This window comes from Streptomyces sp. XH2 (assembly GCF_049725035.1).
Taxonomy (GTDB): domain Bacteria; phylum Actinomycetota; class Actinomycetes; order Streptomycetales; family Streptomycetaceae; genus Streptomyces; species Streptomyces roseoverticillatus.
Genome location: NZ_JBMMMZ010000007.1, coordinates 193,401 through 304,261, shown reverse-complemented (window position 1 = coordinate 304,261; position 110,861 = coordinate 193,401). Strand labels below are relative to the sequence as shown.

The window sequence follows — 110,861 nt, the reverse complement described above, 5'->3', positions numbered from 1 at the left end:
GCCGGGCGGCCTCCGGGTCCGCGTCCCAGGTCCGGTCCGCGGCCTGCAGCAGCATGCGCTGGCTGGACAGGCCCTGGGCCAGGGTGTCGTGGATCTCCATCGACAGCCGCTGCCGCTCGGCCAGCGCCCCCTCGCGGCGCTCGGTCGCGGCCAGTTCGCGGCGCGTGCGGACCAGGTCGTCGATCAGGGCGCGCTGCCGCTCCGTCTGGCGCTGGGTGTGCAGGAAGGCGGCGGTGGCGATCGCGGCCACGGCGGGCGGGGCGAGCACGAGGGTGGGGTCGAAGCCGTGCGACAGCCGGAGCTGGGCCACCACGACCAGGCCGGTGAGGAAGGCGACCAGGAGGACGGCGGCGCGGGCGGGCAGCGTGCGCAGCCCCGTGTAGAGCAGCGGCACCGAGCACCACGCGAAGCTCGGCGCGAGCACGACGAGGACGGCCCACGTCGCGACGACGGCGGCCAGCCACAGCAGCTGCGGCCGGGGGCGGACGAAGGCCGGGCTCAGCACGTAGAGCAGGGCGAGCAGCACGCTGAGGACGGTGATCCACGGGGTGCGGGGCTCGCCCGGATGCCGGATGAGGAAGCGGGCGAAGGAGGCGGAGAGGAGCAGGAAGAAGGCGGCGTGCATGACGAGGGCGAGGCGGCGGGCGCCGGGGTCGTCATCGTCGGGAATGGTCACCTCCTGTTCCTAACCCGCGCAGCGGGCTCTCGCATCAGCCGATCGGTTGACCCCGGGGGCAGCCGGGACGTCGATGCCGGGGCGCCCGCGGCCGCGAACGATGGAGGGACAAGCGACCACTGGCCTGTTGAGGAGCCGAAATGAACGCTGTGAAGTCCGTCCTGGGCAAGCTCTCCGTCCGGAGCCGGGTGCTCGTGGGCGCGGCCGGTGCGGCCGTCGTCGCCGCCGGTACGTTCGGGGCGGTCTCCGCGACCGCCTCGCCCGCGGCGGAGCGCCAGGCTCCGGTGTCCGTGGCCGGCAGCGGCGTGACCGAGTCCGCGCACCTGTCGGTGGACGCGGCGGCGCGCGCCGCCCAGGCCGCCCTGGCCGCGGCGAAGAAGGAGGGCCAGAAGGTGTCCGTCGCGGTGGTCGACCGCAACGGCAACACGCTGGTGACCCTGCGCGGCGACGGCGCGGGCCCGCAGTCCTACGAGTCGGCCGTGCGGAAGGGCTTCACGGCCGTCTCCTGGAACGCTCCCACCTCGGAGCTCGTCAAGCGCCTCCAGAGCGTCCCGAACCTCAAGGACATCCCCGGCACGCTGTTCCTGCCGGGTGGTACGCCGGTCCAGGTCAAGGGCGCGCCGGTGGCCGGGATCGGTGTGGCCGGGGCCCCGAGCGGCGACCTGGACGAGAAGTTCGCGCAGGCGGGCGCGGCGGCGCTGCGTTAACCTGCGGGGCCAGGGCGTACGGCAGTACGAAGGGGCGGGGAGCCATGCGGATCGTCACGGTGCCGGAGGCGGAGACCCCGCCGGAGCTGCGGGCCGGCGCCGAGGCCCTGCGCGAGCAGGCGTGGCCGGGCGGCGGGCCCCACGACCCGGCTCTGCGGCCCGTCGCGATGCTGCTCGTCGCACCGGACGGCGGCGTACGGGCGGCGCTGGACATCCTCTCCAAGGAGATCACCCACGGCGGCCGGACGTACCGGGCGTCCGGCCTCAGCGCGGTCGTCACGGACACGGCGCACCGCGGCAAGGGACACGGGCGGCAGCTGGTGGCCGCCGCCCGTGAGGTGATCGCCGCGAGCGGTGCGGACGTGGGGCTCTTCACCTGCGACCGCCCGCTGCAGCCCTTCTACGAGAGTGCGGGCTGGCGGACCCTCCCCGGAGCGGTGCTGATCGGCGGCACGCCGCGCGACCCCTTCCCCAGCGACCAGCCCGGCTTCGACAAGGTCACCATGGGCGCCTTCTTCACGGCGCGGGCGCGGCGCGATGCGGCCGCGTTCGAGCAGAGCCGCATCGGGCTCTACCCGGGGGAGACCGACCGCCTGTGGTGACGGCCGTGGCGAACCCGGGGCCGGACCCCGGGGTCAGGTCGGCGGCCGGTCCTCGGGCCGCTCCTGGGTGCCCAACTGCTCGTTGATCTTCTGCTGGGCGGTGTCGACCTGGCTCTGGTACTTGTTCTCGGTCTTGGCGTCGAACGCGTCGCCCGCCTTCTCGACACCCTGCCGGGCTGTGTCCTCATGGCCCTTGAGCATGGACTTGAGCTTGTCGAGCATGGACATGGCCGTCCTCCTCACGGAACGCTGGCCCAACCAGCATCGCCGCATTCGGTGCGGCCCGCATCCGCGGCCGTAGCCCTGGGCTTCACTCAGCGATGACCCGCCGAAGCCGTGGTGACGGCCCCGTGCGTCACCCCGTACTGGTGTAACCGCAGCTCCAGCACTTGTACACGCCGTTGCCCATCTGCTGCATCATGTTCTGGCAGTTCGGACAGGCCAGGGCCAGGTGCTTCAGGGGGCCGCGGCGCCCAGCCCCTTGGGGCACGCGGGGCAGACGCCGCGCACGATCACCGGGGACGTTGCGTCGCCGGGATTCTCCGCCACGACGACGACCCGAAGGGGCTGCCGGCACCCCGGGCAGAGCTCGGGCTCGCGGTCCCGGTCCCTGATCGCCGCGGCAAGAATGCGTTCGAGCGAGTCGCCGTCGTCCATGGTGCGTGAGTCCTGTCTCCACGGGTCCCCTCCTTGGGTACACCTACCCGCCCCGAAGAAGCCCAACTCCGCTGCTCAGCAGGTGGTTACGGAGTGTGCGCAACCGGACGGTGGTGTGGTATGGGCGGGCAAGCTCCTCTTGGTTCTACCCAGCTTCGCGGGGCTCCCAGCCCGGCGTCGGGTTCGTGGCGCACCAGGGGCGCCGGAGCGGCCGGAGCGACCGGAGCTCAGCCGGAGCGGCTTCAGCGAGCCGGAGCCCTGGCCATCCGGTCCCGTACGCGCCATCCTCGGCAGGCACCGTGGCTCTTCACCCAGGAGGTTCGTTCATGGAAACGAGTCCGTTCCGAAGACTCGGCGCTCTGGTGGCGGCGGGGCTGACCGCGCTGGCCCTCGCCGTCGCCACCACGAGCACGCCTGCCGGCGCGGTAGGGAACACCACCGATGTGTTGTGGCACAACACGACCAGCGGTGAAGTGGGGACCTGGCTCCTCGACAGCAACCGCAATGTCATCGCCAATCCGTCCCTGTCCTGGCGGTGCGGACCGGAGTGCAACCGGGATTGGAAGCTTTCCGGGACCGGGGACTTCAACGGCGACGGCAAGACCGACCTGCTGTGGCACAACACCACTACTGGTGAGGTTGGTACGTGGTTGCTGGACGGCAACCGTAATGTCATCGCGAATCCGCCGTTGTCGTGGCGGTGTGGTCCCGAGTGCAACCGGGATTGGAAGCTTTCCGGGACCGGGGACTTCAATGGCGATGGCAAGACCGACCTGCTGTGGCACAACACCACTACTGGTGAGGTTGGTACGTGGTTGCTGGACGGCAACCGTAATGTCATCGCGAATCCGCCCCTGTCCTGGCGGTGTGGCCCGGAGTGCAACCGGGATTGGAAGCTTTCCGGGACCGGGGATTTCAACGGTGACGGTAAGACGGATCTGCTGTGGCACAACACGACCACTGGTGAAGTCGGTACGTGGCTGCTCGACGGCCGGTTGAACGTGACCGCGAATCCGCCGCTGTCGTGGCGGTGTGGCCCGGAGTGCAACCGGGATTGGAAGCTTTCCGGGACCGGGGATTTCAACGGTGACGGTAAGACGGATCTGCTGTGGCACAACACGACCACTGGTGAAGTCGGTACGTGGCTGCTCGACGGCCGGTTGAACGTGACCGCGAATCCGCCGTTGTCCTGGCGCTGTGGTCCCGAGTGCAACCGTGACTGGAAGCTCTCCGGCACCGGCCGCTTCGGCTGAGCCGAGCCGGCAGGGGCCGCCCCGCACCGCGGGGCGGCCCCTCGTCCTGCTACTGCCGTCAGACGTTGACGCCGAAGTCCTGGGCGATGCCCTGCAGGCCCGAGGCATAGCCCTGGCCGACCGCGCGGAACTTCCAGTCCGCGCCGTTGCGGTAGAGCTCGCCGAAGACCATGGCGGTCTCGGTGGCGGCGTCCTCGCTCAGGTCGTAGCGGGCGAGCTCGGCGCCGCCGGCCTGGTTGACGATGCGGATGTAGGCGTTGCGGACCTGGCCGAAGTTCTGGCTGCGGGCCACCGCGTCGTAGATGGAGACCGGGAAGACGATCTTGTCGACGTCGGCCGGGAGGGCGGCGAGGTTGACGTTGATCGACTCGTCGTCGCCCTCGCCCTGGCCGGTGGTGTTGTCGCCGGTGTGGACGATGGACTGGTCCGGCGTCGACTTGTTGTTGAAGAAGACGAAGTGGGCGTCGGAGTAGACCCGGCCGCCGGCGTTCACGGCGATCGCGCTCGCGTCGAGGTCGAAGTCCGTGCCGGTGGTGGTGCGGACGTCCCAGCCGAGGCCGACCGTGACGGCCGTCAGGCCCGGGGCCTCCTTGGTGAGGGAGACGTTGCCGCCCTTGGACAGGCTTACAGCCATGGGAATTGTCCCTTTCTGGTCAGGTCTGCATCGGTTCTGCAGCGGCACCCCGGCACGCGGGTCACCGTCACCCTTGATAACGCCGTCCGAGGGCCCCTGGGTTCCATCCGGCTTTACCTTCTTTGCACGACCCTGACGCACGGCTCCGGCAGACGGCTCCGGCAGACGGCCTCCGGCGGACGGCCCCGACGCGCGTCCCCAACGCCTGCCCCGGCCCGTGGCGCAAAACGGCGTGACGTGTCCCCGTCGACGCGGGATCATGGGGGCATGTCCGGCCCCTACGTCATCCGCGGTTCGGTCTCCCTGCCGGAGGCCGAGCTCCAGTGGCGTTTCTCGCGTTCCTCCGGCCCCGGCGGCCAGCACGTCAACACCAGCGACAGCCAGGTCGAGCTGCGGTTCGACCTCGCGCGCACGGAAGCGCTGCCGGAAGTGTGGAAGGAGCGCGCCCTGGCGAAGCTCGCGGGCCGGCTCGTCGGCGGCGTCGTGACCGTACGGGCCTCCGAGCACCGCTCGCAGTGGCGCAATCGCGAGACCGCCGCCGTGCGCCTCGCGTCGCTGCTCGCCGAGGCGACGGCGCCGCCGCCGAAGCCGCGCCGCGCCACGAAGATCCCGCGCGGCATCAACGAGCGGCGGCTGCGGCAGAAGAAGCAGCGCGCCGAGACCAAGCGCGGGCGCACCGGCAAGGATTGGGCGTAGGGCGCCCGCCCGGCGCCGCTCGCCAGGGGCCGCCCGCTCTCACCCGCTCCTCGCGCCGGATCACCCCAGCTGCCGGTACTTCCCCTTGAAGTACATCAGCGGCCCGCTCTCCGTGCTCGGCGCCGTTGCCGTCAGCACCCTCCCGATCACCAGCGTGTGATCGCCGGCCGGCACCCGCTGCTCCGTCCGGCACTCCAGCGCCGACAGCGCGCCCCGCACGACGGGCGCCCCGGTGGCCGTCCCCGGCGCGTGGGGGATGTCCTCGAAGAGGAGCCGGTCGCTGATCCTTCCCTTCATCGCGAAGCGCCCGGCGACGTGCCGCTGGCTTTCGGAGAGGACGGACACCGCCCACAGCGGCTGCCGCTCCAGAAGGTCGTCCATACGGGAATCGTTGCGAACGCTCACCATGACGAGCGGGGGGTCGAGCGATACCGAGAGGAAAGCGGTCGCCGTCATTCCGACGTCCTCGCCGCGCGGACCGTGCTCCGGGTCGTGCGCGGTCACCAGCACCACGCCGGCGGCGAGGCGGGCGAGGGCGGCACGGAACTCATCGGCGCTCACCCCTTCAGGATGGGGTATGGCGGTCTCGTAGGGCTGAGTCGTCTGCAACACGCTGTGCACGCTAGCCCGCCCACGGCACCCCCGCATCGGGCTGCAGGACCAGTCGGGTCCTAGGTCGAAAGGGTGCCGGAACCCTTCCGGAAGTTGTTCGTATGGGTTCGGGAAGGCGTCCGGATGAGTGTCCGTACGGTTCCGGATTTGCGTTCACGAAGCATAAGAGCTTCTTGTGCCGCCAGTAGCGGGACCTCATCACGCATTGTGACATGAGTCACAGAGGGCCGTAATTGTTGACCCTGTGTACCGAGTGGTCAGCTCGCTGTGATTCAGTGGCCGTGGTAAACGGACGACAAGAAGCCTGGAGTTGCTGTCGAGGTCTCGGGGGAGAGCGAAGATGGAGACCGAGTCGGAGCCGTATGTCCGCCTGGCCACGTTGCGCGGGCTGCATCAGGTGGTGGCCGATCTGAACACGGCGCGAAGTCTCGCGGACACCTTGCAGACCGTCGCGGACGGCATCGTCACCGGGCTCGGGTACGAGCTCTCGGCCGTCAATCTCGTACGGCCCGACGGTGACCTCGTCGTGGCCGCCGTCGCCGGCAGCGCCGGCGCCGAAGCGCTGATGGCCGGGCGGGTCGGCTCGCGCGTCTCGTGGGAGCGCCGGCTCGCCATGGCCGACCAGTGGGGCTCGCTGCGCTTCATCCCGTACACGGAGGGCTGGGTCCTCGACAACGACGACGTGCCCCAGTGGCACACCGCCGGCCCCGCCCCCCGCTTCCCGGACGAATGGCACCCCATGGACCGCCTCTTCGCGCCCATGTACACCGCGGGGGCGGCGGGCGGCGAGCTCCTCGGCGTCATATCCGTCGACAAGCCGCGCAACGGCCGCCGGCCCGGTGCCTGGGGCCGCGAGGCCCTGCAGATGTACGCCTTCCAGGCCGCCATCGCGATCAGCAACGCCCGCCTGCGGGCCAACATGCAGCGCGCCCTCGTCCGCCTGGAACGCGAGCAGCAGGCCCTGCGCGCCAGTGAGGAAAGCTTCCGCCAGGCCTTCGAGTACGCGCCCAGCGGCATGGCCATCGCCGAGATGGGCGGCGATCAGCACGGCCGCCTGCACCGCACCAACGACGCCCTGTGCCGCCTCCTCGGCCGCTCCGCGTCCCAGATGCGCCGCTATTCGTTCTCCGACCTCGTCCACCCCGAGGACATCGGCACCCTCCTGCGCACCTCCGCCGAGGGCGGCCGGGCCGAGCTGCGGCTCGCGCGCCGCGACGGCACGTACGTGTGGGTCTCGCTGCGCAATTCGGTGGTGGCCGACGCGGCCGACGGACCGCGCTTCCTGCTCACCCACGTCGAGGACATCGAGGAGCGCAAGCGGCACGAGCTGCAGCTGGCCCACCGCGCCAGCCACGACTCGCTCACCGGCCTGCCCAACAGCGCCGAGCTCCGCGCCCGGCTCAGCAGCCGGCTGTGCGGCCGGGCCCCGGGCAGCGAGCCGCACGCGGCCGCCGTGGCGGCCCCCTACGGCTGTCTCGACGGCTTCGCGGAGGTCGAGGGCGTCGAGGGCCCGGCGGGCCCCGCCGCGTACGGGCAGGAGGGCTCCTACGTCCACGGCTTCGGCTCCGAGGGCGGCCCGGACCACGCGCCGGACTGCGGGCCCGACTACGCCCCGGACGAGTTCGGCTGCGGCACGCACGACGGCGCCTACCCCGGGCATGTGCACGCCATAGCGCCGGCCGAGGACGAGCCCGACGACGGGACCAAAGGCCTGGCCGTCCTCTTCTGCGACCTCGACGGCTTCAAGGCCATCAACGACCGCTTCGGCCACCACACCGGCGACGCCGTCCTCATAGAGGTCGCCCGCCGCCTCAGCAACGGCGTCCGCGAGGGCGACACCGTCGCCCGCCTCGGCGGCGACGAGTTCGTGGTCCTGGCCGACGGCCTCGCCCAGGCGGACGCGGAGGACCTCGCCGTCCGGCTGCGCAGCGCGATCCTTCCGCCGATCAGGGTTGACGGGCGGGCGGTCCGGGTAGGCGCGAGTTTCGGCATCGGCTGGGCGGGCTGCGGAATGTCCGCCGACGAGGTGCTGCACTCCGCCGACCAGCGGATGTACGTCGAAAAGCGGTCGCGCGCCAAGGCAGGACGGCGGGCGGGCTGAGGTCAGGCCGGGGCAGCCCACCGCGAGGTGTCGCCGCGTCGCGGTAGTCTTCGCCGAAACGCGGCACCGCCGCCTACCGTGAAATCGAACGCAAAGATTTGGCCAGTGGGCGATGGGCCCATGGGTTGGGAGTGACAGGGGATGACGGCCGGTAATAACGGCACGGGTACGCCGGAGAGCGAAGACCCGTTCGCGCACCTGTACCGCTCGGAGGGCGGCGGGTCCAACGACAGCGCACCGGCCGCGCCGCAGCCGGGTGTTCCCCGCACTTCGTACAACCAGGTACGGACGGTCGGTTCGCGCCAGTACGGCCCGCGCCAGCCGCAGCCCCCGCACGCCCAGCAGCCCGCGCCGCACTACGCCGCCCCGGAGACCCTGCCCGGCGGCGTCCCCCGCCAGCCGGCGGCCCCGGGCCACGGCGGCGGCCACGGCGGCTCCCGCCCGAAGCGGACCGGCCTGCTGGTCGCGGCGATAGCCGTGGTCGCGGTGGTGGCGGGCGGCATCACCGTGGCGATGCTGACCAACAGCGGCACGTCGGACGACGGCGGCACCAACCAGGCGGCCGGCGGGGGCGAGCAGAAGGACCCGCAGGGCGGCGAGGACAAGAAGCCGTCCAAGGACCCCGAGAAGAAGAAGGAACCCAGCAATCCGTCTGCAGCCGGGAAGCTCAAGCGGGACGCGTCGAGCCTGCGGCTGGTCGGCAGCGCCACCACGTCGCACGACGTGCAGGGCGCCAAGGCCGAGAACGGCGCGTACGTAGGCATCAACCAGGTGGGTTCCGGCATCGAGTGGGAGGTGGAGGTCCCCTCCGGCGGCGACTACCGGCTGTACGCCACCTATGGAGTTCCGGGTACGGACAACGATCTCTCGGTCACCACCAACGGCGACAAGTCCGGCTTCCCGATAAAGATGAAGAACTACGGGAACGCCAAGCCGGGTGAGTGGGTGAACTTCTGGGTGAACTCCTGGACGCAGGTCACCCTCAAGCCCGGCAAGAACACCATCAAGATGTCCTGCGAACCCGGCAACAAGTGCGACGTGCACATCGACCAGGTCTGGCTGCAGGCCGGCGGCGCCTGATCGTCATCCGGAATCTCCTCCGGACACCGTCCGGAGAAAACCCGCCACCGTTTCCGTCATGGCGGCCCGCGCAGGGTTCAGGTACTTGCGCGGGTCCGTGGTGGAGGGATGGGCCTCCAGAAAGGCCCGCACCGCGCCCGTGAACGCCTTGTTCAGGGCCGTGCCCACGTTGATTTTCGTCATTCCCGCCGCGACCGCGCGGCGGAGTTCCGCGTCCGGGACGCCTGACGAGCCGTGGAGGACCAGGGGGACGGGGACCGCCTCGTGGAGTTCCCTGATCAGGGCGTGGTCCAGGGTCGCCGTACGGTCCGTCATCGCATGCGTGCTGCCCACGGCCACCGCCAGGGCGTCGACGCGCGTGTCCGCCACGTAGGCCGCGGCCTCGGCCGGGTCCGTCCGTACGCCCGGCGTGTGCGCGTCGCCCGCTTTGCCGCCGACGCGGCCCAGTTCCGCCTCCACCCACACATCGCGTTCGTGACCCCAACGGACCGCTTCCGCCGTCGCTTTGACGTTGTCTCCGTAAGGGAGTTTCGAGGCGTCGAACATGACGGAGGTGAAGCCGTGGGTGTGGGCCCGGCGCAGGAGCGCCTCGTCCTCCACGTGGTCCAGGTGGAGGGAAAGGCGCGCCGAAGAGGCGGTCGCGACGGCCGCTGCCGCCGCCGCGATGGGGCCCAGGCGTCCGCCGTGGAATTTCACCGCGTTTTCCGAGATCTGCAGGACGGCGGGGAGGTTCGCCGATTCCGCGCCCGCGGCGATGGCTTCCGCGTGTTCGACCGTGATGACGTTGAAGGCGCAGACGGCCGCGCCTTCGGCCCGGGCTTCCGTGATGAGGTCGGCGGTGCGTACGAGGGGCATGTGCCTTGCCTTTCCGCTCGGTGGTCCCACGGCTTACGGGCGGTCAGGAACCGCCGGGCCGCGCGTAGGCCATGGGGGCTTGTCGCCGCTGCGGCGGGCACGAGGGCGCGCGGCGCCCTCCGCCGGGGGCGTCCTCACGCCGCTGTCACCTTCACCCGCGGCAGCACGTCCTCGTACGTCTCGGCGTCGAACTCGCCTGCCGTGGGGGCCCTCACCGTGGCGGCGGCCAGGGCCACCGCCCGGGTCAGGCGGTCCGGCCAGGGCAGGCCGTCCAGCCAGGCCGACAGGAGGCCGGCCGCGGCCGAGTCGCCCGCGCCCGTGGGGTTGCCGGTGAGGCGGCGGGGCGGGGTCGCGCGCCAGGTGCCGTCGGGGGTGACGGCGAGGACGCCTTCCGGGCCGAGGGTCGCGGCGATGGCGTGGGCGCCGCGGCGCCGGGCGTCGAGGGCCGCGCGGAGGGGCTCCGTGGAGCCGGTGAGCGCGGCGAGTTCGGCGGTGTTGGGGGTGACCAGGTCGGGGCGGGCGGCGATGCCGCGGCGCAGCGGTTCGCCGCTGGTGTCGAGCAGGACGGGGACGCGGGCGGCGCGCGCCTGCCGTACGAGATGGGCGTACGCCCCCACCGGCACGCCCGGTGGGAGGCTGCCGCACAGGGCGACGGCGCGGGCCTCGCGCAGGAGGCGCGCGTAGGTGTCCGTGAAGGCGGCCCACTCCTCGGCGGTGACGTCGGGGCCGGCCTCGTTGAGCTGGGTGGTCTCGCCGGTGGAGGCGTCCACGACGGCGACGGTGCGGCGGGTGGTGCCGATGATGGGGACGAGGCGGTCGGTGATGCGCCCGCCGTCGCGGGGGGCGGTCTCCGCTAGGAGCCGGCGCAGGGTCTCGCCCGTCGTGCCGCCGGCGAAGCCCGTGACCACGGTGGTGTGGCCGAGGGCGGCCAGGACGCGGGCCACGTTGACGCCCTTGCCGCCGGCCCGTTCGGCGGCGGTCGTGACGTGGTGCGACGCGTGCGGCTGCAGCCGCGGAACGCGATAGGTCAGATCGAGCGCTGCGTTGAGCGTGACCGTGAGGATCACCGGCGTTTCCCTCCCTTGACCGAAGAACCGTGACCGTCGACCGCGAGCGATCATGCCAAAACAGCGGCGGCAGGCCCAGACCTCGGGACTGCCGCCGCTGTTCCGGCCGGCGTGCGACCGTGCGTCAAGAGCGGGAGGAATCAGCTCACTTCGGGCCGGACCACCCAGTCGCCCTTGCGCATGACGCCCACCAGGTCGTACGAGGCGTCGAGAACGACCAGATCCGCGTCCTTGCCGGGCTCCAGGGAGCCGGCCCGGTCGGCCACGCCCAGCAGCCGCGCGGGGGTGGCGGAGAGGGCGCGTACGGCGTCGCCCACCGGCAGTCCGTCGATCGTCACCGCGCGCTTGAAGGCCGTGTCCAGCGTGAGCGTCGAGCCCGCGATCGAACCCGCCGTCGGGCCGTCGGCGATGCGGGCCACGCCGTCCTTGACCTCGACGCTCATCGGGCCGAGCGGGTACATGCCGTCGCTCATGCCGGCGGCGCCCATGGCGTCGGTGATGAACGCGACGCGGTCCGCGCCGGCCCGGGCGAAGGCCAGCTCCAGGACGGCGGGGTGCAGGTGCGTGCCGTCGTTGATCAGCTCGACGGTGACCCGCTCGTCCTCCAGGAGGGCCGCGATCGGGCCGGGCGCGCGGTGCATCAGCGACGGCATCGCGTTGAAGAGGTGCGTGGCGACCGTCGCGCCCGCCTCGATCGCGTCCAGGGTCGCCTCGTACGAGGAGTCCGTGTGGCCCACGGCCGCGACCACGCCGTGGTCGGCGAGCAGGCGGACCGACTCCAGGCCGCCCGCCAGCTCCGGGGCCAGCGTCATCATGCGGGCCGCGCCGCGGGCCGCGTCGACCAGCTTGCGGACGTCCGCCGGGTGCGGGTCGCGCAGCAGCTCCGGCTGGTGGGCGCCGCAGCGGTGCGGGGAGATGAACGGGCCCTCGAAGTGGATGCCCGCCAGGTCGCCCTGCTCGGTCAGCTCGGAGAGGACGGCCGCCTGCCGGGCGAGGTCGTCCAGGTCGCCGGTGACGGTGGAGGCGACCATGGTCGTGGTGCCGTGCGCGCGGTGCGTGCGGATGGCGGTGAGGGCCTCTTCGGGGTCGCCCGCCGAGAAGGACGCGCCACCGCCGCCGTGGACGTGCATGTCCACGAAGCCGGGGATGATCCAGTAGCCCTTGCCGGAGAAGTCGACGGTGGCAGCCCGCTCGCCGCTCCCGTTCGTGTGCGTGTCTGCGCGCGTGCTCGCGTTCGCGGCGATCCGCCGGCCCTCGACCGTCACCCGCCCGTCCTCGACCACGCCGGTCGGCAGCACCACGCGGGCGCCGGCGAGAACCGTTCGTTCGACCATCAGGCGGAAACCTCCGTGAGGTGGGTGGTGAGCAGGTCCCAGGCGAGCAGGCCCGCGCCCAGGCAGCCGGCGGCGTCCCCGAGGGCGGCCGGGATGATGCGGGGGAGCTGCTGGAACGTCATGCGGTCCGCGACGGCCGCGCGCAGCGGCGCGAAGAGGGTCTCGCCGGCCTCGGCGAGGCCCCCGCCGACGATCAGCGTGCGGGGGTCGAGGAGGGTGTGGGCGATGACGAGGCCGTCGGCGAGGGCGTCGACGGCCTCCTGCCAGACGGCGCGGGCGCGGGGGTCTCCCGCTTCGACGGCGCGGGCGCAGTCGGCGGCGTCGGCGTCCGGGGTGCCGGACGCCTCCGCCCAGGCGCGGCTGACCGCGGCGGCCGAGGCGACCGTCTCCAGGCAGCCGCGGCCTCCGCAGCCGCACGGCTCGCCCGCCGGGCCGGGGCGTACGGCGATGTGGCCGATCTCGCCCGCGCAGCCGTGGGCGCCGGCCTCGATGCGGCCGTCGATGCCGATGGCCCCGGCGATGCCGGTGCCGAGGGCGACGAACAGGAAGCGGTCCGCGCCCTCGCCGGCGCCGAGGCGGCCCTCGGCGAGGCCGCCCGTGCGGACGTCGTGGCCGAGGGCCACGGGGGTGCCTCCGAGGCGGCGGCCGAGCAGGTCGCGCAGCGGGACGTCGCGCCAGCCGAGGTTGGCGGCGTAGACGGCGGTGCCGGCGGCGGCGTCCACGATGCCGGGCACGGCGAGGCCCGCGGCCGCCGCGGGCTCGCCGTAGGCGGCCTCGCCGGTGGCCGCGAGCTCGGCGGCGAACTCCAGGATCCCGGCCACCACGGCCTCCGGGCCCTGCTCGCGGCCCGTGGGGCGGCGGGCTTCGTGCAGCAGCTCGTGGTCCGGGCCGATCAGGGCGGCCTTGATGGCGGTGCCGCCGACGTCGAGCGCGATGACGTGTCTCACGGGGACAGTGTCGCGTGTCGGCGGTCGAAAGGTCTAGTCCACTCACCCGTGGGTGGGTGTTTCCCGGCGGTTGCCGCGGGGCGGCGGCCTGCCGGGGTCACGGGAGGCTTGGCCCGCGGCGGCGGCCCTCGGCCCTCACGGGCGTGGTCGGCGGTGCCGTGCCTCGGGTCGGGTCGGCACCGCCGGATGTCGTGTGGGGTGGTTGCGCGCCGTCGCGGCGGAGGGAAGGGGCGGGTCTCCGGAGGGGGCGGGGGTGGGCGCTCGCGCCATGGTTCCGCCGCGGCGGTGATCAACCCCCACGGGCATGGCCGGCGGTGCCGAACGGGCCTCACGTCGGTTCGGCACCGCCGGGTGCGTCCGTGGGTGGTTGCGCGCCGCCGCGGCGGAGAGGAGCGGGCCGGCCCCGGCGAGAGAGCCGGCGGGTGCGCGTGCCCGCCGTCGCGGAGACGGGCGCCGGGCGGATGGGTGCCCGCCCCATGCGTCCACCGCGGCGGAGGAGAAGGCCCGCCCGGCGGAAACGCCTAACCGTTCAAGATCACGCTCCGCGTCAGCCCCTTCGGCGTGTCCGGGTTCAGGCCCCGGGACTCCGCCACCGCCACCGCCAGGCGCTGGGCGCGGATCAGGTCCGCCATCGGGTCCAGGCGCCGGCCGTCCGACACCAGAACGCCGCCCGTGCGGGAGACGTCCGCCTCCAGGCCCGCCGGCGCGGCGCCCAGGATCCAGGCCGCGCGGCCCGGGCCCGTGATCGACACCGGGCCGTGGCGGTACTCCATGGCCGGGTACGACTCCGTCCACGCCCCCGCCGCCTCGCGCATCTTCAGCGCCGCCTCCTGCGCGAGCCCGTACGCCCAGCCGCCGCCCAGGAACGTCCACTGCTCCGCGGACAGCACCGCCCGCGGCAGCGGCTCGATCACCGCCGTCTCCGCGTCCGACGCCGCCTCCGCGACCCGCTTCACGCCCTCCGGCAGCCCGCCGGTGCGCTCCAGGCCCGCCCGCAGGAACGCCAGCGCCGTCGTCGCGAACCGCGTCTGGACGACCGACTCCTCGTCCGCCCAGGCCAGCACCGCCGCCTCGTCGGCCGCCCGCACCACCGGCGACGTCGCGTCCGCGGTCAGCGCGAGCACCTCCCAGCGCTCGCGCACCTCCTCGATCAGGCCGAGGACCTCCGTCGTCGTCCCCGACCGCGTGATCACCACCAGCCGGTCGTACGTCCGCGACACCGGGAACTCCGACGCCGGGAACGCGTCCGTCTCCCCCTGCCCCGACGCCTCCCGCAGCGCTGCGTACGCCTGCGCCATGAACCACGACGTGCCGCAGCCGGTCACGGCCACCCGTTCCCCCGGCGCCGGCAGGCCGGGCGCGCTCGCCGCGGCCTCCGCGGCCCGTCGCCAGCAGCCGGGCTGCGCAGTGATCTCCAGGGATGTGAGAGAGGGCTCGGACATGCGCTTTCTTCTCCTTACACCGGTGATCTCCGTGTGATCCCCGTGCTTAGCAGCCCTCGCCCGCCGCGGGAAGAGCGATACCGAAGCGAAACCGGAACCGGCTGGAACGTATGGTGGCCCGCGGGGGAAACTCACGGTCTCCAACACAAACCCCGAAGGTGGGAAGCAGTAGTGCAGCGGCGGCGGTTCTTGGGTCTGACGGCGGCAGGTGCCGCCACGGCGGCGTTGGCGCCCGCACTGACGGCGTGCGGCAGCGACGGCGGTTCGGGCAGCAAGACGCTGCGCGTGGTCGCGGCCGACTACGGTGACAAGGCGGCGAACAACTCCCAGAAGTACTGGGACGCCCTCGCCCGCGCCTTCGAGGCCCAGCACAAGGGCATCAAGGTCGAGGCCACCGTCCTCAGCTGGACCGAGGTCGACAAGAAGGTCGCCGACATGGTCGCGGCCGGCAAGGCCCCGGACATCGCGCAGATCGGCGCGTACGCCGACTTCGCCGCCTCCGGCAAGCTCTACAGCGCCGACCAGCTGCTGACCATCCCCACCCAGGCCGACATCATCGCCTCGATCGCCCGCGCGGGCGAGGTGGGCCGCGTGCAGTACGGCCTGCCCTTCGTCTCCAGCACCCGCATGCTCTTCTACAACAAGTCCCTCTTCCTCAAGGCCGGCATAGCCAAGGCCCCCGAGAGCTGGGACGAGCTGCAGGCCGCGGCCAAGAAGCTCCAGACCGCGGGGGTCAAGATCCCGTACGGGCTGCCGCTCGGCCCCGAGGAGGCGCCCGCCGAGACCCTGCTGTGGATGCTCAGCGGCGGCAGCGGCTACACCGACCACGACGGCACGTACACGATCAACTCCGACGACAACGTCGCCACCTTCACCTGGCTGCGCGACGAGCTCGTCGGCAAGGGCCTCACCGGCTCCGCCGACCCCTCGCGCACCAACCGCCAGGAGATCTTCGACGCCTTCTGCAAGGGCCAGGTCGGCATGCTCAACGGCCACCCGACGCTGATGAAGCAGGCCGACGCCGCGGGCATCAAGTACGGGCTGGCCCCGCTCCCGGGCAAGTCCGCCAAGGCCAAGGCGACCATGGGCGTCGCCGACTGGATCATGGCGTTCAAGGCGGGCGGCAACCGCGAGCAGGCCGGCCTCTTCCTCGACTTCGTCTACAGCACCAAGAACGTCCTGAACTTCACCAACCAGTACGACCTGCTGCCGGTGACCAGCAGCGCCTCCGACAAGATGCGCGCCGACAGCGGCAAGGCGCACCTGAAGCCGTTCCTGGAGCAGCTCGACAACGCCGTCTTCTACCCGGTCGACAAGACCTCCTGGGCGAAGGTCAGCAAGGCCCTCAAGGAGAAGATCGGCTCGGTGGTCGTCAAGGGCGGCGACCCCGCGAGCGTCCTCGGCGAGATCCAGCGCGAGGCCGACGCCACGGAGCTGGCCGGCGCCGGAAAGTAGGCTGGGCGGCGTGAGCGACGAACAGCACGGCGGGCCCTGCGGGGAAGACTCCCCGCAGGGGGATTCCGCGCCGGGGGACTCCGCCGAGCGGGGTCTCTCCGAGCTCGACCTCGCCGTGCTCGCCCTGGAACGCCGGGCCTTCTCCGGGCCCGGTGCCAAGGAGCGCGCCGTGCGCGAACGCCTGGGGATGACCCCGACCCGCTACTACCAGCTGCTGGGTGCCCTCCTGGACGACCCGCGCGCCCTCGCCCACGACCCCGTCACCGTGAACCGGCTGCGACGCATCCGCGACGCCCGGCGCGAACGCCGGTAGCGCTTACTTTCTGAGCATCGGTGCTTGGATTCCAAGCGCGGGTGCTTAGTTTCTGAGCCCGCGGCTCAGTAGGGTCGGCCCCATGGGCAGCCACTCCCTCCCCGTCCCCTCCACCCCCGCCGGCCGCGACGGGCTCGCCGCCCTCCTGGCCGGCCCGCAACGCGCGGTCGTCGCGCTCGACTTCGACGGGACGCTCGCCGAGATCGTCCCCGACCCCGAGCAGGCCCGGGCCCACCCCGGCGCCGTGCCCGCGCTGGCCCGGCTCGCCCCGCGGCTCGGGTCCGTCGCCGTGATCACCGGCCGCCCGGCCGCCGTCGCCGTCCGCCACGGCGGCTTCGCCGGGGTCGCCGGCCTGGAGCGGCTCGTGGTCCTCGGGCACTACGGCGCCGAGCGCTGGGACGCCGCGACAAACGCCGTGACCGCCGACGCCCCGCCCCCCGGCGTCGCGGCCGCCCGGACGGAGCTGCCGGGGATCCTGGCCGGCTCGGGCGCCGGCCGGGGCACCTGGATCGAGGACAAGGGCCGCGCCGTCGCCGTGCACACCCGGCGGGCCCCCCATCCGCAGGACGCCTTCGACGCCCTGCGCGAGCCGCTGCACGCGCTCGCCGACCGGCACGGGCTGATCGTCGAGCCCGGCCGGCTGGTGCTGGAGCTGCGCCCGCCGGGCGTCGACAAGGGCGCCGCCCTCACCTCGTACGTGCGCGAGAGCGGCGCGCGCTCGATCCTCTACGCGGGCGACGACCTCGGCGACCTCGCCGCCTTCGCCGCCGTGGAGAAGCTGCGCTCCGAGGGGCTGCCGGGGCTGCTGGTGTGCAGCGGCAGTTCCGAGGTCGCCGAGCTCGCCGACCGCGCCGATGTCGTGGTGGACGGGCCGGAAGGCGTCGTGGATCTCCTGACCGCCCTCGCCGACCGCCTCGCCGGCGCCTGAACCCCGGGCCCGCCCGGCCGCTGGTCCCGGCCCCGCTCAGCAGCTGCTCCCGGACCCGTTCAGCCGTTGGTCCCGGACCCGCTCAGCCGTTGTCGTCCGGGTCGGCCGCCGTCTCGCCCTTCGCCCCCTTGTCCGTGACGCCGACGGCGTCCAGCGCCGTCGTCCAGTCGCGCGCGATGGCCCGCTGGGCCTTGACCAGGTCCGTCTTGCCGCTGCAGATGGCGTTCTTGAGCTTGGTCTCGACCACGTCCTTGGGGTTGTTGGGTCCCTTGCCGTCCTGGTGGCCGGGCGAGGGCGGCTCCACCCACAGGTTGCGCGGGTCGTTGGGGTCGCCCCCGAGCTGCAGGCTGATCAGGTGGTCGTACTCGGCCTCGCGCAGCGACCCCTTGTAGCCGTACGAGGCGGCGTTGGCGGTCTTCTCGCGGCTGGTGATGTTCGTGGGCGGCCGGATGCCGGCGGTGTAGCCGCTGCGGCAGATCGTCGTCTGGAGCGTGGCCTGGGTGACCTTCGGGTTGGTGGCGCCCGGGGTGCACGCGGGATCGGGGAGGGGTTCCTTGGCCGGGCTGAAGCGGTAGTGGCAGCTGCCGGCGGCGGGCTGCTTCTGGACGGTGTAGGACGGCTGCGGCCCGGGACCGGCGGGTATCGAACCGTCGGCGGGAGCGGGGGAACCGGAGGGCGGCTTACCGGACGGCGTACCGGATGACGCGCCGGACGGGACGCCTCCGGACGGGACGCCTCCGGACGGGGTGGCTGCGGACGAGGCGCCTCCCGACGGTTTGGCGGACGCCTGCTTCTTGGCGTCGTCGCTCTTGGAGGAGTCCGAGGAGCAGCCGCCGACCGCGGCCACGACAGCGGCGCACGCCGCGGCAAGTACGGCCCAACGCGGGACATTTGACATGGATCCTGGCTACCCGGGCCCGGATGCGGGCAGCCGGGGGCGCCGAAGCACCGGCCGCTCGGACCGCGGCCGGGGGCGCACGGTCCGTGCCCCGGCGCGGAAACCGGGAGGCCGGTGCGAAAGCGGGGAGGCCGGTGGGGCCGGAAGGGCTACAGCGCCCGCAGCTGGTCCGTGAACCACCGCGCCGGCGGCAGCGCCGTCGCCGCCGAGGCCAGCCGCTTCGTGCGCTCCGCCCGCTCCCCGGGGTCCATCAGCAGCGCCAGGTGCAGCGCGCGGGCCGTGGCCTCCACGTCGTACGGATTCACCAGGATCGCCTCGTCGCCCAGCTCGGCCGCCGCGCCCGCCTCCCGCGACAGCACCAGCGCGCACCCGTGGTCGGAGACCACCGGCACCTCCTTGGCCACCAGGTTCATCCCGTCCCGGATGGGGTTCACCAGGGCCACGTCCGCGAGCCGGTACGCGGCCAGCGAGCGCGCGAAGTCATCCTTGACGTGCAGGGCGACCGGCTCCCAGCCCTCCGTGCCGAACGCGGAGTTGATCTCGCGGGCGACCCGCTCCACCTCGGCGGTGTAGTCGCGGTAGACCGGGAGGTCCTGCCGCGACGGGTAGGCGAACGCGATGTGCACGACCCTGCCGCGCCACTGCGGGTGCTCCTCCAGCAGCCGCCGGTACGCGTGGAGCCCCCGCACGATGTTCTTCGACAGCTCCGTGCGGTCCACCCGCACGATCGCCCTGCGGTCCGGGCCGATCTGCGCCCTCAGCGCCGCCATGCGCTCCTCGACGTCCGCCCGGTGCGCCCGCTCGCGCAGGAAGTCCCCGTCGGCGCCGAGGCCGTGCACGCCCAGCCGCGTCACCCGGCCCTCGAACCGCACCTCGGCCGCCCGCCCCTCGCCGTCGCGGACGACCTCCGCGCCCAGCACGTCCGCGCAGCACGCGGCGAAGGCCTCCGCCCAGCGCAGGGTCAGGAAGCCGGCCCGGTCACCGCCGAGCACGCCGCGCAGCAGCTGCCCGGACACGTCGTCCGGCAGCATCCGGAAGTAGTCCGGCGGGGCCCACGGGGTGTGCGAGAAGTGGCCGACGCGCAGGTCGGGGCGGCGCGCCCGGAGCAGGCCCGGCACGAGCGCCAGGTGGTAGTCCTGCACGAGCACCGCGGCGCCTTCCGCGGCCTCCTCGGCGACGGCGTCGGCGAAGGCCGCGTTGTACGCCTCGTAGGCCGCCCACTGCTCCCGGAACGCCTTGTCGAAGACGGGCTCCAGGGGCGTCTGGTAGAGCATGTGGTGCACGAACCACAGCACCGAATTGGCGATGTCGTTGTACGCGGCGGCGAACGTCCCGGGCGGGATGTCCAGCATCCGTACGCGGTGCCCGCCGGTGTCGCCCGGATCGAGTCTTCGGCCGGCCGTGCGGGCCGCCTCGCGATCCTCCGCGCCGAGCGCCGCGCACACCCACACCGCTGCTGCTTCTTTTGGGTCACGTCCTATCGAGCTGAGCCCGGAGACCAGCCCGCCGCCGCCCCGCCCGGCCACGAGGCTGCCGTCCGCGCCGCGCCGGTACGAGACCGGGCCGCGGTTGGAGGCGACGACGATCGGTGCGGCGGCGATCGATGCGGTGGGCACGTGCTCAGCGACCATGTGCCCAGCCTTGCCCCGGGGAGAACCGCTCAAACGTACGCTTACGCGGCGTGCCGCTTCGCGTACTCGGGTATTCCGGCCATCGGCGGCCGCTCCTCCGTGTCCACCGCGTACGTCCTCGGAACGAACCCTTCCGGGCCCCGCTCGAACTGCGTGATCGCAGGTCGCACCAGGTGCCCGCGGGCCAGCCGGAGCTGCGCGGTGCGGTAGATCGCGGCGGCCATCCGGCCGAGCGCCTGCCCGTCCTGGTGGCGGTGCTTGCGCACGCCCACGTCCACCTGGGCCAGCGCGTCCAGCCCCACCGTGTGCAGCGCATCCACCAGAAGGCCCAGTTCCACGCCGTAGCCGACGGGGAACGGCAGCCGTTCGAGCAGGGACCGGCGGGCCGCGTACTCGCCGCCCAGCGGCTGCACGAAACCGGCCAGCTGCGGCCAGTGCAGGTTCAGCAGGGGGCGGGCCACCAGCTCGGTCACCCGGCCGCCCTGGCCGGCGGTCCCGGCGGAGCCGGGCACGCCGAACTCCGCCCCCAGCGGCCGGTCGTACATCGCCTTGACGAACTGCACGCCCGGATCGGTCAGCAGCGGGCCCACGATCCCCGACACGAAGTCCGCCGAGAACTCGCGCAGGTCGGCGTCCACGAAGCAGACGACGTCGCCGGTCGTCGCCAGCAGGGAGCGCCACAGCACCTCGCCCTTGCCCGGCAGCGCGGGCAGGCCCGGCAGGATCTCGTCCCGGTGCACCACGCGCGCCCCGGCCGCCGCCGCGGCCTCGGCCGTGCGGTCCGTGGAGCCCGAGTCCACGACCACCAGCTCGTCCACCAGCGGCACCGCGTCCGACATCAGCTCGCGGCGGATCACCGCCACGATGGCGCCGACCGTCGGCTCCTCGTTCAGCGCGGGCAGAACCACGCTCACCGTGGTGCCGGAGTCCCTCTTGGCAGCCAGAAGCACGTCGAGCGGACGATCAGCAGCGGACCAGGACCGCTCGGCCAGCCAGCGCTCCACCTCTTCCAGCACGTGTACGACTCCTCGTTGTGGTGCGTTGTGACGCATCTCGCGGTGCGGACGGCCCTCTCAACGGGCCATCGCTTCCGTTACAGTCTTGAACAACGCGGACCGCCGTCCTATGTCGGGGTCGCGCGTGCCACAAACGCCTGGGCCCCGCCCAGCGCCATACCGCTCATCCAGAGGGGCAGAGGGACACGGCCCGTTGAAGCCCCGGCAACCCTCCAGCCGGTCTCCCGTCGACATCGTTCGCACGGCGAGGCTCCCGGCGGGGAAGGTGCCAAATCCGTCTCGTGGCGACGTACGCCGCGAGGAAGATGAGGAGAAAGGGCCTCGCCTCCATGGCTGTGCAGTCTGTTGAACCCTCTACCACTTCTGTGGACCTCGGACCCGCCGTGGCACTCTCCTGCCGCGAGTGCGGAGAGCGCTTCGGCCTCGGTCCCCTCTTCGCCTGCGCCCTGTGCTTCGGCCCCCTCGAAGTCGCCTACGAACTGCCCGCCGGTGGGCCCCGTCAAGCCGCTGAGTTGCGGAAGCGGATCGAGGACGGCCCCGCGAACATCTGGCGCTACGCCCCCCTGCTCCCCGTCCCCGCCGACGTCGCGGCCAAGCCGAACCTCAACCCCGGCCTCACCAAGCTCGTCAAGGCCGACAACCTCGCCCGCGAACTGGGCGTGACCGGCGGCCTGTACGTCAAGGACGACTCCGGCAACCCCACGCACTCCTTCAAGGACCGCGTGGTCGCCATCGCCGTCGAGGCCGCCCGCGCCTTCGGGTTCACGACGCTGTCGTGCTCGTCCACGGGGAACCTGGCGGGTGCGGTCGGGGCCGCGGCCGCCCGGGCCGGGTTCCAGTCGTGCGTCTTCATCCCGCACGACCTGGAGGCCGGGAAGGTCGTCATGGCCGCGGTGTACGGCGGCGACCTCGTCGGCATCGAAGGCACGTACGACGACGTCAACCGCTTCTGCAGCGAGCTGATCGGCGACCCGCTGGGGGAGGGCTGGGGCTTCGTCAACGTCAACCTCCGTCCGTACTACGGCGAGGGCTCGAAGACCCTCGCCTACGAGATCTGCGAGCAGCTGGGCTGGCGGCTGCCCGACCAGATCGTCGTGCCGATCGCCTCGGGCTCCCAGCTCACGAAGATCGACAAGGGGTTGAAGGAGCTCGTCGCGCTCGGGCTGGTCGAGGACCGCCCGTACAAGATCTTCGGCGCTCAGGCGGAAGGGTGCTCGCCGGTCTCGCGCGCCTTCAAGGACGGGCACGACGTCGTACGGCCCGTGAAGCCGGACACGATCGCGAAGTCGCTCGCCATCGGCAACCCGGCGGACGGGCCGTACGTGCTGGACATCGCGCGGCGCACGGGCGGGGCGGTGGAGGACGTCACCGACGAGCAGATCGTGGACGCGATCCGGCTGCTGGCGCGGACGGAGGGGATCTTCGCGGAGACGGCGGGCGGGGTGACGGTGGGGGTGACGAAGAAGCTCATCGAGGACGGGGTGCTCGACCCTTCGCTGACCACGGTCGTGCTCAACACGGGCGACGGGCTCAAGACGCTCGATGCCGTTGCGGCCGGGCCCACGGCGACGATCCGGCCGTCGCTGGAGGCGTTCCGCGCCGCGGGGCTGTCCGTCCGCTGACGTCAGCCGCTGATCACTTCTCGTTTCTCCACCGAAGGTGAGTAAACCTATGAGCGTCACCGTCCGTATCCCCACCATCCTCCGCACCTACACCGGCGGCAAGGCGGAAGTCCCCGCCGAGGGCGCGACCCTCTCCGAGGTCATCGCCGACCTGGAGGCCCACCACACCGGCATCGCCGCCCGCGTCCTCGACGAGAGCGGTCGGCTGCGCCGGTTCGTGAACGTCTACGTCAACGACGACGACGTCCGCTTCGAGCAGGGGCTGCAGACGCCCACCCCCGACGGCTCCGCCGTCTCCGTCATCCCTGCCGTCGCCGGCGGCTGAGGTTTCACAGGGTTCTTCCGTTATTGCCGCACCACATCCCCGGAATCGCCCCGGCCGCAGAAGCGGACGGGGCGATTCCGGCTGTTGAGCGCGATACAGTTGGGGCGATCCCCGCCCGGCGTCAGTGCCGAACGCATATGAGAACCCGTCAAGTTGTGCGCGAAGTGTGTGCACGAAATGCCGGGTTGGTTGTGTTTTTCCCGGCCCGACTTGCCCTGAAATACCCGGAGTTCAGCCGTTTCCCTCGATCGGCCATGCCCGGAATTCTCGTCCGAGTGACCTGTTGCAGACGGCATCCGTGCAGATACATTCAGCCGCGGTCGACGCGTTCCGGCGCACACCCACTGGGCTGCCAGGGGTGAGGTCTGACCCGGGTCCGCGAAGTGCGGTCCTGCGCAAGGGCCAGTAATAGGGGAGTTAGGCATGGCTCAGGGCACCGTCAAGTGGTTCAACGCGGAGAAGGGCTACGGCTTCATCGCGGTCGACGGTGGTGCGGATGTATTCGTCCACTACAGCGCGATTCAGATGGACGGCTACCGCACCCTCGAGGAGGGTCAGCGGGTCGAGTTCGAGATCTCGCAGGGCCAGAAGGGGCCGCAGGCGGACATGGTGAAGCTGCAGCAGGTCTGACGCGGCGCATCGACCACCGGCTCGCTCGGTTGGCCGCGGGGGCCCCCCCCGCGGGGGGGCGCACCCCTCGCGCGTGTGCGGGACGTGTGGGGTGGGTACGGCTGCCTGGGGTCCCCGCTCGGCGCCCCCGTGGGTGTGACCGTCGCCCCGGGGCGCCTGCGCCCCCGGCTGCCGCCGGGAGGTGCGCCCCCTGCCACGTGCGGAGGGTGTAGAGACCGAACCGCTTGCACTCGGGGTGGTCGAGTGCTAATCATTGGGCTTAGCACTCTCCGAGTGAGAGTGACAGATTTGGACCGTCGGTGAGGTCGGCGAGCCAAGCGGGGCAAGGAACCGCGGGGCGCGCAGGCCGTCCGTCGCGGGCGCCGGTGCGGTCCGGAGCAGTCTCCACCCCGTCCTGGGAGGACCACTTCACATGGCCAAGATCATCGCGTTCGACGAGGAGGCACGGCGCGGTCTCGAGCGCGGGATGAACCAGCTCGCCGACGCCGTCAAGGTCACCCTCGGCCCCAAGGGCCGCAACGTCGTCCTCGAGAAGAAGTGGGGCGCCCCCACGATCACCAACGATGGTGTGTCCATCGCCAAGGAGATCGAGCTCGAGGACCCGTACGAGAAGATCGGCGCCGAGCTGGTCAAGGAGGTCGCGAAGAAGACGGACGACGTCGCCGGTGACGGCACGACGACCGCGACCGTCCTCGCCCAGGCGCTGGTCCGCGAGGGTCTGCGCAACGTCGCCGCGGGTGCCAACCCGATGGCGCTGAAGCGCGGCATCGAGAAGGCCGTCGAGGCCGTCTCCGGCGCGCTGCTCGAGCAGGCCAAGGACGTGGAGACCAAGGAGCAGATCGCCTCCACCGCCTCCATCTCCGCCGCCGACACCCAGATCGGCGAGCTGATCGCCGAGGCCATGGACAAGGTCGGCAAGGAAGGCGTCATCACCGTCGAGGAGTCCCAGACCTTCGGTCTGGAGCTTGAGCTCACCGAGGGCATGCGCTTCGACAAGGGCTACATCTCGGCGTACTTCGCCACCGACATGGAGCGTATGGAGGCGTCCCTGGACGACCCGTACATCCTGATCGTCAACTCGAAGGTCTCCTCGGTCAAGGACCTGCTCCCGCTGCTGGAGAAGGTCATGCAGTCGGGCAAGCCGCTGCTGATCATCGCCGAGGACGTCGAGGGCGAGGCCCTGTCGACCCTGGTCGTCAACAAGATCCGCGGCACCTTCAAGTCCGTCGCCGTCAAGGCCCCGGGCTTCGGCGACCGCCGCAAGGCCATGCTGGGCGACATCGCCATCCTCACCGGTGGCACGGTCATCTCCGAGGAGGTCGGCCTCAAGCTGGAGAGCGCCGGTCTCGACCTGCTCGGCCGCGCCCGCAAGGTCGTCATCACCAAGGACGAGACGACCATCGTCGACGGTGCCGGTGACAGCGACCAGGTCCAGGGCCGCGTCAACCAGATCCGCGCCGAGATCGAGAACAGCGACTCCGACTACGACCGCGAGAAGCTGCAGGAGCGCCTGGCGAAGCTGGCCGGCGGCGTGGCCGTCATCAAGGCCGGTGCCGCGACCGAGGTCGAGCTCAAGGAGCGCAAGCACCGCATCGAGGACGCCGTTCGCAACGCGAAGGCGGCCGTCGAGGAGGGCATCGTCGCCGGTGGTGGCGTGGCCCTGCTGCAGGCCTCCCAGGTGTTCGAGAAGCTGGAGCTCGAGGGCGACGAGGCCACCGGTGCCGCCGCCGTCAAGCTGGCCCTGGAGGCCCCGCTCAAGCAGATCGCGGTCAACGCCGGTCTCGAGGGCGGCGTCGTCGTGGAGAAGGTGCGCAACCTGACCCCCGGCCACGGCCTCAACGCCGCCACGGGCGAGTACGTCGACCTGGTCGCCGAGGGCATCATCGACCCGGCCAAGGTCACCCGCTCCGCCCTGCAGAACGCCGCGTCCATCGCCGCGCTCTTCCTCACCACCGAGGCCGTCATCGCCGACAAGCCGGAGAAGGCCTCCGCGGCCGCTCCGGGCGGCATGCCGGGCGGTGACATGGACTTCTGATCCGTCGCGCACCGCGCACACGGATCGCTGTTCCAGCCGTTGAACGGCACCGAGGGCGGCACCCCTGTGGAGGGGGTGCCGCCCTCGGGCGTTCCAGGCGTCACGCGCGGTCGTTCGGGAGTCAGGAGATCCCGGCCGGCTCTTCGCTCGCCTTCGTCGCTTCGCTCACCTTGCCCATGCCGAAGAAGTACGTGATCACGAAGCCGGCCGCGTAGCCGGTCAGCAGGCCCGCGCCGTAGACGGCCACTGCCCGGACCGGCCCGTGCGTGCCCTGCAGCAAGGGGAAGAGCGCCCAGCCCGACGGGCCGATCGCCGTGGCGCCGACCCGGTCGCCCCACTGGGCCAGCAGCCCCACGACGCCCCCGCCGAACGCGCCGCCGACGCACGCCGTGACGAACGGGCGGCCCAGGGGGAGCGAGACGCCGTAGATCAGGGGTTCGCCGATGCCCAGGAGGCCGGCCGGGAGGGCGGAGCGGATCGTCCTGCGCACCGGGCCGTTGTGCGGCAGCCGCGCGTAGACCGCGAGGGCCGCGCCCACCTGGCCCGCGCCCGCCATCGCCAGGATCGGCAGGAGGACCGTGCAGCCCTGCTCCTGGATGAGCGTCGCGTGGATGGGGATGAGGGCCTGGTGCAGGCCCAGCATCACCAGGGGCAGGAACAGCCCGCCCAGGACGAAGCCCGCCGCCGCGCCGCCGTTCGCCAGCAGCCGGTCGGCGAAGCGGCCGACGGCAGTGGCGACCACGCCCGCCGCGTACATCAGCCCGTACAGCGTGACCAGGCCCGCCACCAGGACCGTCACCGCCGGGGTGACCAGGACGTCGAGGGCCTCCGGCACCCGGCGCCGGCACCAGCGTTCGACGCGCGTGGCGATCAGGGCCGCGGCCAGCGCGCCGAGGACTCCGCCCTGGCCGGGGGCGAGCCGCTCGCCGAACGCGGTCACCCGCTCCACGCCCGGGAAGACGGTGACCGCCGCGACGGCGCCGCCCAGCACGGGGGTGCCGCCGAACTCCTTGGCCGTGTTGCAGCCGACGAAGACGGCGATCAGGGACATGAAGCCCGACGCGCACGCGGCCAGGCCCGGGGCGAGCCCGGGCAGCCGGTGGAGGTTGGCGAGCAGCCCGGCCAGGCCCGCCACGATGCCGCAGCCGATCAGGGCGGGGATCAGCGGGACGAAGATCTGCGCGATCCGGCGCAGGAGCTCTTTGGCCGGGGTGGCGTTGCGGGCCTTGCGCGCGGCCCGGAGCGCCGCGCCGCGCTCGGCCAGCGCCCGCGCGGTGACCGGTCCTCCTTCCGCGTACTGCGCGAGCTCCGGCGCGACCTTGGCCACGGTGCCCGGACCGAGCACGATCTGGAAGGCCGTGCCGTCCTCGACGACGCCCAGGACCCCCGGCAGCGCCCGCAGTTCGCCGCGCCGGACGGCCGACGGATCCCGGACGGTCACCCGCAGGCGCGTCATGCAGTTCGTGACGGACGTGAGGTTCGCCGGGCCGCCGAGGAGGGGGAGGAGGAGCGCCGCGACCCCTGGCGCGTCGTCCGTCGTGTCCGGGGGCATGGTGCGGCTACCCCCGTGCCGCGCGGAGCGCGCTGCGCAGATGGCCTCCGGACTCGTCCAGGAGGCGGGCGGCCGTGCGCCCGTCGACGCCGCCCAGGACCACGAGGATCGCGTCCTTCACCTCGCCGCCGGTCTCCGCCAGGGCGGCCTCCGTCTCCCGTTCGCCGGCGCCCGTGGCCAGGGCGACGATGTGCCGGGAGCGGGCGCGCAGCTTCTCGTTGGAGGCCCGCACGTCGACCATCAGGTTCCCGTACGTCTTGCCGAGCCGGATCATGGTGATCGTCGAGAGCATGTTGAGGACGAGCTTCTGGGCGGTGCCCGCCTTCAGCCGGGTGGAGCCCGTGAGGAGTTCGGGCCCGACGACGACCTCGATGGCGTGCTCGGCGGCCCGGCCGAGCGCCGAACCGGCGTTGCAGGCCACCCCGATCGTCAGCGCCCCGGCCGCGCGGGCGTGTTCGACGGCCCCGACGGCGTACGGGGTGCGGCCGGAGGCGGAGATGCCGACGACCGTGTCGGCCGGGCCGACGCCGAGCGCGGCCAGGTCGCCCGCGGCCAGCTCCTTGCTGTCCTCGGCCCCTTCGACGGCCGTGACCAGCGCCGCGGCGCCGCCCGCGATCACGCCCGTGACCTGCGAGGGGTCGGTGTTGAAGGTCGGCGGGCACTCGCTCGCGTCCAGCACCCCGAGGCGGCCGGCGGTGCCCGCGCCCGCGTAGACGAGCCGCCCGCCGCGGGCCATCCGGGCGGCGGTCGCGTCGACGGCCGCGGCGATCTCGGGCAGTTGTGCGGCGACGGCGGCGGCGACGCCGGCGTCCTCGCCGTTCATGATCCGCGCGATGTCGAGGGTGGGCAGCCGGTCGATGTCCGCGAGCTCGGGGCGGAACGCCTCGGTGGTGAGCGTGGCGAGCTCGGCGCGGAGCGCGCTGCGCCCTTGCGGAGCGCCGGACGCCGCGGAACCGCGCGGCGCGGTGGGGCCGCCGGATGCCGTGGGCGGGCCGGACGGCGTGGAGGAGGCCGCCCGCGCGGGCGGGCCGGCCGCGACGGAACGGGCGCCGGACGGTGTGGGCGCGCCTGGGGAGGCCGGCGTGCCCGACGGTGCGGGCGTGCCCGAGGACGCGGCCGCGGCTGATGCGGATGACGAATCAGAAGAGGCCATGGGCGGACGGCCCTTTCCATGCGTGCCGGGCGTGCCGGCTTCGGTCAGCGCGGGGAGCGGGGGGCGTGGCGGTGGGCGAGCGCTTCGTACGAGGCGGACAGGGCCGGCGCAGCGGTCTCGTACGTCCGCTGGGCGACGCCGATGAACAGGCAGTCCACCACGAGCAGCTGGCTGGTGCGGCTCGACATGGCCGCGGGGCGCAGCTCGCTCTCGCGCGCGGAGGACGTGGTGAGCACGTGGTCCGCGTACTGCGCGATCTCGCCCTCCGGGCGGCCGGTGATCGCGAGCGTCGTCGCGCCGTGCTCGAAGGCGACGCGCAGCGGCTCGATGACGTCGGTGGTCCGGCCCGAATGGGTGATGGCGACCGCCACGTCGCCCGCGCGCAGCTGTACGGCGTTGGTGACGGCGAGGTGGGGGTCGGCGGGCGCGTGGGCGATCAGGCCGATGCGGAGCAGCTTCTGGACGAGGTCCTGGCCGACCAGGTGGGAGGCCCCGATGCCGTAGACGTCGATGCGCCGGGCGCCGGCGAGCGCGGCGACGGCGGCCTCCAGCTGGGCGGTGTCGAGGGCGGCGGCCGTGTCCGCCAGGCACTGGGCCTCTTCCTGGGCGAGCTTGGCGACGACGGCGGGCAGCGGGTCGTCGACGGCGATGTCGGCGGTGACGGCGGGGGCGCGGCCGGCCGCCTGTTCGGCGGCGAGGGCGGCGAGGGCGAGCCGCAGGTCACGGTAGCCGGGGTAGCCGAGGAGGCGGGCGGTGCGCACGACGGTGGCCTCGCTGGTGCCGGTGCGCTCGGCGAGGCCGGTGACCGTGAGCGCGGCGGAGCCCGCGGGGTCCCCGGCGACGGCCTCGGCGACGCGCTGCATCGAGCGGGTCATGGAGGGCGCGAGGGTGCGGACCTTGGCGGCGAGGGCGCCGGGGGCGGGCACGGTGTGACCGGTGGCGGTCTGGGTAGTGGTGGTCTGGCCGGTGGCGGTGTGGCCCGTGGCGGTGTGGCCCGTGGCGTTGTGCGCGGCGGCGGGGGCCTCGGCCGGCGCGGGGACCGGCCGCTCGCCCCCGACGGGCCCGGTAGTTTCTTTCAATTTGCTGCTCACCTTTTGAAAGGTATTTTCAGGGTGGTGAACCGTCAACCGCCCCGGTCCGGGACAATGGACCGTATGGAGCTCGAACAAGCGCTGCACACGGCGCGTGCCCTGATCCTCGCCGACCTCGTCGCGGGTGACGTGGCGGAGGCCGACGTCGTCTCCCTCGTCGAGGACGCGGTGGTGCAGCGCCGGTGGTGGGTCGAGCAGTGGCCCGAGGGCGCCGGGTTCGTGATCGGGCTCATAGCCCAGGACGTCCAGGACGCCCTGCTGGAGCGGCACGGCCGCTGGCCGCTGTGCCCGGTCTGCAGCCAGGACGGTGACCTGCACGCCCTGGAGGTCGAGCCGGAGCTGGGTCCCGACCCGCACTGGGCGTGCACCAAGCAGACGGTCCTGGTCGCCCCGGTCGGTTCGCTGTCCGACGCGCTGCGGTGAGGCGCCGCCGATGACGCTGTACATCGACCCGCCCGTCTGGCCCGGGCACGGCCGCATGTGGTCCCACCTGATCAGCGATGTGTCGTTCGACGAGCTGCACGCCTTCGCGGCGCGGCTCGGCGCTCCCGCGCGGGCCTTCGACCGCGATCACTACGACGTGCCGTCGACGTCCTACGGGGACGCCGTACGGCTCGGCGCGGTGGAGGCGAGCAGCAAGGAGCTGGTGCGGATGCTGGTGGTCGCGGGGCTGCGGCGGCCGAAGCACGAACGCCCGTCGTAGGGGCCGCCCGCGGGGTCAGCCGGTCAGCAGGCCGAGCTCGGTGGTGACGTTGCGGCGCGCGACCGCTTCCCAGCGGTCGTAGCCCAGCGGCGTGCGGAAGAGGCGCGGCAGCTCCAGGAGCTGCCGCAGCACCGCCGCGCGCCCCTCGCGGAAGGCCGCGTCCGGCACGAAGCCGTACTCCTCGCGGACGGCGGCGGCGTAGGCGGCGTACTCCTCGGGGGTGCCCGCGAGCACGGCCAGGTCCGCGTCGGACAGCACCTCGCCGTCGCGGTCGCCGGCCTGCGGGTTGTGGCCGGCGGTGAGCCGCACCAGCCGGGCGACCTCGGCCGTGCGGGCGGCGCCGATGCCCAGCTCGGGCAGGGCCCGCTCGGCGAGGTGCGCGCTGCGCTCCTCGTTCTCGGAGCGGTCGGGGCGGTAGACGGCGTCGTGGAACCAGGCGGCGAGGCGGACGGCGTCGATGTCGCCGGCGTGCGCGGCGAGCTCGTCGACCCGGCCCAGGACCGCCTCCAGGTGGTCGATCGTGTGGTAGCGGCGCTGCGGCTCCGCCCAGCGGCGCAGCAGGTCGTCGGCGTACGGGCGCGGGTCCGGGGCGTCCTGCGGGGCGGCGGTGCCGCCGCGCGCGCGGTCGACGGTCTCCTGCCAGCGGGCGCGCAGGGCGGGGCCGGACGGGTGCTCGCTCGGGACTGTCATAGGCCAATTGTGGAACACGGCTTTTGGCGCGGGCCGCGCATGTGGCAGGCTGTGCAATATGTCTAGACCAATTCTTGAAGTGATCGCGCTCGACCCGCGGGACGCGAGGGCGGCGCAGGACGGCGGAGCGGACCGCCTCGAACTGGTCACCGACATGGCCGCGGACGGCCTCACCCCGCCGCTGGAGACCTTCACCGCCGTACGGGACGCCGTCGGCATCCCCGTACGGGTCATGCTGCGCGCCACCGACGGCTTCTCCGCGGGTGACGCGGCCGCCCTGGCCGCCCTGTGCGACACCGCCCGGGCGCTCGCCGCGGAAGGCGCCTCCGAGTTCGTCCTCGGCTTCCTCACCGACGACGGCCGGGCCGACCTCACGGCCGTCTCCGCCCTCGCCGACGCGATCGGCCCGCGAGCGCGCTGGACCTTCCACCGCGCCATCGACCGCGCGGCGGACCGGGACGCGCTGCGCAAGCAGCTCGCGGACCTGCCCGGCCTCGACACCTATCTGACGGCGGGCTCCGCGTCCGGCGTCGACGACGGCCTGCCGACCCTCCTCGCGGAGGCGGGCCGCTCGGACGAGCCCGGCTACGAGCCGCGGATCATGGTCGGCGGCGGCCTCCAGCTCAAGCACCTCCCGGTCCTGCGGGGCGCCGGCATCTCCGCCTTCCACATCGGCGGCGCGGCCCGCCCGGACGGCTGGGCCGGCCCGGTGGACCCGGGCGCGGTGCGGACGTGGCGGTCGGCGCTGGACTCGTAGGGGTCTTTCCCGCGGCTTGCGCCTTGCGTCAGGAGTGCGTCAAATTTGCCGGAATCCGGCAATGTGTACGGACCGTGCGGCGGAGCATCATGCCCTCGGGGGAAACCGGGCAGGGCCGCCGCTCCTCGGCCTCCCCCTCCGCACGACACCGTACGACCTCGGGGGAGAGGCGCTCGTGAGCATGCCGGAAGCCGGCAATCCGTACGCGCAGCCGCAATATCAGCAGCAGGCGCAGCCGCAGTTCCCCGGGCAGCAGCCGTACGGGCAGCCGCAGCCGTACGGGCAGCAGTCGTATGGTCAGCAGCCGTACGGGCAGCAGCCGTACGGCGCGCCGGCGCCGCAGGGGCCCTACGCGCCGTACCCGCACGCCCCGGTGGCGCCGGAGATGCCTCGCACGGTCAAGAACGCCCGCATCGGGCTGTACGTCCTCGGCGGGCTGAACGCCGTGGGCGGAGTGCTCATGCTGGCCGTGGCCGGCATCAGGGCCGCCGGGACAGCCGGTACGTCGCCCGCTCAGCTGTACGCGATCGGCACGGTCGCCCTCGTGCTCAGCGTGGTCGCGTTCGTCGTCGCCGCCAGGTTCCGCAGCGGCGGCAACGGCGTACGGATCGCCGGCGCGGTCGTCGGCGGGCTCGTCCTGCTCAACGCCTTGGTGAGCCTGGCGACGGGACAGTGGACGGGCGGGCCCGGGCTGGCCTTCGGGGCCCTCGTGATGGTGGGGTGCCTGAAGAAGGAGGCGGCGGACTGGTTCACGCGGCCTCGCTCCTGACCGGCTCCGGAGCCTGCGTCCGGCCGCGGGCCTCGCCCGCGGCCTCGGAATCCGCAGGCGCGGGAGCCGCCGCCGCGGGCCGCGTCGTCCTCGCCGCCAGCGCCATCGCCCCCACTCCCAGCACCGACGCCGCCAGCGGGAACCACCGCTCGCCCAGGAGGGCGATCGCCAGGCTGCCCGCGGTGCCGCCCGCGGCCATGCCCAGGTAGAGGGCGCTGCTGTTCAGGGAGAGCAGCAAGGGGGCGTTGGCGGGGTTCAGGGAGGCCAGGCGGTGGGGCTGGGCGACCGAGATGGACCAGCCGGCGAGCGGGACCAGCAGGGCGTAGAAGAGCGCGCCCGGCATCGTCCGGCCCAGCCACGGCAGGGCCGTGAAGCACGCCACCGCGATCACGCTGCCGGTCAGCAGGACCTTCCGCACGCCCCAGCGGTCCACGGCGCGGCCGCCGAGCCAGCTGCCCGCGACCGACGCGACGCCGGTCGCCAGCAGGACGATGCTGAGCCGGTCCGCGTCCCCGCCCGTCGCCGGGCGGACGGCCGTCCCCAGGAAGATGTAGACGGACTGGAAGGCCAGGAAGAACGTGAAGGTCGTCGCGACGGCGCCCAGCACCCGCCCGTCGCGCAGGGGCGTCAGCCGTTCCCGCAGGCCCGCCGACCGGGCGGGCGCGGGCAGTTCGCGGAGGAAGGCGGCCAGGCCCAGCAGGGCCACCGCGCCGAGGGCGGTGACGAGCCACATCGTCAGCCGCCAGTCCGCCCGGCCCACGTAGGTGCCGAGCGGCAGCCCCAGGGCCGTGGCCACGGTCATCCCGCCGAGGACGGTCGCGATGGCCCGGCCGCGCCGCTCCGGCGGGACGAGGGCGGTGGCCGCGGCGCTGGCGGTCGGGGTGTAGAGCGCGGCGCCGGCGGCGGCGAGGACGCGGGTCGCGAGCAGGGTGGGGTAGTCGGGGGCGAGGGCGCTCAGGGCGTTCGCGGCCGTGAACACGGTGAGCGCGACGAGCAGCAGGCGGCGCCGCGGCCAGCGCGCGGTCACGGCGGCCAGGACGGGCGCGAGCAGCGCGTACGAGAGCGCGAAGACCGTCACCAGCTGCCCGGCCGCCGGTACGGAGACGCCGAGGTCGCCGGAGATCCGGCCCAGGATGCCGGCCATGACCATGGTGTCGGTGCCCACGGCGAACGTGCCGAGGGCGAGCAGGAGGAGTCGTAGGCGCACGGGGGCCTTCCCATCGGACCGGTGAGTGACTGATCGTCTTGATCGTTGGATACTCGTCAAACAATCGATGATGGGTGGATGATTGTCAAACAATTGCCCGGGGGGTCGACGGAGAGGAGAGGCCGTGCCGGACGAATGGCTCCCGCAGCCCGCCACCGAGGACATCCAGCTGGTGAAGGTGCTGCACGCGCTCGGTGACCCGGTGCGCCTGCAGCTCTTGTCGATCTACTTGGAGGGCCGGGAGGTCAGCTGCGCCATGGAGGGGCTCGGCCTCGACCACCTGCACAAATCCACGGTGTCGCACCACATGAAGGTCCTGCGCGAGGCGGGCGTGACCGCGACGCGCGTCGCCGGCCGCAACCGGTTCGTGCGGCTGCGGCGGGACGATCTCGACCGGCGCTTCCCCGGGCTGCTGGACGCCCTGCTCAAGGGGCTGGAGGGGTAGCTCCCCCGCCGGCCCGAAGGGCGGCCCGGGGAAGGGTCGGGGGACGAGTCAGGGAAGGCCGGGGTTACCCCAACTGCCCCGGCAGCGCCTCCGCGTGAAGCACCGTCAGCCCCGACACCGCTCGCGTCAGCGCCACGTACAGCCGGCGCAGCCCCGTCCGCTCGTCCGGCTCCCCGGCGACGACCGCCGCGGGCTCGTCCAGCACCACGTAGTCGTACTCCAGGCCCTTCGCCAGGGACGCCGGCACCAGCGTCAGGCGGGCCTCCGCCGTCGTCTCCTCGCCGGGCGCCAGGTACGGCAGGCCCGCCTCCGCCAGCAGCGCGCCCAGCGCGGCGATCCGCGCGTCCGCCGCGATCAGGCCGATCGACCCCTCGCGCGCCAGCGACTCCCGGCACGCCGCCACGACCGCCTCGTCGAGCTCCCCGGCGGCCACCGGGCGGACCGAGAAGTCGCCGGCCGCCTCACGGACGGACGTGGCCTCGGCCAGGCCCGGCGCGATGGCGGGCAGCAGGCGGGACGCGTAGGCGATCACCTCGCGCGGCACGCGGAACCCCTGCGTGAGCTCCTCCACGGCCGCCTCCGGCTTCCCGAGGTGCGCCAGCGCCTCCTCCCAGCTGGACGTCGCCCACGGCGTCGTGCCCTGCGCGAGGTCGCCGAGGATCGTTGCCGAACCGGTGGTGCAACGGCGGCCCACCGCGCGGTACTGCATGGGCGAGAGGTCCTGCGCCTCGTCCAGCACCACGTGCCCGAGCGAGGGCGTGCGCGCCACCAGGTCCGCCGCCTCGTCGATCAGCACCGCGTCCGCCGCCGACCACTTCGCCGACTTCACGCCGCGCGCCGGCTTCGCCCACAGGATCTCCGCCTGCTCCTCCGCCGACAGCACCCCCTGCGCGTGCTCCGCCAGGAACTCCGCGTCGGACAGCAGCCGCAGCACCAGCTTCACCGGATCGACCGCGGGCCAGACCGCCTTGACGGCCGCCTTCACGGCGGCGTTCCGCGCCACCGCGTCCTGCACCCGGTCGTCCGGCGCCTCGCCGGCCTGCTCCATGCGCACCAGCACGGCGTGCGCGATCCGCTGCGGCAGGGCCTCGCGAGCGGCGCCGTAACGGATGTCGCGCGCCAGCAGCTCGCGGACGATCTCCTCGATCTCGTACGCCGGCACCCGCCAGCGCCGCGAGCCGCGGACGACGACCACGGACTCCTCCGGCATCGTCACCCCGGAGCGCACCGCGCGCCGCAGCACCTCCGCCATGCGCGCGTCGCCCTTGATGCGGGCGGCGGTCGCGGAATCGGTTCCCCGCACCTCCACGTGCGCGACGAGGTCGTCCACCGTCGCCTGCGCGACGTTCAACTCGCCCAGCGCGGGCAGCACTTGCTCGATGTAGTGCAGGAAGGACCGGTTCGGGCCGACGACGAGCGTGCCCGTACGGGCGAGGCGCTCGCGGTGCGCGTAGAGCAGGTAGGCCACACGGTGCAGGCCGACCGCCGTCTTCCCGGTGCCCGGAGCCCCCTGGACGCACACCGTGCCGCCGATCCCGGCGCGCACGATCTCGTCCTGCTCCGGCTGGATCGTCGCCACGATGTCCCGCATGGGGCCCACGCGCGGGCGCTCGATCTCCGCCTGGAGCAGCTTGCTGGCCTGATCGGCGCCCGCCGTGTCCGTCAGGTCCTCGTCCTCGTACGCGGTGAGGTCGCCGCCCGTGTAGCCGAAGCGGCGGCGCATCCGCACGTCCATCGGCTCCTTCTTGGACGCGCGGTAGAACGGCTGGGAGACGGGCGCGCGCCAGTCGATCACCATGGGGTCGCCGTCGGCGTCGTGGACGTGCCGCCGGCCGATGTAGAAGCGTTCCCCTTCCGCGCCTTCCGCCTGATCGGCGGCCGGCGCGTGCGCGTAGTCCAGCCGTCCGAAGAACAGCGGAGTGTGCGCGAGATCGGCCAGCGCCGTGATGCGCTCCTCGATCTGCCGCTCCAGGACGGCGGCGTTGACCCAGTTCGCCGTCACGTCCTTGATGTCGAGCGCCTCGACGTCCTCCCGCATGGCGCGCAGGGCGGCGCGGGAGGAGGAGAGGTGGGCGCGCTCCCGCTCCAGGGGGTCGTTCGCGTTCGATACGTGTGGCGCGGGCACGGCAAAGCCTCCAGGCGTACGGCGGAACGAGTGGAAGCCGCCGGTTTCCGTCCGGACGGCGGCGCTCCCGATGTGCTGTGGGAGGCGGCGGAAAGGAGGGATTGTAGTCAGCGGGGCCGGGGGCGCGCGAGTGATTTTCCCGCGCCCCCGGGGCGGTTCTCAGGGTCGGCGTCCATCTCCCGTAGGGGACGCCATGATCCTCGGGTCGTACGCGCGGGCCTGCGCTTTTACACCGGCAGGCCGATGTCCGGGGCGGTCCGGGCCACCATCATGGAGACATGAACCCAGCAACCGTGAACCCGGGCTCCGCCCCCGCCGGCTCCCCCCTCGCCCACGCCCTCCGCGCGATCAAGGCCTTCGCCGGCGCGGCCGTCAGCGTCGTCGTCCTCGGCCAGTACGCCGACGGCCGCAAGGCCTGACCGGGTCACCGCCCCTCAGCCCTCCCGGTCCTCCGCCAGCAGCTCATCCGCGTCCACGATCCGGTACGCGTAGCCCTGCTCCGCCAGGAACCGCTGCCGGTGCGCCGCGAAGTCCTGGTCGATGGTGTCGCGGGCGACCACCGAATAGAAGCGCGCCTCGTGCCCGTCCGCCTTCGGGCGCAGCACCCGGCCGAGGCGCTGCGCCTCCTCCTGCCGCGAGCCGAACGTGCCCGAGACCTGGATGGCGACCGTCGCCTCCGGCAGGTCGATCGAGAAGTTCGCGACCTTCGAGACGACGAGCACCGAGAGCTCGCCCTCGCGGAAGGCGTCGAAGAGCTTCTCGCGCTGCGCGTTGCTGGTCTCGCCCTTGATCACGGGGGCGCCGAGGTGCTCGCCCAGCTCGTCGAGCTGGTCGATGTACTGCCCGATGACCAGCGTCTGCTCGCCCTTGTGCCGGGCCACGAGCGCCTCGGTCACACGCCGCTTGGTGGCCGTCGTCGCACAGAAGCGGTACTTCTCCTCCGCCTCGGCCGTCGCGTAGGCGAGCCGCTCGGAGTCGGTGAGGTTGACGCGCACCTCCACGCAGTCCGCGGGCGCGATGTAGCCCTGCGCCTCGATCTCCTTCCACGGCGCGTCGAAGCGCTTCGGGCCGATGAGCGAGAAGACGTCCGACTCGCGCCCGTCCTCGCGCACGAGCGTCGCCGTCAGGCCCAGTCGGCGGCGGGCCTGCAGGTCCGCCGTGAACTTGAAGACCGGCGCCGGCAGCAGGTGCACCTCGTCGTAGACGACCAGGCCCCAGTCCCGCGAGTCGAACAGCTCCAGGTGCGGGTAGATGCCCTTCCGCTTGGTCGTGAGGACCTGGTACGTGGCGATGGTGACCGGCCGGATCTCCTTCTTCGTACCGCTGTACTCGCCGATCTCGTCCTCGGTCAGCGACGTCCGCTTGACCAGCTCGTGCTTCCACTGGCGGGCGGAGACCGTGTTGGTGACGAGGATCAGCGTCGTCGCCTTCGCCTTGGCCATGGCCCCGGCGCCGACGAGCGTCTTGCCCGCGCCGCACGGCAGCACGACCACGCCCGAGCCGCCGTGCCAGAAGCCGTCGACGGCCTGCTGCTGGTACGGGCGCAGCGCCCAGCCGTCCTCCGCCAGCTCGATGGGGTGGGCCTCGCCGTCCACGTACCCCGCGAGGTCCTCCGCCGGCCAGCCCAGCTTGAGCAGCGTCTGCTTGATCTGACCGCGCTCGGAGGGGTGCACCGCGACCGTGTCCGGGTCGATCCGGGCGCCGACGAGCGGCTGGATCTTCTTCGACCGGAGGATCTCCTCCAGGACGGGCCGGTCCGTGGACTCCAGGACCAGCCCGTGCGTGGGGTGCTTGACCAGCTTCAGCCGCCCGTAGCGGTCCATCGTCTCGGCGATGTCGACGAGGAGGGCGTGCGGGACGGGGTAGCGCGAGTACGTGACGAGGGCGTCGACGACCTGCTCGGCGTCATGGCCGGCGGCCCGGGCGTTCCACAGCCCCAGCGGGGTGACCCGGTAGGTGTGGATGTGCTCCGGGGCCCGCTCCAGCTCGGCGAAGGGGGCGATGGCGCGGCGGCACGCGTCCGCCTGCTCGTGGTCGACTTCCAGGAGCAGCGTCTTGTCGCTCTGGACGATCAAGCAGGACACTCGTACCTCCACTACCGGGCCGGGCCGGCCCCTCGCGCCAAACTCCTCAGTTTACCGGGTCGCGGCGGGCCTGGTCGGGTGGTGCGTGTTGGCCGCCCACGGCCTGGTCAGGTGTGCGTGTCCGTGGGCCGCGGGGCTTGGTCGGGCGTGCGTGTCCGTGGGCCGCGGGGCCTGGTCAGGCGTGCTCGTCCGCCAGTTCGGCCACGCCCGTGATCCGGTGCAGGGCGTACGTGCGGACCTCGTCCGCCGTGTGGTCGTAGCCGGTCACGAAGCCGCCCTCGACCCGTACCGGCGCGATCACGCGCTGGCTCGCCGCGCCCTCCGCGTTGACGTAGCCGATCCACACCGCGGCCCCCGTCATCACCGCGGCCTGCATCGTGGCGAGGGTCTCCGCGGACGTCGTGCGGGGCAGGCCGCCGTCGGCCGGGGCGGGCGCGGCGACCGGCTTGCGCTCGGCCGTCGACGCCATGTCACCGGCCCGGATCGCCCGTACGGCAGCGCCGAGCAGTGTCTCGTCGGGGACCGGCGGGCCCTCCGGGACGGGCGCGGGCGCGGTGCGCGGCGGGGTGCGGTGGGCGTCGGCGCGCGTGACGACGACGTCGCCCTCCGCGGACTCGGCCGCCGGGGCGTACCCCATGGCCCGCAGGCCCTCCAGGAGGGCGTCCGGCGCGGCCTGCGCGGCCAGCACGGTGGGGGCGAGGCGGCGCAGCCGCAGCGGGGCCGAGCGGCGGTCGGCGAGGATCTCGGCGAGCACCGCGTCGTCGTCGCAGCGCAGGTACGAGGAGGCCGCGCCGACGCGCAGGTGGCCGTGGCGGCGGGCCACGTCGTCGACGAGGTAGGCCAGCGGCTGGGGCACGGGCGTACGGGAGTGCCCGGTGAGGAACGCCTTGAGATCGGCCGCGGTCTGCCCGGCGTCCAGCGCGCGGCGCACCGAGGCGGGCGTGAAGCGGTAGACCGTGGCGCCGCCCTTGGACTCGACCTCCGCGAGGACCGACAGCATCTGCGCGAGCGGCCGCTTCAGCGGGCCGGGGGCGACGGCCGTCAGATCCGCCTGCAGCAGGATGTGGTCGAGCGGCTCCGGCAGGAGCGGGGCGAGGGCGGCCGCCGCGCGGACGGCGCACGCTCCTGCTTCGGCGTCGCTCAGGGGGTACGCGGGCGTCGCGTCCTCCCGTCCCAGCAGGGCGCGGCCGGGGGCGCTGAGGGCGCCGCGGTTGGTGACGCCGAGCAGCTCGGCCTCCGTGAGGGCCCAGCGGGCCAGGCGGGTGCGCAGGTCCTCCGCGCCCGGCTCGGCCGGGGTGCGCGGCGGGCGCTCCCAGTGCAGGCGGGCCAGCAGCGTCTCCGGAGCCACCGACGCGCCCGGCGGGAGCGTGGCCAGGAGGGCGAGGACGCGGTGGCGGACCTCGGGGGCCGGGGAGCGGTCCAGGTCCGGGCCGAGCGCGTTGAGCGGGCGGGACTTGGCGTCCCGGCCGCCGGCCAGGCCCGCGGAGCGGGTGGCGGCCAGCCAGGCCGCGGCCAGCCGGGCCCAGCGCTGCTCGGCGGGCAGGTGCAGCCAGTCGTCGTAGGCGGGGGTGGGGGCGTAGCGCTCGTCGACCTCCCCGTCGGAGGCGAGCAGCCCGGCCGCGTACGCCAGCTCCGTCCAGAAGGCGGCCGTTGCCTCGGTGGTGTCGAGGAGGCTCGCGGTGCGCTTGAGGTCGCGCACGCTCAGGCCGCCGGCGCGCAGCACGAGCGGGCCGTCCGACTCCCAGGCCGTCAGCAGCTCCTCCACGGTGGTGAGCGCGGTGAAGGCCTGCCCGGCGGCGGCCGCGTTCACGGTGTGGGCGGAGTGCGGGGTGGCGGGGGCGAGCTCGGGGGCGACGGGCTCGGGGGCGCGGTGCGCGCGTCCGCCGCGCAGGTGCAGGGCCACCTCGCGGGGCAGCACGACATTCCCCGGCGTCGCGGGCAGCAGCAGGCCCCGGTCGAGGAGCCAGCGCAGGTGCGGGGCCGGGTCGGCGGTGACCGTGCCGTACGGCGGGCCCCACCGCAGGCGGCCGAGGACGGCGGTGGCCTCCGTGGGCGCCTGCGCCAGCAGCTCCGCCATGCGGCTGCGGTCCTCGAACAGGGCGGTGAGCGCGGCGACCGCCGACACCGGGTCGTGCGTGCCCGGCAGGCCCGCCGCCGCGATGATCTGCTGCAGGCGGCCCGGCGACATGCCCGCCGTGGCCTCCGCCACGGTCGGGCCCAGGCCGGTCGGGGACGGGTGCGCGGGGCTCGGCGCGAGCAGCTCGCGGGCCGTCCGGACCAGGCGCAGCCGGTCCTCCGTGCCCCAGACGAGGGCCTGGTCGCGCAGCGTGGCGACGGCGGCGGGCAGGGCCTCCGCGATGCGGGGGTCGTCCGGGGCGTCCCCGGTCATCAGCGCGGCGAGCGTGCCGTACGGGCAGGGGTCGGGGGCCACGGCGAGGGTCTCCGCCGTCTGCTGGACGAAGCGGTCCAGGCGCTCCAGGGCCCGCAGGACGGAGGCGCGGGTGCCGGCGCGGGTCGCCAGCTGGGTCAGGTCGCCCGGCACGGGGTTCAGCAGATCCGGCCGCGCCCGCAGCAGCCCGGCGAGCGCGCCGTCGGGCCGCGCCCGCAGCTCCTCGGCCAGCGTCCGCGGCCCGCCGCCGCGCGCGGCGCCGCCGCTACTGCCTGTCTCCCGCGGTGTGGTCATTCTGTTTACGGTACCGGGTTGCGGGGCGCCGGCCAGGGGTTACGGGCGGGCGGGGCGGCTCCGCGGCGGGCTGGATGCGGGGTCCGCCGGCGGGTGCGGGTGCGTCTCGGGTGCCGGGGGGGGGGGGGGGGCGGGGGGGGGGGGGGGGGGGCCCAAGTTGGCGGGTCCGGGGCCGTATATGTACGGGCCCGTTGCCGCGGACACCGAGGGTGCCCCGGTATTGGGCCCACACATACACGTCAGCGCCCCGGACCCCCACCCCTGCGCCCCCGCCCCCTCCCGCCGTATGCCCAGCTGCGGGCCGGTGACGGCCACACCTCATTTCTGCGCCGGCCGAAGCCGGTGCAAGCTCGTGCAAGTTCCGTGCGCGGCCCTTGGGGCGGGTGCGAAGCTGGACCGGAGATCGTCACCGAGCGAGGAGGGCACCGATGGCTCTGCGCATGCTTGGCAAGGACCCGGAGAGCAAGTCCGGGGATTCACCGACGATTTACCTGGACGAGGACAAGGACACCTACCTGGTTCAGGGCTGGAAGGTCGAGGAGGGGGAGCGGCTGAGGCAGCTCGACCTCCCCGGGCACGAGACCGTGGTGGAGATCCCGCGGCGGATGGTCCAGTTCTTCCTGGAGACGCAGGGCGGGGCGCGTGCCGACGTATAAGGAGCTACTGGGCTCCGCCCGGCACTCGGCGGTTCACCTGGAGATGCGCGACGGATACATGCCTTCCGATCCGGCGTTCGCCGCGTGGAGGGAGGGCCGGCTGTCGGACCCGGTGGACGATGACCCCGACTTCCAGCAGTGGCTGAGCTGGGTGTCCGAGGCCACGGCGCGGGGGGTGCGGGTGCGGAGGGCTCGGGTGGTGTCGGTGCCGGAGTCGGACTACATCCGCTTCGAGCATCACGTATCGCACGCCAACGTGAGGGCCGGCGAGGACATCCGCTGGCTGCCGCGCCGCCGGGCCACGGACCTCGCGCTCCCGGGCAACGACTTCTGGGTCTTCGACAACGAACTCGTCCTCGTCCTGCACTTCACCGGGGACGGGGAACTGGCCCCGGAGGGGCGGGAGCTCACCCGCGACGAGCGGGTCCTCGACCTGTGCGCGAGTGCGTTCGAGGCCGTGTGGGAACGTGCAGTCCCGCACGAGGACTACCGGCTCTCCTGATCGGCGCGGGCGCAGCAGACCGTGGGATCACCTCCTTCTTCCTCCGCCGTCCGGGAAGCCCGTGTTGCCCTGGGCGGGCGGCTGCGGGAGATCCGGAAGGCGGGCGGCTTCATGACGGCACGGGCTTTCGCGGCCTGTGCAGGCTGGAGCGAGTCGAAGGCGTCCCGCATCGAGAACGGCGTCACGCGGCCGTCCGAGGAGGATCTGCGGCAGTACGCCGAGCTGTGCCGGGTTCCCCAGGTGTACAGCGACCTGGTCGCCACGGCGCAGAACATCGAGGAGATGTACGTCGAGTGGCGGCGCCTGCACCGTGACGGGCTGCGCCCGATCCAGGAAGCCCACGTTCCGCTGTACGCGCGTACACGGCGCTTCCGCGTCTACGAGCCGGGAGTCATCCCCGGCCTGCTGCAGACACCTGCCTACGCCCGATCGATTATGGGTCGCATCATCGGGTTCTGGGGGATACCCGACGACACCGAGGATGCGGTCGCCGTCCGCATGGACCGCCAGCAGGTGCTGCGCGACGCCGGCCGGCAGTTCGGCTTCCTGATGGAGGAGGCCGCGCTCCGATCCCGGTTCGGGGACGCGGAGGACATGGCCGACCAGCTCGGCCATCTGCTGACCGTCTCAGTGCTCCAGCAGGTCAGCTTGGGCATCGTCCCGATGACGGCCGACCGCACCATGTGGCCGCTGGAAGGCTTCTGGATCTACGACGATGAGCAGGTGGTCATTGAGCTGGCCACGGCGCAGGTCACTGTGAAGCAGCCGAGCGAGGTCGCCATGTACGCACGGATGTTCTCCGAGCTGGCGCGGATCGCCGTGTACGGCAAAGCGGCCCGCGCGCTGATCACCGAGGCCGTCAACGCCCTGACGTGAGACTTCTGCAAGCACGTGCAAGTTTCTTGAGCCGCGTGGGCCCGTTTGCGGATGCTGTCCCACGCCCCAGCCTCTCCAGGATCGGTGGTGAATCCGCGTGCCCACTACCCCGGCCGCCCCCTGCCCCGCCGGCAGCGCCGGCAGCGCCGTGCGGCGTCTGGCCGCAACTCCCCGGGCTGTGATCATGCAGCCGACGACCTTGTGCCGGCCCCTGGACTGCACCTACTGCTACCTCCCCCTGCGTAAGACCCGGCATGTGATGCCGGTGACCGTGGCCGAAGCAGTCGCCCGGCCGGTCAACACGTGGGCCCGGGAAGGCCCGCGGTTCGAGGTGGTGTGGCACGGGGGTGAACCGCTGTCCGCCGGCCGCGAGCACCTCGCCCACCTGATGGCCCCCTTTCACGGGGTGAAGCACATCGTGCAGACGAACGCCGCCCTCATCGACGATGTCTGGTGCGACTTCTTCGCCGAGCGGGACATCGCGGTGGGGGTGAGCCTGGACGGGCCCGAGGAGATGAACTCCCGCCGCATCACCCGGGCCGGCCATCCGGCTCACCGGGTGATCATGCGCGGCATTGACCGGCTGCGCCATCACAGCATCCACTTCGACGTGATCGCCGTCGTCTCCGCCCCCGACCCGGCCCGCGCCGCCGACCTGTACGGGTTCTTCGCGGACCTGGGCTGCCGCACGCTCGGGGTGAACATCGAGGAACACGAGGGCGTGAACACCGCCCGGCACGATCTGTCCCGGGCCGCCGAATTCTGGGAGGCCCTGACGGCGGCGTGGCGGGCCCGCCCAGTGATCCGGGTGCGTGAGGTGAGCCGGGTCCTGGACTTCGCCGGGCAGGAGCCCGTGGGATCCGCTGCCCACGATCGCCTACGACGGCGGGGTGGTCCTGCTGTCCCCGGAGCTGGCCAACTTCCATGACCGCCGGCTCGGCGACTTCACCACCGGCAATGTCCTGCACACCGGCTTCGAGGTCCTGCTGGCCGAGGCCGAGCAGCGCACCCGGTGGCTGCCGGAATTCTGGCGCGGCGTCGACGCGTGCAAGGCCACCTGCTCGTATTTCGACTTCTGCGGCGGTGCCCATCCCGCGAACCGGTACTTCGAGCACAACGGGCGGATGGACGGCACCCGAACCCGCTACTGCACCGCCTCGAAGATCGCCCTATTCGAAGGAGTGACCCGCCATGCTCATGCCCACGGCCGCTGACCGCGTACGTGCCACGGCCGCCGCTCTGCAGGCGCTGATTTCCCTGGCGCAGCCGGGCCCGGAGTCGAAGTTCGACAACCGCGTCACGTGGGACAACGTCACGCCTCCTTTCGACAACCGGCCCACATGGGACAACTGGAACAAGAAAACCAAGTAGCTTGCCCTGCGGCAGGCCCCTTGCCCTCGGCGGATCCCTGGCATCCGCCCCCTCCTCGACGATGGAGACCCATGGAGTCCCGCGCTCTCGGACGCATCAAGATCACGCTCCCTGACCTCACCGAGCCGGGCCTGCGTCTCTCCCTCGTCGAGTCCCTGGAATCGGGGCGCGGCACTGTCCAGGAGTTCCAGTACGCCGACGCGCACCTGCGGGAGCTGGACCTGGCCGGCACGCGGCTGATCACCGGTCGGATCACCGGCCTGCGCGCTGCCCGCGTGCGCTTCGAAGCGGTGAACCTGCACTGCGTCCAGCTGGACGCCTGCGATCTGGGCGTGGCCCGGTGGACGGGCGGCAAACTGACCCGCGTAGCCTTCCGCAACTGCAAGATCATGGGTGCGGTCCTGGACGACCTGGTCCTGGAGCACGTGCTGTTCGACCGTTGCAAGCTCGACTACACCGCCTTCACCAAGGTCCGGGCGGCGGGCCCCGTTGCCTTCTCCGAATGCGGGCTGACCGAGGCGTCGTTGACCGACTGCGACCTCTCGGACGCGGTGATGCGCGACTGCACGCTTCGGGACACCGAATTCGGACGCGGACGGTACCGGGGCCTCGACCTTCGCGACAACGACCTCGGCGCCCTGCGGGGAGTCGCCTCGCTGAACCGCGTTCTGATCGACCGCGCCCAGCAGGACCAGCTCGCCCAGGCCCTCATGGCCGAACTCGACGTGACTTACGGCGACGACCTCAACGTGCCCTGAGAAGACCGACGGGGTTCGGGCGCGGGCCGGTTTGGGTGCCGGTGGCGGGGGCTCCGGGGTGGGGGTCCGGGGCCGTATATTTACGGGCCCGTTGCCGCAGACGTCATGGGTGCCCCGGTATTGGGCCCACAAATACACGTCAGCGCCCCGGACCCCCACCCCTGCGCCCCCGCCCCCTCTCGCCGGACCCCCACTGCAGGCCGGACCTCGTGGACGGCTCAGGGGAGGTGGAGTTCTGTGCACGCCGGTCCGTGCTGGGTCTTGGCCTCGCATGCTCCCGGCTCCGACTCGTCCGGGTTGACGGCCTCGATCTGGACCACTGAGGTTCCGGCAGGAGGCGAGAGAGGGATGTCGATCTGCTGCACGACTTTCCCCTGGTCGTCGGGTCTGAGCACGCTCCAGTAGAGGTCTCTCCCACTCTCGGGATTCACGGACACCTCGATGTGCGACCACTTCTGGACGCCGTCCGCATGCACACCGAAGTGCAGCCGCGTGCCGGACCGGGGGCCGTCGAGTCTGACGTCGGTGATGGTCGGACGGCCGTTGCCGCCCGCGGCCTGGGCGGCGCCGACCACGGCAATGCTCAGGGACGCCATGTAGAAGATGACACCGAGGACGAGCACGCCCGTCTCCCACACGACCCCACGTCCTGTGGGACGGATGAGCAGGGCGCCGATGCTGCAGACGATGGCGATGATGGCGCAGAGCGAGGCCACGTAGATGGGCCACGACCTGTTGTTGAGGGCGACGAACACGAACTTGCTGTTGAGCCCCAGGGTGGTCATGATGCCGGCCACCGCCACGAGCGCTCCGGCCAGGATCTTGGCCACGTCGTCCAGGCGCTTGCCCAGCGCGGCCTGAACCTCTCCGACGACCAGGGGCGAGGGTCCCGCCGGTTTCGAGGGCTCTTGCGCACCGCCCATTTGCGAGCTTTCCCGATCGTTGAGCCCTGCCGGGCAGGACGGCTGCTGGACGACCTCACCTTGCCATTCGGCCCCCGGCGAGCAGGACATTGCCGCCTGCTCGGAGCCGGACCACCGGCGGATGTTCCCCCGGTCGGCCCAGCGCGACTGTTCGGCTACGGGCAGATGCAGTTCGGCGGACGCTCAAGCGCGGTCGGGCCGCTGGTGTGGGGAACGGCCACCACCCTGATACGCAGTTCGAACAGGCGCCGCGCCTCTTCGAGGTCCCTGGCAGCGGCCGCGTCCGCGTGCGCCCGGCGGCGGCTCGGCCGGAGAGCGCGTACGGGCCGGGAGAACTGGCCGTGCAGGGCCCACCGCGTGTACATGCGCACCGCCAGCCGCTTCACCGTCCGCCGCCGTTCCACTGCAGCCGCCGCTGTTGGTGCAGCAACTTCCCGGCGGCCTTCCCGAGGCCCCGGGCGAAGGCGATCGCGGACGCGTACCCGTTACCCGGCCCGCCCTCGGCCCGCTCCCGGGCCTCCTGCACGGCGGCGAGCGCGGCCCGGCGGACCAGACAGTCCGCGGGCCGGGCAGTCGCAGCCGCCTCCACGGCGGGTGCGGTCTCCCGGATGTAGTCGAGCAGCCGTTCGGTGACCTCGCTCAGCCGGTCCGGCGCGGGCAACCACGTTTGCATGTCGGTGGCTTCGCGGAGAGCCTGCCCGATCGAGACGGGCGAGGATCCGGAGAAGTCCCTGGAACCTCCGCCGACATGGGCGGTACGAGGAAACGGGGGCATGGCAGCTCCTTCGAGCGGTGCGAAGGCGTAGCGCCCGCACCTGCGACTCGGTACGAGAACCACCCTGCCGGGTTGCGAAGTTGCGATTCAAGCGAAACCTCGCGCAGCTACCGCTACCTTCTGAATTGGCACATGCCAAGGCGACAACACAGGCGCTGCCGAGGGAACTTGATGGCTTCTCGACGGTGTCAGGGGCGTGGTTAAGAAGGACAGCGGGGTGCGCAGCGTGAACACACGGTGCCAGACTCAATCAAGCGGCAAGCGGCCATGGAAGGCGAAGAGTGTGGGAGCTCGGATCGGACCAACAGCCCGGCGGATCGAACTGGGAATCGAGCTACGCCGCATGCGCAATGAGGCCGGCCTGACTCTCGAACAGGCAGTGAAGGGGCTGGGCTTCAGTGAAGCGAAGCTTCAGCGCGTCGAGACCGGAAACATCCCTCTGAAGCAGGCAGGCCAGCTACGCGCGCTCCTGAAGCGCTATGGCGTGATGGATGAGGAGCACGTAGCCAGGCTCGTCCAGTTGCACCGGGAGTCCGGAAGTCAGGAATGGACATCCTTCGCCAACATGGTGCACCCCACGACGCGGACATTCGTCGGTGTGGAATCCCTGGCCCACACCATCAAGGCGTGGCACCCGACCCTCGTCCTGGGCCTGCTCCAGACGAAGCGGTACGCGACCGGGGTCTACGAGATGGAGAAGATGCACGACGAGTACACAAACGAGTTCATCGAGCAGAGCGTCCGCCTGCGCATGATGCGCAAGGAGCTGCTGACCCGCACCGAGGACCCCGTACAGCTCTGGGCGATCCTGGGGGAAGCAGCGCTGCGCCATGTCGTTGGTAGTGCCGACGTCATGCGTGAGCAGCTCGTAGAGATCGCCGCGCTCTCGGAGCTGGACAACGTGACGGTTCAGATCCTGCGCACACACGAGACCGGCTATCGGTACGCCAGCGACTTCACCGTCGTCGATCTTGAAGGCGGGCTGCCGTCAACAGTCCAGATCGACATGCCCTGGGGAACCGTATCCATGTCGGACAAGCCGCGGGAGGTCGGGCGCTTCGCCCGCAGGTTCGACTCGCTTCGCGCGGCAGCGACCTCCCCCGACAAGACAGCAAGCTTTCTGCAGCAACTAGCGAGAGAACTCACCGATGCTTGAGATACCCGCCATCAAGTCCGCACTCTGGAGGAAGTCCTCCTACAGCAATGCGGGGGGAAACTGCGTGGAAGTCGCCAGTATGTTGGCCCGCATCGGAATCCGCGACTCCAAGAACACAACCCTCCCGCCCCTCCAGGTGCAACCGTCCGCCTGGACCTCCTTCCTCCACGAGGTCCGGTCCGGCGGGCTGTGACCCAGCTCAGCTCGGGTTCACCTGACAGATCGACCGGAGACGGTAAAGCATCACCGTCATGACGATCCCCCAAGTAGACCCGGAGATCGTCGACTTCTCTACCGATACCTTCGACGAGGCCACCCGGCTGACGGCAACAGCGGACGGCATGCTGGAGCTGGTCCGGCGCCACCTGCCGCCCGCACCCGCAGACGTCCTCGACGTGGGCGGCGGGCCGGGGACGCACGCGCGGTGGCTCGCCGTAGACGGGTACCGGGTCCATCTCGTGGACCCGGTGGCCAAGCACGTGACGCAGGCCGCCGAGGCAGGCTGCACGGCGGAGATCGGGGATGCGCGAAGCCTCCGTGCCGGCGACGGGGCGTACGACGTCACGCTCCTCCTTGGGCCGCTATCAACCGAGTTCCAACCTTGCGCGGCGGCAAACCGGCCCCGTTCCGGCCGGCAGGGGGGGATCCGGCGGGAGGTGGTGGGGGCGCAGGGGTGGGGGTCCGGGGCGCTGACGTGTATTTGTGGCGCCAAGTGCCGGGTGAGACTGCGGAGGAGGGAAGGGCGCCGTAAATATACGGCCCCGGACCCCCACCCCGGAGCCCCCGGCACCGGCACCCAAACCGGCGCGCACCCGCACCCCAACGGACCCGCACCCCAACAGACCCGCGCCCCAACGGACCCGCACCTGAACGGCCCCGCGCCCAAGCGGACCCGCACCCCGACGATCCCGGCAAAAAAGATCGCCGCCGGCTGTCACACTCGCCCGCCGGGATCCGTCAATGCAGTGACGGCAACACGAAAACACCGAATCACTGCGGAGGAAGCCATGTCTGCCATGCGTTCCCGGATGTCCGACCCCCAGGAGTTCGTTCCCGAGATCACGGAGATCGCCGGGGCCCTGTTCAAGGCCGTCGGCAACAGGTCCGTGCCACGGACCACGATCGGCCTGATGCACCTGCGGGCGGGCCAGATCGTGGGCAACACCTACCTGACCGTGCTGCACTCGTCGCTGCTGCGGAAGGCGGAGGAGTCGGAGGAGCGCCTCGCGGCGGTGGCGTCCTGGAGGGACGCGCCGTACTTCTCGGACGCCGAGCGGGCCGCGCTGGCGCTGGTGGAGGCCGTGCTTCAGCCCAGCACGGACGGCGGCGAGCGCGTCTCGGACGAGTTGTTCGCCGAAGTCGCCGAGCACTACGACGACAAGGCCCTCGCCACGCTGATGATCGCGATCAGCCAGGTGAACTTCTTCATCCCGATCGCGCTCATAGGCAAGCCCCTGCCCGGGAGGACGTTCGCCGAGACGGACCAGTGGACCGCGCGCTAGCCGGACCGGCGGGCCGTATCAGTCGAGGTCCTCGAACAGTGGGTGCCGACCCGCGCGGCGCCGTACGAATCCGCGGCGGCCGGCCAGCAGGGTGATGCCGGTCCATCCGGCGACGCCTGCGATGAGAGAGCCGAGCTGGCCACTCGGATCGACGTCGGAGGCCGCCTCCAGCGGGACGGCGCCGTCCGGGTCGCTGATGACCACGAGGCGGTCGCCCACCTTCCACTGCGGGTGGTCCCCGCTGTAGTCCAGGGTCTCCTTGAGCTCGCCCGACGGGCCGACGAGGGTGAAGCGGTGGCTTGAACTGCCGTCGGCGTCCGCACTGTCGGCCGTGATGCGGACGGTCTCGCGCACACCTCGGTTGTCGAGCGCGGCCTCGCGGGCGTACTGGACCGAGCCTACGAGGACGAACAGCGACGGCAGTACGGAGAGGGCGGCGAGCCACCATGCGTGATGGAGGAAACGCAGGAGGCCCGCGAAGACGAGGCAGCCGATGAGGCCGGTGACGATCGAGATCACCTCGGTGCCCGGTGTGAGGTACGAGATCCCGGTGTTGGCCGCGGCAATGATCCAGCCGAGCACCAGCACGACGAGGGTGAACAGGAAGTAACCGCCCCGGTCCACGTTCGCGCCGGGGAGGGCTGCCGGCTTCTTCATGTCCACTTCAGTCATCGGAGCAGCATAGGCAGACAGACCATGGCCCCCGTTCCGGAGGCCATGGTTGCGCGTCACGTCCTCCGGGGTCCTAGTCGAACCAGCGCGCCCGCGCCCGCTCCTCCGTCCGGCTCGGGTCCTCCAGGAGCGCCGCCGCTTCGACGCGGCGGGACCAGGCGCCGGCCGCCCAGGCCAGGCCCGCGGCGACGCCTTCGAGGGTGGCGGCGTGCAGGACGCCGTCGGGGGTCAGGCGCCAGTCGAGTTCGACACCGTCGACAAGGAGTTCCTCGTGTTCCACGTATGCGGAAGGGGCGCCCGGGAGCAGGGTCCGTACGCCTTCGGGGACCTCGCGGAGTTCGCCCTCGCCCGCTGGGGCGGTCGTTTCCAGCGTCTCGCTCAGGCGGCGCACCTGCAGCAGTTCGGCGAGGTCGGCGGCGAGCGCGGGGGGCACGGGAAGCAGGGCGTGGCCGGCCGCGAGGGGGAGGAGGTCCGGGGCGTCCGCCACGACCGCGTCCGCCGCGTCGACGACCCGCACCTCGCCGTCCACGACGGCCCGGAGCTCGTCGGGGAGGGTGACCTGGTCGGGGTCGAGGCGGGCGAGGAGGCCGTAGAGGGCGTGCAGCTGGGCGGCGCCGGCCTCGGCGTCGGGGTCGGCCAGGCGGGCCAGCAGCTCTGCGGCGCCGCCGGGTTCGTCCAGGAGGGCGGCGGCGGAGGTCCGTACGCCCAGGGCGCGCAGCACCTGTTCGTCCGCCAGGTCGCCCGCGTCCGCCGCTTCGTACAGTCCGTGCAGGAGCGGGTCGCCGCCCGCCACGCGCAGGCCGGCGGGGCGGCGGCCGTCGAGGACGGGGTGGCCGCGCAGCCACCAGGCGGTGTACGGGCGGACGGACTCGGTCGTGCCGTCGGGCAGCAGGACGCGCACGGGGGCCGTCAGGGCGTCGCGCAGCGGCGGCTCGGCGAGGAGGGCGAGGGCTTCCGGCCAGGCGTCGTCATCGACGAGGTCGAGGTCGCGGACGGCGACGAGCTCGGTCGCGACGGGCGGTACGGGCGTCCGGGGCAGCTGGTCGAGGATGTCCTCGCACCAGACGTCGACCGCGTCGAGGAGGCCGGCGTCGTCGGGCTCGGGGAAGTCGCCGTCGCGCGGTTCGAGTTCGTCCGGGTCGAGGACGACGTCCGTGGCGCGGACAAGCGCGAAGCCGGCCAGGACGCCCACGGCGGTCAGCGGCTGCTCGCCCCAGCGCTCGGCGAGGTCGGCGTCGCAGGCGGCGAGCTCGCCGGGCCGGATGATGCGTTCGAAGGCGCTGCCCGGCAGGACGAGCTCGCCCGCGGGCGCGAGTTCGCCGTCCTCGTCGGGCAGGGCGAGCGCGGCGAGCCACGGCTCGTCGCCGGGGACGAGTCCGGCGTCGCGCACGAGGCCGAGGACGAGCTCGGCGAGGGCGTCCGCGTCCAGCGCGTCCTCGTCCCAGATCTCGTCGGCGTCCAGGGAGGCGGCCACCGCGGCCCGCACCTGCGGGGTCGTGAGGACCGCGCGCGGCGAGGACGGGGTGGCGCCGAGCTTCTCCAGCAGCGGGTGCGCGGCGTCGGGGTGGGCGACCTTCAGGCCCAGGCGGGAGAGCCGCTCCGAGTCCGCGCCGTCCGGCGGCGGCAGCAGCACCTGCCGCGGGCCGATGGCCGTCCGGCCGTCCGCGAGCGGCACGGGCAGGCCGCTGAGCCGGTCGGGGTCGACGCCGGCGAGGCTGTCGTAGAGCCGCTGCCACCAGGACGGGGCGCGCTCGACGCCCGCGAGGCGGTCGACGACCTCCCCGAGAGGCGCCCGCGCGACGCCCAGGGCGCGCAGCTCGGGGCGGCACTCCAGCCCGGCGGGCAGCAGGTTCGGGAACAGCTCGCCGAGCACGGCGACGGTCTCCGCGCCCGCGCCTTCCACGACCTCGGCGTCGGTGGGCCGCAGGGCGTACGGCTCGGGGCCGCCGGCCGCGAACGGGTCGTCCCACGTGTCGGCGGCCTCCGGGGCGCCGACCGGGGCGGGGGACGGCTCCGGCGTGTGGTGGGCCGCGTCGGGGCCTTCCGTCCACGGGATGCCCTCCACGCCGCCGCCCCGCGCCGCTGCCGGCTCCTGGGCGGCGGCGGGGGCCCCGGCGGCGCTCGGCAGGAACGGGACGCGCGGCAGCAGCTCCAGGACCCGCCGGCGCAGCTCCGCGTCGAGCGCGCCCTGCGCCAGCGGCGACGGCACGAGGTCGAGCGTGCCCGGGCCCACCGGGTGCCAGTCCCGCAGCAGCTGCGCGTACGCCTCCGCCGCGCGACCGGTGACGAAGTCCGTGAGGGGGCCGGGCGCGGCGTGGCGGCGCGTCGGCTCCAGGGGGAACGTGGCGATGAGCAGCGCCGGGACGCCCAGCGGCTCGTCCGTCGGCGTCGGGGCGTGCACGACGGGCGCGGTGGAGGGGCGTACGGGGGCGCCGTCCTCGCCCACCGGCACGGCCCACGTCACGGACCAGTGGGGGCGCAGGCGCTCCTCCACGGGGCGGTCCGCGAGCAGAGCGGCGTCCAGGAGCCCGGCCTCCCGGGCGATGCGCCAGCGGGCCGCCGAGCCGCGCTCGGAGTCGTCCACGAGGACGTACGGGCCCTCCTGGCGGCGCGTCAGGGTCCGTACGACGCCGTCCGTCTCGACGACGACCTCGGACAGCCCCGGCAGGGTCAGCAGCAGGGCGTCGTCGACGCCCGCCAGCAGACGGGCGGTCAGGTCCTCGGCGGCGCCGTCGCGCAGCGGCAGGACGACGACCGTGTCGTAGCCGGCCGGGGCGGAGCCCTCGGCGGGGAGCGGCAGCCGGAGGAGCGGCACGTGGCCCTCGCGGCGGGCCATCTCCTCGGCCAGGCCCGGAGCCTGGACCGCCTCGCGCGCCGCCAGCGCCCGCGCCTCCGCGAGGGACCAGCGGACGCCGCCGGAGCGGCCGACGACGGCCGGCTCGTCACTGACTGCCAGGACGGCGGAGAAGCCCACGCCGAACCGGCCGACGCTGCCCTTTCCCTCGCCCTGTTCCTCACTGCGCTTGGCCGACGCCCGGAGCGTGGCCAGGGACTCGACGCCCGCCGCGTCCAGGGGCGCACCGGTGTTCGCGGCGGCGAGCACGGCCGGGCGGCCGTTGCGGCCCGCGTGCAGCGTCAGCCGCAGCCGGCCGGGGCCGCCCGCGCGGGCGGCCGCGTCGGCGGCGTTCTGGGCGAGCTCGACGACGAGGCGGTCGCGGTAGCCGCCGAGCGCCAGGTCCTCCTCGGCGTTGGCGTCCTCCCGGAAACGGGCCGGCGACGCCGCCCAGGCGTCCAGCACGCCACGCCGCAGGCGGCCGGTCCCGAACGGATCCGCGCCTTCGGCCGCGCCCCGCACCATTGCCGTGCCGCTCACGTGTCGTCTCCTGCCGCCGGTGGTGTTCCTACGGCAGAACGTACCGTGCGTCGGTGGTGGAGCCTGTGCCGCGGGTGGTCCGGGGCGGTCGCGCCCGGGCGCTCGTCCTCAAACGCCGGACGGGCCGGATATGGCTGGGCCGGCTCGTCAACGCCGACGCCTGCCGCCGGATGCAGAGCAGGCCCGAGCGAAGAACCAGCCCGTCCGGGGGCACCTCCCAGCGGTAGCTGGGGGAGCTTGAGGACGAGCGCCCCCCGGCGCGATACCGGGGCGCCCCGCACCAGGGGTGGCTCAGGAGTGCCCGAGCTCCTCGTCGTCCTCGCCGGACGGCGCCTCCGCCTCGTCCGCCGCAGGGCGAAGCGGCAGGGGGTCGACGAGCGTCTCGTCGATCACCGGCGGCGCCGGCCGCGGCGGCTTGGGCATGACCGCGGCCTCGGAGTGCCCGCCGCAGCCGTACGACAGGGACACGACGTGCCCGTCCGCCGGCCCGAACTCGTTCGCGCAGACGCCGAACGCCTGGCCGAGGGAGCCGCCGATCGGCACGAGGAAGCCGCAGCTGACGCACGAGGCCGGCGCGGCCTGGGCCATGGGGGTCTTGCCGCCGTGGCTCTCGTCCCAGCGGTCGGCGGCGGTGTGCAGCCCGTAGCGGGAGAGGACGCGGGCGCGTCGCATCCCGAGCTCTTCGGCGACGGCCGAGATCGTGCCGCGCGCGGGGACGGTCGGCTGGGCGGCGGGGGAGCCGGGGACGACGTCGGCGTCCTCGGCGTCGGCGAGGCGGTCCATCTCCTCGGAGACGGCGGAGTTCGGCGGCGGGGCGTCCTCACCGCTCCAGCCGGGCTCCAGCCGCAGGTCCTCGGCGTCGGTGGGCAGCAGGTCGCCGGGGCCCATGTCGCCGGGGCGCAGCCGCTCGCTCCAGGGCACCCACTCGGGGGCGAGGAGGGCGTCGGGCCCGGGCAGCAGCACCGTCTCGTCGAGGGTGACGACCTTGGCCCGGGAGGCGCGGGCGACGGTGACGCCCCAGCGCCAGCCGCGGTAGCCGGGGTCCTGGCAGAGGAAGTAGTGCGTGACGACGCGGTCCCCGTCGGCGACGGCCTGGACGTGCTCGCCGACCGTGCCGGGCCGGGCGGCCTCCTCGGCCGCCGCACGGGCCATGTCGACCGCCTCGGCGCACAGGCGGTCCGGGGTACGGCTTCGCATCGCAGCACTCACAAGAATCGATTCTCTCTTCCACGCCGTCTCACGAGTGCGCCAGCCGATCGGCCGGGTCGGCGGACGGAGCGGACCGCAGGACCGCGTCGACGTCCGCGCCCGAACGGTTTCGGGTGCACACCTAGTCCCTCCCATTCTGCGGGATCGAGACTCGGAGCGCGGCCAGGAACGACCGCCGGTGGCGCGCTACGCACGCTACCCCGCTCGACGGCGCCGGGTATAGCCGGGCCGCGGCGAGCCCTCTTCCGACCGGTCCGCCGACCCGGTCGGGGGCGGCCGCCCGCGGCCGTGAAAGTGCCCTGCGCCGTGCGAGTTGGGGCAGTATGGCGTGGTGGGAGCCATCCGGTCGGTCGAGGGCGGGCCGCTGCGCCGCACGGCCCGGGGCGCCGGCCGGGTGCTGCGCGCCCCGTTCACGGCTGCCGCGCGGGGCGTGCGCAGGGCGACGCACGCGCACGGCGCGGGCGAGTCGGGCCTGGGCAAGCTGATCGAGCTGCACGCCGTGAATTCCGCGGGCGACATGCTGATCACGGTCGCACTGGCGTCCACGGTGTTCTTCTCGGTCCCCACGGACCAGGCGCGCGGCCGCGTGGCGCTCTACCTGGCGGTCACGATGGCGCCCTTCACCCTCCTGGCCCCGGTGATCGGCCCGCTCCTCGACCGGCTCCCGCACGGCCGCCGGGCGGCGATGGCGAGCGCGATGCTGTCCCGGGCGCTGCTGGCGCTGACGATGTCGGGCGCGGTGGCGACCGGCGGCCTGGAGCTGTATCCGGCGGCGCTCGGCGTCCTGGTGGCGTCGAAGGCGTACGGGGTGGTGCGCTCGGCGGTCGTGCCGCGGCTGCTGCCGCCACGGATCTCGCTGGTGAAGGCCAATTCCCGGGTGACTCTCGGTGGGCTGCTGGCCACGGGATTGGCGGCCCCGCTGGGCGCGGGGCTGCACAAAATCGGACCGGAATTCCCGCTCTACGGGGCTTTCGTCGTGTTCGTCCTCGGCACGGTGCTGTCGTTCTCGCTCCCGCACAAGGTCGATTCCGCGAAGGGCGAGGCCCGGGCCCGGCTGGTGTCCGGCGAGCACCTCCCGCACCGCCCCCGCCGGGCCCCGGCCCTCGCCGGGACGTCCGGCAGAAGGGGCGGGAAGGGCGGCAAGGGCGGGAATCGCTGGAACGGATGGAATCTCCGGAAAGACCGGAAAAACCGGAAAAACGCCAAGAAGAACGGTGCCGGAAAGAACAGGCCCCCCGGCCTCCGCACCGTCGGCAGCTCCGTCCTGCACGCGCTGCAGGCCAACAGCGCCCTGCGCATGCTGTCCGGCTTCCTCACCTTCTTCCTGGCCTTCCTCCTGCGCGTCCACCCCCTCGGCGGCCTGAGTCCGGCCTTCTCCCTGGGCGTCGTCGCGGTCGCCGCGGGCGCCGGCAACGCCCTGGGCACGGCGATAGGGGCGCTGCTGCGCTCGCGCGGCCCGGAGAAGACGATCGCGCTCGTCCTGACGGTGTCGCTGGGCACGGCCGTCGCCGCGACCGTGTTCTACGGGGCCTTCTTCGTGGTCGTCATCGCGGCCGTCGCGGGCATCTCCCAGGCGCTGGGGAAGCAGTCCCTGGATTCCCTCATCCAGCGGGACGTGCCGGAGGTGGTCCGTACGTCCGCGTTCGCCCGTTCCGAGACGCTGCTGCAGATGAGCTGGGTGGTCGGCGGCGCGATCGGCATCCTGCTGCCGCTCAACGGCACCCTCGGCATGGCGGTCGCCGCCGCGGTCCTCGCCCTGGGGGTCGCGACAGCCGTACGGGGTCTGCTGGCCGCGGCACGGCGTGGCTCACCGCACCCCCGCGTGGCCTGACCTGGGCGGCCCGATAGCCTGCCCGCATGACCGCTGCGATTTTCCGGGGCAAGCGCCGCCGCGCCGCTGCCGCTGTCGGCGCCGTGGCCTTCGGGCTCGTCGCCCTGTCCGCCTGCGACAAGCCGACGCCCCTGGCGACGGTGACCGTCGGCTCGACCACCGTGACCACCGAGGCCGCCTGCTTCGACGAGGGCAAGAAGCTCGACCAGGGCGCCCTCAACAAGTGCATGGCCGACAAGTCCGTCAAGACCGTGAAGGTCCAGCCGGGCGACAAGGTCCGCGTCGGCGTCGACCCCAAGATGGCCGACAAGGGCTGGCTCGTGGCGGTCAACGCCCAGCAGCAGACCAACCAGCTCAAGCAGACCTACACGTCGCTCAACGGCGAGCAGCTCTTCGTCAACCGGATGGAGCAGCGCTTCGAGAAGGACGTGATCCTGTCGGTCATCACCGAGGACGGCGTGTGGAACGTCAAGCTCGAACTGGACAAGGGCTGAGCGGACGAGCGCTGACGGGCCGGCGGCCGGCAGGCCGGGGCCCGGCGGGCCCCGGGGCGACGGACCGGCGGTCCCGCTGATGCGCGTCCTCGTCGTCACCGCCGTCGCGGCGGAGCGCGACGCGGTCGTCCGCGGCGCGTCCGCGGCGGCCGCCGGCCCCGCCGGGGCCGGGAAGGCACCCGGCACCGCCGAAGGGACGCCCGGCGCCACCGGGGAGGCCTCCGGGCCCGTCGTCGAGTTCGCCGTGCCCGGCTACGTGCTGCACCGGCCCGCCCCGGCCGGCCCGGAGCGGCTCGTCATCGACGTGCTGGCCGCGGGCGTGGGCCCGGCCGCCGCTGCCGCGGGCACGGCGACGGCCCTCGCCGCCGCGGCGCTCTCCGGCAGCCCCTACGGCCTGGCGGTCTCCGCGGGCATCGGCGGCGGCTTCGCGACCCCCGCCCCCGGCCGCAGCGCGGCCGTGGGGTCCGTCGTCGTGTCCGACGCGATCGTGGCCGCGGACCTGGGTGCCGAAACGCCCGACGGCTTCGTCCCCGTGACCGACCTCGGCTTCGGGACGGTGGAGCACCGGCCCCCCGGGGCACTGGTGCGCGCCGTCGCCGAGGCGGCCGGCGCGCAGCGCGGCGAGGTGCTCACGGTGTCGACCGTGACCGGCTCCGCCGAGCGGGCCGCGGCCCTCGTGGCCGCGCGGCCCGGGGCGCTCGCCGAGGCCATGGAGGGCTTCGGGGTGGCCGAGGCGGCGGCCGTGCACGGCGTGCCCGTCCTGGAGATCCGGGCGGTCTCCAACCCCGTCGGCCCGCGCGACCGTGCCGCGTGGCGCATCGGCGACGCCCTGGAGGCCCTCGCCGGGGCCTCCGCCGCGCTGCGGGAGGCGCTGCGGGCGGCTCCCGCCGAGACCTGGAGCACCTCATGAGCGAGCCTCTGAAGATCGCCTACTCGCCCTGCCCGAACGACACGTTCGTCTTCGACGCCTGGGCCCACGGCCGGGTCCCCGGCGCGCCCGCCCTGGACGTCACGTTCGCCGACATCGACGTCACCAACGGCATGGCCGAGCGCGGCGAGTTCGACGTCCTGAAGGTCTCCTACGCCGTCCTGCCGTGGGTGCTGGACGAGTACGCGCTGCTGCCGTGCGGCGGCGCCCTGGGCCGCGGCTGCGGGCCGCTGGTGCTCACCCGGGAGGCGGGTGGGGGCCCCGCGTTCCTGGCCGGGAAGACGGTGGCGGTGCCGAGCGAGCGCTCGACGGCGTACCTGCTCTTCCGGCTGTGGGCGGCCGCGGAGGTGCCGGGCGGGGTCGGCGAGGTCGTCGTCCTGCCGTTCCACGAGATCATGCCGGCCGTCCGGGACGGCAAGGTGGACGCGGGCCTGGTGATCCACGAGGCGCGCTTCACGTACGGGGAGTACGGCCTGCACTGCCTGGCCGACATGGGCGAGCACTGGGAGAACACCACCGGCCTGCCCATCCCGCTGGGCGCCATCATCGCCAAGCGCTCGCTGGGCGCGGAGCGGCTGCGCGAACTGGCGGAGGCCGCACGGACGTCCGTACGCATGGCGTGGGACGACCCGGAGGCCTCGCGCCCGTACGTGCTGGAGCATGCGCAGGAGATGGACCCGAAGGTCACCGACCAGCACATCGGGCTCTACGTCAACGAATTCACGGCCGGCCTCGGGGAGGACGGCTACGCGGCGGTCCGCGGGCTGCTCACCCGGGCCGCGGCCGAGGGGCTCGTACCGCCCCTCGGCCCGGACGCGCTCGCTTTCGTCTGAGCGGCTGTCACGCGGAGTGTTGCGCACCGGACTTCCCGGGCCGCGGCCCGGGAAACCCGCCGGGAAGAGGGACGTGCCGGACGGCTAGACGTCCAGCTGGTCGGCGACCGCGCGCAGCATGCCGGCGATCTTGGCGCCGTGGGCCTTGTCGGGGTAACGGCCGCGCTCGAGCTGCTGGGTGACGTTCTCCAGCAGGGTGGTGAGGTCCTGGACGATCGACGCCAGCTCGTCGGGCTTGCGGCGCTGGGCGGCCGCGACCGACGGCGTGGGGTCGAGCAGCATCACCGACAGGGCCTGGTCGCCCCGCTGACCGGCCACGACACCGAATTCCACCCGCTGGCCGGGCTTGAGGGAGTCGACCCCGTCCGGGAGCACCGAGGAGTGCACGAAGACGTCTCCGCCGTCGTCGCGGGAGAGAAAGCCGAAGCCCTTCTCGCTGTTGAACCACTTGACCTTGCCGGTAGGCACGTCTGTCCTCGTCCTCGTGTCTCGTCGGAAATGGGGATTGATGGGGAGACCGTCGAAACCATCGGCAATCGATGACGATCGACGGAAAAACAGCTCTTGATAGCACTACAGCGGGTCGCAAGACCCGCTACCCCCCAAGGCTAATGGTCCCGGGCCCGGTGACAAGATGTCCCCGGTCCCACCCCACGCCCAGGGATCTACCCTGGTCGGGTGAGTAGCGAAACGCCCCGGGCCGGGGATCTGCTGGTACGCATCGGCGCCGTCGTCTTCCTCGTAGGCGCGGTGGCCACCCTGGCGACGGTCGCCCCGCTGTTCCTGGGCGCCGATCCGCTGCCCCCCGCAGCGTACTTCGTCTGCATGCTCATGGGGGTGGGATTCCTCATCGCGGGCGCCGGGGTGCTGCAGTCGATCGCCGCCCAGCGGCGTCAGGCGCGCGCCTCCGCGGCGGGCTCGCCCGCGGCCAGGTAGCCGCGCAGCCACTGCGGAAAGTCCGTCAGGCCGGCGAGGACGACGTCCGCGCCCGCCGCCCGCAGCTCGTCCGCCGCGCAGGGCCCGGTCGTCACGCCGACCGACAGCGCCCCCGCCGCGCGCGCACCGCGCACGTCGCCGACGTGGTCGCCCACGTACACGTCCGCTCCGTGCTCGCGCAGCGCCACGGCCTTGCCCTCCGCCCACAGCGAGCCGACGAGCACGTCCGGCTCGATGCGCAGGTGATCGAGGTGGAGGCGGGCGTTCCGGGCGTTCTTGGCGGTGACGACGACCGCCTGCCCGCCCAGCGCGCGCACCGTGGCCACGGCCTCGCGGGCGCCCGGCAGCGCGGGGGAGGGGGCGATGCCGTGCTCCGGATAGGCGGCCACGTAGAGGGCGGCGGCCTCGGCGACGCGCTCCGCGGGGAACCAGTGCGCCAGCTCCTGCTCCAGCGGCGGCCCGATCCGGCTCAGGGCGAGGTCGATGTCGATGGCCGCACCCGTGGCGGCGGCGAGCGTCTCATACGCGGCCCGGATGCCCGGGCGGGAATCGACCAGGGTGAGGTCCAGGTCGAAGCCGACCGTGAAGCGGGGCGTGCGCGCGGTGGGACTCATGGGGCCCATTGTGCGGGGAAGGCCTGGTGCCTTCCGGCACGGGGGACTCGCGGGGGAATCCTGAGCGCCGCGGCGCCGGAGACGGCCCCGGTCCCCCCGAAGAGCCCGCTACGTACACTTAGCCTGCCCTAACCGCCTTATTCCGGCCTTTCGGCCGTCCGACCCCCGTGGAAGCGATGTCAGCCGCCGTCCCGCTCAGCACCCCCAGATCCTCCCTGGTCAGGCGCCGGATCGGCTGGACGGTGGCCGCGGTCGCCGCCCTGCTGGTCGCGGTGCTCCTCAGCCTCGCCGTGGGAGCCCGCCCGGTCGCCCCCGGCCACGTCCTCGACGCCCTGCTGCACGGAGGCGACGGCAAGGACGCCACGGTCGTCCGCGAGATGCGGCTGCCGCGGACCCTCGTCGGCCTGATGGTCGGCGCCGGCCTCGCCCTGGCCGGCACGGCCCTGCAGGGCATCACCCGCAACCCGATCGCCGACCCCGGCATCCTCGGCATCAGCCACGGCGCGGCCGTCGGCGTCGTCCTCGCGATCATGCTCGCCGGGGTCGAGAGCGTCACGGGCTACGTGTGGTGGGCGTTCGGCGGCGCGGCGCTCGCCTCCGTCGCCGTCTACGCGATCGCCTCGCGCGGCCGCGGCGGCGCCTCGCCCGTCAAACTCGCGCTGGCCGGCGCCGCGATCAACGCCCTGCTCGTCTCGCTGACCACCGCCGTGCTCACCACCCAGGCGTCCGTCCTGGACAAGTTCCGCTTCTGGCAGGTCGGCGCGCTCTCCGCGAGCGACACCGGCCTGGCCGGCCGGATCTGGCCGTTCCTGCTCGTGGGAGCGGCGCTGGTGCTGTCGGTGGCCCGCGGCCTGGACGCCCTCGCCCTCGGCGAGGACGTCGCGAAGGGCCTCGGCCAGAACGTCGCCGCCGTCCGCATCACGGGCGGCCTCGGAGCCACCGTCCTGACCGGCGCCGGCGTGGCCGCCGCAGGCCCCATCGCCTTCGTCGGCCTCGCCGTGCCGCACATCGCCCGCGCCCTCGTCGGCGGCGACCACCGCTGGCTGCTGCCCATGTCCGCCCTCCTCGGCCCCGTCGTCCTGCTGGCCGCCGACACCGCCGGACGCGTCTTCTTCCCGCCGGGCGAGGTCCCGGCCGGCGTGATGACGGCCCTGATCGGCGTGCCCTTCCTCGTCGCCCTCGTCCGCCGGAAGCGGGTGGCCGCCGTATGAGCACCGCTGCCCGCGGCGCCGGGACCGCTGCCCGTAGCGCCGGAACCGCCGCACGCCCCGCCGGCTACGCCCTCGTACGGGCCGGGCGCGGGTCCTTCCTCGTCCACCGGCGCGGCACCGCCGTCGCCGCCGGCCTGGTCGTCCTGCTGGCCGCCGCCTGCCTCGCCTACCTGTGCGTCGGCAAGACCTACGCCGCGCCCGGCGAGGTGCTGAAGGTCCTCCTCGGCGAGCCCTCGCGCGAAGAGGTCACCGTCGGCACCCTGCGCCTGCCGCGCATGACCGTGGGCCTGCTCGTCGGCCTCGCGTTCGGCGCCGGCGGCGCGCTCATCCAGACCGTCGCCCGCAACCCGCTCGCCAGCCCCGACGTCATCGGCATCACCCAGGGCGCGAGCGCCCTGACGGTCGGTGCGATGACCTTCGGCCTCACCTCGTACGCCGCCCTGCCCTACGTGTCCGTCGCCGGCGGTCTCCTCGCCGCCGCCCTCGTCTACGCCTTCGCGTGGCGCGGCGGCCTGCACGCCACCCGCTTCGTCCTCATCGGCATCGGCTTCGCCGTCGCCCTCCGCTCCGTCACCCACCTGTTCATGACCAAGGGCGACTACCTCGTCGCCCAGCGGGCGCAGGTGTGGATGACCGGCTCGCTGAACGGCCCCGGCTGGGACGAGGCCGCCCCGCTGGCCTGGGCGCTGCTCGCGCTCGCGCCCTTCCTCTGCTGGGCCGCCCGCGCACAGCGCACGGTCACCATGGACGACGACACGGCGACCGCGCTGGGCGTGCGGCTGAACCGGGTTCGGGGCGGGCTCGTCCTCCTCGGCGTCGTCCTCGCCTCCCTCGCCACGGGCGCCGCCGGGCCCGTCGACTTCGTGGCACTGCTCGCCCCGCAGCTCGCCCGCCGCATGACGCGCACCGCACAGATCCCGCTGCTGTCCTCGGCGCTGACCGGCGCGGTCATCGTGGTCGTCGCCGACCTGCTGGGCCGCAAGCTGCTGGAGCCGACGCAACTGCCCGTGGGCGTGCTGACCGCGGCGGTCGGCGCCCCGTACCTGATCCGGCTCATCATCAAGGGCCACAGCACCCGGAACACGGGAGGAACAGCGTGACCGAGCGCGCGCAGGGCAGTCGGCTGGCCGCCCGCGACCTGACCCTCGCCTACGAGGACCGCACGGTCGTCGACGGCCTCGACCTGGCCGTCCCCGACGGCGAGGTCACCATCGTCATCGGCCCCAACGCGTGCGGGAAGTCGACACTGCTGCGGGCGCTCGGGCGGCTGCTCAAGCCCGCCCGCGGCACCGTCCTGCTCGACGGCGAGGACCTCGCCCGCATACCCACCCGGGCGATCGCCCAGTCCCTGGGCCTGCTCCCGCAGACGCCCGTCGCGCCCGAGGCCATCACCGTCGCGGACCTCGTCGCCCGCGGCCGCCAGCCGCACCAGCGCTGGTGGCAGCAGTGGTCGGAGGCCGACGAGCGGGCCGTCGCCGACGCCATGGCCCGTACGGACACGACCGCGCTGGCCGAACGGTCCGTGGACGAACTCTCCGGCGGCCAGCGGCAGCGCGTCTGGATCGCCATGGCCCTCGCCCAGGAGACGGACCTGCTCCTCCTGGACGAGCCCACCACGTACCTCGACATCGCCCACCAGGTGGAGGTCCTGGACCTGGTGCGGCGGCTCAACCGCGAGCGCGGCCGTACGGTCGTCGCCGTGCTCCACGACCTCAACCAGGCGGCGCGCTACGCCGACCACCTCGTCGCGATGAAGGCGGGCCGCGTCGTCGCCCAGGGCCGCCCGGCGGACATCGTGACGGCGGACCTGGTGCGGGAGGTCTTCGGCCTGCAGTCGGTCGTCGTCCCGGACCCGGTGACGGGGAGCCCGCTGGTGGTCCCGGGGCGGCCGTGGGATGCGGAGACCGGCAACGATGGAGCCGTCGACACCGTCGCCTCCGTCGGCTCTGTCGACACCGGAGCCGTCTGACCCGGGTCCTCGAATCCGCCGCAGCCGGGGGCACCGCCCGGCGGTAGCTGGGGAGCGCGACCACGGCGGTCGTGTCCGGCGGTGCCGTACGGGCTCAGGGGCCCGGCACCGCCGGAGGCCGTCGCGGTGGCCGGTCCCCGCCGCGACGGGGGCGAGACGGGACGCCCTCCCCCGGCAACACCGCCCGCCGCCCCGGGAGCCGTCCCGTCAGCCCGGGCGGCGCGACCGCCACACGACGAACGCCGCGGAGGCGACGGCCGCTCCCCGCAGGACCCACGGCCACGTGTCCGACATCGCCGCACCCAGGCCGCCGTCCGGCACCGGATCGCCCCAGCGCCCTTCCGTACGGCCCCACAGCCACACGATCCCGGCGGCCGCTACGAGGCCGGGCACGCCCATGACCGCCCACTTGGACTCGGTCTGCGACAGCTTGCGGGTGAGGTACGCGAGGCCCCAGCCGGCCGCGAGGACGATCCAGTTGCTGAGCACGGCACCCACGACCAGGATCAGGGCGACGAGCAGCAGCAGCGGGGGGACGGGGGCGCCGTCGGCGCGCCGGAAGAGGCTCGGGCGGCGCGGGCCGTCCGCCTCGTCCTCCTCGTCCCAGGTGCCTTCCGAGCCGTGCTCGCCCTGCCGGGCAGCGGCTTCTGCGGCCTCGTCACGGTCGTCACCGGGGCGCGGGGGCGGTTTCAGTATGTCGGGGATCTCGATGCCGCCGGTGAAGCCGTGGATCGTGCTCCGCGCCGTACCCGCGCCCGCGAAGGGCGAGGACAGCGGGGAGGGACCGGCCTCGGCGCTCCACCAGTCCGGCGCGTCACCCGTCGCGGCGGCCCCGGCGGACCCCGCGGTCACATCGGCCGTGGGCCGTTCGGGCGCGGCGTACGAGGGCGGGCCGGAGGGGGCGGCCGCCCGGGCGGGCTCCCCCTCGCGCCGGGGCGCCGGGACGCGGCCGCCCGGGTCCGCGAACCCGCCCGCGGCGGATCCCGCCGAGGCCCCGGTCGAAGCCCCCGCACCGGCGACGGCCTCGTCCGGCGTGCCGAGGCCGGTGAGGATGCGCTGGACGGCGGCGGGCGTGTCGGCGCCCTCGGAGGCCCTGCGGCGCTCGATCTCCGTCCGCAGCCGGGAGACGAGCCGCATGCGGTCGGCGGAGGTGAGCTCCGCCTGCCGCTGGGCGATGTCACCGACCCGGCTCAGATAGTCGTACACAAGCTGATCGCTCTCGATCCCCACCGAATCCCCTAAGACCGCCTAGGGCCGCCTGAGACCACCGGCCGCTTTCCCCCCGAAGGTACCGGTTCTGCACGACCGTGACAGCGGGAACAGGGCGGCACGGGGAGCGCGCGGGGCCTCAGCGCACGGCCACCACGTCGAGGGCGATCCGCAGCCGACGGCCCGTCATTCCCTTGGCGTTGGTGACCCCGAAGGCATAGCGGTCGACGACGGTCGTGGCCCGCACGCTCAGTCGCGGACCGTCCGCAACGACCTCCCCCAGGGTGAGGACGGCCGGCCGGGTGACGCCGCGCACCGTCAGCTCGCCGTGCACCGTCACCTCCCCGCCCGCGCGCCGGACGTCGCCGCTCCGGAATCGGATCTCGGGGTGGAGCGCCGAGTCGAGGTAATCGGCTGAGCGGACGTGCCGGTCGCGCTGCGCGTGCCCGCTGGCGAAGCTGTCGACGGGGATCACCGCCTCGACGGTGGAGGAGGATTCGGTCTCCGCGACGGTGACGAGGCCGTGCGCGACGGAGAAGCTCCCCTTGACGGGAAACAGCCCGAAGAGCGCCCGCATCCGGAACCGGATCCGCGATGCCTCGGGGTCGATGCGGTAGACGCCCGGTAACGGCCCGTTCTTTTCGTCTGCGCCCTGGGTGGCCATGGAGCAGTCCCCTCCCGACGGTGCCGGTGCAACGGTCCCTTGCCGGTACGGTATCGGGCTTCCCCCTCACCCGAACGGCAAATCGACGAGCCCTAGTGCGGGGTGGTGGCGTAGGGAGGCGCTGACGGAAGGTGATGCGCTCCTAGACGAAAGTGAAGCGTTCCTGGACGGAAGAGGGACGCCTGACCGACCATCGGCTCCCTAGCGTCGAGGCATGACGGTCGACACCCAGGACGGGGCCCGCAGCACCCCGGCGCGCAGCACCCCGGACCCCGGCCCGGAACGGCACCCGGCTCCGCGCCCCGCGGGCGTGCGCCCCGCTGAGCGGGCCCTCGCGCCCGATCTGGCGCGCGGGATCATGCTGCTGTTCATCGTGCTCTCGAACACCGCGTTCCACCTGTGGCGGTCCGCGTACGGGCCTTCGGGGTGGCAGCCCGTGACCGGCGGACGGCCGGACCACGCGGTCCAGTTCGCGATGATCACGGTGCTCGACCTCCGGGTCTATCCGCTCTTCGCCTTCCTCTTCGGCTACGGCATGATGCAGCTCTTCCTGCGCCTGACCGCCGCCGGTGCCGGCGAGCGCGACGCGGTCAGGATCCTGCGCAGGCGCAGCCTCCTCCTGATAGTCATCGGGCTCGCCCACGCCACCCTGCTCATGGCGGGTGACATCGTCGGCTACTACGGCCTGCTGAGCCTCGCGCTCGGCGCGCTTTTCCTCCGGCGGAGCGACCACGCCCTGAAGTGGTGGATCGCGATCGGCGCCGCGCAACTGGTCCTCGTGTCCGCGCAGCCGGTCATATCGGCGCTGATCCAGGGGGAGCTGGGGTCCTTGGGGGACGCGGGTGCGGACCCGGGAGCCGCGGCCTACGGGGCGGGCGACGGGAGTTGGCTCGCCGCGGCCGGGACCAGGCTGACGACCGGGCTCTTCGTCACCTTCACCGCGGCCCCCTTCTCCCTGATAGGCGGCGGCTATGCCGTCTTCCTGCTCGGCTTCCTGGCCGCGCGCCGCCGCATCCTGGAGGAGCCGGGCCGCCACCTGCCGCTGCTGCGCCGCACGGCCGTGCTCGGCATCGCGGTCGGCTGGCTCGGTGCGCTGCCCGCGGCGCTCGCCCACATCGGAGCGCTCGGCGTGCCGGACGACGCACAGAGCGAGACCGGGGCGCTGACGGTCCTCCGGGAGCTCACCGGATACGGGGCCGGGCTCGGCTACGTCGCGGTGGTGGCGCTGTTCGTGCACTGGTGGAGCGGACGGGCGGCGCGGGCCGGCACGAAGGCGGCGGTGGCCGTGTCGGCGATATCCGCCGTCGGCAAGCGGTCGCTGTCCAGCTACCTCGCCCATTCGCTGCTCTTCGCCCCGGTGCTCGCGGCCTGGGGCCTGGGCGTGGGCGGCCGCCTGACCAGCGCCACGATGGCCCTGTTCGCGGTGGGAGTGTGGCTGGTGACGGTGGCCGGGGCGCATGTGTTCGAGCGCCGGGGGTGGCGGGGCCCGGTGGAGGCGGTCCTGCGGCGGCTGATGTACCGGTGAGGCCGTCCCGCCCGCCCGCCGGGCGAGGGCGCCGCACGCAGAGCCCCCGGCGGCGGCCCGAACGGGCCGTCACCGGGGGCGCGGTGAGAGGAGGGAGCGCGGCGTTACTTCACGCCCAGCATCTGCTCGATCGGGTCCAGGAAGAAGTACACGAGGAAGCAGAGCCCGACCACGTTCAGCAGCCAGGGGATCTCGCGGCCGCGGCGGTCGGCGATCCGCAGCAGGATGAAGGCGAGGACGCCCATGCCGATGCCGTTGGTGATCGAGTACGTGAAGGGCATCGCGATGATCGTCAGGAACGCCGGCACCGCGATGGTGAAGTCGCTCCAGTCGATCTCCTTGACGTTCGCCGCCATGATCAGGAAGCCCACGACCAGCAGGGCGGGCGTGGCCGCCTGGGAGGGGACGACCGTGGCGAGCGGGGTGAAGACCAGGGTGAGGAGGAAGAGGCCGCCGGTCATCAGGTTGGCGAGGCCCGTGCGGGCGCCCTCGCCCACGCCGGCCGTGGACTCCACGAAGCAGGTGTTGGCGGAGGCGGAGCCGAGGCCGCCGCCGGCGACCGCGAGGCCGTCGACCATGAGGATCTTGCCCATGTTGGGCAGCTGGCCGTTCTCGTCGGTGAGCCCGGCCTCCTCGCCGACGCCGATGATCGTGCCCATCGCGTCGAAGAAGCCCGACAGCAGCACGGTGAAGACGAACAGGCAGCCGGTCAGCAGGCCGACCTCGCGGAAGCCGCCGAAGAGGCTGATGTCACCGATGAGGCCGAAGTCGGGGGCGCCGATGATCTTGTCCGGGACCTGGGGGACGGACAGGCCCCAGCTGGTGCCCGGGATCTTGGCGAGGGAGTTGATGACGATCGCCACGAACGTCATGGCGACGATGCCGATGAGGATCGCGCCGCGCGTCTTGCGGACGACCAGGATGAACGTCAGCGCGAGGCCGACGACGAAGACCAGCACGGGCCAGCCGTGCAGCTGGCCGCCCTGGCCGAGGCCCAGGGGGACGGTGGTGTGCGCGGCGTCCGGGTTGCGGGTGACGAAGCCGGAGTCGACGAGGCCGATCAGCGAGATGAAGAGGCCGATGCCGATCGCGATGGCGCGCCGCAGCCCGCCCGGGATCGCGTCCATGACGCGCTGCCGCAGGCCCGAGGCGACCAGCACCATCAGCACGAGGCCCGCGAGCACGACCATGCCCATCGCGTCGGGCCAGCTCATCTTGGGGGCGAGCTGGAGCGAGACGACGGCGTTGATGCCGAGGCCGGCGGCGCACGCGATGGGCACGTTGCCGATGACGCCCATGAGGACGGTGCTGAGGCCGGCCATCAGGGCGGTGGCCGTGACCAGCTGGCCGTTGTCCAGCTGGTGGCCGAACTTGTCCTGGCCGGCGCCGAGGATGATCGGGTTCAGCACCACGATGTAGGCCATCGCGAAGAAGGTGGCCAGGCCGCCGCGGAGCTCCCGGGAGACCGACGAGCCGCGCTCGCTGATCCGGAAGTACCGGTCGAGGGCGCCCTTGGGCTGGGAGGACGGCGGCGGGGACGGCTGCTGGGCGTCGACCGGGGAAGTGGCCGAGGTGGGCATACGAGACCTCAGTCGGGTGGGCCTGCGGGGACGCAGGCGGCGGGGGGACACGCGGTTGGATCACGAACGTGGTTCATGAACGTGGATCATGAACCGGCCGTGAGCTGTATGATCAGACAAAACCAGCCGGTCATCTTCCGTTCGATTCAGTATGAATAAACAAGCGCGGGATTGCTATCTCCGCGCGTAGACCCTTATGCGCCAAGGGCTCCTCCCACGGCCCCGCCCGGACCGCCGCCTCGCGCCGGGCCGCGGAGGCCCACGCACTACGCTTGCGTCCATGACGAAGTGGACACCCAGGCACGAAGCGCCCGAGCCCCTGGAGGGCAACGTCGTCGCCACCATCACCGGCGGCACCGTCATCTGGTTCGTCCTCTTCCTCGTCCAGTTGCCCTTCTACGGCTGGTTCGACGACCACGGTCACCTGTGGTGGCTGTGGACGTGCCTGGCCGGCGGCGGGCTGGGCCTGATCGGCGTCTGGTACGTACGCAAGCGCGATGCGGCGATCCGCCGCGCGGAGTCCGCTCCGCGGGGGGCGGCGGACGCGGCCCGTTAGGCACCGCGGGTGCCTCCGCCGCAACGGCGACCCAGCCACCCGGCAGGCTGACCGGCGGTGCCGGACCGGCGGTGCCGGACCGGCCTGAGGCGGGCACGGCACCGCCGGCAACGCCCGCGGGGCTGAGCTCCCCCAGCTACCGCTGGGAGGTGCCCCCAGCCGCGGCGGTTCCGTGGGTGCGCGCCCCCCGTCCCGGGTGCGGCGCCACCGAGCGGCGCAGGCGCCGCGGCCGGCTGCCGCCCTTCGAGCGCCGCGGCCGATTGCGGCTGGTTCGGAAGGCAGAGCGCCCAGCGTCCCCGTACCGTCGGATTCATGAGCGATCCGGCGCAGACCGCGACCGAGGAGCACCTGCCCGCGCCGCACCCGGGCCTCAGCGCGGCCGAGGTCGCCGAGCGCGTGGCCCGGGGCGAGGTCAACGACGTGCCCGTCCGCTCCTCGCGCTCCACCGCGGAGATCGTGCGGGCCAACGTCTTCACCCGCTTCAACGCCATCATCGGCGTCCTCTTCCTGATCATCCTCGTCGTGGGCCCCATCCAGGACGGCCTCTTCGGCTTCGTGATCGTCGCCAACACGGCGATCGGCATCGTCCAGGAGCTGCGGGCCAAGAAGACCCTCGACTCGCTCGCCGTCATCGGCGAGGCCAGGCCGACCGTTCGCCGCGACGGCGCGCCCCGCCCGATCCCCACGTCCGGGATCGTCCTCGACGACGTGATCGAGCTCGGGCCGGGCGACAAGTGCGTCGTGGACGGGCGCGTCCTGGAGGCCGACGGGCTGGAGATCGACGAGTCGCTGCTGACCGGTGAGGCCGACCCCGTGCTGAAGCGGCCCGGGGACCCCGTCATGTCCGGCTCTTTCGTCGTGGCCGGCGGTGGCGCGTTCGCCGCGGCCAAGGTCGGGCGGGAGGCGTACGCGGCCCAGCTCGCGGAGGAGGCGTCCCGGTTCACGCTCGTCCACTCGGAGCTGCGCACGGGTATCAGCCAGATCCTCAAGTACGTGACGTGGATGATGTTCCCGACCGCGATCGGCCTGATCCTCAGCCAGTGGATCCTCCAGGACCACGACTGGAGGGAGGCCGTCCGGCGGATGGTCGCGGGGATCGTGCCCATGGTCCCGGAGGGGCTGGTGCTGCTGACGTCCGTGGCCTTCGCGATCGGAGTGATCCGGCTGGGGCGCAAGCAGTGCCTGGTGCAGGAGCTGCCCGCGATCGAGGGCCTGGCCCGCGTCGACGTCGTCTGCCTGGACAAGACGGGCACGCTCACCGAGGGCGGCATGGACGTCAGCGAGCTGCGCCTGCTGGACGGCGCGGCGGCCCCGGCCGGACCAGGAACCGGACCAGGAACCGGAACAGGAACAGGAACAGCCTCCGAGAAGGGCGAGGCGTACGTACGCCACGTGCTCGGCGCGCTCGGCGAGGCCGACCCCCGCCCCAACGCCAGCCTCCAGGCGATCATCGACGCCTATCCGTCGCCGGACGGCCCGCACTGGCAGTGCACCGACTCCCTCCCCTTCTCCTCCGCCCGCAAGTACAGCGGCGCCGCCCTGCGCTCCCCCGACGGCGAGAGCGCCACCTGGCTCCTCGGCGCCCCCGACGTGCTGCTGCCCGCGGGCGACCCCGCCCTCGCGCACGTCGAGGAGCTCAACGCCAAGGGGCTGCGGGTGCTGCTGCTCGCGCGCGCCACGCGCGGCCTGGACGACCCGGGCGTCACCGACGGCGTACACCCCACCGGGCTGGTCGTCCTGGAGCAGCGGCTGCGCCCGGACGCGGGCGCCACCCTGCGCTACTTCGCCGAGCAGAACGTCTCCGCGAAGGTCATCTCGGGCGACAACGCCGTCTCCGTCGGCGCCGTGGCCGCCAAGCTCGGGCTGACCGGCGCCAAGGGGCCGGTCGACGCGCGGCGGCTGCCCGCGGAGCGGGAGGCGATGGGGCGCGCGCTGGACGAGGGCGCGGTCTTCGGGCGGGTCACCCCGCAGCAGAAGCGGGACATGGTCGGGGCGCTGCAGCACCGCGGCCACACCGTCGCCATGACCGGCGACGGCGTCAACGACGTCCTGGCGCTCAAGGACGCCGACATCGGCGTCTCGATGGGCTCGGGCTCCGAGGCGACCCGGGCCGTCGCCCAGATCGTGCTGCTGAACAACAGCTTCGCGACGCTGCCGTCGGTGGTGGCGGAGGGCCGCCGCGTCATCGGCAACATCACGCGCGTGGCGACGCTGTTCCTGACCAAGACGGTCTACTCGGTGCTGCTCGCGATCCTCGTGGTCTGCTCCCAGGTGCCGTACCCGTTCCTCCCGCGCCACCTGACGCTGCTCTCCACGCTCACCATCGGCGTCCCGGCCTTCTTCCTGGCCCTCGCGCCGAACAAGGAGCGCGCGCAACCCCACTTCGTCCGCAGGGTCATGCGGTACGCGATCCCGGCCGGCGCCATCGCGGGGGTCGCCACCTTCGCCGCGTACCTGCTGGCGCGGCACTACTACGCAGGCGTCGGCGCCCTGGACGCGGAGACCAGCGCGGCGACGCTGACGCTGTTCCTGATCTCGCTGTGGGTCCTCGCGATCATCGCGCGCCCGTACACGTGGTGGCGGATCGGCCTGGTCCTGGCCATGGCCGCGGGCTTCCTCGTCGTGCTCGCCACGCCCTGGCTCCAGCACTTCTTCGCGCTGAAGCTGGTGGGCGCGACCATGCCGTGGGCCGCCGTCGCCATCGCGGCGGTGGCGGCCGCGGCGCTGGAGCTGACGTGGCGCTGGGTGGGCAGGCGCTTCCCGGCGTAGGGGCTACGCGCTGGCCTGCTCGTCCTCCAGCATTTGCCGGATCTGCTCCCGCAGTGCGGGGCTGTCCTTGTGCTTGTGCACGGAGACGGCGTGTTCGCTGGCGGCGCGGATGACCTCGTCCTCCTCGCCGGTGATGGTCAGTGAGCAGTCCGTCTCGCTGGGGAACCTGCGGCAGTCGGCGACTTTCCTGGTCATGACGGCCTCCCGGGGGTTCGTTCACTGGGCCGCACTTCCAGCGTAGGCCCGTAGGCCCGGAGGCCTGGCGGCCCGGGGCCTGCAAGTCCGGGGCCCGTAGGCCCGCAGGCCTCCGGGGCCTCAGCCCGCGGCGGGGCGGGCCGTCTCCGCGTCGACCATCTTCTCCATGGGGTCCGCGGCCAGTCCGCCGCCGATCACCATCGCGGCGACGATCGCCACGCCGAGGATCACGTTCCCCAGCCACACCATCGTGCCGACCGGCAGGGTGTACGCGCCCACGACCCGCGCGACGCACTCGGCCAGCAGCGCGCTGCCCCACACGACGGAGAACGTCCGCTCGGTGCGCCGGAACCGTGCGTCGCGGGCCGACAGCCTGTCCCACGCGGCCATCCGCGCCGGATCGCCCTTGACGACCCACGGCTTGAGGCCGGTCGTCATCAGCGGCCGCCGCCCGGCGACCGCGGAGACCAGCACCACGAGTCCGACGACGCTGCTGACGGCGCTGTCCTTGGCCAGCATCAGCCGGGCGTCCCCGCTGACGCCGCTGAGCACCAGCCCCACGAGGTTGACGACGAGGATCAGCGCGGCGAGGGCGTTGACCCGGCGCTCCTTGGCCAGGCCCCAGACGGTCCGCGCGGCGGGCAGCGCACTGCTCCAGCCCAGGGCCGCGACCGTGCCCATGCCGAACCCCTTGCTGAGGGCGTAGTACGCGGCCATCGGCAGGACGGCGTCCACGAGGAGCGGCGCGAAGCTGTCCCGGAGCGCCTGCCCGCGCGGGACGGCCGGGGCGGTCCCTCCGACGGTGGTCGCCTGCGCCTGCGCCTCCGCCTGCGCTTGCGTCTGTGCTTGCGTCTGCGTGGCGGTGGCCGTGTCGCTCATGATCGGATTCCCCCGGGGCTGTGCTGCGTCCCGTAGCCGTACGGCTTCCGGTGTTCCTACTTTCGCGGCAGGGCCGGGGTCTCCGGCAGTGCCGTCGATCACCGACCGCACGTGACTTTTGTCAGCGGTGCCGGTTCGCCGCAATGATCTGGCCATCACATGCTTGGCCCCGCGCAGGGGGCGCGGGGTCCTGCAGACGGCCTGCTTCCGGCGATGTGCCGCGTGCCACCGGGCGCCCCGCCGAATCCACTTTATTTAGTTCGGGTAATGAGTTAGGCTAAGGACATGTCGGACCGGGACCCCCAAGTCGATACCGCCGCAGTGAACTCCCTGCGTTCCGGTGTCATGCGCCTGTCGCGTCGGCTCAAGCACCAGCGGGTCGATGAATCGCTCAGCCCCACGGAGATGTCGGTGCTGGGCACGCTCGCCGGCTGTGGCAGCGCCACCCCCGGTGAGCTCGCCCGCAAGGAGCACGTGCAGCCCCCGTCGATGACCCGCATCGTCGCCCTGCTCGAAGCCAAGGGCCTGGTCCGGCTGGAGCCGCACCCCGAGGACCGCCGCCAGAAGGTGGTCACCCAGACCGAGCGGGCCGAGGCCATGCTCGAAGAGAGCCGCCGCAAGCGGAACGTCTGGCTCACCGAGCTCGTGGGGCGGCTCGACGAGGAGGAGTGGGCGACGCTGCGCGCCGCCGCACCCGTCCTCGAGAAGCTCGCGCACCTGTAAGACGCGCCAGGAGGAGGCGAACCCACTTTGAGTACGGGACCCGGAGCAGACTCCGCACCCGCACCGAACAGCCACGACGACGCCGTACGCAGCGCCGCCCTGACCGAGACCGGACCGGCCGAGAGCCCTGAGCCCGGGTCCAAGGGCGGCACCTTCAGTTCCCTCAGAATCCGCAACTACCGCCTCTTCGCCACCGGCCAGGTCGTCTCCAACACCGGCACCTGGATGCAGCGCATCGCCCAGGACTGGCTGGTCCTCAGCCTCACCGGCTCCTCCGCCGCCGTCGGCATCACCACGGCCCTGCAGTTCCTGCCCATGCTCTTCCTCGGGCTCTACGGCGGCGTCATCGCCGACCGCTGCCCGAAGCGCAGGCTGCTCGTCCTCACCCAGGCCGCCATGGGCCTCACCGGCCTCGCGCTCGCCGTGCTCACCCTCTCCGGCCATGTGCAGGTCTGGCACGTCTACCTCACCGCGTTCGTCCTCGGCCTCGTCACCGTGGTCGACAACCCCGCCCGCCAGGCCTTCGTCGTGGAGATGGTCGGCCCCGCCGACCTGCGCAACGCCGTCAGCCTCAACTCCGCCAACTTCCAGTCCGCCCGGCTGGTCGGGCCCGCCGTCGCCGGTGTGCTCATCACGGCCGTGGGCAGCGGCTGGGCGTTCCTCCTCAACGGCCTGTCCTTCGTCGCGCCCGTCGCCGGGCTGCTGCTGATGCGCACCGCCGAGCTCCACAAGGTCGACCGCGCGCCGCGCGCGAAGGGCCAGCTGCGGGAGGGCCTGCGCTACGTGGCCGGGCGGCCCGACCTCGTCTGGCCGATCGTCCTCGTCGGCTTCATCGGCACCTTCGGCTTCAACTTCCCCATCTGGCTCACGGCCTTCGTCAACGACGTCTACCACGCCGGCGCGGGCACGTACGGCCTGCTCAACACTCTGATGGCGGGCGGCTCCCTGGTGGGCGCCCTGCTCGCCGCGCGCCGGGGCAGCTCGCGGCTGCGGTTCCTCGTCGGCGCCGCCCTGCTCTTCGGCGTCCTGGAGATCACGGCCGCGCTCGCGCCCTCGTTCTGGGTCTTCGCGGCGCTGCTCGTGCCGATCGGCATGTTCGGCCTCACCATCAACGTGACCGCCAACTCCAGCATCCAGCTCGGCACGGATCCCGCGATGCGCGGGCGTGTCATGAGCCTGTTCATGATGGTGTTCATGGGCGGCACGCCGCTCGGCGCCCCGCTGGTCGGCTGGGTGACCGACGCCTACGGCGCCCGCGTCGGCTTCCTCGCCGGCGGCGCGGTCGCCACGCTCGCGGCGGTCGGCGTGGGCCTGGTCCTGGCCCGGGTGGGCGACCTGCGGCTGAAGGTCGACCTGCGGCGCGGCCACACGCACGTGGCCTTCGTACCGCGGCGGCCCGCGGGTTCTCCTGCGGAGGAGCTGGCGACGGCGTAGCGCCGTGCGGCGGGGGCGGGGTTCCGGGCTCGCCCGGGGCGAGGCTGCCGGGCCGGGGTACGCCGGCCCGGCCCGGGCGGCTCCGGCACCGCCGGGCTGCGCCGCCGTGGCGTGTAGCCCTCGCGGCGGCGTCTTCCTACCCGGCGGCACGACTCGTGGAAGAGACCCCGCCCCTCCCTCCTCGCCGCAACGCGACAAGCCGCACCGCTCCTCGCCGACGGTGCCGAGGCCGCCCGAGCCCCGGCACCGCTGAAGGCGTCTGAGCCTCGGCACCCCCGAAGCCGTCCGAGCCGCCGCGCCGCGGAAGCCACGCGGGGCCCGGCACCGCCGAAGCAATGCGCCCCCGCATCGCATCCGTAAACCCCTCCCCAAAGGGGAGACTGGTCCTATGCGACTCTTCGCCGCTGTCGTGCCGCCGGAGGCGGCCGTCGCCGAGCTGGCCGGGGCCACGGCCGCCCTGCGCGGGCTGCCCGGTGCGGACCTGCTGCGCTGGACCGAGCCGGCCGGCTGGCACTTCACGCTCGCCTTCCTCGGCGAGGTCGACCCGGCTCTGCTGCCGGAGCTGACCGAGCGGCTCGGCCGCGCCGCCCACCGGCACCCGCCGCACGAACTGCGGTTCGCCGGGGGCGGGCGGTTCGGGGACCGGATCCTGTGGGTCGGCGCGGACGGCGAGCGCACGATCCTGCGCGACCTGGCCCGCTCGGCCGCGGCCGGAGCGCGCCGGGCGGGTGTGGCCGTCGACACCACGCACGACTTCCACCCGCACCTGACCCTCGCCCGCGCCGCGGGGCCGGTGCACCTTCGCCCGTACGCCGAGAGCCTCGCCGGCTTCAGCGGCACGCCCTGGACCGTGCAGCGGCTGGAGCTCATGCGCAGCCGGCTCCCGGGCGGTGGCGTCCCCGGCGAGCGCCCGCGCTACGAGACGGTGGCGGCGTGGGAGCTGGGCGGGTAGACCGGCCCACGGAGGGCGGACCGGCCCGTGGAGGGCGGACCAGGCCGCAGAGGGCGGACCGGCCCACGGAGCGGACCGGCCCGCGGGCAGGGCGCCCCCACCCCTCCGGTTACGCTCGATGCGTGGACCCGAAGACCAGAAACCGCATCATGACCGCCGCGCTCGCCGCGATCCTCGTCGTCGTCGCCGTGGTGGCAGCGGTGAAGTGACCCCCTGAGGCCGTGAGCCCGGCTTCCGCTCGTGCGGGCTCAAGCCCCGGGTCGCTCTTGCCTTGAGCGCGCTCAAGGGCGTTGGCTAGGGCGCCATGGAGTACACGCAGCTCGGACGCACAGGCCTCAAGGTCAGCCGGCTCGTCCTCGGCACCATGAACTTCGGCCCGCAGACCGACGAAGCCGGCAGCCACGCCATCATGGACGCCGCGCTCGGCGCGGGCGTCAACTTCTTCGACACCGCCAACGTCTACGGCTGGGGTGACGACAAGGGCCGGACCGAGGAGATCATCGGGACCTGGTTCGCCAAGGGCGGCGGCCGCCGCGACAAGGTCGTCATCGCCACCAAGGTCTTCGGCAACATGGGCCCGGACGGCGCCGACTGGCCGAACCACGACCGCCTGTCCGCCGTGAACATCCGGCGCGCCGTCGACGAGAGCCTCAAGCGGCTGCGGACCGACCACATCGACCTCTACCAGTTCCACCACGTCGACCGGGCGACGCCGTGGGACGAGATCTGGCAGGCGATCGACGTCCTCGTCCAGCAGGGCAAGATCGTCTACGCGGGCTCCTCCAACCACGCCGGCTGGCACATCGCCCAGGCCAACGAGGCCGCCCGGCGGCGCGGCTCGCTCGGGCTCGTCAGCGAGCAGTGCCTGTACAACCTGGCCGAGCGGCGCGCCGAGATGGAGGTCATCCCGGCCGCCGAGGGCTACGGCCTGGGCGTCATCCCCTGGTCGCCGCTGCACGGAGGGCTGCTCGGCGGCGTCATCCGCAAGGAACGGGAGGGCGGCAGCGCCCGCGCGGCGTCCGGGCGGTCGGCGGACGCGCTCGCGAACACCAAGGTCCGCGAGCAGGTGCAGGCTTACGAGGACCTGCTCGACAAGCACGGCCTGCAGCCGGGCGAGGTGGCCCTCGCCTGGCTGCTCACCCGGCCCGGAGTGACCGGTCCGATCGTCGGCCCGCGCACGGCCGACCAGCTCGCGTCGGCGCTGCGCGCCGTGGAGCTGGAGCTTTCCGCCGAGCTTCTCGGCCAGTTGGACGAGATCTTCCCGGGACCGGGGGCTTCGCCGGAGGCGTTCGCTTGGTGAGGGCCTGAGCGAGGAGGCGCGCCGGTGCCCTGCCCATGCGTACGGGCAGGGCACCGGCGCGCGGCCGCGGGCCCTGTGCGGCTGGTCGCGCCCACGCGGCGGAGCCGCAGATCCGGCACCGCCCCGCACCTCTCATGGGGCGCGGTGCCCCAGCGGGCTAGGCCGCCGGTTCGTACGCCCCGCCCACATCCCACGCCTGGTGCAGCGCGTCCGCGAAGGCGGCGGCCAGGCGGTGTTCGCCGGCCGCGTTGGGGTGCGTGCCGTCGTACGTGTCGCGGTCCATGTCCCAGCCGTCCGGGCGGGACGCGAGGAGCAGCGGTGAGCCGGGGGTGCCGAGGTCGGCGACGGTCTTGCCGAGGAGTTCGTTGAAGCGCTCGCACTCGGCGGCGAACGGCGGGTCGTTGTTGGCCCGGACGTTGCGGATGACGGGCATCAGCACGACCCGTACGCGCGGGTTGGCGGCGCGCGCCTCGGCGATGAAGCGGCGCACGTTCCCGGCCGTCTGCTCGGCGTTGGTGTAGAAGCCGAGGTCGATGAGGCCGAGGGAGACGAGCAGGGTGTCGGCGCGGCCGGCCCGGACCGCGTCCCCGACGAGCGGGGCCATGTGCAGCCAGCCCTCGCCCCAGCCGGCGAGGTGCGCGCGGGCGCGCTCGGGGAAGTCCGGTGCGCCGTAGGCGTACGAGACGGGCGCGTCGGCGGCCGGGTCGTACAGCTCGCGGCGCGGGCCGACGATCTTGTACGGGCCGCCGTACGTCGCGTTGAGGTGCTGCCACATGCGGTAGCGCCATGTGAGGTCACCGGCGCTACCGATGGTCATCGAGTCGCCGACGAACATGATCCGCATGTGCACATCATCGCGGATGGTGGGGCGGGCGGGGCGCAGGAGGGTCGGGTACGGGGCCGGCGCGCCGCCGTGGATTTCCGTTCCGCTTTTGCCGGGGAGTGTGAACGGAGTATTTCGCCGGGCGCGGTCATGAAATGCGGAAATGTGGTTGACGGGGCGGTCCGGAAAAGCGGAGGATCCGCCCCGCCGGCGTTCCGGCGGGGCGGAGTCATCACCTCGATCCGGTCGCGGTGCGACCGGGGGCGGTCAGGGGCTGTCCGTGTGGCCGTAGCTGACGATCCGGCCGTGGCCGGAGCAGTCCCCTCTGAAGATCCAGTAGCCCGTGCCCACCCAGGCGCCGTACAGCACCGTGCCGTCGGAACAGCGGGTCCACGACTGGGACTTGCCGTAGTCGACGCGGCAGTTGGCCGTCCACACGGTCCCGTTGTTGCGGTAGCTGTCGCAGGACGAGACGTGCGGCGCCGGTGCGGCCGAGGCGGCCGTGGCTCCCACCAGACCGGTGCCGGCCGCCATGATCGAACCCACGGCTGCGTAGGCCAGGCGGCGCTTGATGCGCTTCATTGATTTTCCTCCCTGGAACTGATTGCCGTTCGGTCGGAAACCTATACGGGTCGACTGCGTACGGCAGTGCGGGAATTCGCCAATGCGTTCTTTTCTGTGGACGGTTTTCGGCCGCTCGGTTGGCGAATACTTTTCGCGTTCGCCGGGTCGTCCGGAGTGCGGTGCAGATCAGCGAGGCGCGCGGGATAGGGGGAGTGTCGAGTTCCGGGCGGGTGGGGCGGGGCGGCGGTGCACGCACCCGTGGCACCGGCCCGGATGGCACGCTTGGATCCATGCGTCCACGCCCGTTCCCCGCCGCACGTGCCGCCCTCGCAGCCGCCGCGCTGACCGTGCTGGCCGTGCCCGCCGTGCTGACCGCCGGCCCGGCCCTGGCCGACGACGGCGCCGCGCGGCCGGCCGCCGGTGCCTCCGCTTCCGCCTCGTCCCCCTCGTCCGCTTCGGGCTTCACCATCGAGGACCCCCGGATCAAGGAGTCCAGCGGCCTCGCGGCCAGCCGCACCCACCCCGGCGTGTACTGGACGCACAACGACAGCGGTGACGGCGCGTACGTCTACGCCGTCGACAGCAGCACCGGCCGCACGGTCGCCACCGTCACCCTCGCCGGGGTCGAGCCGCGCGACGTCGAGGCCATCTCCATCGGACCGGACGGCAGCATCTACCTCGGCGACATCGGCGACAACTTCGGCGGCCGCTGGCCGGAGGTGTGGATCTACCGCTTCCCCGAGCCGAAGACCCTTGAGGACACCACCCTCACCCCCACCCGCTACACCGTCCGCTACGACGACGGCCCGCGCGACGCCGAGTCGCTGATGGTGCATCCCAAGACCGGGCGCGTGTACATCGTCAGCAAGAAGCGCTCGGGCAAGGGCGCCCTGTACGAGGCGCCGGAGCGGCTCTCCGCGTCCGGCGTCAACGTCTTCCGGCGGACCGCCGACATCAACCTGTGGGCCACGGACGGCGCGTTCTCCCCCGACGGCACCCGGCTCGTCGTCCGCGGCTACTTCGACGCCCGCGAGTACCGCTGGCAGGACGGCCGCCCCCAGGAGATCGGCAGCCCGGCCGTACCGCTGCAGCGCCAGGGCGAGTCGGTCACCTTCACGGCGGACGGCCGGGCCCTGATGTACGGCTCGGAGGGCAAGCGCAGCACGGTGCAGCCGGTCACCCTGGAGGGCGACCTGCTGCCGGACTCGGTGCCCAAGCGGGCCGACGACGCGAAGAACGGCGACGGCGGCTCCCGGGCGTCGTCCGGCAGCGGCACGGGCGACGGCAACCGCACCCTGTTCATCGGCGCGGGCGCCCTCGCCGTGGCCGCGGGCGCGGCGGTGGGCCTGCGACGGCTGCTGCGCCGCCGCGACTGACGCTGCGGTTGCCGCTGCGCTGTGCGTGGCGGGAATCCGGCGTGGGGTTGTTCGGCACCGCCGGTATGCGCCGTTTCGGTTGCGCGCCGTTGCGGCGGGGGTTTCCTGCCTGCGGCAGGGACTGCGGGTGCGCGGGGCGCAGGGACCGGCTTTCTTCTGCCGCCGCAGCGGCGGATCACCACCGCGGCGGGGGTTTCCTGCCTGAGGCATGCGCTCCGGGGCCGGCCCGGTAACTCCCGGCGGATCACCACCGCGGCGCGGCCCGGTGGTGCATGGCCGCGCCGCGGTGGTCGTCAGGCTCGGTCCCCGGAGGGACCGTCCGTCAGAGCTGTTCGATCACGTAGTCGACGCAGGCCGTCAGGGCCTCGACGTCGGACGGTTCGATCGCCGGGAACATCGCGATGCGCAGCTGGTTGCGGCCGAGCTTGCGGTACGGCTCGGTGTCGACGATGCCGTTGGCGCGGAGGACCTTGGCGACGGCCGCCGCGTCCACGTCGTCCGTGAAGTCGATCGTGCCGATGACGGCCGACCGCTTCGCCGGGTCGGCCACGAACGGGCTCGCGTGCTTGGAGGCCTCGGCCCAGCCGTAGAGCGTGCGGGCGGAGGTCGCGGTGCGGCGGACCGCCCAGTCCAGGCCGCCCTGGCCGTTCAGCCACTCCAGCTGCTGGTTCAGCAGGAAGAGGGTGGAGAGGGCCGGGGTGTTGTACGTCTGGTTCTTGAGGGAGTTGTCGATCGCGGTCGGCAGGGAGAAGAACTCGGGAACGTGCCGCCCCGACGCGTGGACGCGCGCCGCGCGCTCCAGCGCCGCGGGGGAGAAGACCGCGAGCCACAGGCCGCCGTCGGAGGCGAAGGACTTCTGCGGGGCGAAGTAGTAGACGTCGGTCTCGGCGATGTCGACGGGCAGGCCGCCCGCGCCGGACGTGGCGTCGACCAGCACGAGCGCGCCCTCGTCGGCGCCCTCGACGCGCCGGATCGGCGCGGCGACGCCGGTGGAGGTCTCGTTGTGGGTGAGGGCGTAGACGTCGGCGCCGGCCTCCGCCTTCGGCTCCGGGTGGGTGCCGGGCTCGGAGGAGATGACGGTCGGCTCGGCCAGCCACGGCGCGAGCTTCGCGGCCTTCGCGAACTTGGAGGAGAACTCGCCGAAGGAGAGGTGCTGCGACTTGTTCTCGATCAGGCCGTGCGTCGCGACGTCCCAGAAGGCGGTGGAGCCGCCGTTGCCGAGGATCACCTCGTAGCCGTCGGGCAGGGAGAAGAGCGCGCGCACGCCGTCGCGCACCGAGCCGACCAGGTTCTTGACCGGGGCCTGGCGGTGGGACGTGCCGAGCAGAGAGGTTCCGGTGGCAGCCAGCGCGGCGAGCGCCTCCGTACGCACCTTGGACGGGCCCGCGCCGAAGCGACCATCGGCGGGCTTGATGTCAGCGGGGATCTGGATATCAGCCACGGAGGCAGCCTAGTCCGTGCGGAGTTTCCGATCAGTAAAACGTCCGTTCGGTGAGACGGGGACGGGCGGGGGCTGTGCAGTATGGGAGGTATGGCTGATCTTGTGGAGAGTGACGCTGACGGTGGCGGCGGTGGCGGCGATGGCGGCGAAGGCGGCGAAGGCCGCCGAAGCGGTGGCGGCGGCGTAGGCCGCGGGGACCGCGAGGCACTGCGCGGGGAGCTGGCCGCCGCCCTCCGGAAGGACGTGCGCGGCGACGTCCGCTTCGGGGCCGCCGACCGGGCCCTCGCGACCATGGACGCCTCGAACTACCGGCGCGTGCCCCTGGGCGTGGTCGCCCCGCGCGACGCCGGGGACGTGGCGGCCGCGCTCGCCGTCTGCCGTGCGCACGGCGTGCCGGTCGTCGCCCGCGGCGGCGGCACCTCGATCGCCGGCCAGGCCACGGGCGAGGGCGTGGTGCTCGACTTCACCCGCCACATGAACGCGATCACGGCGATCGACCCGGAAGCCCGTACGGCCGTCGTCCAGCCCGGCGTCGTCCTCGACGCGCTCCGGGACGCGGCGGGCGCGCACGGCCTGACGTTCGGCCCCGACCCGTCCACGCACGCCCGCTGCACGCTCGGCGGCATGATCGGCAACAACGCGTGCGGCGCGCACTCCGTGGCCTGGGGCACGACGGCCGACAACGTGCACGCGCTGGACGTCCTCACCTACGCGGGCGAGCGGGCCCGGCTCGGACAGGGGTGGGAGGGGCTGCCCGAACGGCTCGCCGAAGGCCTCCGCGACTTGGTCGGCAGCGAGTTGGCGGCCCTGCGCACCCGCTTCCCCGGCCTTCCGCGCCGCATCTCCGGCTACGCGCTGGACGCCCTGCTGCCGGAGCGGCGCACCGACGTGGCCCGTGCCTTCACCGGCGGCGAAGGCACGCTCGGGGTGCTGACGGAGGCGACCGTACGGCTCGTGGAGGCGCCGCGGGCCCGCGCGTTGGCCGTGCTGGCGTACGCGGACGAGAGCGCCGCCGCGGACGCCGCCCACCTGCTCCTGCCGCACGGGCCGCTGACCGTCGAGGGCATGGCCGCCGACCTCGTGGGCCGCGCGGCGGCGGCCGGACTGCCCGAGGGCGCGGCGTGGCTGTTCGCCGAGACGGGCGGGGCCACGGCCGCCGAGGCCCGTGCGCGCGCCGAAGAGCTCGTACGGGCCGCCGCACCGGCGACCACCGGCGCCGTGGTGGTCACCGGCGCGGCCGGGCAGCGCGCCCTGTGGCGCGTCCGGGACGACGCCGCCGGCACCGCCACCCGCATGCCCGACGGCACCGAGGCCTGGCCCGGCTGGGAGGACTGCGCCGTCCCGCCCGCCCGCCTCGGCGCCTACCTGCGCGACTTCCGCGCCCTCCTGCGCCGCCACGGCCTGCACGGCGCGCCCTACGGCCACTTCGGCGACGGCTGCATCCACGTCCGCATCGACTTCGACCTGCTGAGCGCGGACGGGGTGCGGCGCTTCCGGGACTTCTCCGGCGAGGCCGCGGAACTGGTCGTCGCCCACGGCGGATCCCTGTCCGGCGAGCACGGCGACGGGCAGGCGCGGGCCGAGCTCCTGCCGAAGATGTACGGGACGGACGTCGTCCGGCTCTTCGAGCGCTTCAAGGACCTCTGGGACCCCGACGGCGGCCTCAACCCCGGCATGCTCGTACGGCCCTACGCGCTGGACGAGAACCTCCGCTTCGACGTGCTGCCGCGGCGGCCGCTGCCGGTGGTCTTCGGCTACGCGGACGACGACGGCGACTTCGCGGGCGCGGTGCGGCGGTGCGTGGGCGTGGCCAAGTGCCGTGAGACGGCGACCGGCGGGGCGGGCGTGATGTGCCCGTCGTACCGGGTGACGCGCGAGGAACAGCACTCCACGCGCGGCCGCGCCCGGCTCCTGCACGAGATGCTGGCCGGCGAGGTCGTCACGGACGGCTGGCGCTCGGAGGAGGTCCGCGGCGCGCTGGACCTGTGCCTGGCCTGCAAGGGCTGCCGCAGCGACTGCCCCGTCGGCGTCGACATGGCCACGTACAAGGCGGAGTTCCTCCACCACCACTACGCGGGCCGGCCGCGGCCCGCCGCGCACTACGCGATGGGGTGGCTGCCGCTGTGGCTGCGAGGGGTCGCGGCGGTTCGCAGGGCGCCGGTCGTCAACCGGTTGACCGCCGCCGGCCCGCTGGCCGCGGCCGCGAAGCGGCTCGGGGGGATCGCGCCGGAGCGGTCGATCCCACGGCTCGCGAACGAGTCGTTCGTGCGCTGGTGGGCCGAGCGGGGGCACGCCGGGCCGGCCCCGGCGGCCTCACGGACGGGGGTCGGTCCGGCCGGCGGGGCTCCTGCGGGCGGTGGGCCGGCGGCCGGCGAGGCGCCGGCTCCCCGGCGGGGCCCGGCGGCTTCCCCAGGGCGGGGCGGCGGCGGTCCTTCTACTGGTGGGCCGTCCGGATCCGGGGAACGCGGCTCGTCATCCGGCGGCGGTGGCCCCGCCGGCAGCCGGCCCGGTTCCGGGGGCCGCGGTTCCTCGTCCGGCGGCGCCGGCCACTTCGGCGGTGGCGCCACCGCCGACCGGCCCGGTTCCGGGGAACGCGCGGGCGGGCGGGAAGACGGCCGCGCCGGAGGCGCGGACCTCGTGCTGTGGCCCGACACCTTCACCAACCACCTCTCCCCGGAGGTCGGCCGGGCCGCGGTGACGGTGCTGGAGAGCGCCGGGCTCCGTATCGCCGTCCCGCCGAAGGCGCCCTGCTGCGGCCTGACATGGATCTCCACCGGCCAGCTCCACCGCGCCCGCCGCACCCTGCGCCGCACCCTCGATCTGATGGCCCCCGCCCTCGACGCCGGCCTCCCCGTCACCGTCCTGGAGCCCAGCTGCGCCGCTTCCCTCCGCACCGACCTCCCCGAACTGCTCCCCGACGACCCGCGCGCCCGCCAACTCGCCGGGAATATCCGTACGTTCGCCCAGGTCCTCGAAGAACTGGCCCCGCACTGGCAGCCGCCCCGCCTGGACCGTCCCGTGGCCGGGCAGACCCACTGCCACCAGCACGCCGTCCTCGGCGACGCCGCCGAGCGCCGCCTGCGCGAACGCGCCGGCCTGGTGGGCGAGCTGAGCGGCGGGTGCTGCGGCCTGGCGGGCAACTTCGGCTTCGAGAAAGGGCATTACGAGGTGTCCGTGGCCTGCGCGGAGGAGCAGCTGCTGCCTTCCCTCCGAGCGGCCCGGCACGGCGGCGCGGCAGCCGAGATCCTCGCCGACGGGTTCTCCTGCCGCACGCAGATCGCCCAGCTCGCGGGCGACGGCCCCCGCGCGCGCCACCTCGCGGAGCTCCTCGCGGAGGCGCTCCGTACCGGACCACAACTGGCCGAAAAATAAAGGCAAGCACGCTTGATTGTTTTTATTCGCACTGACACGCTCTCTCCGTCCTGACACGACCCCCCGAGGGAGCGGCCCCCAGTGACAGACCCCTCCTTCCCCTTACGGACGAGCTCCCTGCCGACGAGCCCCCTACGGACGAGCCCCTTACGGATCGGCAACGCCTCCGGCTTCTACGGCGACCGCTTCGACGCCTTCCGCGAGATGCTGACCGGCGGCCCCCTCGACGTCCTCACCGGCGACTACCTCGCCGAGCTCACCCTGCTCATCCTCGGCCGCGACCGCCTCAAGGACCCCTCCCGCGGCTACGCGAAGACCTTCCTCGGCCAGCTGGAGGAAGGACTCGGCCTCGCCGCCGACCGCGGCGTGAAGATCGTCACCAACGCGGGCGGGCTCAACCCCGGCGGCCTCGCGGAGGCGATCCGCGCCCTCGCCCGCCGCGTCGGCGCCGACGTCCGCGTCGCCCACGTCGAGGGCGACGACCTGCTGCGCGAGCCCGGGCGCGACTGGGGCCCGGAGGTCCTCACCGCCAACGCCTACCTCGGCGGTGCCGGCATCGCCGCCTGCCTGCGCGCGGGCGCGGACGTCGTCGTCACCGGGCGCGTCACCGACGCCGCCCTCGTCACCGGCCCCGCCGCCGCGCACTTCGGCTGGCTCGCCGAGGACCTGGACCGGCTCGCGGGCGCCGTCGTCGCCGGGCACGTCCTGGAGTGCGGCACGCAGGCCACCGGCGGCAACTACTCCTTCTTCACCGAGCACCTCACCGAGCACCTCACCGAGCACTTCACCCAGCGCTTCACCGACCACGGCACCGGGAACCCCGCGGGGGAGGGCGCCTTCCGGCCCGGCTTCCCCATCGCCGAGATCCACCCCGACGGCTCGGCCGTCATCACCAAGCACCCCGGCACGGGCGGCGCCGTCACCGTCGGCACGGTCACGGCCCAGCTCCTCTACGAGACGGGCGGCCCCCGCTACCTGGGACCCGACGTGACCGCCCGGCTGGACACCGTCCGGCTCACGGACGACGGCCCCGACCGCGTGCGGATCAGCGGCGTCCGCGGGGAGGCCCCGCCGCCGACGCTCAAGGTGGGGCTCACACGGGTGGGCGGCTGGCGCAACGAGGTCGTGTTCGTGCTCACCGGCCTCGACATCGAGGCCAAGGCCCGCCTCGCACGCGTGCAGATGGAGGACGCCCTGGCCGGGCGCCGGCCCGCGGAGGTCCGGTGGACCCTCGCCCGGACGGATCACGCCGACGCGGACGTGCAGGAGGAGGCGAGCGCGTTCCTCCGCCTGGCCGTGCGCGACCCCGACCCGGAGGCGGTCGGCCGCGCCGTCAGCGGGGCGGCCGTCGAGCTGGCCCTGGCCGGCTACCCCGGATTCCACCTGACCGCGCCGCCCGGCCCGGGCTCCCCGTACGGCGTGTTCGCGTCCGCGTCCGTGGACGCGTACGCCGTCCGGCACACCGCCGTGCTGCCGGACGGGACGCGCCTGCGGGTGCCCGCGGCTCCGGTGGCGGCCGAGGAGCCGGACCCCGTCGAGCCGGCCGCGCTCCCCGCCCCGCTGCCGCCCGGGCCCGTCCGCCGCGCCCCCCTCGGGCTCGTCGCGGGGGCGCGCAGCGGCGACAAGGGCGGCTCGGCGAACGTGGGCGTGTGGGTCCGGTCGGACGCGGCGTGGCGGTGGCTCGCCCACGAGCTCACCGGCTCCCGCTTCAGGCAGCTCCTGCCCGAGACCGCCCGGCTGCCCGTCGCGCGGCACGCGTACCCCGGGCTGCGCGCCCTCAACTTCACCGTCGAGGGGCTGCTCGGCGCAGGCGTCGCCTCCCAGGCCCGTTTCGACCCGCAGGCCAAGGCGCTGGGGGAGTGGCTGCGCTCCCGGCACGTGGACATACCGGAGGTCTTGTTGTGACGGTGCTGCCGGAGGAGCTGCTGTGACGGTGCTGTCGTCCCGACTCGATGTGGCCGGCGCCGATTACGCCGCGAACCGGGCGTCCATGCTGGAGCGGCTCGCCGCCGTCGAGGCCGAGCACGCGCGGGCGCTCGCGGGCGGTGGGGAAAAGTACGTCACCCGGCACCGGGCGCGGGGCAAACTCCTCGCCCGCGAGCGCGTGGAACTCCTCATCGACCCCGACACGCCGTTCCTGGAACTGTCGCCGCTCGCGGGCTGGGGCAGCGACTACGCGGTCGGCGCGTCGATCGTCACCGGGATCGGTGTCGTCGAGGGCGTCGAATGCGTCATCACCGCCAACGACCCGACCGTGCGGGGCGGCGCCAGCAACCCCTGGACGCTGAAGAAGGCCCTGCGGGCGAACGAGATCGCGTTCGCCAACCGGCTGCCGGTCGTCTCGCTCGTCGAGTCCGGCGGTGCCGACCTGCCCAGCCAGAAGGAGATCTTCATCCCGGGAGGCGGGCTGTTCCGGGATCTGACACGGCTGTCGGCCGCCGGTGTGCCGACGGTGGCCGTCGTCTTCGGCAACTCGACGGCCGGTGGTGCGTACGTCCCCGGCATGTCGGATCACGTGATCATGGTGAAGGAGCAGGCGAAGGTCTTCCTCGGCGGACCGCCGCTCGTGAAGATGGCCACCGGTGAGGAGAGCGACGACGAGTCGCTGGGCGGGGCGGAGATGCACGCCTCGGTGTCCGGCCTCGCCGATCACTTCGCCGTGGACGAGCGGGACGCGCTGCGGCTCGCGCGGCGGGTGGTGGCCCGGCTCGGCTGGCGCAAGGCCCACCCCGATCCGGCCCCCGCCGAGCCGCCGCTGTACGGCGAGGACGAGCTCCTCGGTGCGGTCCCGGCCGATCTGAAGGTTCCCTTCGATCCCCGCGAGGTCATCGCACGTGTCGTGGACGGGTCCGACTTCGACGAGGTCAAGGCCCGGTACGGGAGCAGCCTGGTGGTGGGCTGGGCCCGTCTCCACGGGTATCCCGTGGGGATCCTCGCCAACGCGCAGGGCGTGCTGTTCAGCGAGGAGTCGCAGAAGGCCGCGCAGTTCATCCAGCTCGCCAACCAGCGTGACGTGCCGCTGCTCTTCCTGCACAACACCACGGGATACATGGTGGGGCAGCAGTACGAGCAGGGCGGCATCATCAAGCACGGCGCGATGATGATCAACGCGGTGGCGAACTCCCGCGTGCCCCACCTTTCGGTCCTCATGGGCGCCTCGTACGGGGCCGGGCACTACGGCATGTGCGGGCGCGCCTTCGACCCGCGGTTCCTGTTCGCCTGGCCCGGCGCCAAGTCGGCCGTCATGGGGCCGCAGCAGCTGGCCGGCGTGCTGTCCATCGTCGCCCGGCAGTCCGCGGCGGCCAGGGGCCGGCCGTACGACGACGAAGCCGACGCGGCGCTGCGGGAGATGGTCGAGCGGCAGATCGAGTCCGAGTCGCTCGCGATGTTCCTCTCCGGGCGGCTCTACGACGACGGCGTCATCGATCCGCGCGACACGCGGACCGTGCTGGGGATGTGCCTGTCCGCGATCCACTCGGCGCCGGTCGAGGGCGTGCGGGGCGGGTTCGGCGTCTTTCGGATGTGAAGGATTCGGGGTGGGCTGATGATCGAGTCACTGCTGGTCGCCAACCGGGGTGAGATCGCTTGCCGTGTCTTCCGCACGTGCCGGCAGCTGGGCATCGCCTCCGTGGCCGTCCACTCGGACGCCGATGCCGGAGCGCTGCACGTCCGGGAGGCGGACGTGGCGGTGCGGCTGCCGGGGAACGCCGCCGCGGACACGTACCTGCGGGGGGACCTGGTGGTGCGGGCCGCGCTCGCCGCGGGCGCGGACGCCGTGCACCCGGGGTACGGATTCCTCTCCGAGAACGCGGAGTTCGCGCGGGCCGTCATCGACGCGGGGCTGGTGTGGATCGGGCCGCCGCCCTCCGTGATCGAGGCCATGGCCTCGAAGACGCGCGCCAAGCGGATCATGGCGGAGGCGGGGGTCCCGGTGCTGGTCGCGGGGGAGCCGCCGCTGATCGTCAAGGCGGCGGCGGGCGGCGGCGGGCGGGGGATGCGGGTCGTCCGCGACCTCGCCGCGCTCGACGCCGAGATCGCCTCCGCCCGCGCCGAGGCCATGGCCGCCTTCGGGGACGACGAGGTGTTCGTCGAACCGTACGTGGAGGGCGGGCGGCACGTGGAGGTGCAGATCCTGGCCGACGCACACGGTGCGGTGCGGGCGCTGGGCACGCGGGACTGCTCGCTGCAGCGGCGCCACCAGAAGGTGATCGAGGAGGCGCCGGCGCCCGGACTGGGCGCGGGCCCGGCCGAGGAGCTGACCGGGGCGGCGGTCGCCGCGGCGCGGGCGGTCGGGTACGTGGGGGCGGGGACGGTGGAGTTCCTCGTGACGCCGGACGGGCGGCCGTTCTTCCTGGAGATGAACACGCGGCTGCAGGTGGAGCATCCGGTGACGGAGGCGGTGTACGGGGTGGATCTCGTGGCGCTGCAGATCCGGGTGGCGGAGGGGGCGGCGCTGGATTCCGCGGTGCCGGTGCCGGTGCCGGTGGGGCATGCGGTCGAGGCCCGGTTGTACGCGGAGGATCCGGGGGCGGGGTGGCGGCCGCAGGTGGGGGTGGTGCGGGAGCTGTCGGTGGGGGGCCGGGCCCGGGGGCTCCGAGGCGGGGGTCCGGGGCCGTCCGAAGGCGCGGGATACGTCCGCGTGGACACGGGGTTCGGGCCGGGTGACACCGTCACGTCTCACTACGACCCGCTCCTGGCGAAGGTCGTCGCCTGGGCCCCCACCCGGCCGGAGGCGATCCGCCTGCTGGCCCGCACGCTGGAGCGCGCCCGCATCCACGGCCCGGTGACCAACCGCGATCTCCTCGTACGCTCCCTTCGGCACGAGGAATTCGCCGGTGCGCGGATGGACACCGCCTTCTACGAACGGCACTTGGCCGAGCTGACCGCCCCGCGCGGCGAGGGCGCCGCGATCGCCGCGCTGGCCGCGGCCCTCGCGGACGCGCAAGGCCGCTCCCGTTTCGGCGGCTGGCGCAACCTCCCCTCCCAGCCTCAGGAGAAGCGCTACCGCTCCGTACCGGACGGCGAGGAGCACACCGTGCGGTACCGCCTCACCCGGCACGGCCTGGAGGCCGGAGACGGAGTCCGTCTGGTGGAGGCGGCTCGTACCCACGTGGTGCTGGAGGCGGGCGGCCTCCGTGCCCGCTACGACGTCTCCGACTACGGCGACCGCATCCACGTCGACGGACCGTCCGGCGCCCACGCCTTCACCCCCTTGCCCCGCTTCCCCGACCCCGCCGCCGCGCCCGCCGACCCCGGGTCCCTGCTGGCCCCCATGCCCGGCACCGTCGTCCGCCTCGCGGAAGGGGTCGCCGAGGGGTGCGCCGTCAAGGCCGGCCAGGACCTGCTGTGGCTGGAGGCCATGAAGATGGAGCACCGCATCGTCTCGCCGTCCACCGGCACGCTCACCGCCCTGCACGCCGTCCCCGGCCGTCAGGTCGAGGTCGGGTCCCTGCTCGCCGTCGTCACCGAGGAGCCGACGCCATGAGCTTCACCGAATCCCAGGACCACCGCGACCTGCGCGCCGCCGTCACCGCGCTCGGCAAGCGCTACGGGCGCGACTACGTCACCGAGGTCGTCCGCGACGGCCAGTACCCCGACGAACTGTGGGCCGAGGCCGGAGAGCTCGGCTACCTCGGCGTGAACCTTCCCGAGGAGTACGGGGGCGGCGGGCGCGGCATGGCCGAGCTCGCCATCGTCCTGGAAGAGCTCGGCGCCGCGGGCTGCCCCCTGCTGATGATGGTCGTCTCGCCGGCCATCTGCGGCACCGTCATCGCCCGCTTCGGCACCGAGGCGCAGAAGCGGAAGTGGCTTCCCGGCATCGCCGCCGGGACGTACCGGATGGCCTTCGGCATCACCGAGCCGGAGGCGGGGTCCAATTCCCACCGCATCACGACGACCGCGCGGAGGGAGGGCGACGGGTGGGTGCTCACCGGCCGCAAGGTCTTCATCTCGGGTGTGGACATCGCGGACGCGACGCTGATCGTGGGCCGTACGGAGGACGGGCGTACGGGGAAGCTCAAACCCTGTTTGTTCGTCGTGGAGAGGGACGCCCCGGGCTTTCTGAAGGCTGCCATTCCGATGGAACTGGCCGCGCCGGAAAAGCAGTTCGAGCTCACCTTCGATCAGGTGCGGCTGCCCGCCGACGCTCTTGTCGGCGACGAGGACGCCGGGCTCCTCCAGCTCTTCGCCGGCCTCAACCCCGAACGCGTCATGACCGCCGCCTTCGCCCTCGGCATGGCCCGCCACGCCCTCGCCCGCGCCGTCGGCTACGCCCGTACGCGCACCGTCTGGCGCGAGCCCATCGGCGCGCACCAGGCCATCGCGCATCCCCTGGCCCAGTCCCACATCGAGATCGAGCTCGCCCGGCTGATGATGCTCAAGGCGGCCCATCTCTACGACGCGGGCGACGACATGGGCGCGGGCGAGGCGGCCAACATGGCCAAGTACGCCGCCGCCGACGCCGCCGTCCGGGCCGTCGACCGGGCCGTGCACACCCTCGGCGGCAACGGCCTGGCGAGCGAGTACGGGCTGGCCCCCCTGCTCACCGCGGTGCGGGTGGCGCGGATCGCCCCGGTCAGCCGGGAGATGATCCTCAACTACGTGTCGCACACGACGCTGGGCCTCCCCAAGTCGTACTGAGAAAGGTGGCTTTCCATGACGCTGGTCCGCCGCTCCTCCGAGCACGGCATCACCACCCTGACCCTGGACTCCCCGCACAACCGCAACGCCCTGTCGTCCCGGCTCGTCGCCGAACTGCTGGAAGCGCTTGAGGCGGTGGGGCAGGACGTGGGGACGCGTGCCGTTCTGCTGACCCATACCGGCAACACCTTCTGTTCCGGGGCCGATCTGACAGAGGCGGGCGCGGACGGGCCGCAGGCCCTCGTACGGCTGATGCGCGCCGTGGTCGAGCTGGGCAAGCCGGTCGTGGCGCGGGTGGACGGCCACGCGCGCGCCGGAGGCCTGGGGCTGCTGGGCGCCTGTGACATCTCCGTGGCGGGGGAGGCGGCCACGTTCGCCTTCACCGAGGCCCGGCTCGGGCTCGCGCCCGCGGTGATATCGCTGCCGCTGCTGCCGCGCCTCGACGCGCGTGCCGCGTCTCGCTACTACCTGACCGGCGAGCGGTTCGGGGCCGCCGAGGCCGTACGGATCGGGCTCGTCACGGCCGGGGAGCGGGAGCTGGAGGCGATCCTGGACGGGCTGCGGCGCGGCTCGCCCCAGGGCCTCGCCGCGTCGAAGGCCCTGGCCACGGCCGATGTGCGGCGGGCCTTCGACCGCGACGCGGAGGCTCTCACCGCCCTGTCCGCCCGGCTCTTCGCCTCCTCCGAGGCCCGTGAGGGCATGACCGCCTTCCTGGAGCGCAGGGAGCCGGTATGGGACCGCTGAGCCTCCCCAAGCAGGACCGCAGCCGCGCCACGCGGCAGCGGCTCCTGGAGGCGGCGGTCGCCTGCCTCGCCGAGCGCGGGTGGGCCGGGTCGACGGTCTCCGTCGTCGCCGAGCGCGCCGGCGTCTCGCGCGGGGCCGCCCAGCACCACTTCCGCACGCGCGAGGAACTCTTCACGGCGGCCGTCGCATACGTCGCCGAACAGCGGTCGGCGGCCGCACGCGGCCTGCTGCCCCAGGTGCGGCTGATCACCGGCCCGGCCCGTACGCAGATGGCCGTCGGCCAGCTCGTGGACCTGTGCACGGGCCCGCTGTTCCGCGCCGCCCTGCACCTGTGGGTGGCCGCCGCGAACGACGCGGCGCTGCGGGTTCCGGTCACCGAACTGGAGGCGCGCGTCGGCCGCGAGGTGCACCGCATGGCGGTGGAGCTCCTCGGCGCCGACGAGCGCCGCCCCGGCGTCCGCGAAACCGTCCAGGGCTTCCTCGACATGTGCCGCGGCCTGGGCCTCGCGACCCTCCTCACCGACGACAGCGCCCGGCGCGAACGCCTGGTGAGCCACTGGACGGCGGTCCTCGGCGACCTGCTGTGACGGCGCGTACGGGCGGTCGCACGACCGCCCGTACACAGCTGGTCAGCCCCCGACCGCCGCCTTGCCCGTGATGTCGGCGAAGCCGTCGACCTCGCGCGGGTCGCGCGGGCCCGGGCCCACGTAGCGGGCCGAGGGGCGGACCAGGCGGCCCGTGCGCTTCTGCTCCAGGATGTGCGCGCTCCAGCCGGCCGTGCGGGCGCAGGTGAACATCGACGTGAACATGTGCGCCGGGACCTCGGCGAAGTCCAGGACGATGGCCGCCCAGAACTCGACGTTCGTGGCGAGGACACGGTCCGGGCGGCGGTTGTGGAGCTCCTCCAGGGCCGCCTTCTCCAGCGCCTCGGCGACCTCGTAGCGCGGAGCGGCCAGCTCGCGGGCCGTGCGGCGCAGGACGCGGGCGCGCGGGTCCTCAGCGCGGTAGACGCGGTGGCCGAAGCCCATGAGGCGCTCGCCGTTGTCCAGGGCGCGCTTGACGTACGCCACCGCGTCGCCCGTGCGCTCGATCTCCTCGATCATGCCGAGGACGCGGGACGGCGCGCCGCCGTGCAGCGGGCCGGACATGGCGCCGACCGCGCCGGACAGCGCCGCGGCCACGTCCGCGCCGGTGGAGGCGATGACGCGGGCCGTGAACGTGGAGGCGTTCATGCCGTGCTCGGCGGCGGACGTCCAGTAGGCGTCGACGGCCTTGACGTGCCGGGGGTCGGGCTCCCCGCGCCAGCGCTTCATGAAGCGCTCGACGACGGTCTCCGCCTTGTCGATCTCGCGCTGCGGCACCATCGGCAGGCCCTGCCCGCGCGCCGACTGGGCGACGTAGGAGAGGGCCATGACGGCGGCGCGGGCGAGGTTGTCGCGGGCGGTGGCCTCGTCGATGTCGAGGAGGGGCTTGAGGCCCCACACGGGGGCGAGCATCGCGAGCGCGGACTGGACGTCGACGCGGATGTCACCCGAGTGGACGGGGATCGGGAAGGGCTCGGCGGGCGGCAGGCCGGGGTTGAACGAGCCGTCGACCAGCAGGCCCCAGACGTTGCCGAAGGACACCTGGCCGACCAGGTCCTCGATGTCGACGCCTCGGTAGCGGAGGGAGCCGCCTTCCTTGTCGGGTTCGGCGATCTCCGTCTCGAACGCGACGACTCCTTCGAGTCCGGGTACGAAGTCGGACATCAGGCGGCTCCTCGTGACGTGTGCGACAGCTGGGGCGCGAGGCCCGGTCGGGCGCGGCTGCTGCCTGTCCCTGGTGCGGTCCGCGGTCCGTGCGTCGCTGCGTACGGCCTTGCGGGTCCGTCGTCGGTCAACCGGGTCATGCCCCGTGCGGCGGGTCTTCACCCGGTTCCGCGCCCGGACCCCTGACGGGCGGGCTCGTTCCGGATTCCGGCCGGAAACGATAGCCGGTGATGTGCGGGTACCACAGCTTCCCGCCCTGCGATTTTGGGGGGTTCGCCACATGCGGCGAAAGGTGATGTCCGGCACAGTGGGGGTTTTGCCCGCGGGAGGGTTACGGAGGGCCGCCGGAGGGCAGGTACATCTGCTGATCGGGGTGCGCCTGCTGACAGGATGGGCCCGTGACCCACGCCGACGAGTTCCCCGCCCCCGAGTTCCACGGCGGCGCGCTGGACGCCGCCGCCATGCGCGAGCAGTACGGCTCCGAAGGCCTCTCGGAGGCGGACCTCGCCCCCGATCCGTACGAGCAGTTCGCCATCTGGTTCGCCGAGGTGTTCGCCGCGGGGCTGCGGGAGCCCAACGCCATGGTCGTCTCCACGGCCGACCCCGACGGCCGGCCCAGCTCCCGGACCGTGCTCCTCAAGGCCTACGACCACCACGGCTTCGTCTTCTACACCAACTACGGCTCCCGCAAGGCCGCCGACCTCGCGCGCAACCCGTACGTCTCGCTGCTGTTCCCCTGGCACCCGATCGGCCGTCAGGTCATCGTCGCCGGCACGGCCGAGCGCGTGGACCCGGCGGAGACGGCCGTCTACTTCCACTCGCGGCCGCGCGGCTCGCAGCTGGGCGCGTGGGCGAGCGCGCAGTCGGCCGTCGTGTCGTCGCGCGAGGAGATCGACGCCGCCTACGAGCGGCTGCTGGCCCGCTATCCGGAAGGGGAGCCGGTGCCCGTGCCGACGGGCTGGGGCGGCTATCGCGTGACCGCGGAGAGCGTGGAGTTCTGGCAGGGGCGCGAGAACAGGCTGCACGACCGGCTGCGGTACGTGCGGGAGGGCGGCGAAGGCGAGGCGTGGCGGGTGGAGCGGCTCAGCCCGTAAGGCTCGTAAGGCCCGTAAAGCCCGTGAGGCCGGGAAGGCCCGTAAGGCGATAAAGCGATAAAGCAGACGATCCGTGGGCCGGTTACCGACGCGCCCTGGGGAGCGGCGGTGCCGAGCGGACGACTCGGCGGCCCACGGACCGGGTGACTGCTTGGGATTGGCCGGCGCGTCCCCCAGCTGCAGTCTGGGAGGACCGGCGTTGCGCTTGGCGCGACGACGGGCGCTAGCCCGCAGTCACCTCACGCGTCCGGAATGAAACCATGTCCCGAACCACCTCCCTTCTCGTGTGCGCACCACCCTAGGAAGCGCGCGGGTGAGCGACAACCGAATTTCCGGTGGGCAACGATTTCCCCGAAGACGGTGTGGTGCCCATCACGGTCGAGTTGAATGACCCGTCGTGCAGGACATGCAGACGCGTCCAGCTGGGGGTACCTCGTGACCGCACCACACAAGTCAGGCCCTGCCCGCCCGGCGATCCCGGCGCCCGGTGCCGGGGAAGCCGCGGGCGGCGCCGAGCGCGCCTCCGAACGCGCCTCCGACAGCGACGACTCCGGCCTCCTCGCGGCGCTCCTCGACGGCATGGACACCGCGCTGTGCGCCTTCGACGCCGACGGCACGGTCACCCACTGGAACCGCGAGGCCGAACGGATACTGGGCTGGACCGCGGCGGAGGCCGTCGGCCGGCAGGGCCTGGCCGGCTGGGCGGTGCGGCCCGCGGACGCCGCCGAGGTCGCGGCCCGGCTGGACGGGGCGATGGCGGCCCCCGGGCGGCACGTCCACGAGTTCGCGCTGCTGACCAAGGACGGCGGGCGGGTGCTGGTCCGCACCCAGCTGTCGGCCGTGCCGGGCGCGGGCGAGCGGCCCGCCGGGGTGTACTGCGCCTTCAGCGAGGTCCACACCCAGATCGACCTGGAGCGCTCCATCGCGCTCAGCGAGGCCCTCTTCGGGGACGCGTCGTGGGGCGTCGTCCTCGTCGACGCCGACCTGCGGCCCGCCCTCGCCAACGCCCACGCCGCACGGGCCCTGCGCACGGGCCGCACCGCGCTCCTCGGCCGCCCGCTCGGCGAACTGCTGGAGCAGGGCGTGGAAGAGGTCGAGGGCGCCCTCCAGCACGTCCTCGCGGCGGGCGCCCCGCCCGCCCCCACCGACCTGTGGGTGACCCTCCGCGACCAGGGCGGCGCCCCGCCCGAGCGCCGCTGCTGGCGCAGCGGCTTCGTACGGCTGGCCTCGCCGCTCGCCGAGGAACCGGTGCCGCTGGGCGTGGCCTGGCTGTTCCTGGACGTCACCACCGCCCGCCTCACCGAGCAGGACAGCGCCCGGCTGCGCTTCCGCGCCAGCCAGCTGCACCGGGCCGGGCGGGCCGTCGCCGAGTGCGAGGACCCCATGGAAGCGGCCTCCCTCTACCTCGACTTCGCCCTCGCCGGCTTCGCCGACCACGCCCTGATCGACCTGCTCCCCGAGCCGCAGCCCGCCCCCGACTCCCCGGTCCGGCTGATCAGGGCCACCGCCACGCCCGCCGGCACGCCGGGCCCCTGCCCGGCGACGGGCCGCGGCGGCCTCCCGGTGCCGTACCCGGACGGCCACCCCGCCCTCCAGGCCGTCGAGCGCTGCGGCTCGGTCCGCGCGGCCTCCGACTGCACCGAGACCTGGGCCACCGCCCGCAAGTGGCCCGAGGGCACCGTGCACGCCCTCGCCACGGCCCTCCGCAGCCGCGGCCGGACGCTCGGCGCGGTCACCTTCCTCCGCGGCCCGTCCCGCCGCCCGTTCGACCGCTCGGACGCGACGTACGCGGAGGACATCGCGTGCCGGGTGGCGGCGTCGATCGACCTGGCGGGACCGGCGCGGTAGGGCCGCGGCCCGCAGCCCCCGTACTGCGTACGCCCCCTACCGGTGCCGGAAGAAGATCCGGTCCCCGTACTCCTCCAGGAGCCGCCCGTTCCAGTCGTGCCCGCCGTCGACGTTGCCCGAGCGCAGCATCGGCGGGTCGATGCCGCGGGCGGCGAGTTCGCCCGCGGCGGCGGCGACGACCGCCTGCATCAGGGCGCTGGTGACGACCGTCGAGGCGGGGCCGAAGGGGGCCGCGATGCCGTCCGCCGTGAGCTCCGCGTCCCCGATGCCGATCTTGCTGTCGATGACGAGGTCGCAGTGGTCCTTCAGGAAGGTGCCGGAGGAGTGGCGGGACTTGGTGTGCTCGGCGTAGGCGAGGGAGGTGACGCCGATGACGCGGACGCCGAGCGCGCGGGCGTTCATGGCCATCTCGACGGGCAGGGAGTTGCGGCCGGAGAGGGAGATGACGACGAGGACGTCACCGGCCTCGGCGGGGCTGGTGTCGAGGACCGCGCCGGCCAGGCCGTCGACGCGCTCCAGGGCGCTGCCGAGCGTGGCCGGCATGACGTCGAGGCCGACGACACCGGGGACGGCGAGGAGGTTGACCAGGGCGAGGCCGCCCGCGCGGTAGACGACGTCCTGGGCGGGGAGCGAGGAGTGGCCGGCGCCGAAGACGAAGAGCCGGCCGCCGTCCGCCACGGTGTCGGCGAGGAGGGCGGCCGCGGCCGTGATGTGCTCCGCCTCCTCGTCGCGCACCCGCTGCAGCAGCCCGATCGCGGCGTCGAAGAACTGCCCGGCCAGCTTGTTCTCGCTCATCGCTGCGGGGCTCCTTAGATCGAGATCCGGTGGCGCGTACGGTCTGGGCGTACGCTCGTGGCGCGGATCACGTTGCGGTCTGGACCAGCGCCCTGTCAATACGGCGGGCGGACCGGGGCCGTACCCGCCACCGTTGTCGGTGGCATGCGTCAGAATTGGGCCAGGGGCCACGCGCACGACTTATCGAGGGGCACGCATGTCCGGACTGATCGACACCACGGAGATGTATCTCCGCACCATTCTCGAGCTGGAGGAGGAGGGTGTGGTCCCCATGCGTGCCCGAATCGCCGAGCGGCTCGACCAGAGCGGCCCGACGGTCAGCCAGACCGTGGCACGCATGGAGCGCGACGGCCTGGTGTCCGTCGCGGGCGACCGGCACCTGGAGCTCACCGAGGAGGGCCGCCGGCTGGCCACGCGCGTCATGCGCAAGCACCGCCTCGCCGAGTGCCTGCTGGTCGACGTGATCGGCCTGGAGTGGGAGCAGGTCCACGCCGAGGCCTGCCGCTGGGAGCACGTGATGAGCGAGGCGGTGGAGCGCCGCGTGCTGGAGCTCCTGCGCCACCCCACCGAGTCGCCGTACGGCAATCCCATCCCGGGCCTGGAAGAGCTGGGCGAGAAGGCCGAGCCGGACCCGCTGCTCAATGAGGACATGGTCAGCCTGATGGACCTGGACGCCGGGTCCGACGGCAAGACCGTGGTCGTACGCCGGATCGGTGAGCCCATCCAGACGGACGCCCAGCTGATGTATTCGCTGCGGCGCGCGGGCGTGCAGCCCGGCGCGGTGGTCAGCGTGACGGATTCGGCCGGCGGTGTGATCGTCGGCAGCAGCGGTGAGGCCACGGAGCTGGAGCCGGACATCGCGGCGCACGTCTTCGTCGCCAAGCGCTGAGCCGCCGCCTCGCGCCTCACTCACGCCCCGCCGGACCGGGCTGCCCCGTGCAGCCCGCCGCGGGGCGTCTTGCTGCGTCAACTCCCCTGAATCTGGCTGGAGTCGGCGGAACGGGCACGGAGCCGCCCCGGCCGTGCCACGCTGGCGCTGGCGCGCATATGCGCGGCACGCCGCTGTCTCGGGGAGGGGGACTGCGATGAGGCCGGCGGGGCGTGACAAGGGCCCCGGCGCCCTTCCGGGCAGCCGGGGCCCTGCCTCCCCATATACCCCCGTGGCGACCCGGAGCCCCGAGCTCCCAGGGTCCGCCCCGCGGACCTTCTTCCCCGAGCAGTCCGCGCCCAGGTCGATTAATCCCCTGGGTGCCGCCGGCCAACCCTTCCCTGAGGTCACTCGAACGAGGGGTGTTGTGCGCGTTGAGCATGCATTCGAACGCAGGTTCTATATCGTGATCGTGGAACTGCTCGGGGAAGAGTAGGAGGTGCCAGGTCTCATGGTTCGGCGCATCGACGTGAGTGGGAGCGGCGGGGTACGGCTCGCGGCCTGGGAGTTCGCCGATCCGCCCAAACGCCTCTGCGGGGCCAAAGAGGGCGGCGCCGGTGCGGTGCTGCTGCTCCACGGTCTGATGGGCCGCGCCGCGCACTGGGCGGAGACCGCCCGCTGGCTGTCCGGCCGGCACCGCGCGGTCGCCCTCGACCAGCGGGGCCACGGCCGCAGCGAGCGCCCGGCCGAGGGCCCGTACACCCGCGACGCCTACATCGCCGACGCCGTGGCCGCGATCGAGTGCCTGGATCTCGCACCCGCCGTCCTGATCGGCCACGCCATGGGCGCGCTCACCGCCTGGCAGCTCGCCGCCCGCCGCCCGGACCTGGTCCGCGCCCTGGTCATCTGCGACATGCGGGCGTCCGCGCTGGGCACCGCCACCCAGCGCGAGTGGGGCGAGTGGTTCCGCTCCTGGCCGGTCCCCTTCGCCACGCTCGCGGACGTCCGCAAGTGGTTCGCCGAGGGCGACCCCACCCTGGAGCGCCCCAGGCCCGCCCGTGGGGACTACTACGCCGAGATCATGGCCGAGCGCGCCGACGGCTGGCGCCCGGCCTTCTCCCGCCGCCAGATGCTCCAGGCCCGCGAGACCTACGCCCACGACGCCCACTGGGAGGAGCTCGCCCTCGTCGAGTGCCCGGCCCTCGTCGTCCGCGGCCCCGACGGGGAGCTCGGCCGCGCCGAGGCCCAGGAGATGGTCCGCGTCCTGCCCCGCGGCACGTACGCCGAGGTGCCCGACGCGGGTCACCTCGTCCACTACGAACAGCCCGAGGGCTGGCGCCAGGCCGTGGAGTCGTTCCTGGAGTCGGTGCTGCCCGCGTAGGTGGTGCTGCCGGCGTGGAGCGAGCTGCTGCCGGCCGTCGGGGTTGCCCGCGCGGGGAGGACCGCACTCCGCGCGGGCGGCGCCGCGCCCCGCACGGGGGCTGCACCGCCGTGCCCCGCACGGAGGCTGCACATTAATTCAACAAGCGTTGACATATCTCGGGCGCGGGTGTGCACTGGCGGTAAGGCCAGATGCCCGCACGAGCCATCCGAGGTGCCGTCATGTCCTCCCCGCTCTCCTCCCAGGCCGCCCCTGCCGACGTCCTCGTCGTCGGCGCCGGACCCACCGGACTGCTGCTCGCCGGGGATCTCGCCGCCGCCGGCGTGCGGGTGACGCTGGTGGAGAAGCGGGCTCAGGAGTCGAACCTGACGCGGGCCTTCGCCGTGCACGCACGCACGCTGGAGACCTTCGACGCCCGCGGCATCGCCGAGGCCCTGATCACCACCGGGAGCTTCATGCCGGGCGTGCGGTTCTTCGGCCGCGGGGGCCTCGACCTGTCCCGGCTGCCCAGCCGCTTCCCCGGCGTCCTGCTCACGCCGCAGTACGAGACGGAGCGGGTGCTGGAGGAGCGGGCCCTGAAGGCCGGGGCCGTGCTGCGGCGCGGGGCGGAGGTCACCGGGCTGCGCCAGGACGCGGACGGCGTCGACGTCGACCTCCGCACCGCGGACGGCGCCACCGAGCCCCTGGGGGCCGCCTCCGCCGGGGGCGCCGACGGCGTCCGCAGCGCCGTCCGCGAGGCGCTCGGCCTCCCCTTCCCCGGGAAGTCCGTGCTCCGGTCCGTCATGCTCGCCGACGTGCGCCTCGCCACCGAGCCCCCCGGGCTGCCGGCCTTCCGGAGCTCCGGCGAAGGCTTCTGCTTCCTGGTGCCCTTCGGCGACGGCTACTACCGCGCCATCGCCTGGGTGCACGGCTCGGACCTGCCGTCCACCGCCCCCGTCGACTTCGAGGAGCTCAAGGCCGTCGCCCGCGCCGCCTTCGGCACCGACTACGGCATGCACGACCCCCGCTGGACCTCGCGCTTCCACAGCGACGAGCGGCAGGTGCCGCGCTACCGCGCGGGCCGCGTCCTCCTCGCCGGCGACGCCGCCCACGTCCACTCGCCCGCCGGCGGGCTCGGCATGAACACCGGCCTGCAGGACGCCGCCAACCTCTCCTGGAAGCTCGCCGCCGTCCTCAAGGGGACGGCACCGGAATCCCTGCTCGACAGCTACCACGACGAGCGCCATCCCGTGGGCAAGCTGGTGCTCCGCGTCAGCGGCGCCATCGTGCGGGGCGTCCTGCTCACCTCGCCCGTCACCCGCCGTCTGCGCGACGCCGCCGCCGTGGCCGCCGTGTCCCTCCCGTTCACCGCGGACCGCGGCGCCCTCGTGGTCTCCGGGATCGGCATCCGCTACCCCGCCCCGCCCGGAGCCCACCCGCTGACCGGGCGCCGCGCACCCGACCTGCCGCTCGCGGAGCGCGCCGGCGGACCCACCCGCCTGTACGAGGCGCTGCGCGCCGGTACGCACGTGCGCGTGCTGCCGCGCGGGACGGGCGCACCGCCACGGCAGGAGACGGGCGTCACCGCGGTCACCCGCGCCGACGCCCGTCGCACGACCCTCCTCGTACGGCCCGACGGGTACGTGGCCGAAGCCCGCGATCTCGGCTGATCCGGGACCGGGGCCGGTCCTGGATCCGGTCCCGGCCCCGGACCGGATCCAGGCTCCGTCCCACCCCGTCGCCGTGTGCGGCACCCGCCGCAGCGCGCCTCACCTGCGGCGGGCGTCCGCCGCATCCCGCCCGCACGCGTAGGCGAGCGCGCTCACCAGCTCGTCCGCGTCCGGCAGCCAGCGGTTGGCGACCGTGGGCTGGCGCGCCCACTGCACCGAACCGCGCGTCCCCACGCGGGTGGGCGGCGCGACCACGTAGTCGCCCTCGCCGCGCGCGATCAGATCCAGCGACGTCGGGTGCCAGCCCAGCTTCCGGGCGGCGTCCCCCACCTTCAGCGCCCCGCCCGGCAGCACGAAGAACAGCATCCGGCGGAACGGGGTGCACGTGATCGGCCCCAGCTGGATGTTCATCCGCTCCATCCGGGCCAGCGCCAGGCAGCCCGCCGTCTCCGGGACGTCCAGCGCGTCGAACGTGCGGCCCGTCGGAAGCAGGACCGAAGCGCCGGGCTGCTTCTCCCACATGCGGCGGATGGCGACCGCGCTGCCGGTGGCCTGCGTGGCCCAGTCCGGGCGGTCCGGGTGCGCACCGGGGGCGGGGCAGCCGAGATCACCGCACGAGCAGTACTCCCGCCCCTCCTCCACCTTCAGCCACGTACCGCCGAATACGTCCCAGTGCCGCTCCTCCGCGTACCTGACAGCGGCGTCCAGCAGTTGCTCGCTGCGCTGTTGGGGGAGGTGCGGGGCTCCTACTGCGATGGTCTCTTCCACGCCCATCACAACTCCCCCTGTCACGAGGGGTTACGGCTCAGGCTCACGCTTGTGGGCGGTGCCAGGACATGCACGTGGGGCGCACGGATGCATGTACGGGGGCGCAGACGCGGGTTGGCCGCCGAGGCTGGGTAGCCACCTGTGCGGCGACGGGGCGAGACCGTAAATGTCTGGCCATTGCCGCCTTTGCTGTCATTACCGTTAAGTCCGCATTCTCCGGACATTCAGGGGGCAAAGATCACAGGGGAAGACGCAGTCAGCTGTCTCAGCTTCTCCGCATTCCGCGGCGGACCGCGCCGCGAACGCTTAGCAGTCCCAGGGGGTACAGCATGGCCGCACGGCCACTCGTGGCGCGGCAGCCGAACGAACGGCTGCAGGCGCTCATTCAGGAAGCCGCCTGTTCCAACGCCGGCCTCGCCCGGCGCGTCAATATGTGCGGTGCCGAGCACGGGCTCGACCTGCGCTACGACAAAACGTCCGTAGCCCGTTGGCTGCGCGGCCAGCAGCCGCGCGGGCGGGCCCCCGCCATCATCGCCGAAGCGCTCGGCCGCAAGCTCGGGCGCACCGTCACCATCGACGAGATCGGCATGGCGAACGGCAAGAACCTCGCCTCCGGGGTCGGCCTGCAGTTCTCGCCCACCGTCCTCGGCGCGATCGAGCAGGTGTGTGAGCTGTGGCGGAGCGACGTCGGGCGCCGGGACTTCCTCAGCGGGACGTCCGTCGCCTCGTCCGCGCTCGTCGAACCGAGCCGTGACTGGCTCATCACCGGGGCCGATCCGCAGGTCGCGCGCAACGCGGGCGCGCGGGTCGGGGCTTCGGACGTCGATGCCGTACGGGCCACGACCGAGGCACTGGTCGAACTTGACCACCGGTACGGCAGCGGGCACGTCCGGCCCGTCGTCGTGCACTACCTGAACAGCGTCGTCTCCGGGCTGCTCGCCGGTTCCTACCGGGAGTCCGTGGGGCGCGAACTGTTCGCCGCCGTCGCACGGTTGACCGAACTCGCCGGCTATATGGCCGTCGACACCGGCCAGCCCGGCCTTGCCCAGCGGTACTACATCCAGGCACTGCGTCTCGCCCAGGCTGCGGGGGACCGTGGGTACGGGGGGTACGTGCTGGCCGCCAGCATGAGTCACCTGGCGGCCTCGCTGGGAAACCCGAGGGAGATCGCCCAGTTGGCCAAAGCCGCGCAGGAAGGCGCGCGGGGGCACGTCACGCCGCGGGCCGAGGCCATGTTCTACGCCGCCGAGGCGCGGGGGCACGCGCTGCTCGGCGACTCCCGGGCCTGCCAGAGCGTGGCGGCCAAGGCCGTCACCAAGCTCGAACAGGCCGGTGACGCGCCGGCGGAGACCGGTGACGACCCCGCCTGGATCCGGCACTTCGACCACGCCTACCTGGCGGACGAGCTGGCGCACTGCCACCGCGACCTCGGCCAGGCCGAGCAGGCCCGCCGGCACGCGGAGGACGCCATCGCCGGGCACGCGGAGGGCAAGGTGCGCAGGCGCGCCATCGGCATGCTGCTGCTGGCCACGGCGCAGGTCCAGCAGCGGGACGTCGACGAGGCGTGCGCAACGGGCGTCCGGGCGCTGGACCTGCTGGGCACGCTGAGGTCCAACCGGGGCGCGGAGTACCTGGAGGACTTCCAGCAGCGGCTGGCTCCGTACCGGGAGGAGCCGGTCGTGCGGGAGTTCGGGGCCCGGCTGGAGGTGCAGGCGGCGTAGGCCCTCCCGGCGGATGACGGGGCGAGCCGCTTCCGGGTTGCCACGTCATCCGCCGGACTCGCCGTTGCGGGTCCGCGCCGTTGCGGCGGGCTGTTCTTCCGCGGCGACGGCGGCATCGCCCCGGCGGCGGTGCTGTGCGAGCCGCCTGGTGAAGGTCCGCCGTTCAGGACCCCGCGGGCGGCCGCATGGCCCGGCCGTGCGGTGACCCGGTAGCGTGGCCGCGCTATCGATAAGTTGCCGTACAGCTTGAGGAGTCCCGGTGACGCAGAGCGGACAGGGCAACGCGCCTCAGCCGGCCGCCGGCCGGCCCTGGGGCGAGCCGTGGGGGCCCGACGCGCAGCGCGCCCCCCTGCCGCCCGAGATGCCGCCGGGCGGTCCCGCGGGCCCCGGCGACTCCGAAGCCACGCAGTACATGCCGCCGGTCCTGGGCACCGCCCCCGCCGCGGCCGCTCCCGACCCCTCCTCCGAGGCCACCCAGTACTTGCCTCCGGTCGCTTCCGGCCCGCTTCCGGGCGCACCGCAGCCGCCGGCTCCCTACGCCCAGGGCGGCGCGGGCCGGGGCGGCGGTACGCAGGGTGCCGCGCGGGGGGCCGGTGACGCCCCGGCGGCTCCGGCCGCCTCCGCGGAATCCGCCACGCAGTACCTGCCGCCCCTGAGCGGTGACGATTCTGCGGCTGCCACGCAGTACCTGCCGCCCGTCGGTGGCGGCGCGCCCTCCGGGGACGCCTCCGCCGCGGCTACGCAGTACATGCCGCCCGTGCGCGGGGGCGCCGCGCCTTCCGGCGATGCTTCCGCCGCTACGCAGTACCTGCCTCCGGCCGGTGCTCCGGTCGGCGGCGGGGGCCCCTCGGGAGGGGACCCGGCCGCTGCCACGCAGTACCTGCCGCCTGTGGGCGGAGGCGCGTCTTCCGGGGACGCCTCGGCTGCGGCTACGCAGTACCTCCCGCCCGTGGGTGGCGGCCCTGGTGGTGGCCCTGCCGGGGACGCCTCGGCCGCGGCAACGCAGTACATGCCGCCCGTCGCCGCAGGCGGTCCCGTCGGGGGCGGTCCTGCAGGGGGCGCCGCCGCCCCGCCGCCCCCGTACCAGCCGCCGCTCGGCGCCGGCCCCGCGCAGGGGGAGCGGCCGCCGCCCTCCGAGTTCGACGGGCTGTTCCGCGCCTCCGCCGCCTCCGCCGCGGCTTCCGCCTCCGCGCCCGGTCCCGCTTCCGCCGGGCCCCACGGTGCGGCCGGAGCCGCCCCCGGCCACATACCCCCGCCGCGTGCCCCGCACGCGGCGCCCCCGCAGCCCGCCCCCGCCTCCCCGCCTCCCCGGCGGAAGCTGCCCACCGCGGCCATCGTCGGCATCGTCGTCGCCGGCTGCGCCGTCGCGGGGCTCGCCGCCGGGGCGCTGCTCAGCGGCGGGGGAGACGAGAAGAAGGACACCCCGCAGAACACCGCCGTCAGCTCCGCCACGCCCGGTGACGCGCCGAGCGAAGGCGACGGCGGCAAGAAGGAGCCGTCGGCCGACCCGGCGGATCCGGCGGCCGCCCAGGCCAAGGCCCTGGACGCCCTGCTGAAGGACAGCAACAACAGCCGCGACGCCGTGATCAAGGCCGTCGACTCGACCCGGGACTGCAAGGACCTGGGCAAGTCCGCGTCCGACCTGCGCGACGCCGCCAAGCAGCGTGACGACCTCGTCACCCGGCTCCAGAAGACCGCGATCGACAAGCTGCCCAACAGCGCCGAGCTCTCGGCGCAGCTGACCAAGGCGTGGAAGTCGTCGGCCTCCGCCGACACCCACTACGCGGCGTGGGCGGACCAGGTCGGCGGCAAGCACGGCTGCATCAAGGGCCACGCCCGCCCGTCGGGCGAGAGCACCGCGGGCGACCGCGCCAGCGGCGACGCCACGACCGCGAAGAAGCAGGCCGCGGAGCTGTGGAACCCCATCGCGAAGAAGTACGGACTGTCCCAGCACTCGTGGGCGCAGCTCTGATCCGGTCTGATCCGCTCCGGTCCGCTTTGATCCGTTCTAGTCCGGTCTGGTCCGTTCTGACCCGGGCAAAACGCCGGGGGCCGGGGCGGCTGTCAGTGGGGGAACGTACGATCGATTGCTATGCAGGGTTCGGAGAAGTCTTCCCGCCGCGGCCGCCGCTCGACCACCATGGACGGCATGCCGCTCAATGACATGCCGTGGTGGCGCTGGCGTGCGCAGGTGCGCTCGGCGCTGCACATGCTCTCGGACCCGGTCTTCCAGCGCGAGCGCTGGCTCGCCGGCGACGCGGGCTTCGGGGACGTGACGGACGCCGTCTACCGGCTCGTCGAGGACACCTGGCTGGACAACTGGTCGGCCGAGAAATACATCGGGACGATCTTCCGCGACTCGGGCGAGGCCGCGCTCGTCGACCTCGCCGTGCTGCGCGTCCTGCGGATCATGCACCAGGTCGGGCCGGACGCCCCGGTCTCGGCGTATCTGGAGCACCACGGCTGGCCGGAGGCGGTCCTGGCCGCGCGGGAGGCGCATGTACGGCTCGCGCTGAACGACGGGGACGAGCCGGAGGCCCCGCCGCGCCCGCTGGAGGTGCTGGAGCGGCTGACGCAGGCGCGCTGAGCCACGGCCCCGACCGCGGCGCGGTTCGGGGGGCCCCGCAGGTGTGCGAGGCTATTGGGCTATGAACGCCTCCCAGTCCCCTGCCGCCGAAGGGGCCCCAGCGCAGCCCGAGCAGTACGTCCTCACCCTCTCCTGCCCCGACAAGCAGGGCATCGTCCACGCGGTGTCCAGCTACCTCTTCATGACCGGGTGCAACATCGAGGACAGCCAGCAGTTCGGTGACCACGACACCGGGCTCTTCTTCATGCGCGTCCACTTCGGCGCGGAGGCGCCCGTCACCCTGGAGAAGCTGCGGGCCAGCTTCGCCGCCATCGGCGACTCCTTCCAGATGGACTGGCAGATCCACCGGGCCGACGAGAAGATGCGCATCGTCCTGATGGTGTCCAAGTTCGGCCACTGCCTGAACGACCTGCTCTTCCGCTCGCGGATCGGCGCCCTGCCGGTGGAGATCGCCGCCGTCGTCTCCAACCACACGGACTTCGCCGAGCTCGTCGGCTCCTACGGGATCCCGTTCCACCACATTCCGGTCACGAAGGACACCAAGGCGGAGGCGGAGGCGAAGCTCCTGGAGCTCGTCCAGGCCGAGGACGTCGAGCTCGTCGTCCTCGCCCGCTACATGCAGGTCCTCTCGGACGACCTCTGCAAGGTCCTCTCCGGGAAGATCATCAACATCCACCACTCCTTCCTCCCGAGCTTCAAGGGCGCCAAGCCGTACCACCAGGCGCACGCCCGCGGCGTGAAGCTGATCGGTGCGACGGCGCACTACGTGACCGCGGACCTCGACGAGGGCCCGATCATCGAGCAGGAGGTCGAGCGCGTGGGCCACGAGGTGACCCCGGAGCAGCTGGTCGCCGTCGGCCGCGACGTGGAGTGCCAGGCGCTCGCGCGCGCGGTGAAGTGGCACAGCGAGCACCGCGTCCTGCTGAACGGCCGCCGGACGGTCGTCTTCGCGTAACGGCCCCCTCCCGGCGCTCCGTGTGCGGTGTCAGGCGGAGCGCCGCCGGTCGAGGAGGCGCAGGTCGCGGGCGGCTTCGGCCTTCTGCAGCTGCGCTTCCAGCTCGGCGAGGCGGGCTTTGTGGGAGGCGATGGCCGCCCGGAGGGCCTCGACGTTGTCCTTCGGGGCGGGGGCGGGCCTGGCGGCGCGTCTGACACGGACGACACGCAGTACCCGTTCGGGGTGGCTCGTCGCCATGGCGGGACCCGGCGGTGCCGAGCGGGACTCCAGAAAGAGCCGGCACCAGTGGTCCTGCCACTGCTTGAGAGCGTTGCGGCGTTCGTCCTCCTTGATCCTGCCCTGCTCGTGGGCCGTGCCCAGAAGCATGAGGACGAGCCCTGTCATGGTGCGCAGGGACGGCAGTGAGCGGCGAGCAGGATTCAGCGCGTCGCTGAGCGTGCTGCGCCGTACGGCTCCGCTCGTAGCCTTCTCGATGCGGGACAGCGACGGATTCCCCGCCCACGCCTTCAGCTCCCGCAAACAGATCACAAAGTCGCGGGCGTTCTCGGCGGACGCCGGCACCGGTGGCTCCGCCGGCCGTGCCCCGGCTTCCGGCGGCAGGTCGGCCGCGCCACGGGCGTCGCCCTGACCGCGAGCGGCCTTCCACAGCCTCTCCCAGCGCGCCCGCTCGCCCCCGCACGCCCCCGCGAACGCCAGGGTGAGATCCAGGCTGGGCAGCTTGCGTCCGGCCGCTGCCTGGGACAGGGCCGACACCGAATAGCCCGTGCGCCGGGCGAGGCTGCCGTAGGTGGGCGAGCCGCCGTCGGCTCGCTGTTTCCTCAGGTGCAGGGCGAACGCCGCGTACGGCGCCGCGGGGTCGACGGGTTTCTCGGGGCGTGCCACTCGCGCCTCCCGCTGCGGGTGGTACGGCGGTGCCGCGTCGCGCGGCACCGCCGTGGGGCCGGCAGGGTCAGGAGCGCTTGAGCGCGCGGACGGCCGTGGCCGCGGCGGCGAGGGCCGCGAGGGCGGCGGTCGGGTCCTGGCCGAGAGCGACCAGGAGGACGATCACGAGTACGACGACGGCGATCGGCCACCGGGCGGGCAGAGGATAGGTCACGGGTATCACTTCCCTTGGTCCGGACGGGATTTGGGCCGCACGCACGGGTTGCCGCCCGTGCCGCGGTGCCTCAAACTCTGGCAGCTCGCGGGAGGCAGCAACACCCACTCCGGTCACCTGGTTGTTCACCTGCTTCCGGTCGGCGGTCTGTGATTTCACGGCCCGGATTGTTCACCGGCTGTCCGGGATCGTCCGGGCTTACGCGAAAGGCCTTCCTGCGCCGGCATCCGATGGGGGAGACTCGTCGTCAACTGAGCTGCAGGCGCCATCCCTTGGTCCGGACGGGTCTGGAGCAGAAGTTGGGATGTGAGACTGCCCGTTGCCGCGAGCGCTCACGAACACCTGTGGCCCGCATCGGCGATGCGGGCCACAGCCTTTATATGTACCTGTCTTACATCCGCGACAGCGAAGCCGTCGCGTACAACGCGTCCAGGATCGCCCCGCGGTCCCCGGACTGGCCCGCCGCCGCGTCCTCCGGGTGGACGTGGCCCGCGGCGAGGCGGCAGAACTCCATGGCGTCCAGGGCCACGTGGGCGACCTCGGCTCCCGGAAGGGCCGTCGCGGCCGGGGAGTCGAGGGGGATGTGCCAGTGGCCGCCGCCGCTGCCTTCCACCTCCAGGTGGAGGGAGCGTCCGGGCGCGCCCGCCACGGCCAGGGCGTGGGGCGGCGGGGCGAGGCCCGCGCGGCGTCGGGCGGCGATGGCGGCCGGGAGCATGCGGGCCGCGAGGCCGACCAGTTCGTGGAGGTGGCCGGGGGAGGGCGGGTGGTAGGGGTAGTCGACGGCGTCGGCGATGTCCTCCGCGTGGATCCAGCACTCGAAGGCGCGGTCGAGGAACGCTTCGCGTACGGGGAGGGCGGACGGGCCGTACGGGACGGCCAGTTCGGCGGCCTCCTCCTCGGCGAACGACGCGCCTCGTATCAGCGCGCGGCTCTGCTCCCGCCATTCGGCCCGCACCGCGCCCGGCGGCATGGTGGAGCGTGCCGCCCACAGGGCCTCCGTGCGCTCGGTGGGGGAGCCCGTGGCGTCTCCGAGCGGGTCGGGCAGGCCCAGGGTCCTCGCGACGAGGCCGTCGACGGCCGTGAGGTGGCCGATGACCGCGGCCACCGTGGTGTCCCGGCCCGTGGGCCGCTCGCCGTCGAACCACCGCAGCCGTACCGGCGCCTGCCACTCCGCCTCGCCGATGTCGTGCAGGAGGGCGTCGAGGCGGGCGGTCTCCGCGTCGTAGGGGGCGGCCCACGCGGGCACGGGGACGCGGGCCGGACGGCGGCCCAGGCAGGAGGCGAGCACGCGGGAGCGCAGCCGCGGGTCGAGGTCCAGGTTGTCCTCCGGGTGGAGCAGGGCGACGGCTTCGCGCAGTCGTACGGCTTCGTCCGCGCAGGTGGCGCAGTCGGTCAGGTGGGCCTCGACGGCCGCGGTCTCCTCGGGGGAGCAGGCGGCCAGGGCCCACGCGCCGAGGAGGGACTTGAGGACCTTGTGCGACGTCGGAGCCATTGCGGACGTCAGAGCCATTTCAGGAGCAGGGGGTGAGGCGGGGGCAGGGGAGGGAGCCGGGGCGGGGGCGGATTCCGGCCAGCCGGGGCCGTCCTCCGCCGCCGCCCGCGGCAGCGGTATCCGCGGCGGCCGCGGCAGACCGGAAGCGCCGTTTCCGTCTTGGGGGCCCGCTCCGCCCCGGCCGAATTCCTCGCTCACAACGCCCCTCCGTGCGCCGGCGGCGCGACGACGCGCGGCCCGCGGTGCGCGGTGGAGAGCAGCTGCAGCCCGAGGCGCAGGCGGCGGCGCGCCTCGTCCTCCGTGACGCCGAGCTGCGCCGCGGCCCGGCGGTAGTCGAGGCGGCGCAGGTAGGCGAGGTCGAGCGCGGCGCGCAGCGGGGCCGGCATGGACGTGACGATGTAGTCGGCGCGGGCGGCGGCGGACGCCGCCCGCACCTTCTCCTCGATCTCCTCGGGCGTGGCCGCCCCGTCGCTCTGGGACTGCCGCAGCCGCTCCACCGCCTGATGGTGGGTGAGTCCGGCGATCCAGGAGCGCAGCGAGCCCTCCTTGGGGTCGAAGTCGCCGGGGTGCTCCCAGACGTGGCTGAAAACCTCGCGCGTGACGCGGTCGGCTGCGCCCTCGTCCTCCAGGACGCGGTGGGCGAGGGTGTGCACAAGAGAAGCGAAGCGGTCGTAGAGCTCGCCGAGGGCGGCCGCTTCGCCGTGCGCGAGCCGCTGCTGCATCTTGCGGTCCCACCGGGGTGGTGCTCCG

105 protein-coding genes, 1 pseudogene and 1 riboswitch (2 of these 107 cut by a window edge) are annotated in these 110,861 nt (G+C 73.4%); of the genes and pseudogenes, 63 read left to right on the top strand and 43 right to left on the bottom strand.

Annotation, left to right across the window (positions count from 1 at the left end):
• On the bottom strand, positions 1-625 hold the 5' portion of the coding sequence (locus ACOTKD_RS16600) for a sensor histidine kinase (protein WP_424889849.1). Its footprint begins 503 nt before the window's first position; 625 of the gene's 1,128 nt are visible here — the first part of the coding sequence; it begins with the start codon at positions 623-625; its stop codon lies beyond the left edge, outside the window.
• A gap of 212 nt (positions 626-837) precedes the next feature.
• On the opposite strand from ACOTKD_RS16600, the gene ACOTKD_RS16595 reads away from it, so the two are divergent.
• Positions 838-1,383 (top strand): GlcG/HbpS family heme-binding protein, encoded by a 546-nt coding sequence (locus ACOTKD_RS16595; protein ID WP_424889848.1) that lies wholly within the window; start codon positions 838-840, stop codon positions 1,381-1,383.
• Positions 1,384-1,427: 44 nt separating this feature from the next.
• On the top strand, positions 1,428-1,985 hold the full coding sequence (locus tag ACOTKD_RS16590) for a GNAT family N-acetyltransferase (RefSeq protein WP_424889711.1): 558 nt from the start codon (positions 1,428-1,430) through the stop codon (positions 1,983-1,985).
• Between the two features lie 33 nt (positions 1,986-2,018).
• Here the strand turns inward: ACOTKD_RS16590 and ACOTKD_RS16585 are convergent, their stop codons facing one another.
• Complete coding sequence (locus ACOTKD_RS16585; RefSeq protein WP_424889710.1) at positions 2,019-2,213, bottom strand: antitoxin; 195 nt, start codon at positions 2,211-2,213, stop codon at positions 2,019-2,021.
• Positions 2,214-2,441: 228 nt separating this feature from the next.
• Positions 2,442-2,642 carry a hypothetical protein gene (locus ACOTKD_RS16580; RefSeq protein WP_424889709.1) on the bottom strand — a complete coding sequence of 67 codons (201 nt, stop codon included), beginning with the start codon at positions 2,640-2,642 and terminating at the stop codon, positions 2,442-2,444.
• Between the two features lie 326 nt (positions 2,643-2,968).
• On the opposite strand from ACOTKD_RS16580, the gene ACOTKD_RS16575 reads away from it, so the two are divergent.
• Positions 2,969-3,895: an FG-GAP repeat domain-containing protein gene (locus tag ACOTKD_RS16575; protein ID WP_424889708.1), complete on the top strand. Its 927-nt coding sequence runs from the start codon at positions 2,969-2,971 to the stop codon at positions 3,893-3,895.
• A 58-nt stretch (positions 3,896-3,953) separates the two neighbouring features.
• On the opposite strand, the gene ACOTKD_RS16570 is transcribed toward ACOTKD_RS16575, so the two are convergent.
• The gene (locus ACOTKD_RS16570; protein WP_030367208.1) at positions 3,954-4,529 is read right to left on the bottom strand and encodes a TerD family protein; all 576 of its coding nucleotides are present in this window, start codon (positions 4,527-4,529) and stop codon (positions 3,954-3,956) included.
• 267 nt (positions 4,530-4,796) lie between these two features.
• Between ACOTKD_RS16570 and arfB the strand changes: the two genes are divergently transcribed.
• On the top strand, positions 4,797-5,225 hold the full coding sequence (gene arfB / locus ACOTKD_RS16565) for an alternative ribosome rescue aminoacyl-tRNA hydrolase ArfB (protein WP_424889707.1): 429 nt from the start codon (positions 4,797-4,799) through the stop codon (positions 5,223-5,225).
• A gap of 60 nt (positions 5,226-5,285) precedes the next feature.
• On the opposite strand, the gene ACOTKD_RS16560 is transcribed toward arfB, so the two are convergent.
• On the bottom strand, positions 5,286-5,837 hold the full coding sequence (locus ACOTKD_RS16560; protein ID WP_424889706.1) for a flavin reductase family protein: 552 nt from the start codon (positions 5,835-5,837) through the stop codon (positions 5,286-5,288).
• 340 nt (positions 5,838-6,177) lie between these two features.
• Here ACOTKD_RS16560 and cdgB point away from each other — a divergent pair, with 340 nt between their 5' ends.
• Both cdgB and ACOTKD_RS16550 read left to right on the top strand, forming a co-directional pair.
• Complete coding sequence (cdgB, locus tag ACOTKD_RS16555) at positions 6,178-7,938, top strand: diguanylate cyclase CdgB (protein WP_424889705.1); 1,761 nt, start codon at positions 6,178-6,180, stop codon at positions 7,936-7,938.
• Positions 7,939-8,079: 141 nt separating this feature from the next.
• Entirely contained in the window at positions 8,080-9,018 is a 939-nt protein-coding gene (locus tag ACOTKD_RS16550) for a carbohydrate-binding protein (RefSeq protein WP_424889704.1), read from the top strand.
• 3 nt (positions 9,019-9,021) lie between these two features.
• Here ACOTKD_RS16550 and ACOTKD_RS16545 read toward each other — a convergent pair whose 3' ends face one another.
• The 5 genes from ACOTKD_RS16545 to ACOTKD_RS16525 all read right to left on the bottom strand — a co-directional run bounded on the left by ACOTKD_RS16545 (position 9,022) and on the right by ACOTKD_RS16525 (position 14,663).
• The gene (locus ACOTKD_RS16545; protein ID WP_424889703.1) at positions 9,022-9,873 is read right to left on the bottom strand and encodes a class II fructose-bisphosphate aldolase; all 852 of its coding nucleotides are present in this window, start codon (positions 9,871-9,873) and stop codon (positions 9,022-9,024) included.
• A gap of 134 nt (positions 9,874-10,007) precedes the next feature.
• Positions 10,008-10,940, bottom strand: coding sequence for a 1-phosphofructokinase family hexose kinase (locus ACOTKD_RS16540; RefSeq protein ID WP_424889702.1), 933 nt, complete (start codon positions 10,938-10,940; stop codon positions 10,008-10,010).
• Between the two features lie 140 nt (positions 10,941-11,080).
• Positions 11,081-12,274 (bottom strand): N-acetylglucosamine-6-phosphate deacetylase, encoded by a 1,194-nt coding sequence (gene nagA, locus ACOTKD_RS16535; RefSeq protein WP_424889701.1) that lies wholly within the window; start codon positions 12,272-12,274, stop codon positions 11,081-11,083.
• Positions 12,274-13,221 carry an ROK family protein gene (locus tag ACOTKD_RS16530; protein ID WP_424889700.1) on the bottom strand — a complete coding sequence of 316 codons (948 nt, stop codon included), beginning with the start codon at positions 13,219-13,221 and terminating at the stop codon, positions 12,274-12,276. The genes nagA and ACOTKD_RS16530 overlap by 1 nt, the downstream gene beginning before the upstream one ends.
• A gap of 521 nt (positions 13,222-13,742) precedes the next feature.
• Positions 13,743-14,663, bottom strand: coding sequence for an SIS domain-containing protein (locus ACOTKD_RS16525; protein ID WP_424889699.1), 921 nt, complete (start codon positions 14,661-14,663; stop codon positions 13,743-13,745).
• Positions 14,664-14,834: 171 nt separating this feature from the next.
• Between ACOTKD_RS16525 and ACOTKD_RS16520 the strand changes: the two genes are divergently transcribed.
• From ACOTKD_RS16520 to otsB, 3 genes are all read left to right on the top strand, one after another.
• A complete protein-coding gene (locus tag ACOTKD_RS16520; protein WP_424889698.1) occupies positions 14,835-16,118 on the top strand; it encodes an ABC transporter substrate-binding protein in 1,284 nt (427 codons plus the stop codon).
• 10 nt (positions 16,119-16,128) lie between these two features.
• On the top strand, positions 16,129-16,431 hold the full coding sequence (locus ACOTKD_RS16515) for a DUF3263 domain-containing protein (protein WP_424889697.1): 303 nt from the start codon (positions 16,129-16,131) through the stop codon (positions 16,429-16,431).
• 82 nt (positions 16,432-16,513) lie between these two features.
• Positions 16,514-17,359 (top strand): trehalose-phosphatase, encoded by an 846-nt coding sequence (gene otsB / locus ACOTKD_RS16510; protein ID WP_424889696.1) that lies wholly within the window; start codon positions 16,514-16,516, stop codon positions 17,357-17,359.
• 82 nt (positions 17,360-17,441) lie between these two features.
• Here otsB and ACOTKD_RS16505 read toward each other — a convergent pair whose 3' ends face one another.
• The 3 genes from ACOTKD_RS16505 to ACOTKD_RS16495 all read right to left on the bottom strand — a co-directional run bounded on the left by ACOTKD_RS16505 (position 17,442) and on the right by ACOTKD_RS16495 (position 20,904).
• Positions 17,442-18,257, bottom strand: coding sequence for a hypothetical protein (locus tag ACOTKD_RS16505; protein ID WP_424889695.1), 816 nt, complete (start codon positions 18,255-18,257; stop codon positions 17,442-17,444).
• A gap of 149 nt (positions 18,258-18,406) precedes the next feature.
• Complete coding sequence (locus ACOTKD_RS16500) at positions 18,407-19,888, bottom strand: alpha,alpha-trehalose-phosphate synthase (UDP-forming) (RefSeq protein ID WP_424889694.1); 1,482 nt, start codon at positions 19,886-19,888, stop codon at positions 18,407-18,409.
• A 41-nt stretch (positions 19,889-19,929) separates the two neighbouring features.
• Positions 19,930-20,904 (bottom strand): glucosyl-3-phosphoglycerate synthase, encoded by a 975-nt coding sequence (locus tag ACOTKD_RS16495; RefSeq protein ID WP_424889693.1) that lies wholly within the window; start codon positions 20,902-20,904, stop codon positions 19,930-19,932.
• Between the two features lie 160 nt (positions 20,905-21,064).
• Positions 21,065-21,216: riboswitch (SAM riboswitch) on the top strand.
• Between ACOTKD_RS16495 and thrC the strand changes: the two genes are divergently transcribed.
• From thrC to groL, 4 genes are all read left to right on the top strand, one after another.
• Entirely contained in the window at positions 21,210-22,526 is a 1,317-nt protein-coding gene (gene thrC, locus ACOTKD_RS16490; RefSeq protein WP_424889692.1) for a threonine synthase, read from the top strand. It overlaps the preceding riboswitch by 7 nt.
• A gap of 49 nt (positions 22,527-22,575) precedes the next feature.
• Positions 22,576-22,851, top strand: coding sequence for a MoaD/ThiS family protein (locus ACOTKD_RS16485; protein WP_424889691.1), 276 nt, complete (start codon positions 22,576-22,578; stop codon positions 22,849-22,851).
• 423 nt (positions 22,852-23,274) lie between these two features.
• Entirely contained in the window at positions 23,275-23,481 is a 207-nt protein-coding gene (locus ACOTKD_RS16480; protein WP_030367227.1) for a cold-shock protein, read from the top strand.
• A gap of 412 nt (positions 23,482-23,893) precedes the next feature.
• Complete coding sequence (gene groL, locus ACOTKD_RS16475) at positions 23,894-25,516, top strand: chaperonin GroEL (RefSeq protein WP_424889690.1); 1,623 nt, start codon at positions 23,894-23,896, stop codon at positions 25,514-25,516.
• 121 nt (positions 25,517-25,637) lie between these two features.
• On the opposite strand, the gene ACOTKD_RS16470 is transcribed toward groL, so the two are convergent.
• From ACOTKD_RS16470 to ACOTKD_RS16460, 3 genes are read right to left on the bottom strand one after another with little or no spacing between them, the layout of a single operon-like run.
• Positions 25,638-27,068, bottom strand: coding sequence for a PTS transporter subunit EIIC (locus ACOTKD_RS16470; protein WP_424889688.1), 1,431 nt, complete (start codon positions 27,066-27,068; stop codon positions 25,638-25,640).
• A gap of 7 nt (positions 27,069-27,075) precedes the next feature.
• The gene (murQ, locus tag ACOTKD_RS16465) at positions 27,076-28,221 is read right to left on the bottom strand and encodes an N-acetylmuramic acid 6-phosphate etherase (protein ID WP_424889687.1); all 1,146 of its coding nucleotides are present in this window, start codon (positions 28,219-28,221) and stop codon (positions 27,076-27,078) included.
• 44 nt (positions 28,222-28,265) lie between these two features.
• Positions 28,266-29,147, bottom strand: coding sequence for a MurR/RpiR family transcriptional regulator (locus ACOTKD_RS16460; RefSeq protein WP_424889847.1), 882 nt, complete (start codon positions 29,145-29,147; stop codon positions 28,266-28,268).
• Between the two features lie 219 nt (positions 29,148-29,366).
• On the opposite strand from ACOTKD_RS16460, the gene ACOTKD_RS16455 reads away from it, so the two are divergent.
• Together ACOTKD_RS16455 and ACOTKD_RS16450 are read left to right on the top strand one after the other, a co-directional pair.
• The gene (locus tag ACOTKD_RS16455) at positions 29,367-29,735 is read left to right on the top strand and encodes a hypothetical protein (RefSeq protein ID WP_424889686.1); all 369 of its coding nucleotides are present in this window, start codon (positions 29,367-29,369) and stop codon (positions 29,733-29,735) included.
• Positions 29,736-29,745: 10 nt separating this feature from the next.
• Complete coding sequence (locus tag ACOTKD_RS16450) at positions 29,746-30,015, top strand: DUF4031 domain-containing protein (protein ID WP_424889685.1); 270 nt, start codon at positions 29,746-29,748, stop codon at positions 30,013-30,015.
• A gap of 15 nt (positions 30,016-30,030) precedes the next feature.
• Here the strand turns inward: ACOTKD_RS16450 and ACOTKD_RS16445 are convergent, their stop codons facing one another.
• Positions 30,031-30,705 (bottom strand): hypothetical protein, encoded by a 675-nt coding sequence (locus ACOTKD_RS16445; protein ID WP_424889684.1) that lies wholly within the window; start codon positions 30,703-30,705, stop codon positions 30,031-30,033.
• Between the two features lie 58 nt (positions 30,706-30,763).
• Here ACOTKD_RS16445 and ACOTKD_RS16440 point away from each other — a divergent pair, with 58 nt between their 5' ends.
• Positions 30,764-31,462, top strand: coding sequence for a copper homeostasis protein CutC (locus ACOTKD_RS16440; protein ID WP_424889683.1), 699 nt, complete (start codon positions 30,764-30,766; stop codon positions 31,460-31,462).
• A gap of 175 nt (positions 31,463-31,637) precedes the next feature.
• Positions 31,638-32,231, top strand: a complete 594-nt coding sequence (locus ACOTKD_RS16435; RefSeq protein ID WP_424889682.1) for a hypothetical protein — start codon at positions 31,638-31,640, stop codon at positions 32,229-32,231.
• Here ACOTKD_RS16435 and ACOTKD_RS16430 read toward each other — a convergent pair.
• Complete coding sequence (locus ACOTKD_RS16430) at positions 32,212-33,438, bottom strand: MFS transporter (RefSeq protein WP_424889681.1); 1,227 nt, start codon at positions 33,436-33,438, stop codon at positions 32,212-32,214. The two genes, ACOTKD_RS16435 and ACOTKD_RS16430, sit on opposite strands and share 20 nt — an antisense overlap.
• Positions 33,439-33,562: 124 nt before the next feature.
• On the opposite strand from ACOTKD_RS16430, the gene ACOTKD_RS16425 reads away from it, so the two are divergent.
• Positions 33,563-33,883 (top strand): ArsR/SmtB family transcription factor, encoded by a 321-nt coding sequence (locus tag ACOTKD_RS16425; RefSeq protein WP_106681086.1) that lies wholly within the window; start codon positions 33,563-33,565, stop codon positions 33,881-33,883.
• Between the two features lie 64 nt (positions 33,884-33,947).
• Here the strand turns inward: ACOTKD_RS16425 and ACOTKD_RS16420 are convergent, their stop codons facing one another.
• Complete coding sequence (locus ACOTKD_RS16420) at positions 33,948-36,008, bottom strand: HelD family protein (RefSeq protein ID WP_424889680.1); 2,061 nt, start codon at positions 36,006-36,008, stop codon at positions 33,948-33,950.
• 278 nt (positions 36,009-36,286) lie between these two features.
• Between ACOTKD_RS16420 and ACOTKD_RS16415 the strand changes: the two genes are divergently transcribed.
• Positions 36,287-36,427 carry a hypothetical protein gene (locus tag ACOTKD_RS16415; protein ID WP_424889679.1) on the top strand — a complete coding sequence of 47 codons (141 nt, stop codon included), beginning with the start codon at positions 36,287-36,289 and terminating at the stop codon, positions 36,425-36,427.
• A 15-nt stretch (positions 36,428-36,442) separates the two neighbouring features.
• On the opposite strand, the gene ACOTKD_RS16410 is transcribed toward ACOTKD_RS16415, so the two are convergent.
• Together ACOTKD_RS16410 and ACOTKD_RS16405 are read right to left on the bottom strand one after the other, a co-directional pair.
• Complete coding sequence (locus tag ACOTKD_RS16410; protein ID WP_424889678.1) at positions 36,443-38,092, bottom strand: DNA repair helicase XPB; 1,650 nt, start codon at positions 38,090-38,092, stop codon at positions 36,443-36,445.
• 175 nt (positions 38,093-38,267) lie between these two features.
• A complete protein-coding gene (locus tag ACOTKD_RS16405; RefSeq protein WP_424889677.1) occupies positions 38,268-40,775 on the bottom strand; it encodes a helicase-associated domain-containing protein in 2,508 nt (835 codons plus the stop codon).
• A 428-nt stretch (positions 40,776-41,203) separates the two neighbouring features.
• On the opposite strand from ACOTKD_RS16405, the gene ACOTKD_RS16400 reads away from it, so the two are divergent.
• The 7 genes from ACOTKD_RS16400 (at position 41,204) to ACOTKD_RS16370 (ending at position 44,938) form a co-directional block, all read left to right on the top strand.
• Positions 41,204-41,431, top strand: a complete 228-nt coding sequence (locus tag ACOTKD_RS16400; RefSeq protein ID WP_302863645.1) for a hypothetical protein — start codon at positions 41,204-41,206, stop codon at positions 41,429-41,431.
• 43 nt (positions 41,432-41,474) lie between these two features.
• Positions 41,475-41,933 (top strand): DUF6879 family protein, encoded by a 459-nt coding sequence (locus tag ACOTKD_RS16395; protein ID WP_424889846.1) that lies wholly within the window; start codon positions 41,475-41,477, stop codon positions 41,931-41,933.
• Positions 41,934-41,954: 21 nt separating this feature from the next.
• The gene (locus tag ACOTKD_RS16390) at positions 41,955-42,809 is read left to right on the top strand and encodes a helix-turn-helix domain-containing protein (RefSeq protein WP_424889676.1); all 855 of its coding nucleotides are present in this window, start codon (positions 41,955-41,957) and stop codon (positions 42,807-42,809) included.
• 97 nt (positions 42,810-42,906) lie between these two features.
• Positions 42,907-43,737: a radical SAM protein gene (locus ACOTKD_RS16385; RefSeq protein ID WP_424889675.1), complete on the top strand. Its 831-nt coding sequence runs from the start codon at positions 42,907-42,909 to the stop codon at positions 43,735-43,737.
• Positions 43,700-44,023: a hypothetical protein gene (locus ACOTKD_RS16380; protein ID WP_424889674.1), complete on the top strand. Its 324-nt coding sequence runs from the start codon at positions 43,700-43,702 to the stop codon at positions 44,021-44,023. Before ACOTKD_RS16385 ends, ACOTKD_RS16380 begins: the two co-directional genes overlap by 38 nt.
• Positions 44,001-44,180, top strand: coding sequence for a multiple cyclophane-containing RiPP AmcA (gene amcA, locus ACOTKD_RS16375; RefSeq protein WP_424889673.1), 180 nt, complete (start codon positions 44,001-44,003; stop codon positions 44,178-44,180). The genes ACOTKD_RS16380 and amcA overlap by 23 nt, the downstream gene beginning before the upstream one ends.
• Positions 44,181-44,251: 71 nt before the next feature.
• The gene (locus ACOTKD_RS16370; RefSeq protein WP_424889672.1) at positions 44,252-44,938 is read left to right on the top strand and encodes a pentapeptide repeat-containing protein; all 687 of its coding nucleotides are present in this window, start codon (positions 44,252-44,254) and stop codon (positions 44,936-44,938) included.
• Positions 44,939-45,156: 218 nt separating this feature from the next.
• On the opposite strand, the gene ACOTKD_RS16365 is transcribed toward ACOTKD_RS16370, so the two are convergent.
• Complete coding sequence (locus ACOTKD_RS16365) at positions 45,157-45,861, bottom strand: hypothetical protein (protein ID WP_424889671.1); 705 nt, start codon at positions 45,859-45,861, stop codon at positions 45,157-45,159.
• Positions 45,862-46,243: 382 nt separating this feature from the next.
• Positions 46,244-46,636 (bottom strand): DUF6415 family natural product biosynthesis protein, encoded by a 393-nt coding sequence (locus tag ACOTKD_RS16360; RefSeq protein ID WP_424889670.1) that lies wholly within the window; start codon positions 46,634-46,636, stop codon positions 46,244-46,246.
• A 196-nt stretch (positions 46,637-46,832) separates the two neighbouring features.
• Here ACOTKD_RS16360 and ACOTKD_RS16355 point away from each other — a divergent pair, with 196 nt between their 5' ends.
• The 4 genes and pseudogenes from ACOTKD_RS16355 (at position 46,833) to ACOTKD_RS16340 (ending at position 49,294) form a co-directional block, all read left to right on the top strand.
• Positions 46,833-47,792: a helix-turn-helix domain-containing protein gene (locus ACOTKD_RS16355; protein WP_424889669.1), complete on the top strand. Its 960-nt coding sequence runs from the start codon at positions 46,833-46,835 to the stop codon at positions 47,790-47,792.
• On the top strand, positions 47,785-47,985 hold the full coding sequence (locus ACOTKD_RS16350; RefSeq protein WP_424889668.1) for a DUF397 domain-containing protein: 201 nt from the start codon (positions 47,785-47,787) through the stop codon (positions 47,983-47,985). Before ACOTKD_RS16355 ends, ACOTKD_RS16350 begins: the two co-directional genes overlap by 8 nt.
• A 58-nt stretch (positions 47,986-48,043) precedes the next feature.
• A pseudogene (locus ACOTKD_RS16345) lies at positions 48,044-48,376 on the top strand (class I SAM-dependent methyltransferase); the annotation flags it as partial.
• Between the two features lie 423 nt (positions 48,377-48,799).
• Positions 48,800-49,294, top strand: coding sequence for a carboxymuconolactone decarboxylase family protein (locus ACOTKD_RS16340; RefSeq protein WP_424889845.1), 495 nt, complete (start codon positions 48,800-48,802; stop codon positions 49,292-49,294).
• 18 nt (positions 49,295-49,312) lie between these two features.
• Here ACOTKD_RS16340 and ACOTKD_RS16335 read toward each other — a convergent pair whose 3' ends face one another.
• Together ACOTKD_RS16335 and ACOTKD_RS16330 are read right to left on the bottom strand one after the other, a co-directional pair.
• Positions 49,313-49,966, bottom strand: a complete 654-nt coding sequence (locus ACOTKD_RS16335; protein ID WP_424889667.1) for a hypothetical protein — start codon at positions 49,964-49,966, stop codon at positions 49,313-49,315.
• A gap of 73 nt (positions 49,967-50,039) precedes the next feature.
• Positions 50,040-53,324, bottom strand: a complete 3,285-nt coding sequence (locus ACOTKD_RS16330) for a sacsin N-terminal ATP-binding-like domain-containing protein (RefSeq protein ID WP_424889844.1) — start codon at positions 53,322-53,324, stop codon at positions 50,040-50,042.
• 68 nt (positions 53,325-53,392) lie between these two features.
• On the opposite strand from ACOTKD_RS16330, the gene ACOTKD_RS16325 reads away from it, so the two are divergent.
• A complete protein-coding gene (locus ACOTKD_RS16325) occupies positions 53,393-53,566 on the top strand; it encodes a hypothetical protein (protein ID WP_424889666.1) in 174 nt (57 codons plus the stop codon).
• 64 nt (positions 53,567-53,630) lie between these two features.
• On the opposite strand, the gene ACOTKD_RS16320 is transcribed toward ACOTKD_RS16325, so the two are convergent.
• A complete protein-coding gene (locus ACOTKD_RS16320) occupies positions 53,631-54,536 on the bottom strand; it encodes a DUF3027 domain-containing protein (RefSeq protein WP_424889665.1) in 906 nt (301 codons plus the stop codon).
• 343 nt (positions 54,537-54,879) lie between these two features.
• On the opposite strand from ACOTKD_RS16320, the gene ACOTKD_RS16315 reads away from it, so the two are divergent.
• The 4 genes from ACOTKD_RS16315 to ACOTKD_RS16300 all read left to right on the top strand — a co-directional run bounded on the left by ACOTKD_RS16315 (position 54,880) and on the right by ACOTKD_RS16300 (position 58,634).
• A complete protein-coding gene (locus tag ACOTKD_RS16315; RefSeq protein WP_424889664.1) occupies positions 54,880-56,379 on the top strand; it encodes an MFS transporter in 1,500 nt (499 codons plus the stop codon).
• Between the two features lie 26 nt (positions 56,380-56,405).
• Positions 56,406-56,873, top strand: coding sequence for a DUF2771 domain-containing protein (locus ACOTKD_RS16310; RefSeq protein ID WP_359104508.1), 468 nt, complete (start codon positions 56,406-56,408; stop codon positions 56,871-56,873).
• 79 nt (positions 56,874-56,952) lie between these two features.
• The gene (locus ACOTKD_RS16305) at positions 56,953-57,783 is read left to right on the top strand and encodes a futalosine hydrolase (RefSeq protein ID WP_424889663.1); all 831 of its coding nucleotides are present in this window, start codon (positions 56,953-56,955) and stop codon (positions 57,781-57,783) included.
• Positions 57,780-58,634 (top strand): 1,4-dihydroxy-6-naphthoate synthase, encoded by an 855-nt coding sequence (locus tag ACOTKD_RS16300; protein ID WP_424889662.1) that lies wholly within the window; start codon positions 57,780-57,782, stop codon positions 58,632-58,634. Before ACOTKD_RS16305 ends, ACOTKD_RS16300 begins: the two co-directional genes overlap by 4 nt.
• 84 nt (positions 58,635-58,718) lie before the next feature.
• Here ACOTKD_RS16300 and ACOTKD_RS16295 read toward each other — a convergent pair whose 3' ends face one another.
• The gene (locus tag ACOTKD_RS16295) at positions 58,719-59,102 is read right to left on the bottom strand and encodes a cold-shock protein (protein WP_106681548.1); all 384 of its coding nucleotides are present in this window, start codon (positions 59,100-59,102) and stop codon (positions 58,719-58,721) included.
• A 210-nt stretch (positions 59,103-59,312) separates the two neighbouring features.
• Between ACOTKD_RS16295 and ACOTKD_RS16290 the strand changes: the two genes are divergently transcribed.
• A complete protein-coding gene (locus ACOTKD_RS16290) occupies positions 59,313-59,570 on the top strand; it encodes a hypothetical protein (protein WP_424889661.1) in 258 nt (85 codons plus the stop codon).
• Here the strand turns inward: ACOTKD_RS16290 and ACOTKD_RS16285 are convergent.
• Complete coding sequence (locus ACOTKD_RS16285; protein ID WP_424889660.1) at positions 59,528-60,193, bottom strand: HAD family hydrolase; 666 nt, start codon at positions 60,191-60,193, stop codon at positions 59,528-59,530. The two genes, ACOTKD_RS16290 and ACOTKD_RS16285, sit on opposite strands and share 43 nt — an antisense overlap.
• Before the next feature lie 167 nt (positions 60,194-60,360).
• Between ACOTKD_RS16285 and ACOTKD_RS16280 the strand changes: the two genes are divergently transcribed.
• The 3 genes from ACOTKD_RS16280 to ACOTKD_RS16270 are packed head-to-tail and all read left to right on the top strand — an operon-like array spanning position 60,361 to position 63,364.
• Positions 60,361-61,395, top strand: a complete 1,035-nt coding sequence (locus ACOTKD_RS16280) for a FecCD family ABC transporter permease (protein WP_424889659.1) — start codon at positions 60,361-60,363, stop codon at positions 61,393-61,395.
• The gene (locus ACOTKD_RS16275; RefSeq protein WP_424889658.1) at positions 61,392-62,495 is read left to right on the top strand and encodes a FecCD family ABC transporter permease; all 1,104 of its coding nucleotides are present in this window, start codon (positions 61,392-61,394) and stop codon (positions 62,493-62,495) included. The genes ACOTKD_RS16280 and ACOTKD_RS16275 overlap by 4 nt, the downstream gene beginning before the upstream one ends.
• Complete coding sequence (locus tag ACOTKD_RS16270) at positions 62,492-63,364, top strand: ABC transporter ATP-binding protein (RefSeq protein ID WP_424889657.1); 873 nt, start codon at positions 62,492-62,494, stop codon at positions 63,362-63,364. Before ACOTKD_RS16275 ends, ACOTKD_RS16270 begins: the two co-directional genes overlap by 4 nt.
• A gap of 207 nt (positions 63,365-63,571) precedes the next feature.
• Here ACOTKD_RS16270 and ACOTKD_RS16265 read toward each other — a convergent pair whose 3' ends face one another.
• Positions 63,572-64,594 carry a hypothetical protein gene (locus ACOTKD_RS16265; protein ID WP_424889656.1) on the bottom strand — a complete coding sequence of 341 codons (1,023 nt, stop codon included), beginning with the start codon at positions 64,592-64,594 and terminating at the stop codon, positions 63,572-63,574.
• 118 nt (positions 64,595-64,712) lie between these two features.
• Positions 64,713-65,237, bottom strand: coding sequence for a YceI family protein (locus ACOTKD_RS16260; protein WP_424889655.1), 525 nt, complete (start codon positions 65,235-65,237; stop codon positions 64,713-64,715).
• Between the two features lie 214 nt (positions 65,238-65,451).
• Between ACOTKD_RS16260 and ACOTKD_RS16255 the strand changes: the two genes are divergently transcribed.
• A complete protein-coding gene (locus ACOTKD_RS16255) occupies positions 65,452-66,762 on the top strand; it encodes a DUF418 domain-containing protein (protein ID WP_424889654.1) in 1,311 nt (436 codons plus the stop codon).
• Positions 66,763-66,866: 104 nt separating this feature from the next.
• On the opposite strand, the gene ACOTKD_RS16250 is transcribed toward ACOTKD_RS16255, so the two are convergent.
• Positions 66,867-68,342: an NCS2 family permease gene (locus tag ACOTKD_RS16250; RefSeq protein ID WP_424889653.1), complete on the bottom strand. Its 1,476-nt coding sequence runs from the start codon at positions 68,340-68,342 to the stop codon at positions 66,867-66,869.
• A gap of 280 nt (positions 68,343-68,622) precedes the next feature.
• Here ACOTKD_RS16250 and ACOTKD_RS16245 point away from each other — a divergent pair, with 280 nt between their 5' ends.
• Both ACOTKD_RS16245 and ACOTKD_RS16240 read left to right on the top strand, forming a co-directional pair.
• Positions 68,623-68,898 carry a DUF2530 domain-containing protein gene (locus tag ACOTKD_RS16245; RefSeq protein WP_424889652.1) on the top strand — a complete coding sequence of 92 codons (276 nt, stop codon included), beginning with the start codon at positions 68,623-68,625 and terminating at the stop codon, positions 68,896-68,898.
• Between the two features lie 312 nt (positions 68,899-69,210).
• Positions 69,211-71,667 (top strand): HAD-IC family P-type ATPase, encoded by a 2,457-nt coding sequence (locus ACOTKD_RS16240; RefSeq protein ID WP_424889651.1) that lies wholly within the window; start codon positions 69,211-69,213, stop codon positions 71,665-71,667.
• Between the two features lie 3 nt (positions 71,668-71,670).
• Here the strand turns inward: ACOTKD_RS16240 and ACOTKD_RS16235 are convergent, their stop codons facing one another.
• Together ACOTKD_RS16235 and ACOTKD_RS16230 are read right to left on the bottom strand one after the other, a co-directional pair.
• On the bottom strand, positions 71,671-71,862 hold the full coding sequence (locus ACOTKD_RS16235; protein ID WP_424889650.1) for a DUF1059 domain-containing protein: 192 nt from the start codon (positions 71,860-71,862) through the stop codon (positions 71,671-71,673).
• Between the two features lie 120 nt (positions 71,863-71,982).
• Complete coding sequence (locus tag ACOTKD_RS16230) at positions 71,983-72,741, bottom strand: VC0807 family protein (protein WP_424889649.1); 759 nt, start codon at positions 72,739-72,741, stop codon at positions 71,983-71,985.
• Positions 72,742-73,026: 285 nt separating this feature from the next.
• On the opposite strand from ACOTKD_RS16230, the gene ACOTKD_RS16225 reads away from it, so the two are divergent.
• The 4 genes from ACOTKD_RS16225 to ACOTKD_RS16210 all read left to right on the top strand — a co-directional run bounded on the left by ACOTKD_RS16225 (position 73,027) and on the right by ACOTKD_RS16210 (position 77,150).
• Complete coding sequence (locus ACOTKD_RS16225; protein WP_030369066.1) at positions 73,027-73,464, top strand: MarR family winged helix-turn-helix transcriptional regulator; 438 nt, start codon at positions 73,027-73,029, stop codon at positions 73,462-73,464.
• A 27-nt stretch (positions 73,465-73,491) separates the two neighbouring features.
• Positions 73,492-74,898 carry an MFS transporter gene (locus tag ACOTKD_RS16220; RefSeq protein ID WP_424889648.1) on the top strand — a complete coding sequence of 469 codons (1,407 nt, stop codon included), beginning with the start codon at positions 73,492-73,494 and terminating at the stop codon, positions 74,896-74,898.
• A gap of 388 nt (positions 74,899-75,286) precedes the next feature.
• Positions 75,287-75,850 (top strand): RNA 2',3'-cyclic phosphodiesterase, encoded by a 564-nt coding sequence (gene thpR, locus ACOTKD_RS16215; protein ID WP_424889647.1) that lies wholly within the window; start codon positions 75,287-75,289, stop codon positions 75,848-75,850.
• A gap of 304 nt (positions 75,851-76,154) precedes the next feature.
• Entirely contained in the window at positions 76,155-77,150 is a 996-nt protein-coding gene (locus tag ACOTKD_RS16210) for an aldo/keto reductase (RefSeq protein WP_424889646.1), read from the top strand.
• A gap of 157 nt (positions 77,151-77,307) precedes the next feature.
• On the opposite strand, the gene ACOTKD_RS16205 is transcribed toward ACOTKD_RS16210, so the two are convergent.
• On the bottom strand, positions 77,308-77,994 hold the full coding sequence (locus ACOTKD_RS16205; RefSeq protein WP_424889645.1) for a GDSL-type esterase/lipase family protein: 687 nt from the start codon (positions 77,992-77,994) through the stop codon (positions 77,308-77,310).
• 246 nt (positions 77,995-78,240) lie between these two features.
• Positions 78,241-78,555 carry a hypothetical protein gene (locus tag ACOTKD_RS16200; protein ID WP_424889644.1) on the bottom strand — a complete coding sequence of 105 codons (315 nt, stop codon included), beginning with the start codon at positions 78,553-78,555 and terminating at the stop codon, positions 78,241-78,243.
• Between the two features lie 272 nt (positions 78,556-78,827).
• Here ACOTKD_RS16200 and ACOTKD_RS16195 point away from each other — a divergent pair, with 272 nt between their 5' ends.
• Positions 78,828-79,913 carry a hypothetical protein gene (locus tag ACOTKD_RS16195; RefSeq protein WP_424889643.1) on the top strand — a complete coding sequence of 362 codons (1,086 nt, stop codon included), beginning with the start codon at positions 78,828-78,830 and terminating at the stop codon, positions 79,911-79,913.
• A gap of 322 nt (positions 79,914-80,235) precedes the next feature.
• Here ACOTKD_RS16195 and serC read toward each other — a convergent pair whose 3' ends face one another.
• The gene (gene serC / locus ACOTKD_RS16190) at positions 80,236-81,354 is read right to left on the bottom strand and encodes a phosphoserine transaminase (RefSeq protein ID WP_424889642.1); all 1,119 of its coding nucleotides are present in this window, start codon (positions 81,352-81,354) and stop codon (positions 80,236-80,238) included.
• Positions 81,355-81,444: 90 nt separating this feature from the next.
• Here serC and ACOTKD_RS16185 point away from each other — a divergent pair, with 90 nt between their 5' ends.
• The 7 genes from ACOTKD_RS16185 (at position 81,445) to ACOTKD_RS16155 (ending at position 92,696) form a co-directional block, all read left to right on the top strand.
• Positions 81,445-84,726, top strand: coding sequence for an FAD-binding and (Fe-S)-binding domain-containing protein (locus ACOTKD_RS16185; protein ID WP_424889641.1), 3,282 nt, complete (start codon positions 81,445-81,447; stop codon positions 84,724-84,726).
• 204 nt (positions 84,727-84,930) lie between these two features.
• A complete protein-coding gene (locus tag ACOTKD_RS16180; RefSeq protein ID WP_424889843.1) occupies positions 84,931-86,631 on the top strand; it encodes an acyclic terpene utilization AtuA family protein in 1,701 nt (566 codons plus the stop codon).
• Between the two features lie 22 nt (positions 86,632-86,653).
• Complete coding sequence (locus ACOTKD_RS16175) at positions 86,654-88,252, top strand: acyl-CoA carboxylase subunit beta (RefSeq protein WP_424889640.1); 1,599 nt, start codon at positions 86,654-86,656, stop codon at positions 88,250-88,252.
• An 18-nt stretch (positions 88,253-88,270) separates the two neighbouring features.
• Positions 88,271-90,211 carry an acetyl/propionyl/methylcrotonyl-CoA carboxylase subunit alpha gene (locus ACOTKD_RS16170; RefSeq protein ID WP_424889639.1) on the top strand — a complete coding sequence of 647 codons (1,941 nt, stop codon included), beginning with the start codon at positions 88,271-88,273 and terminating at the stop codon, positions 90,209-90,211.
• Positions 90,208-91,365 (top strand): acyl-CoA dehydrogenase family protein, encoded by a 1,158-nt coding sequence (locus tag ACOTKD_RS16165; protein WP_424889638.1) that lies wholly within the window; start codon positions 90,208-90,210, stop codon positions 91,363-91,365. The genes ACOTKD_RS16170 and ACOTKD_RS16165 overlap by 4 nt, the downstream gene beginning before the upstream one ends.
• A gap of 15 nt (positions 91,366-91,380) precedes the next feature.
• Positions 91,381-92,109 carry an enoyl-CoA hydratase family protein gene (locus ACOTKD_RS16160; protein WP_424889637.1) on the top strand — a complete coding sequence of 243 codons (729 nt, stop codon included), beginning with the start codon at positions 91,381-91,383 and terminating at the stop codon, positions 92,107-92,109.
• Positions 92,097-92,696, top strand: coding sequence for a TetR/AcrR family transcriptional regulator (locus ACOTKD_RS16155; RefSeq protein ID WP_424889636.1), 600 nt, complete (start codon positions 92,097-92,099; stop codon positions 92,694-92,696). Before ACOTKD_RS16160 ends, ACOTKD_RS16155 begins: the two co-directional genes overlap by 13 nt.
• 42 nt (positions 92,697-92,738) lie before the next feature.
• On the opposite strand, the gene ACOTKD_RS16150 is transcribed toward ACOTKD_RS16155, so the two are convergent.
• Entirely contained in the window at positions 92,739-93,857 is a 1,119-nt protein-coding gene (locus tag ACOTKD_RS16150) for a citrate synthase 2 (RefSeq protein ID WP_424889635.1), read from the bottom strand.
• A gap of 461 nt (positions 93,858-94,318) precedes the next feature.
• On the opposite strand from ACOTKD_RS16150, the gene pdxH reads away from it, so the two are divergent.
• Complete coding sequence (pdxH, locus tag ACOTKD_RS16145; protein WP_424889842.1) at positions 94,319-94,951, top strand: pyridoxamine 5'-phosphate oxidase; 633 nt, start codon at positions 94,319-94,321, stop codon at positions 94,949-94,951.
• Between the two features lie 387 nt (positions 94,952-95,338).
• Positions 95,339-96,799, top strand: coding sequence for a PAS domain-containing protein (locus tag ACOTKD_RS16140; RefSeq protein WP_424889634.1), 1,461 nt, complete (start codon positions 95,339-95,341; stop codon positions 96,797-96,799).
• A gap of 36 nt (positions 96,800-96,835) precedes the next feature.
• Here ACOTKD_RS16140 and ACOTKD_RS16135 read toward each other — a convergent pair whose 3' ends face one another.
• Entirely contained in the window at positions 96,836-97,594 is a 759-nt protein-coding gene (locus ACOTKD_RS16135) for an SIS domain-containing protein (RefSeq protein ID WP_424889633.1), read from the bottom strand.
• 196 nt (positions 97,595-97,790) lie between these two features.
• Here ACOTKD_RS16135 and ACOTKD_RS16130 point away from each other — a divergent pair, with 196 nt between their 5' ends.
• From ACOTKD_RS16130 to ACOTKD_RS16120, 3 genes are all read left to right on the top strand, one after another.
• Positions 97,791-98,483: a metal-dependent transcriptional regulator gene (locus ACOTKD_RS16130; RefSeq protein ID WP_030369085.1), complete on the top strand. Its 693-nt coding sequence runs from the start codon at positions 97,791-97,793 to the stop codon at positions 98,481-98,483.
• 490 nt (positions 98,484-98,973) lie between these two features.
• Positions 98,974-99,843 carry an alpha/beta fold hydrolase gene (locus tag ACOTKD_RS16125; protein ID WP_424889632.1) on the top strand — a complete coding sequence of 290 codons (870 nt, stop codon included), beginning with the start codon at positions 98,974-98,976 and terminating at the stop codon, positions 99,841-99,843.
• A 221-nt stretch (positions 99,844-100,064) separates the two neighbouring features.
• Positions 100,065-101,492 (top strand): FAD-dependent monooxygenase, encoded by a 1,428-nt coding sequence (locus ACOTKD_RS16120; protein WP_424889631.1) that lies wholly within the window; start codon positions 100,065-100,067, stop codon positions 101,490-101,492.
• A gap of 99 nt (positions 101,493-101,591) precedes the next feature.
• Here the strand turns inward: ACOTKD_RS16120 and ACOTKD_RS16115 are convergent, their stop codons facing one another.
• Positions 101,592-102,266: a bifunctional DNA primase/polymerase gene (locus ACOTKD_RS16115; protein ID WP_424889630.1), complete on the bottom strand. Its 675-nt coding sequence runs from the start codon at positions 102,264-102,266 to the stop codon at positions 101,592-101,594.
• Between the two features lie 323 nt (positions 102,267-102,589).
• On the opposite strand from ACOTKD_RS16115, the gene ACOTKD_RS16110 reads away from it, so the two are divergent.
• The 4 genes from ACOTKD_RS16110 (at position 102,590) to purU (ending at position 107,523) form a co-directional block, all read left to right on the top strand.
• A complete protein-coding gene (locus ACOTKD_RS16110; RefSeq protein WP_424889629.1) occupies positions 102,590-103,981 on the top strand; it encodes a transcriptional regulator in 1,392 nt (463 codons plus the stop codon).
• Positions 103,982-104,240: 259 nt separating this feature from the next.
• A complete protein-coding gene (locus tag ACOTKD_RS16105) occupies positions 104,241-105,953 on the top strand; it encodes a hypothetical protein (RefSeq protein ID WP_424889628.1) in 1,713 nt (570 codons plus the stop codon).
• Positions 105,954-106,073: 120 nt separating this feature from the next.
• Positions 106,074-106,568, top strand: a complete 495-nt coding sequence (locus ACOTKD_RS16100) for an SCO4402 family protein (protein WP_424889627.1) — start codon at positions 106,074-106,076, stop codon at positions 106,566-106,568.
• Between the two features lie 61 nt (positions 106,569-106,629).
• The gene (gene purU / locus ACOTKD_RS16095; RefSeq protein ID WP_424889626.1) at positions 106,630-107,523 is read left to right on the top strand and encodes a formyltetrahydrofolate deformylase; all 894 of its coding nucleotides are present in this window, start codon (positions 106,630-106,632) and stop codon (positions 107,521-107,523) included.
• Between the two features lie 30 nt (positions 107,524-107,553).
• On the opposite strand, the gene ACOTKD_RS16090 is transcribed toward purU, so the two are convergent.
• The 4 genes from ACOTKD_RS16090 to ACOTKD_RS16075 form a co-directional block, all read right to left on the bottom strand.
• Positions 107,554-108,405, bottom strand: a complete 852-nt coding sequence (locus ACOTKD_RS16090) for a hypothetical protein (protein ID WP_424889625.1) — start codon at positions 108,403-108,405, stop codon at positions 107,554-107,556.
• Positions 108,406-108,472: 67 nt separating this feature from the next.
• Positions 108,473-108,619 (bottom strand): hypothetical protein, encoded by a 147-nt coding sequence (locus ACOTKD_RS16085; protein WP_424889624.1) that lies wholly within the window; start codon positions 108,617-108,619, stop codon positions 108,473-108,475.
• A 391-nt stretch (positions 108,620-109,010) separates the two neighbouring features.
• A complete protein-coding gene (locus ACOTKD_RS16080) occupies positions 109,011-110,309 on the bottom strand; it encodes a maleylpyruvate isomerase N-terminal domain-containing protein (RefSeq protein WP_424889623.1) in 1,299 nt (432 codons plus the stop codon).
• Positions 110,306-110,861: the 3' portion of a sigma-70 family RNA polymerase sigma factor gene (locus tag ACOTKD_RS16075; RefSeq protein WP_424889622.1), read on the bottom strand. It continues 11 nt past the right edge of the window; the window shows 556 of its 567 coding nt (coding positions 12-567); its start codon lies beyond the right edge, outside the window; the stop codon is at positions 110,306-110,308. The genes ACOTKD_RS16080 and ACOTKD_RS16075 overlap by 4 nt, the downstream gene beginning before the upstream one ends.

What these genes read in the sequence shown, in the direction of transcription:
- ACOTKD_RS16585 (WP_424889710.1), bottom strand. Translation starts at nt 2,213, where the DNA reads ATGTCCATGCTCGACAAGCTCAAGTCCATGCTCAAGGGCCATGAGGAC.
- ACOTKD_RS16310 (WP_359104508.1), top strand. Translation starts at nt 56,406, where the DNA reads ATGACCGCTGCGATTTTCCGGGGCAAGCGCCGCCGCGCCGCTGCCGCT.
- ACOTKD_RS16210 (WP_424889646.1), top strand. Translation starts at nt 76,155, where the DNA reads ATGGAGTACACGCAGCTCGGACGCACAGGCCTCAAGGTCAGCCGGCTC.
- ACOTKD_RS16370 (WP_424889672.1), top strand. Translation starts at nt 44,252, where the DNA reads ATGGAGTCCCGCGCTCTCGGACGCATCAAGATCACGCTCCCTGACCTC.
- ACOTKD_RS16155 (WP_424889636.1), top strand. Translation starts at nt 92,097, where the DNA reads ATGGGACCGCTGAGCCTCCCCAAGCAGGACCGCAGCCGCGCCACGCGG.
- ACOTKD_RS16575 (WP_424889708.1), top strand. Translation starts at nt 2,969, where the DNA reads ATGGAAACGAGTCCGTTCCGAAGACTCGGCGCTCTGGTGGCGGCGGGG.
- ACOTKD_RS16130 (WP_030369085.1), top strand. Translation starts at nt 97,791, where the DNA reads ATGTCCGGACTGATCGACACCACGGAGATGTATCTCCGCACCATTCTC.
- ACOTKD_RS16405 (WP_424889677.1), bottom strand. Translation starts at nt 40,775, where the DNA reads ATGACCACACCGCGGGAGACAGGCAGTAGCGGCGGCGCCGCGCGCGGC.
- ACOTKD_RS16455 (WP_424889686.1), top strand. Translation starts at nt 29,367, where the DNA reads ATGGACCGTATGGAGCTCGAACAAGCGCTGCACACGGCGCGTGCCCTG.
- ACOTKD_RS16580 (WP_424889709.1), bottom strand. Translation starts at nt 2,642, where the DNA reads ATGGACGACGGCGACTCGCTCGAACGCATTCTTGCCGCGGCGATCAGG.
- thrC (WP_424889692.1), top strand. Translation starts at nt 21,210, where the DNA reads ATGAGGAGAAAGGGCCTCGCCTCCATGGCTGTGCAGTCTGTTGAACCC.
- ACOTKD_RS16330 (WP_424889844.1), bottom strand. Translation starts at nt 53,324, where the DNA reads ATGGTGCGGGGCGCGGCCGAAGGCGCGGATCCGTTCGGGACCGGCCGC.
- ACOTKD_RS16480 (WP_030367227.1), top strand. Translation starts at nt 23,275, where the DNA reads ATGGCTCAGGGCACCGTCAAGTGGTTCAACGCGGAGAAGGGCTACGGC.
- ACOTKD_RS16140 (WP_424889634.1), top strand. Translation starts at nt 95,339, where the DNA reads ATGACCCGTCGTGCAGGACATGCAGACGCGTCCAGCTGGGGGTACCTC.
- ACOTKD_RS16450 (WP_424889685.1), top strand. Translation starts at nt 29,746, where the DNA reads ATGACGCTGTACATCGACCCGCCCGTCTGGCCCGGGCACGGCCGCATG.
- ACOTKD_RS16545 (WP_424889703.1), bottom strand. Translation starts at nt 9,873, where the DNA reads ATGCCCCTCGTACGCACCGCCGACCTCATCACGGAAGCCCGGGCCGAA.
- ACOTKD_RS16300 (WP_424889662.1), top strand. Translation starts at nt 57,780, where the DNA reads ATGAGCGAGCCTCTGAAGATCGCCTACTCGCCCTGCCCGAACGACACG.
- ACOTKD_RS16240 (WP_424889651.1), top strand. Translation starts at nt 69,211, where the DNA reads ATGAGCGATCCGGCGCAGACCGCGACCGAGGAGCACCTGCCCGCGCCG.
- ACOTKD_RS16485 (WP_424889691.1), top strand. Translation starts at nt 22,576, where the DNA reads ATGAGCGTCACCGTCCGTATCCCCACCATCCTCCGCACCTACACCGGC.
- ACOTKD_RS16590 (WP_424889711.1), top strand. Translation starts at nt 1,428, where the DNA reads ATGCGGATCGTCACGGTGCCGGAGGCGGAGACCCCGCCGGAGCTGCGG.
- ACOTKD_RS16225 (WP_030369066.1), top strand. Translation starts at nt 73,027, where the DNA reads ATGTCGGACCGGGACCCCCAAGTCGATACCGCCGCAGTGAACTCCCTG.
- ACOTKD_RS16230 (WP_424889649.1), bottom strand. Translation starts at nt 72,741, where the DNA reads ATGAGCGACACGGCCACCGCCACGCAGACGCAAGCACAGACGCAAGCG.
- ACOTKD_RS16160 (WP_424889637.1), top strand. Translation starts at nt 91,381, where the DNA reads ATGACGCTGGTCCGCCGCTCCTCCGAGCACGGCATCACCACCCTGACC.
- ACOTKD_RS16120 (WP_424889631.1), top strand. Translation starts at nt 100,065, where the DNA reads ATGTCCTCCCCGCTCTCCTCCCAGGCCGCCCCTGCCGACGTCCTCGTC.
- ACOTKD_RS16350 (WP_424889668.1), top strand. Translation starts at nt 47,785, where the DNA reads ATGCTTGAGATACCCGCCATCAAGTCCGCACTCTGGAGGAAGTCCTCC.
- murQ (WP_424889687.1), bottom strand. Translation starts at nt 28,221, where the DNA reads ATGGCCTCTTCTGATTCGTCATCCGCATCAGCCGCGGCCGCGTCCTCG.
- ACOTKD_RS16550 (WP_424889704.1), top strand. Translation starts at nt 8,080, where the DNA reads ATGACGGCCGGTAATAACGGCACGGGTACGCCGGAGAGCGAAGACCCG.
- ACOTKD_RS16180 (WP_424889843.1), top strand. Translation starts at nt 84,931, where the DNA reads ATGCTGACCGGCGGCCCCCTCGACGTCCTCACCGGCGACTACCTCGCC.
- ACOTKD_RS16320 (WP_424889665.1), bottom strand. Translation starts at nt 54,536, where the DNA reads ATGCGAAGCCGTACCCCGGACCGCCTGTGCGCCGAGGCGGTCGACATG.
- purU (WP_424889626.1), top strand. Translation starts at nt 106,630, where the DNA reads ATGAACGCCTCCCAGTCCCCTGCCGCCGAAGGGGCCCCAGCGCAGCCC.
- ACOTKD_RS16440 (WP_424889683.1), top strand. Translation starts at nt 30,764, where the DNA reads ATGTCTAGACCAATTCTTGAAGTGATCGCGCTCGACCCGCGGGACGCG.
- ACOTKD_RS16170 (WP_424889639.1), top strand. Translation starts at nt 88,271, where the DNA reads ATGATCGAGTCACTGCTGGTCGCCAACCGGGGTGAGATCGCTTGCCGT.
- ACOTKD_RS16255 (WP_424889654.1), top strand. Translation starts at nt 65,452, where the DNA reads ATGACGGTCGACACCCAGGACGGGGCCCGCAGCACCCCGGCGCGCAGC.
- ACOTKD_RS16505 (WP_424889695.1), bottom strand. Translation starts at nt 18,257, where the DNA reads ATGTCAAATGTCCCGCGTTGGGCCGTACTTGCCGCGGCGTGCGCCGCT.
- ACOTKD_RS16285 (WP_424889660.1), bottom strand. Translation starts at nt 60,193, where the DNA reads ATGGGCCCCATGAGTCCCACCGCGCGCACGCCCCGCTTCACGGTCGGC.
- ACOTKD_RS16195 (WP_424889643.1), top strand. Translation starts at nt 78,828, where the DNA reads ATGCGTCCACGCCCGTTCCCCGCCGCACGTGCCGCCCTCGCAGCCGCC.
- ACOTKD_RS16125 (WP_424889632.1), top strand. Translation starts at nt 98,974, where the DNA reads ATGGTTCGGCGCATCGACGTGAGTGGGAGCGGCGGGGTACGGCTCGCG.
- ACOTKD_RS16395 (WP_424889846.1), top strand. Translation starts at nt 41,475, where the DNA reads ATGCGCGACGGATACATGCCTTCCGATCCGGCGTTCGCCGCGTGGAGG.
- ACOTKD_RS16115 (WP_424889630.1), bottom strand. Translation starts at nt 102,266, where the DNA reads ATGGGCGTGGAAGAGACCATCGCAGTAGGAGCCCCGCACCTCCCCCAA.
- cdgB (WP_424889705.1), top strand. Translation starts at nt 6,178, where the DNA reads ATGGAGACCGAGTCGGAGCCGTATGTCCGCCTGGCCACGTTGCGCGGG.
- ACOTKD_RS16570 (WP_030367208.1), bottom strand. Translation starts at nt 4,529, where the DNA reads ATGGCTGTAAGCCTGTCCAAGGGCGGCAACGTCTCCCTCACCAAGGAG.
- ACOTKD_RS16335 (WP_424889667.1), bottom strand. Translation starts at nt 49,966, where the DNA reads ATGACTGAAGTGGACATGAAGAAGCCGGCAGCCCTCCCCGGCGCGAAC.
- ACOTKD_RS16280 (WP_424889659.1), top strand. Translation starts at nt 60,361, where the DNA reads ATGTCAGCCGCCGTCCCGCTCAGCACCCCCAGATCCTCCCTGGTCAGG.
- nagA (WP_424889701.1), bottom strand. Translation starts at nt 12,274, where the DNA reads ATGGTCGAACGAACGGTTCTCGCCGGCGCCCGCGTGGTGCTGCCGACC.
- amcA (WP_424889673.1), top strand. Translation starts at nt 44,001, where the DNA reads ATGCTCATGCCCACGGCCGCTGACCGCGTACGTGCCACGGCCGCCGCT.
- ACOTKD_RS16150 (WP_424889635.1), bottom strand. Translation starts at nt 93,857, where the DNA reads ATGTCCGACTTCGTACCCGGACTCGAAGGAGTCGTCGCGTTCGAGACG.
- ACOTKD_RS16340 (WP_424889845.1), top strand. Translation starts at nt 48,800, where the DNA reads ATGTCTGCCATGCGTTCCCGGATGTCCGACCCCCAGGAGTTCGTTCCC.
- ACOTKD_RS16360 (WP_424889670.1), bottom strand. Translation starts at nt 46,636, where the DNA reads ATGCCCCCGTTTCCTCGTACCGCCCATGTCGGCGGAGGTTCCAGGGAC.
- otsB (WP_424889696.1), top strand. Translation starts at nt 16,514, where the DNA reads ATGGGCAGCCACTCCCTCCCCGTCCCCTCCACCCCCGCCGGCCGCGAC.
- ACOTKD_RS16400 (WP_302863645.1), top strand. Translation starts at nt 41,204, where the DNA reads ATGGCTCTGCGCATGCTTGGCAAGGACCCGGAGAGCAAGTCCGGGGAT.
- ACOTKD_RS16275 (WP_424889658.1), top strand. Translation starts at nt 61,392, where the DNA reads ATGAGCACCGCTGCCCGCGGCGCCGGGACCGCTGCCCGTAGCGCCGGA.
- groL (WP_424889690.1), top strand. Translation starts at nt 23,894, where the DNA reads ATGGCCAAGATCATCGCGTTCGACGAGGAGGCACGGCGCGGTCTCGAG.
- ACOTKD_RS16245 (WP_424889652.1), top strand. Translation starts at nt 68,623, where the DNA reads ATGACGAAGTGGACACCCAGGCACGAAGCGCCCGAGCCCCTGGAGGGC.
- ACOTKD_RS16110 (WP_424889629.1), top strand. Translation starts at nt 102,590, where the DNA reads ATGGCCGCACGGCCACTCGTGGCGCGGCAGCCGAACGAACGGCTGCAG.
- thpR (WP_424889647.1), top strand. Translation starts at nt 75,287, where the DNA reads ATGCGACTCTTCGCCGCTGTCGTGCCGCCGGAGGCGGCCGTCGCCGAG.
- ACOTKD_RS16525 (WP_424889699.1), bottom strand. Translation starts at nt 14,663, where the DNA reads ATGTCCGAGCCCTCTCTCACATCCCTGGAGATCACTGCGCAGCCCGGC.
- ACOTKD_RS16260 (WP_424889655.1), bottom strand. Translation starts at nt 65,237, where the DNA reads ATGGCCACCCAGGGCGCAGACGAAAAGAACGGGCCGTTACCGGGCGTC.
- ACOTKD_RS16205 (WP_424889645.1), bottom strand. Translation starts at nt 77,994, where the DNA reads ATGCGGATCATGTTCGTCGGCGACTCGATGACCATCGGTAGCGCCGGT.
- ACOTKD_RS16100 (WP_424889627.1), top strand. Translation starts at nt 106,074, where the DNA reads ATGCAGGGTTCGGAGAAGTCTTCCCGCCGCGGCCGCCGCTCGACCACC.
- ACOTKD_RS16135 (WP_424889633.1), bottom strand. Translation starts at nt 97,594, where the DNA reads ATGAGCGAGAACAAGCTGGCCGGGCAGTTCTTCGACGCCGCGATCGGG.
- ACOTKD_RS16500 (WP_424889694.1), bottom strand. Translation starts at nt 19,888, where the DNA reads ATGGTCGCTGAGCACGTGCCCACCGCATCGATCGCCGCCGCACCGATC.
- ACOTKD_RS16305 (WP_424889663.1), top strand. Translation starts at nt 56,953, where the DNA reads ATGCGCGTCCTCGTCGTCACCGCCGTCGCGGCGGAGCGCGACGCGGTC.
- ACOTKD_RS16445 (WP_424889684.1), bottom strand. Translation starts at nt 30,705, where the DNA reads ATGACAGTCCCGAGCGAGCACCCGTCCGGCCCCGCCCTGCGCGCCCGC.
- ACOTKD_RS16365 (WP_424889671.1), bottom strand. Translation starts at nt 45,861, where the DNA reads ATGGGCGGTGCGCAAGAGCCCTCGAAACCGGCGGGACCCTCGCCCCTG.
- pdxH (WP_424889842.1), top strand. Translation starts at nt 94,319, where the DNA reads ATGCGCGAGCAGTACGGCTCCGAAGGCCTCTCGGAGGCGGACCTCGCC.
- ACOTKD_RS16185 (WP_424889641.1), top strand. Translation starts at nt 81,445, where the DNA reads ATGGCTGATCTTGTGGAGAGTGACGCTGACGGTGGCGGCGGTGGCGGC.
- ACOTKD_RS16250 (WP_424889653.1), bottom strand. Translation starts at nt 68,342, where the DNA reads ATGCCCACCTCGGCCACTTCCCCGGTCGACGCCCAGCAGCCGTCCCCG.
- arfB (WP_424889707.1), top strand. Translation starts at nt 4,797, where the DNA reads ATGTCCGGCCCCTACGTCATCCGCGGTTCGGTCTCCCTGCCGGAGGCC.
- ACOTKD_RS16165 (WP_424889638.1), top strand. Translation starts at nt 90,208, where the DNA reads ATGAGCTTCACCGAATCCCAGGACCACCGCGACCTGCGCGCCGCCGTC.
- ACOTKD_RS16200 (WP_424889644.1), bottom strand. Translation starts at nt 78,555, where the DNA reads ATGAAGCGCATCAAGCGCCGCCTGGCCTACGCAGCCGTGGGTTCGATC.
- ACOTKD_RS16470 (WP_424889688.1), bottom strand. Translation starts at nt 27,068, where the DNA reads ATGCCCCCGGACACGACGGACGACGCGCCAGGGGTCGCGGCGCTCCTC.
- ACOTKD_RS16235 (WP_424889650.1), bottom strand. Translation starts at nt 71,862, where the DNA reads ATGACCAGGAAAGTCGCCGACTGCCGCAGGTTCCCCAGCGAGACGGAC.
- ACOTKD_RS16415 (WP_424889679.1), top strand. Translation starts at nt 36,287, where the DNA reads ATGAACCCAGCAACCGTGAACCCGGGCTCCGCCCCCGCCGGCTCCCCC.